General features: G+C 63.3%; 104 protein-coding genes, 1 tRNA gene and 1 pseudogene (2 of these 106 running past the window's edge). 47 read left to right on the top strand and 59 right to left on the bottom strand.

The genetic code is table 11. The features are described 5' to 3' along the window. The 9 genes from NPS58_RS15990 to NPS58_RS15950 all read left to right on the top strand — a co-directional run. Nucleotides 1-949, top strand: partial view of an MBL fold metallo-hydrolase gene (locus NPS58_RS15990; RefSeq protein WP_274116321.1) — the 3' portion only. It extends 137 nt beyond the left edge of the window; the window shows 949 of its 1,086 coding nt (coding positions 138-1,086); its start codon lies off the left edge, out of view; its stop codon occupies nt 947-949. A gap of 68 nt (nt 950-1,017) precedes the next feature. After that, on the top strand, nt 1,018-2,685 hold the full coding sequence (locus tag NPS58_RS15985; RefSeq protein ID WP_274116320.1) for a DUF1302 domain-containing protein: 1,668 nt from the start codon (nt 1,018-1,020) through the stop codon (nt 2,683-2,685). Between the two features lie 99 nt (nt 2,686-2,784). Next, a complete protein-coding gene (locus NPS58_RS15980; RefSeq protein ID WP_274116319.1) occupies nt 2,785-3,996 on the top strand; it encodes a thiolase family protein in 1,212 nt (403 codons plus the stop codon). Nucleotides 3,997-4,001: 5 nt separating this feature from the next. Next, nucleotides 4,002-4,943, top strand: a complete 942-nt coding sequence (locus NPS58_RS15975; protein WP_274116318.1) for an OB-fold domain-containing protein — start codon at nt 4,002-4,004, stop codon at nt 4,941-4,943. Nucleotides 4,944-5,247: 304 nt separating this feature from the next. Beyond that, on the top strand, nt 5,248-6,219 hold the full coding sequence (locus NPS58_RS15970) for a WD40/YVTN/BNR-like repeat-containing protein (RefSeq protein WP_274116317.1): 972 nt from the start codon (nt 5,248-5,250) through the stop codon (nt 6,217-6,219). A 10-nt stretch (nt 6,220-6,229) separates the two neighbouring features. After that, the gene (locus tag NPS58_RS15965) at nt 6,230-8,647 is read left to right on the top strand and encodes an efflux RND transporter permease subunit (protein ID WP_274116316.1); all 2,418 of its coding nucleotides are present in this window, start codon (nt 6,230-6,232) and stop codon (nt 8,645-8,647) included. 173 nt (nt 8,648-8,820) lie between these two features. Then, on the top strand, nt 8,821-10,056 hold the full coding sequence (locus NPS58_RS15960; RefSeq protein WP_274116315.1) for a helix-turn-helix transcriptional regulator: 1,236 nt from the start codon (nt 8,821-8,823) through the stop codon (nt 10,054-10,056). A gap of 69 nt (nt 10,057-10,125) precedes the next feature. After that, the gene (locus tag NPS58_RS15955) at nt 10,126-10,893 is read left to right on the top strand and encodes an SDR family oxidoreductase (protein ID WP_274116314.1); all 768 of its coding nucleotides are present in this window, start codon (nt 10,126-10,128) and stop codon (nt 10,891-10,893) included. An 11-nt stretch (nt 10,894-10,904) separates the two neighbouring features. Then, entirely contained in the window at nt 10,905-11,738 is an 834-nt protein-coding gene (locus NPS58_RS15950; RefSeq protein WP_274116313.1) for an SDR family NAD(P)-dependent oxidoreductase, read from the top strand. A gap of 204 nt (nt 11,739-11,942) precedes the next feature. Here NPS58_RS15950 and NPS58_RS15945 read toward each other — a convergent pair whose 3' ends face one another. Beyond that, on the bottom strand, nt 11,943-12,563 hold the full coding sequence (locus NPS58_RS15945; RefSeq protein WP_274116312.1) for a hypothetical protein: 621 nt from the start codon (nt 12,561-12,563) through the stop codon (nt 11,943-11,945). Between the two features lie 157 nt (nt 12,564-12,720). On the opposite strand from NPS58_RS15945, the gene NPS58_RS15940 reads away from it, so the two are divergent. Further along, entirely contained in the window at nt 12,721-13,434 is a 714-nt protein-coding gene (locus NPS58_RS15940) for a tellurite resistance TerB family protein (protein WP_274116311.1), read from the top strand. A 260-nt stretch (nt 13,435-13,694) separates the two neighbouring features. Here the strand turns inward: NPS58_RS15940 and NPS58_RS15935 are convergent, their stop codons facing one another. The 4 genes from NPS58_RS15935 to NPS58_RS15920 all read right to left on the bottom strand — a co-directional run bounded on the left by NPS58_RS15935 (nt 13,695) and on the right by NPS58_RS15920 (nt 18,064). Next, a complete protein-coding gene (locus NPS58_RS15935) occupies nt 13,695-14,585 on the bottom strand; it encodes a serine hydrolase domain-containing protein (RefSeq protein WP_274116310.1) in 891 nt (296 codons plus the stop codon). Nucleotides 14,586-14,679: 94 nt separating this feature from the next. Next, entirely contained in the window at nt 14,680-15,858 is a 1,179-nt protein-coding gene (locus NPS58_RS15930) for a trans-sulfuration enzyme family protein (protein WP_274116309.1), read from the bottom strand. Beyond that, a complete protein-coding gene (locus tag NPS58_RS15925; RefSeq protein WP_274116308.1) occupies nt 15,855-17,231 on the bottom strand; it encodes a pyridoxal-phosphate dependent enzyme in 1,377 nt (458 codons plus the stop codon). The genes NPS58_RS15930 and NPS58_RS15925 overlap by 4 nt, the downstream gene beginning before the upstream one ends. A gap of 152 nt (nt 17,232-17,383) precedes the next feature. Further along, complete coding sequence (locus NPS58_RS15920; protein ID WP_274116307.1) at nt 17,384-18,064, bottom strand: nitroreductase; 681 nt, start codon at nt 18,062-18,064, stop codon at nt 17,384-17,386. Nucleotides 18,065-18,390: 326 nt separating this feature from the next. Here NPS58_RS15920 and NPS58_RS15915 point away from each other — a divergent pair, with 326 nt between their 5' ends. Then, nucleotides 18,391-18,759 carry a hypothetical protein gene (locus tag NPS58_RS15915; RefSeq protein WP_274116306.1) on the top strand — a complete coding sequence of 123 codons (369 nt, stop codon included), beginning with the start codon at nt 18,391-18,393 and terminating at the stop codon, nt 18,757-18,759. Nucleotides 18,760-18,897: 138 nt separating this feature from the next. Here the strand turns inward: NPS58_RS15915 and NPS58_RS15910 are convergent, their stop codons facing one another. Then, nucleotides 18,898-19,986, bottom strand: a complete 1,089-nt coding sequence (locus tag NPS58_RS15910; RefSeq protein ID WP_274116305.1) for a YkvI family membrane protein — start codon at nt 19,984-19,986, stop codon at nt 18,898-18,900. Nucleotides 19,987-20,346: 360 nt separating this feature from the next. On the opposite strand from NPS58_RS15910, the gene NPS58_RS15905 reads away from it, so the two are divergent. Further along, on the top strand, nt 20,347-21,210 hold the full coding sequence (locus tag NPS58_RS15905) for a sensor domain-containing diguanylate cyclase (RefSeq protein WP_274116304.1): 864 nt from the start codon (nt 20,347-20,349) through the stop codon (nt 21,208-21,210). Nucleotides 21,211-21,257: 47 nt separating this feature from the next. Then, on the top strand, nt 21,258-21,659 hold the full coding sequence (locus tag NPS58_RS15900; protein WP_274116303.1) for a hypothetical protein: 402 nt from the start codon (nt 21,258-21,260) through the stop codon (nt 21,657-21,659). Between the two features lie 134 nt (nt 21,660-21,793). Here NPS58_RS15900 and NPS58_RS15895 read toward each other — a convergent pair whose 3' ends face one another. From NPS58_RS15895 to NPS58_RS15880, 4 genes are all read right to left on the bottom strand, one after another. Next, complete coding sequence (locus tag NPS58_RS15895) at nt 21,794-23,365, bottom strand: arylsulfatase (protein WP_425313074.1); 1,572 nt, start codon at nt 23,363-23,365, stop codon at nt 21,794-21,796. Between the two features lie 209 nt (nt 23,366-23,574). After that, a complete protein-coding gene (locus NPS58_RS15890; protein ID WP_274116301.1) occupies nt 23,575-23,829 on the bottom strand; it encodes a hypothetical protein in 255 nt (84 codons plus the stop codon). An 83-nt stretch (nt 23,830-23,912) separates the two neighbouring features. Next, complete coding sequence (gene osmE, locus NPS58_RS15885) at nt 23,913-24,275, bottom strand: osmotically-inducible lipoprotein OsmE (RefSeq protein WP_274116300.1); 363 nt, start codon at nt 24,273-24,275, stop codon at nt 23,913-23,915. Nucleotides 24,276-24,342: 67 nt separating this feature from the next. Beyond that, on the bottom strand, nt 24,343-24,579 hold the full coding sequence (locus NPS58_RS15880) for a hypothetical protein (protein WP_084167912.1): 237 nt from the start codon (nt 24,577-24,579) through the stop codon (nt 24,343-24,345). Between the two features lie 254 nt (nt 24,580-24,833). Between NPS58_RS15880 and NPS58_RS15875 the strand changes: the two genes are divergently transcribed. The 3 genes from NPS58_RS15875 (at nt 24,834) to NPS58_RS15865 (ending at nt 25,878) form a co-directional block, all read left to right on the top strand. Further along, on the top strand, nt 24,834-25,028 hold the full coding sequence (locus NPS58_RS15875) for a hypothetical protein (protein WP_274116299.1): 195 nt from the start codon (nt 24,834-24,836) through the stop codon (nt 25,026-25,028). Between the two features lie 121 nt (nt 25,029-25,149). After that, a complete protein-coding gene (locus NPS58_RS15870) occupies nt 25,150-25,632 on the top strand; it encodes a GNAT family N-acetyltransferase (RefSeq protein WP_274116298.1) in 483 nt (160 codons plus the stop codon). Nucleotides 25,633-25,698: 66 nt separating this feature from the next. Beyond that, nucleotides 25,699-25,878, top strand: a complete 180-nt coding sequence (locus NPS58_RS15865; protein ID WP_274116297.1) for a hypothetical protein — start codon at nt 25,699-25,701, stop codon at nt 25,876-25,878. 59 nt (nt 25,879-25,937) lie between these two features. Here NPS58_RS15865 and NPS58_RS15860 read toward each other — a convergent pair whose 3' ends face one another. The 3 genes from NPS58_RS15860 to NPS58_RS15850 form a co-directional block, all read right to left on the bottom strand. Then, the gene (locus tag NPS58_RS15860; RefSeq protein WP_274116296.1) at nt 25,938-26,351 is read right to left on the bottom strand and encodes a DoxX family protein; all 414 of its coding nucleotides are present in this window, start codon (nt 26,349-26,351) and stop codon (nt 25,938-25,940) included. A gap of 124 nt (nt 26,352-26,475) precedes the next feature. Further along, nucleotides 26,476-26,560 (bottom strand) — tRNA-Leu (locus tag NPS58_RS15855). 150 nt (nt 26,561-26,710) lie between these two features. Continuing rightward, nucleotides 26,711-26,923 (bottom strand): hypothetical protein, encoded by a 213-nt coding sequence (locus tag NPS58_RS15850; protein WP_274116295.1) that lies wholly within the window; start codon nt 26,921-26,923, stop codon nt 26,711-26,713. A 208-nt stretch (nt 26,924-27,131) separates the two neighbouring features. Here NPS58_RS15850 and NPS58_RS15845 point away from each other — a divergent pair, with 208 nt between their 5' ends. From NPS58_RS15845 to NPS58_RS15835, 3 genes are read left to right on the top strand one after another with little or no spacing between them, the layout of a single operon-like run. Then, nucleotides 27,132-28,286, top strand: a complete 1,155-nt coding sequence (locus tag NPS58_RS15845; RefSeq protein ID WP_274116294.1) for a two-component system sensor histidine kinase NtrB — start codon at nt 27,132-27,134, stop codon at nt 28,284-28,286. 12 nt (nt 28,287-28,298) lie between these two features. Continuing rightward, complete coding sequence (locus NPS58_RS15840; RefSeq protein WP_274116551.1) at nt 28,299-29,744, top strand: ATPase domain-containing protein; 1,446 nt, start codon at nt 28,299-28,301, stop codon at nt 29,742-29,744. 19 nt (nt 29,745-29,763) lie between these two features. Next, nucleotides 29,764-30,135, top strand: a complete 372-nt coding sequence (locus NPS58_RS15835; RefSeq protein WP_274116293.1) for a response regulator — start codon at nt 29,764-29,766, stop codon at nt 30,133-30,135. 95 nt (nt 30,136-30,230) lie between these two features. Here NPS58_RS15835 and csrA read toward each other — a convergent pair. The 8 genes and pseudogenes from csrA to NPS58_RS15795 form a co-directional block, all read right to left on the bottom strand. Further along, nucleotides 30,231-30,416 (bottom strand): annotated as a pseudogene (gene csrA / locus NPS58_RS15830) (carbon storage regulator CsrA); the annotation flags it as partial. A gap of 280 nt (nt 30,417-30,696) precedes the next feature. After that, nucleotides 30,697-31,707, bottom strand: coding sequence for a DNA topoisomerase IB (locus NPS58_RS15825; RefSeq protein ID WP_274116292.1), 1,011 nt, complete (start codon nt 31,705-31,707; stop codon nt 30,697-30,699). 43 nt (nt 31,708-31,750) lie between these two features. Continuing rightward, nucleotides 31,751-32,839 (bottom strand): molybdenum ABC transporter ATP-binding protein, encoded by a 1,089-nt coding sequence (gene modC, locus NPS58_RS15820; protein ID WP_274116291.1) that lies wholly within the window; start codon nt 32,837-32,839, stop codon nt 31,751-31,753. 3 nt (nt 32,840-32,842) lie between these two features. Next, complete coding sequence (gene modB, locus NPS58_RS15815; RefSeq protein ID WP_274116290.1) at nt 32,843-33,523, bottom strand: molybdate ABC transporter permease subunit; 681 nt, start codon at nt 33,521-33,523, stop codon at nt 32,843-32,845. Continuing rightward, on the bottom strand, nt 33,523-34,281 hold the full coding sequence (gene modA, locus NPS58_RS15810; RefSeq protein ID WP_274116289.1) for a molybdate ABC transporter substrate-binding protein: 759 nt from the start codon (nt 34,279-34,281) through the stop codon (nt 33,523-33,525). The genes modB and modA overlap by 1 nt, the downstream gene beginning before the upstream one ends. An 81-nt stretch (nt 34,282-34,362) precedes the next feature. Further along, on the bottom strand, nt 34,363-35,436 hold the full coding sequence (locus tag NPS58_RS15805; protein ID WP_274116288.1) for an NAD(P)H-dependent flavin oxidoreductase: 1,074 nt from the start codon (nt 35,434-35,436) through the stop codon (nt 34,363-34,365). Between the two features lie 28 nt (nt 35,437-35,464). Further along, complete coding sequence (locus tag NPS58_RS15800) at nt 35,465-35,635, bottom strand: hypothetical protein (protein ID WP_274116287.1); 171 nt, start codon at nt 35,633-35,635, stop codon at nt 35,465-35,467. Between the two features lie 4 nt (nt 35,636-35,639). Next, nucleotides 35,640-35,942 carry a DUF1883 domain-containing protein gene (locus NPS58_RS15795; RefSeq protein WP_028941873.1) on the bottom strand — a complete coding sequence of 101 codons (303 nt, stop codon included), beginning with the start codon at nt 35,940-35,942 and terminating at the stop codon, nt 35,640-35,642. 161 nt (nt 35,943-36,103) lie between these two features. Between NPS58_RS15795 and NPS58_RS15790 the strand changes: the two genes are divergently transcribed. From NPS58_RS15790 to ahpF, 8 genes are all read left to right on the top strand, one after another. Beyond that, nucleotides 36,104-36,454, top strand: a complete 351-nt coding sequence (locus tag NPS58_RS15790; RefSeq protein ID WP_274116286.1) for a hypothetical protein — start codon at nt 36,104-36,106, stop codon at nt 36,452-36,454. Nucleotides 36,455-36,610: 156 nt separating this feature from the next. Next, on the top strand, nt 36,611-37,261 hold the full coding sequence (locus NPS58_RS15785) for a c-type cytochrome (protein ID WP_274116285.1): 651 nt from the start codon (nt 36,611-36,613) through the stop codon (nt 37,259-37,261). After that, on the top strand, nt 37,258-38,172 hold the full coding sequence (locus NPS58_RS15780) for a c-type cytochrome (protein ID WP_274116284.1): 915 nt from the start codon (nt 37,258-37,260) through the stop codon (nt 38,170-38,172). The genes NPS58_RS15785 and NPS58_RS15780 overlap by 4 nt, the downstream gene beginning before the upstream one ends. Before the next feature lie 88 nt (nt 38,173-38,260). Then, nucleotides 38,261-39,622, top strand: a complete 1,362-nt coding sequence (locus NPS58_RS15775) for a UDP-glucose dehydrogenase family protein (RefSeq protein ID WP_274116283.1) — start codon at nt 38,261-38,263, stop codon at nt 39,620-39,622. Nucleotides 39,623-39,669: 47 nt separating this feature from the next. Then, nucleotides 39,670-40,509, top strand: coding sequence for a UTP--glucose-1-phosphate uridylyltransferase GalU (gene galU / locus NPS58_RS15770; protein WP_274116282.1), 840 nt, complete (start codon nt 39,670-39,672; stop codon nt 40,507-40,509). A gap of 95 nt (nt 40,510-40,604) precedes the next feature. Then, nucleotides 40,605-41,960, top strand: coding sequence for a glutathione-disulfide reductase (gene gorA / locus NPS58_RS15765; protein ID WP_274116281.1), 1,356 nt, complete (start codon nt 40,605-40,607; stop codon nt 41,958-41,960). A 210-nt stretch (nt 41,961-42,170) separates the two neighbouring features. Next, nucleotides 42,171-42,734, top strand: a complete 564-nt coding sequence (gene ahpC / locus NPS58_RS15760; protein WP_038612379.1) for an alkyl hydroperoxide reductase subunit C — start codon at nt 42,171-42,173, stop codon at nt 42,732-42,734. Nucleotides 42,735-42,856: 122 nt separating this feature from the next. Continuing rightward, nucleotides 42,857-44,419, top strand: a complete 1,563-nt coding sequence (ahpF, locus tag NPS58_RS15755; RefSeq protein WP_274116280.1) for an alkyl hydroperoxide reductase subunit F — start codon at nt 42,857-42,859, stop codon at nt 44,417-44,419. 36 nt (nt 44,420-44,455) lie between these two features. On the opposite strand, the gene NPS58_RS15750 is transcribed toward ahpF, so the two are convergent. The 5 genes from NPS58_RS15750 to NPS58_RS15730 all read right to left on the bottom strand — a co-directional run bounded on the left by NPS58_RS15750 (nt 44,456) and on the right by NPS58_RS15730 (nt 47,877). Further along, a complete protein-coding gene (locus NPS58_RS15750; RefSeq protein ID WP_274116279.1) occupies nt 44,456-45,286 on the bottom strand; it encodes an AraC family transcriptional regulator in 831 nt (276 codons plus the stop codon). Next, complete coding sequence (locus tag NPS58_RS15745) at nt 45,283-45,606, bottom strand: AzlD domain-containing protein (protein ID WP_128325690.1); 324 nt, start codon at nt 45,604-45,606, stop codon at nt 45,283-45,285. Before NPS58_RS15745 ends, NPS58_RS15750 begins: the two co-directional genes overlap by 4 nt. Further along, complete coding sequence (locus NPS58_RS15740; RefSeq protein ID WP_274116278.1) at nt 45,603-46,301, bottom strand: AzlC family ABC transporter permease; 699 nt, start codon at nt 46,299-46,301, stop codon at nt 45,603-45,605. The genes NPS58_RS15745 and NPS58_RS15740 overlap by 4 nt, the downstream gene beginning before the upstream one ends. A 104-nt stretch (nt 46,302-46,405) precedes the next feature. Next, a complete protein-coding gene (locus tag NPS58_RS15735) occupies nt 46,406-47,059 on the bottom strand; it encodes a sel1 repeat family protein (protein WP_274116550.1) in 654 nt (217 codons plus the stop codon). Nucleotides 47,060-47,262: 203 nt separating this feature from the next. Next, nucleotides 47,263-47,877 (bottom strand): LysE family translocator, encoded by a 615-nt coding sequence (locus tag NPS58_RS15730; protein WP_274116277.1) that lies wholly within the window; start codon nt 47,875-47,877, stop codon nt 47,263-47,265. A 110-nt stretch (nt 47,878-47,987) separates the two neighbouring features. Between NPS58_RS15730 and NPS58_RS15725 the strand changes: the two genes are divergently transcribed. Next, entirely contained in the window at nt 47,988-48,908 is a 921-nt protein-coding gene (locus NPS58_RS15725; RefSeq protein ID WP_274116276.1) for a LysR substrate-binding domain-containing protein, read from the top strand. Here NPS58_RS15725 and NPS58_RS15720 read toward each other — a convergent pair. Continuing rightward, complete coding sequence (locus NPS58_RS15720; RefSeq protein WP_274116275.1) at nt 48,905-49,810, bottom strand: LysR family transcriptional regulator; 906 nt, start codon at nt 49,808-49,810, stop codon at nt 48,905-48,907. The two genes, NPS58_RS15725 and NPS58_RS15720, sit on opposite strands and share 4 nt — an antisense overlap. A 113-nt stretch (nt 49,811-49,923) precedes the next feature. Here NPS58_RS15720 and NPS58_RS15715 point away from each other — a divergent pair, with 113 nt between their 5' ends. Together NPS58_RS15715 and NPS58_RS15710 are read left to right on the top strand one after the other, a co-directional pair. Next, nucleotides 49,924-51,141 carry an MFS transporter gene (locus NPS58_RS15715; protein WP_274116274.1) on the top strand — a complete coding sequence of 406 codons (1,218 nt, stop codon included), beginning with the start codon at nt 49,924-49,926 and terminating at the stop codon, nt 51,139-51,141. 41 nt (nt 51,142-51,182) lie between these two features. Then, nucleotides 51,183-53,543, top strand: a complete 2,361-nt coding sequence (locus tag NPS58_RS15710) for a DNA polymerase II (RefSeq protein ID WP_274116273.1) — start codon at nt 51,183-51,185, stop codon at nt 53,541-53,543. Nucleotides 53,544-53,576: 33 nt separating this feature from the next. Here the strand turns inward: NPS58_RS15710 and NPS58_RS15705 are convergent, their stop codons facing one another. Beyond that, nucleotides 53,577-54,077 carry a DUF1772 domain-containing protein gene (locus NPS58_RS15705; RefSeq protein ID WP_274116272.1) on the bottom strand — a complete coding sequence of 167 codons (501 nt, stop codon included), beginning with the start codon at nt 54,075-54,077 and terminating at the stop codon, nt 53,577-53,579. Nucleotides 54,078-54,296: 219 nt separating this feature from the next. Between NPS58_RS15705 and NPS58_RS15700 the strand changes: the two genes are divergently transcribed. After that, entirely contained in the window at nt 54,297-54,845 is a 549-nt protein-coding gene (locus tag NPS58_RS15700; RefSeq protein ID WP_274116271.1) for a DUF4174 domain-containing protein, read from the top strand. Between the two features lie 3 nt (nt 54,846-54,848). On the opposite strand, the gene NPS58_RS15695 is transcribed toward NPS58_RS15700, so the two are convergent. From NPS58_RS15695 to NPS58_RS15670, 6 genes are all read right to left on the bottom strand, one after another. Further along, nucleotides 54,849-55,952, bottom strand: coding sequence for a polyamine ABC transporter substrate-binding protein (locus tag NPS58_RS15695; RefSeq protein WP_274116270.1), 1,104 nt, complete (start codon nt 55,950-55,952; stop codon nt 54,849-54,851). Nucleotides 55,953-55,988: 36 nt separating this feature from the next. After that, on the bottom strand, nt 55,989-56,804 hold the full coding sequence (locus tag NPS58_RS15690) for a carbon-nitrogen hydrolase family protein (protein WP_274116269.1): 816 nt from the start codon (nt 56,802-56,804) through the stop codon (nt 55,989-55,991). 97 nt (nt 56,805-56,901) lie between these two features. After that, nucleotides 56,902-58,068: a Gfo/Idh/MocA family protein gene (locus NPS58_RS15685; RefSeq protein WP_274116268.1), complete on the bottom strand. Its 1,167-nt coding sequence runs from the start codon at nt 58,066-58,068 to the stop codon at nt 56,902-56,904. Further along, nucleotides 58,065-58,520: a type II 3-dehydroquinate dehydratase gene (gene aroQ / locus NPS58_RS15680; protein ID WP_274116267.1), complete on the bottom strand. Its 456-nt coding sequence runs from the start codon at nt 58,518-58,520 to the stop codon at nt 58,065-58,067. The genes NPS58_RS15685 and aroQ overlap by 4 nt, the downstream gene beginning before the upstream one ends. Then, nucleotides 58,517-59,911 carry an MFS transporter gene (locus NPS58_RS15675; protein ID WP_274116266.1) on the bottom strand — a complete coding sequence of 465 codons (1,395 nt, stop codon included), beginning with the start codon at nt 59,909-59,911 and terminating at the stop codon, nt 58,517-58,519. The genes aroQ and NPS58_RS15675 overlap by 4 nt, the downstream gene beginning before the upstream one ends. 40 nt (nt 59,912-59,951) lie before the next feature. Beyond that, nucleotides 59,952-61,004, bottom strand: coding sequence for a Gfo/Idh/MocA family protein (locus NPS58_RS15670; RefSeq protein ID WP_274116265.1), 1,053 nt, complete (start codon nt 61,002-61,004; stop codon nt 59,952-59,954). A 93-nt stretch (nt 61,005-61,097) separates the two neighbouring features. On the opposite strand from NPS58_RS15670, the gene NPS58_RS15665 reads away from it, so the two are divergent. Continuing rightward, entirely contained in the window at nt 61,098-62,042 is a 945-nt protein-coding gene (locus NPS58_RS15665) for a LysR family transcriptional regulator (protein ID WP_274116264.1), read from the top strand. Between the two features lie 48 nt (nt 62,043-62,090). Here the strand turns inward: NPS58_RS15665 and NPS58_RS15660 are convergent, their stop codons facing one another. Continuing rightward, nucleotides 62,091-62,522: a hypothetical protein gene (locus NPS58_RS15660; protein WP_274116263.1), complete on the bottom strand. Its 432-nt coding sequence runs from the start codon at nt 62,520-62,522 to the stop codon at nt 62,091-62,093. Between the two features lie 155 nt (nt 62,523-62,677). Between NPS58_RS15660 and NPS58_RS15655 the strand changes: the two genes are divergently transcribed. Next, complete coding sequence (locus NPS58_RS15655) at nt 62,678-62,965, top strand: hypothetical protein (RefSeq protein WP_274116262.1); 288 nt, start codon at nt 62,678-62,680, stop codon at nt 62,963-62,965. 87 nt (nt 62,966-63,052) lie between these two features. Next, nucleotides 63,053-63,301, top strand: coding sequence for a hypothetical protein (locus NPS58_RS15650; protein ID WP_274116261.1), 249 nt, complete (start codon nt 63,053-63,055; stop codon nt 63,299-63,301). A gap of 1 nt (nt 63,302) precedes the next feature. Here the strand turns inward: NPS58_RS15650 and NPS58_RS15645 are convergent, their stop codons facing one another. Further along, complete coding sequence (locus tag NPS58_RS15645) at nt 63,303-63,794, bottom strand: DUF2938 domain-containing protein (protein ID WP_274116260.1); 492 nt, start codon at nt 63,792-63,794, stop codon at nt 63,303-63,305. 64 nt (nt 63,795-63,858) lie between these two features. Between NPS58_RS15645 and NPS58_RS15640 the strand changes: the two genes are divergently transcribed. Beyond that, entirely contained in the window at nt 63,859-64,500 is a 642-nt protein-coding gene (locus tag NPS58_RS15640) for an ArsR/SmtB family transcription factor (protein WP_274116259.1), read from the top strand. A 27-nt stretch (nt 64,501-64,527) separates the two neighbouring features. On the opposite strand, the gene NPS58_RS15635 is transcribed toward NPS58_RS15640, so the two are convergent. From NPS58_RS15635 to NPS58_RS15625, 3 genes are all read right to left on the bottom strand, one after another. After that, nucleotides 64,528-67,395 (bottom strand): HD domain-containing phosphohydrolase, encoded by a 2,868-nt coding sequence (locus tag NPS58_RS15635; RefSeq protein ID WP_274116258.1) that lies wholly within the window; start codon nt 67,393-67,395, stop codon nt 64,528-64,530. A gap of 125 nt (nt 67,396-67,520) precedes the next feature. Next, complete coding sequence (locus NPS58_RS15630; protein ID WP_274116257.1) at nt 67,521-68,762, bottom strand: 2-aminoadipate transaminase; 1,242 nt, start codon at nt 68,760-68,762, stop codon at nt 67,521-67,523. Nucleotides 68,763-68,854: 92 nt separating this feature from the next. Continuing rightward, nucleotides 68,855-69,760 carry a LysR substrate-binding domain-containing protein gene (locus NPS58_RS15625; protein WP_274116256.1) on the bottom strand — a complete coding sequence of 302 codons (906 nt, stop codon included), beginning with the start codon at nt 69,758-69,760 and terminating at the stop codon, nt 68,855-68,857. A 337-nt stretch (nt 69,761-70,097) separates the two neighbouring features. On the opposite strand from NPS58_RS15625, the gene NPS58_RS15620 reads away from it, so the two are divergent. Together NPS58_RS15620 and NPS58_RS15615 are read left to right on the top strand one after the other, a co-directional pair. Next, nucleotides 70,098-71,510: an amino acid permease gene (locus NPS58_RS15620; protein ID WP_274116255.1), complete on the top strand. Its 1,413-nt coding sequence runs from the start codon at nt 70,098-70,100 to the stop codon at nt 71,508-71,510. Nucleotides 71,511-71,620: 110 nt separating this feature from the next. Beyond that, nucleotides 71,621-72,118: a PaaI family thioesterase gene (locus tag NPS58_RS15615; protein ID WP_274116254.1), complete on the top strand. Its 498-nt coding sequence runs from the start codon at nt 71,621-71,623 to the stop codon at nt 72,116-72,118. A 24-nt stretch (nt 72,119-72,142) separates the two neighbouring features. On the opposite strand, the gene NPS58_RS15610 is transcribed toward NPS58_RS15615, so the two are convergent. From NPS58_RS15610 to NPS58_RS15600, 3 genes are all read right to left on the bottom strand, one after another. After that, the gene (locus NPS58_RS15610) at nt 72,143-73,291 is read right to left on the bottom strand and encodes a M14 family metallopeptidase (protein WP_274116253.1); all 1,149 of its coding nucleotides are present in this window, start codon (nt 73,289-73,291) and stop codon (nt 72,143-72,145) included. A gap of 48 nt (nt 73,292-73,339) precedes the next feature. Then, nucleotides 73,340-73,852, bottom strand: coding sequence for a DUF4880 domain-containing protein (locus NPS58_RS15605; protein ID WP_274116252.1), 513 nt, complete (start codon nt 73,850-73,852; stop codon nt 73,340-73,342). Nucleotides 73,853-74,278: 426 nt separating this feature from the next. Further along, nucleotides 74,279-74,623, bottom strand: coding sequence for a DUF6124 family protein (locus NPS58_RS15600; RefSeq protein ID WP_274116251.1), 345 nt, complete (start codon nt 74,621-74,623; stop codon nt 74,279-74,281). Between the two features lie 131 nt (nt 74,624-74,754). Here NPS58_RS15600 and NPS58_RS15595 point away from each other — a divergent pair, with 131 nt between their 5' ends. After that, nucleotides 74,755-75,414, top strand: a complete 660-nt coding sequence (locus tag NPS58_RS15595; RefSeq protein WP_274116250.1) for a LexA family protein — start codon at nt 74,755-74,757, stop codon at nt 75,412-75,414. Nucleotides 75,415-75,471: 57 nt separating this feature from the next. On the opposite strand, the gene NPS58_RS15590 is transcribed toward NPS58_RS15595, so the two are convergent. The 4 genes from NPS58_RS15590 to NPS58_RS15575 all read right to left on the bottom strand — a co-directional run bounded on the left by NPS58_RS15590 (nt 75,472) and on the right by NPS58_RS15575 (nt 81,122). Continuing rightward, nucleotides 75,472-77,427 (bottom strand): acetyl/propionyl/methylcrotonyl-CoA carboxylase subunit alpha, encoded by a 1,956-nt coding sequence (locus NPS58_RS15590; protein WP_274116249.1) that lies wholly within the window; start codon nt 77,425-77,427, stop codon nt 75,472-75,474. After that, complete coding sequence (locus NPS58_RS15585) at nt 77,424-78,242, bottom strand: gamma-carboxygeranoyl-CoA hydratase (protein WP_274116248.1); 819 nt, start codon at nt 78,240-78,242, stop codon at nt 77,424-77,426. The genes NPS58_RS15590 and NPS58_RS15585 overlap by 4 nt, the downstream gene beginning before the upstream one ends. 2 nt (nt 78,243-78,244) lie before the next feature. Next, nucleotides 78,245-79,849: a carboxyl transferase domain-containing protein gene (locus tag NPS58_RS15580; RefSeq protein WP_274116247.1), complete on the bottom strand. Its 1,605-nt coding sequence runs from the start codon at nt 79,847-79,849 to the stop codon at nt 78,245-78,247. A gap of 109 nt (nt 79,850-79,958) precedes the next feature. After that, nucleotides 79,959-81,122: an isovaleryl-CoA dehydrogenase gene (locus NPS58_RS15575; protein WP_274116246.1), complete on the bottom strand. Its 1,164-nt coding sequence runs from the start codon at nt 81,120-81,122 to the stop codon at nt 79,959-79,961. 239 nt (nt 81,123-81,361) lie between these two features. Here NPS58_RS15575 and NPS58_RS15570 point away from each other — a divergent pair, with 239 nt between their 5' ends. Next, nucleotides 81,362-83,035, top strand: coding sequence for an AMP-binding protein (locus NPS58_RS15570; protein WP_274116245.1), 1,674 nt, complete (start codon nt 81,362-81,364; stop codon nt 83,033-83,035). A 63-nt stretch (nt 83,036-83,098) separates the two neighbouring features. On the opposite strand, the gene NPS58_RS15565 is transcribed toward NPS58_RS15570, so the two are convergent. Then, complete coding sequence (locus NPS58_RS15565) at nt 83,099-83,260, bottom strand: hypothetical protein (RefSeq protein WP_274116244.1); 162 nt, start codon at nt 83,258-83,260, stop codon at nt 83,099-83,101. A gap of 142 nt (nt 83,261-83,402) precedes the next feature. On the opposite strand from NPS58_RS15565, the gene NPS58_RS15560 reads away from it, so the two are divergent. From NPS58_RS15560 to glgB, 3 genes are read left to right on the top strand one after another with little or no spacing between them, the layout of a single operon-like run. Continuing rightward, complete coding sequence (locus tag NPS58_RS15560) at nt 83,403-85,427, top strand: alpha-1,4-glucan--maltose-1-phosphate maltosyltransferase (RefSeq protein ID WP_274116243.1); 2,025 nt, start codon at nt 83,403-83,405, stop codon at nt 85,425-85,427. Between the two features lie 13 nt (nt 85,428-85,440). After that, nucleotides 85,441-88,752 carry a maltose alpha-D-glucosyltransferase gene (gene treS, locus NPS58_RS15555; protein ID WP_274116242.1) on the top strand — a complete coding sequence of 1,104 codons (3,312 nt, stop codon included), beginning with the start codon at nt 85,441-85,443 and terminating at the stop codon, nt 88,750-88,752. Next, nucleotides 88,752-90,962: a 1,4-alpha-glucan branching protein GlgB gene (gene glgB, locus NPS58_RS15550; protein WP_274116241.1), complete on the top strand. Its 2,211-nt coding sequence runs from the start codon at nt 88,752-88,754 to the stop codon at nt 90,960-90,962. Before treS ends, glgB begins: the two co-directional genes overlap by 1 nt. Before the next feature lie 77 nt (nt 90,963-91,039). Here glgB and NPS58_RS15545 read toward each other — a convergent pair whose 3' ends face one another. The 8 genes from NPS58_RS15545 to glgA all read right to left on the bottom strand — a co-directional run bounded on the left by NPS58_RS15545 (nt 91,040) and on the right by glgA (nt 104,003). Then, on the bottom strand, nt 91,040-92,140 hold the full coding sequence (locus tag NPS58_RS15545; protein ID WP_274116240.1) for an autotransporter outer membrane beta-barrel domain-containing protein: 1,101 nt from the start codon (nt 92,138-92,140) through the stop codon (nt 91,040-91,042). A 302-nt stretch (nt 92,141-92,442) separates the two neighbouring features. Next, on the bottom strand, nt 92,443-93,237 hold the full coding sequence (locus tag NPS58_RS15540) for an endonuclease/exonuclease/phosphatase family protein (RefSeq protein WP_274116239.1): 795 nt from the start codon (nt 93,235-93,237) through the stop codon (nt 92,443-92,445). A gap of 64 nt (nt 93,238-93,301) precedes the next feature. After that, nucleotides 93,302-95,458: a glycogen debranching protein GlgX gene (gene glgX / locus NPS58_RS15535; protein ID WP_274116238.1), complete on the bottom strand. Its 2,157-nt coding sequence runs from the start codon at nt 95,456-95,458 to the stop codon at nt 93,302-93,304. Between the two features lie 99 nt (nt 95,459-95,557). After that, nucleotides 95,558-95,803: a DUF2934 domain-containing protein gene (locus NPS58_RS15530; protein ID WP_274116237.1), complete on the bottom strand. Its 246-nt coding sequence runs from the start codon at nt 95,801-95,803 to the stop codon at nt 95,558-95,560. 18 nt (nt 95,804-95,821) lie between these two features. Then, a complete protein-coding gene (locus tag NPS58_RS15525; RefSeq protein ID WP_274116236.1) occupies nt 95,822-98,590 on the bottom strand; it encodes a malto-oligosyltrehalose synthase in 2,769 nt (922 codons plus the stop codon). After that, on the bottom strand, nt 98,587-100,656 hold the full coding sequence (malQ, locus tag NPS58_RS15520; RefSeq protein WP_274116235.1) for a 4-alpha-glucanotransferase: 2,070 nt from the start codon (nt 100,654-100,656) through the stop codon (nt 98,587-98,589). Before malQ ends, NPS58_RS15525 begins: the two co-directional genes overlap by 4 nt. Next, nucleotides 100,649-102,406: a malto-oligosyltrehalose trehalohydrolase gene (gene treZ, locus NPS58_RS15515; protein ID WP_274116549.1), complete on the bottom strand. Its 1,758-nt coding sequence runs from the start codon at nt 102,404-102,406 to the stop codon at nt 100,649-100,651. Before treZ ends, malQ begins: the two co-directional genes overlap by 8 nt. A 37-nt stretch (nt 102,407-102,443) precedes the next feature. Beyond that, nucleotides 102,444-104,003, bottom strand: coding sequence for a glycogen synthase GlgA (gene glgA, locus NPS58_RS15510; RefSeq protein WP_274116234.1), 1,560 nt, complete (start codon nt 104,001-104,003; stop codon nt 102,444-102,446). A gap of 416 nt (nt 104,004-104,419) precedes the next feature. On the opposite strand from glgA, the gene NPS58_RS15505 reads away from it, so the two are divergent. Next, the gene (locus NPS58_RS15505) at nt 104,420-104,911 is read left to right on the top strand and encodes a GNAT family N-acetyltransferase (RefSeq protein WP_274116233.1); all 492 of its coding nucleotides are present in this window, start codon (nt 104,420-104,422) and stop codon (nt 104,909-104,911) included. A 41-nt stretch (nt 104,912-104,952) separates the two neighbouring features. On the opposite strand, the gene NPS58_RS15500 is transcribed toward NPS58_RS15505, so the two are convergent. Continuing rightward, nucleotides 104,953-105,120 (bottom strand): DUF6026 family protein, encoded by a 168-nt coding sequence (locus NPS58_RS15500; protein WP_274116232.1) that lies wholly within the window; start codon nt 105,118-105,120, stop codon nt 104,953-104,955. Nucleotides 105,121-105,318: 198 nt separating this feature from the next. On the opposite strand from NPS58_RS15500, the gene gnd reads away from it, so the two are divergent. After that, nucleotides 105,319-106,302, top strand: coding sequence for a phosphogluconate dehydrogenase (NAD(+)-dependent, decarboxylating) (gene gnd / locus NPS58_RS15495; protein ID WP_425313073.1), 984 nt, complete (start codon nt 105,319-105,321; stop codon nt 106,300-106,302). Next, nucleotides 106,299-107,801 carry a glucose-6-phosphate dehydrogenase gene (zwf, locus tag NPS58_RS15490; RefSeq protein WP_274116231.1) on the top strand — a complete coding sequence of 501 codons (1,503 nt, stop codon included), beginning with the start codon at nt 106,299-106,301 and terminating at the stop codon, nt 107,799-107,801. The genes gnd and zwf overlap by 4 nt, the downstream gene beginning before the upstream one ends. Before the next feature lie 60 nt (nt 107,802-107,861). On the opposite strand, the gene nhaB is transcribed toward zwf, so the two are convergent. Beyond that, nucleotides 107,862-109,364 (bottom strand): sodium/proton antiporter NhaB, encoded by a 1,503-nt coding sequence (nhaB, locus tag NPS58_RS15485; RefSeq protein WP_274116230.1) that lies wholly within the window; start codon nt 109,362-109,364, stop codon nt 107,862-107,864. 156 nt (nt 109,365-109,520) lie between these two features. On the opposite strand from nhaB, the gene NPS58_RS15480 reads away from it, so the two are divergent. Together NPS58_RS15480 and nudC are read left to right on the top strand one after the other, a co-directional pair. Beyond that, entirely contained in the window at nt 109,521-110,333 is an 813-nt protein-coding gene (locus NPS58_RS15480; RefSeq protein WP_274116229.1) for a crotonase/enoyl-CoA hydratase family protein, read from the top strand. Nucleotides 110,334-110,367: 34 nt separating this feature from the next. Further along, complete coding sequence (gene nudC / locus NPS58_RS15475) at nt 110,368-111,198, top strand: NAD(+) diphosphatase (RefSeq protein WP_274116228.1); 831 nt, start codon at nt 110,368-110,370, stop codon at nt 111,196-111,198. Here nudC and NPS58_RS15470 read toward each other — a convergent pair. Both NPS58_RS15470 and NPS58_RS15465 read right to left on the bottom strand, forming a co-directional pair. After that, nucleotides 111,166-111,945 (bottom strand): TSUP family transporter, encoded by a 780-nt coding sequence (locus NPS58_RS15470; protein WP_274116227.1) that lies wholly within the window; start codon nt 111,943-111,945, stop codon nt 111,166-111,168. The two genes, nudC and NPS58_RS15470, sit on opposite strands and share 33 nt — an antisense overlap. Nucleotides 111,946-112,111: 166 nt before the next feature. Then, a protein-coding gene (locus NPS58_RS15465; RefSeq protein WP_274116226.1) for an SDR family oxidoreductase crosses the window boundary here: on the bottom strand, nt 112,112-112,173 show its 3' end. The gene runs 706 nt beyond the window's last position; the window shows 62 of its 768 coding nt (coding positions 707-768); its start codon lies off the right edge, out of view; the stop codon is at nt 112,112-112,114.

Here is a 112,173-nt window from a genome sequence, read left to right as displayed (position 1 = left end):
CGACCACATCAATCTCTACCTGCTGCAGCACGCGGACGGATGGGTGGTGGTCGATACCGGCATGAACACCGCGCAGACCTTCGAGGTCTGGGAGCAGGTGTTCAGCGAGGTGTTCCAGGGGCAACCGGTGCAGGCGGTGATCTGCACCCATTTTCACAGTGACCATGCCGGTGTGGCGGCCTGGCTCACCGAGCGCTTCGCCTGCCCGCTGTACATGACCGCCGCCGAATTCCAGTGGTTGCATGTGCAGGTGCCGTCTGGCCAGCCACCGGCCCGGGCCTTCGTCGATTTCTACCGCAAGGCCGGGTTCAGCACCGAGCAGGCCGGCGAGTACTTCGCTGCCGTGCAGAACAAGCATTTTCACCCCTTGCCCTGCACCGGCTTTCACCGTCTGCGCCAGGGCAGCGAGCTGCACATCGGCGAGCGTCGCTGGCAGGTGCTGGTCGGCAACGGTCACTCACCCGAGCACGCCTGCCTGTACAGCGCCGAGGAAGGCCTGCTGATTTCCGGCGACCAGGTGCTGCCGCGCATCACCTCCACGGTCGGGGTGCAGGCCACCGAGCCCGAGGCCAACCCCTTGCGGGACTGGCTGGAGTCGATCGAACGGCTGCGGGCGCTTCCCGACAACGTGCTGGTGCTGCCGGCCCACGAACGTCCCTTTTTCAACCTGCATCCGCGCCTGGACCAACTGGCGGCCCATCACCAGGGCCACCTGGCGCGATTGCTGGACAGCTGTGACGAGCCGCGCAGCGCGCTCGAGCTGATGGCGGTGTTGTTTCCCAGGCTGTCAGGTCGTTTCGACGAGCTGATGGCCCTGGGTGAGACCTTGGCACATGCCAATTACCTCATGGCCGAAGGCGCCCTGGTGCGCGAGGAACACGGGGGGCTGCTGCGGTACCGGCGCGCCCCGGCGGGGGCCAAGGCTCCCGACCCGCTGCGGGTGTTCTGAGCACACCGGCGTAGCGGTCATGGTGAACAGTCCAGGCGGCCTTGGGGTTGCCCTTCAGGAGAGTCAGTGTGAATTACAAGAACAACAATAACTGTACTGGCCTTGGCGCGCATGGTGTCCAGGCCGCAGGCCTGGCGGTGGCCGTGGCGTTGGCGTCAACACCGGCATGGTCGGGGGAAACCTTCGAGTTCGACAACGGCGCCACCCTCGACTGGTCGGTGACCACCAGCTACGGCCTGGGTGTGCGCGTGGGCAAACCCAGTGACCGGCTGATGGGGATCAACGCCGACGACGCCAACCGCAACTTCAACCAGGGCAGCCTGACCACCAACCGCATCGGCGCGCTGGGCGAGATGATCCTGCGCAAGGACAACTACGGCGCCGTGGTGCGCGCCAGTACCTTCTACGACGATGTCTACCACCAGGACAACGACAACGACTCGCCGCAAACCGTGAACAAGGACGGGCGCAACGACGAGTTCACCAGCCGCACCAAGTACTACAGCGGCGGTCGCACCCGCCTGCTCGATGCCTATGTGTTTGGCGGCTGGCGGTTCGAGAACGACACCATGCTCGACGCCAAGGCCGGCCGGCATATCGAATCGTGGGGTGAAAGCCTGTACTACCCCGGCGTCAACGGCGTGCAGAACCCCTCCGATGCGGTCAAGGCCGCCCAGCCCGGGGTCGAAGTCAAGGAAATCCTCCTGCCGGTGGGGCAGTTCTCCGCCTCGTACCGGATCAACCCGCAGATCACCTTCGGTGCCTACGTGCAGTACGAGTGGAAGGGTACCGAACTGCCGCCGGTGGGCAGCTACCTGTCGGGCAGCGATGTAGTCGGCCCTGGCCGGGAATTCATCCGTACCGCCAACGGCAACGTACGCTACCAGGGCACCGACGAGCCGCGCGACGATGGCCAGTGGGGCGTGCAGGTGCGCTACCGACCGGTGCCGGCCATCGAGCTGTCGCTGTTTCACGTCAACTACCACGACAAGAACCCGGCTACCGCGCTGGTGGGCTACAACGCGGTACCGCTGGGCAACGGCCAGTTCGCCTTCGCCACCAACGGCTATCGCATCGAGTACTTCGAAGACATCAAGCTCACCGGCCTGAGCCTCTCCACCAAGGTGGGTGATACCCAGATCGGTGCCGAGTGGTCGTACCGCGATGGCGCGCCGATCATGGTCAACACCGGGCTGGGCCCTGTGCCGGCCAAGGGCAAGGGCCAGCAGATGCAAGTGTCGGCCATGCGCATTCTTGGCGATCGCCCCTGGGCCAGCCAGACCACATTGACCGCAGAGATCATTCACGTACGCGCCGACAGCGTCGACTCGGCCTCGGCGGCCCCGAACCTGCAAGGCGTCAACCTGCTGCCTTCCCTGGCGCCCATGGTGGGAGAATCCGATGACTACACCTACAAGAACAGCTCAGCCTGGCGCAGCAAGGACTCCAGCGCCTACACCGTCGGTGCCTCGTTCAGTTATCCGGGGGTTTTCCAGGGCTGGGATCTGGAAGTGCCACTGCGATTCTCCAACGTGTTCAGTGGCTCATCACCCATGGCCGGCAGCATCGCAGGCGTTCAAGGCGACCGCCGCTACAGCGTCGGCACCACCTTCAAGTACCTGATCAACCTGGAAGTGGCCCTGACCATGATCGGCTACCTGGGCTCGCCAGACCCGGTCAAGCGGCCCATGGCCGACCGTGACTACGCCACCTTCTCGATGAAATACACCTTCTAATCCTGTGCAGGAGCAGGCTTGGCCCGCGATCGCGTTGCGCCTGGCACGACGCTATCGCGGGGCAAGCCCGCTCCTGCGCCTATGCAATCGGGGACATTTATGGGACTCAAGGGACACGCCGCCATCGTCGGCACCGCGCAGTACAAACCGGAAAAATACGCCACCGCGCCGCGTATGTTCCACCTCGAGCAGGTCGCCGACCTGGCGGCCCAGGCCCTGCGTGATGCCGGCCTGCGCGCCGAGGACATCGACGGGCTGGTGATCAACGGCCCGCACTTTCACGAAGCCTCGGTGTTCGTGCCGGCCATGGCGGCCGAGTACCTGGGCCTGCAGTTGAACTTCGCCGAAGTGGTGGACCTGGGCGGCTGTACCGCGGCAGGCATGGTCTGGCGCGCGGCCGCCGCCATCGAGCTGGGCCTGTGCCAGGCGGTGCTTTGTGTGCTGCCGGCACGCATGGCGCCGCTGGGGCCGGATGAAGACCCAAGCTGGATGGCCCGTGCCATGCGCTTTGGCGGACATAGCACCGCCTACGGCGCGCCGGAGGCCGAGTTCGACCTGCCGTACGGGCACATGGGCCAGAACACCGGCTATGCCATGATCGCCCAGCGCTATGCGGCCCAGTACGGGTATGACCCGCGGGCCATGGCCAAGATTGCCGTGGACCAGCGCACCAACGCCCAGTTCAACGACCAGGCGATGTTCTGCGGCCAACCCCTGAGCATCGAGCAGGTGCTGGCGAGCAAGAAGGTCGCCGACCCGTTGCATGTGCTGGAAATCGTCATGCCGGTAGCCGGTGGCGCGGCGCTGATCATCACCTCCCGCGAGGTGGCGGCGCGTACCCGCAAGCGCCCGGCGTACATCACAGGCTTTGGCGAACACCTGGCGTTCAAGTCGCCGTCCTATGCCAGGGACATGGTCCACACCCCGATAGGCCCGGCCTCGCAACGGGCCTTCGCGATGGCCGGGCTCAAGCCGACGGACATGCACGCGGCGCAGATCTACGACTGCTACACCATCACCGCCTTGCTCACCCTGGAAGATGCAGGTTTCTGCGCCAAGGGCGAGGGCATGGCCTTCGTGCGCGAGCACGACCTGACCTGGCGCGGCGATTTCCCCATGAATACCCACGGCGGCCAGCTCAGCTTCGGCCAGGCCGGCTCGGCCGGAGGAATGTCCCAGGTGATCGAAGCGGTCACCCAGATTGCCGGCACGGCCGGTGAACGCCAGCTATCGCGCTGCGACAACGTCTACGTCTCCGGTACCGGTGGCGTGATGAGCGAGCAGGGCGCATTGATTCTCCAGGGAGCCTGACGACCATGTCCAACAACAAACCGATGCCGCTGGCCACTGAAATTTCCGCGCCGTTCTGGGAAGGTCTCAAGGCCCGCAATGTGCTGATCCAGCAGTGCAACGCCTGCAGCCAGTGGATCTTCTACCCGCGCAGGCATTGCCCGGCGTGCCTGGCCCACGACCTGAGCTGGCGTGCGGTCGGTGGTGGTGCCACGCTGTACAGCTACACCGTGACGCGCATCGCCACCTTGCCCGACTTTGCCGACGAGATGCCGCAGAAACTGGCGGTGGTGGAGCTCGACGAAGGGGTGCGGATCAATACCAACCTGGTGGGCCTGGAGGAGGACGAAATCCACATCGGCATGCGCCTGCAGCCGGTGTTCGCCGAAGTCGACGCCAAGGGCAACCGTCTGCTGCGCTTTACCGGCAGCGACAAGGACGCGGCGGCGTTCGAGTCGTTCCAGGTGCAAGACAGCGCACCGACCGAGGCGCCTGCGGCGGTGCGGCAGATTGCCGTGGATGATGCCGAGGGGTTGCAGGCACTGGTCAGTGAGCAGTTCAGTGACTGGAGCAATAGTGTGCTGGTGGATCAGGCGTTGATCGACGCTTTTGCCCAGTTGTCGGGGGATGACTACTGGATTCACACCGACCCGCAGAAGGCCCGGCTGCAGAGCCCGTTCGGCGGCACCATCGCCCACGGCGCGCTGGTGCAGGTGCTGCAGTCGCGAATGAAACTGGCGCTGGGCTTCGAGATCACCGGGTTCACCACCCAGATCAACTACGGCTCCGACCGTTTGCGCTTCCCGGCGCCAGTGCCGGCCGGAGCGCGGATCCATGCGCGGGCACGGGTCAAGGCTGTGCAGGTGCAACCTCGGGGTACGCAACTGACCCTGGAGCTGCACACCCATGTGCTGGGGCAGGAGCGACCGTCGGTGATCAATGATCTGGTGATCTTGTACCAGGCGTGATAGCGGCGCGATCGCCGGCAAGACCAGCTCCCACTCCCGCTCCCACCTCTGTATGTGTTCACAGCACCTGTGGGAGCGGGCTTGCCCTGCGAGAGGCCGTTATGCCGGCCGCGACTTTGAATAGGGCATTCATGCCTTTTTGTAAGCCGTTTGGACGATGTTTCCAAGCCGCCTTCCCGCGAGTATCGACTGCAGGCAATGCCCCCTTCACGCCCCGTGCAGCCCGCGCGGGAGCGCAGCAGAACAAGAGGATTGGCCGCATGAATGTCCGTGTGTACCTGTGTCATGAAACGGAGCGACCTCTATGCGCTCGTTGATCGGTTACCTGGTGTGCCTGGTGGTCGCTGCCACCATCGGGTTCGCCTTCGCCCCCCGTACTGCCCCCGAACCCGTGGATGAGCCCCTGCGTACCGACCGCGTGCAGATCAATGCCTTGCTCAAGCAAGGCGATCATGTGCTGGCAGTCGGCGAGCGCGGCAGCATCCTGCGCAGCGTCGACCAGGGAGTGAGCTGGCAAGCGGCTGGCGTACAACCCCAGCGCAATGTGGCCCTCACCGCCCTGGTCGATCTCGGCCAGCAGCGCTTGCTGGCTGTGGGGCACGACGGCTGGATCCTGCGTTCCACCGACGGCGGCAGCCACTGGCAGGAAGTTCGCCACGACGACACCCTCGGCGAGCCGCTGCTGGGCGCCTGGTCGGCCGGCGGCGAGCGGGTGCTGGCCTATGGCAGTTTCGGCAAGTTCTACCAGTCCGACGATGCCGGGCTCACCTGGCACACCCTGGCCCTGGATGTCGACAGCGCCCACCTCAACAGCATGGACGGCGGTGCGGACGGCCGGCGCATGCTGGTCGGCGAGCAGGGCCTGGTGCTGCGCAGCCGCGATGACGGCCTGCACTGGCAGACGCTACCGGCCTTTTACAACGGTTCGCTGTTTGGGGTGGTGCGCCTGAGTGCCGATCAGTGGGTCAGCTACGGCATGCGCGGCAATGTGTTCGTCAGCCACGACTTTGGTGACAGCTGGACCCAGGTCAAGGTCGGCAATCAACTGCCGCTGTACGGCCATGTGCGCCTGCCCGACCAGGGCGGTCTGCTGATCGTCGGCGCTGGTGGTTCGCTGGTGCGGCTGGATGGTCGCGGTCAGTTGGTCGGCGTGGGTCGCCTGGCCGGTCTCGGCACGCTGACCTCGGCGGTCATGCTCGGCTCGCGCTTGCTGGTAGGTGGCGAGCGTGGGGTGTTCCAGGATTCCGGTGGCAGCGTTGCCGCCCTTGGCAAGTGAGAGGCGGGCAATGAATCAAGCTAAAAGCTGGGTGACGCGCAGTGTCGAGCGTATCGCCGATTACCTGATGGCATGGCGCAAGGGCCTGCTGGTGCTGTTCGTGCTGCTGACCCTTGGCCTGGGCTACAGCGCCACCCATACCCACCTGGACCCGGGCTTCAGCAAGCAGATCCCGGTGCGCCATGAGTTCATGGTCAACTTCCTGCGCTTCAGCCAGTACTTCACCGGCGCCAACCGCTTCCTGGTCAGCGTGCACTGGAAGGGCGAGGGCGACATCTACAATGCCCAGTTCCTCGACACGCTGCGCAAGGTCAGCGACGAGGTGTTCTTCATCTCCGGGGTCAATCGCGCCAGCGTCACTTCGTTGTTCACCGCCAACGTACGCTACATCGAAATCACCGAAGAGGGCTTTTTCGGTGACGTGGTGGTGCCGCCACGCTTCGACGGCTCGGCCCGCGACCTGGCCCAGGTGCGCAGCAACGCCGCGGCCTCCGGGCAGATCGGTCGGCTGGTGGCCAACGACCTGAAATCGGCGATGGTGCGCGCCGACCTGCAAGACCTCGATCCGCAAACCGGCAAGCCGGTGGACTACGCCCAGGTCGCCCAGCACCTGGAAGACATCCGCGCCAAGTACGGCAACGACCAGATCGAGATCAATATCGTCGGCTTCGCCAAGCTGGTGGGCGATGTGGTGGAAGGGCTGATGACGGTGATCGGCTTTTTCGTGGTGGCCTTCGTGATCACCGGTGTGCTGCTGTGGATCTACTCGCGCTCGCTGCGCCTGACCGTGGTGGCCCTGGTGGTGGCGCTGCTGCCGGTGGTCTGGCTGCTGGGCCTGCTGCCTTTGCTGGGCCTGGGCATCGACCCGATGTCGATTCTGGTGCCGTTTCTGATTTTCTCCATCGGTGTTTCTCATGCGGTGCAGATGACCAACGCCTGGAAGCAGGAAGTGATGGCCGGGCGCAACTCGGTGCAGGCGGCCCACGGCGCGTTCTGCAAGATCTTCATTCCCGGCTCCCTGGCGTTGCTGATGAATGCCCTGGGTTTTGCCGTGATCATGTTGATCGACATCCCGATCGTGCATGAGCTGGGGGTTACCGCCTGCATCGGGGTGATGCTGATGATCGCGACCAACAAACTGATGCTGCCGGTGATCATTGCCTACCTGCGCCTGGAGCCTTCGGTATTGGCCCGTGCCAAGGCCGACGACGGCACCCGCCACCGCCTGTGGTGGCGCCTGTCGGCGCTGGCCGAACCGAAGCCGGCGCTGGGCGTGTTCGCCTTGAGCCTGTTGCTGCTGGCGGCGGGTGCCTACAAGTCTCGTGACCTGGCAGTGGGCGATATCGGCACCGGTGCGCCGGAGCTGCGCGCCGATTCGCGCTACAACCTCGACAACCAGAAGATCGTCGACAGCTACTCCATCGGCCTGGACGTGCTCTCGGTGTTTGTCGAGGTCAATGGCATCGAGGAGGGCTGCCTGTCGCCAGCGGTGATGCGGGCGGTGGAAGCCTTCGATTTTCGCATGCGCGCGGTCAATGGCGTGCAGTCGGTGCAGAGCGTGGCCGGCAAGGGCAAGATCGTGATTGCCGGCAACAACGAAGGCAATCCGCGCTGGGCGGCCATCCCGGGGTCGGCCCGCGGCTTGAGCCAGGGTGCCCGTGCCTACATGCCCGACGACGGCATGGTGACCGACGGCTGCCAGCAAATGGAGATCCTGGTGTTTCTTGCCGATCATGAAGGCGCCACCATCAGCCACGTGCTGGGCGAGGCGCAGCGCATCATCAGGCAGGTCGGCACTCCGGAGCTCACCTTCTACCTGGCCGGCGGCAACGTCGGGGTGATGGCGGCGTCCAACGAGGCGGTCAAGCATGCCGAGGTGTTCATGCTCGCCGCGCTGTTCGGTTCGGTGGCGCTGTTCTGCTGGCTGACCTTTCGGTCGTTGCGCGCCGTGCTGTGCATCCTGGTGCCGCTGGCGATCGTCGCGATTCTCTGCAATGCGCTGATGGCGCTGCTGGGCATCGGCCTCAAGGTCGCCACGCTGCCGGTGATGGCTCTGGGCGTCGGGGTCGGGGTCGACTACGGCATCTACCTGTACGAGCGTATCCAGCACGAAATGGCTGCCGGCGCCGACCTGCGCGAGGCCTTCTACCAGGCCATGTGCCAACGCGGTACGGCGGCGGTGTTCACCGCCCTGACCATGTCGATCGGGGTGATCACCTGGGCCTTTGCACCGCTCAAGTTCCAGGCCGACATGGGTGTGCTGCTGTCGTTCATGTTCCTGGTCAACGTGCTGGGGGCGATCTTCCTGTTGCCGGCGCTGGCGGCCTGGTTCAACCGGGGTCGCCGACTGGTGGTGGCCCGCCCTGCGGCGAAGCAGCCGGCGCAGGGGGAGTACTGCCTGAAGTCGAGCCCGGCGGCGCGAAAATAAACTTCGCTGGCCTACTTGTGGAGAAGTTGGAGTCACTGGAGACTGGCGTTGGCCTCACGAGGCGAGCCCGCTCCTGCAAGGATGGAGGGAGCGGGCGTGCCCCGCGATCTCAGCCGAAATAATAACAATAACAAGGGAAGGCCACCGGGCCTTACCCGAGCAAGGAGACGACTGTGGAAAATCCCGTGTTGACTCACGATGCACTGGCCGAGCTGGGCCTGGACCTTGGCGGCTACGACCGCCTGGTTGGCGACATCTATGATGGCGCCCTCGACCCCAGGCCCATGGCACATACCCTCGAAAACCTGCGCCAGGCCTTCCAGGCCAACTACGTTACCCTCATCCTGCGGGTGCCCGACCAGCCCGACATGGGCGTGATGATCATCGCCGGCGACATCGAAGGCGAGGGCGAGGTCATCTACATGGCCTATCCCCAGGCCCATACGCCGTTCAGCGGCCAGCCACTGGACCAGGTGGTCACCATCGACGACATCATGACCTCGGCCCAGTGGGAGCAAGACCCCTACTTCAAGATGTACTGCAGCCAGCAGAACGTCTATCACGTGATGGGCGCCGACATCTCCACCCCCGACAGCGGCAAGTTGCGCTTTCGCATCACCCGGCCCAAGTCGTCCCCCAACTTCTCGCTCAGTGACCGGGCCTTGTGCGCCAGCTTCATTCCGCACCTGCGCCGGGCCCTGAACATCCACAACCTGCTCGATCGCAGCGAATCGCTCAGCGAACTGTACTCCCAGGCCATCAGTCGCCTGTCGGTGGCCACCCTGGTGCTGGACGAGAGCGGCAGTGTGCTGCGGGTGAACCCGGTGGCGCAGAACATTCTCGCCGGCGGCGATGGTCTCAAGCTGGTGGGTGGGCGCCTGGAAGCCACCTACCCCAGCGACAACCGCGAACTGCAGCGACTGATTCGTGGCGCCTTCGCCCAGGACACGGTCAAGACGGCCGAAGCCATGTCGGTGACCCGACCCTCCGGGCAGGTAAACCTGGGCCTGGTGGTCGAACCCATTCCGTCCATGGACTGGGCCGATGAAAAGGGCAAGCCGGCGGCGCTGGTGTACATCCGCGATGCGGCGAGCAAGTCGCTGGCCAGCGAGGTGGTCACCAAGCAGCTGTTCAACCTGACCAAGGCCGAAACTGCCCTGGCCATGGAGCTGGCCAACGGCCAGTCGCTGGAAGAGGCGGCCGAAATGCTCAACATCCGTCGCAACACGGCCCGTGCGCACCTGCGCTCGATTTTCTCCAAGACCGGGGTGCGTCGCCAAACGGAGCTGGTACGCATCCTCCTCAACAGCGTGGTGGCGCTGGGTAAGCCACAGGCGACCCTCAAGGTCGCGGCTAAACCCAAGGTCCAGGTTCCGCCCCTGACCCTGGCCACCCGTCGCCAGGCGTAGTCCGCACGGACGATGCTGGCGCGGGGCAGGGCTTTGGATACTGCTTGCACCACTCATGGAGATTGATCTATGCCAGTAACAGCTATCACCGGCAGCGCCTCGGGGATTGGCGCCGCCGTCAGCGTCGCGCTGCGCGCCGCCGGCCACCGGGTTATCGGAATCGACCGGGCCAATGCCGAGGTGCTCGCCGACCTGTCCACTGCCAGTGGCCGTGAGGCGGCCATCGCCGCGGTGCTCGAGCAAAGCGAAGGCGTACTCGACGGCCTGGTGTGCTGCGCGGGCGTTGGCGTCACTGCGCTGTCGTGCAGCCTGATATTGTCGGTCAACTACTTCGGCGTCAGCCAGTTGCTCGACGGCCTGGCCGGCGCGCTGGCCAAGGGCAGCCAGCCGGCGGCGCTGGTGATTGGCTCGGTGGCCTCGACCCAGCCAGGCGCCGACCAGCAACCGATGACCGAAGCGCAGTTGGCCGGCAACGAAGCCGACGCCTGCGCCCTGGCCGATGCCCTGGGCCAACCCCATATGGCCTATGCCAGCTCCAAGTACGCCATCACCCAGCATGTGCGCAGCCTGGCCAAACCCTGGGCCGAGCAGGGCATTCGCCTGAACGTGGTCGCCCCCGGCGCCGTACAGACGCCCCTGCACCAGGCCTCGCTGGACGACGCCCGCTTCGGCAAGGCGGTGCGCGATTTCGTCGCCCCGCTAGGACGTGCCGGCACCCCCGAAGAAATCGCCAACCTGGTGGCCTTCCTGCAATCGTCGCAGGCGACCTTTATCCACGGCAGCGTGGTGTTCATCGACGGCGGCATGGATGCCATGGTCCGCCCGCAACGCTTCTAGAAGGAAATCCCATGAACAAGGTGGCATTCATCACCGGCGCCAGCCGTGGCATCGGCCGTGAGGCTGCGTTGGCGTTTGCCCGCGCAGGCTTTGACCTGGCGATCAGCGCCCGCACCGTCGACGAGGGCGAGCAGCACGAACACGGCCTGCGCGATGCCGCGGGCGAGCCGCTGGCGGGCAGCCTCAACAGCACGGCGGCGGCCATTCGCGAGCTTGGCCGGCGGGTGCTGGTGGTGCCCATGGACCTGCTCGACAGCGACTCGGCCCTGGCCGCCTGTGCCCAGGTGATTGCCGAATTCGGCCGCATCGACGTACTGGTCAACAACGCGATCTACCAGGGGCGTGACCTCAACAGCGGGTTCATGGCCTTGCAGCCGCAGACCCTGGAGCGTGTCTTCCAGGGCTACATCCTCACGCCGTTCCTGCTGACCCGGGCAGTGGCTGAACAGATGCTCGAGCAGGGCGGTGGGGTGGTGATCAACGTCACTTCCGGCGCTGGCGAGAGCGACCCGCCGGTGGCGGCGGAAAAGGGCGGCTGGGGTTATGCCTATGGCGCGGGCAAGGCGGCCGTGTCGCGGTTGGCGGGGGTGATGGCGGCAGAGCTGGGTGAGCGGGGCATTTGCGCCTATACGATCAACCCGGGCGTGGTGAGCACCGAAGCACTGAAGGCGACCATTGGCGACAAAGGCGTCATTGCCTTGCGCGCGGGGATCGCGCCGCCGCAGGTGCCTGCGCAAGTGATGCTGTGGCTTGCGACCTCCCCTGAAGCACCGCGCTATCAAAAACGCACCATCGCGGCCCAGCCATTCGCCCTTGAGCAGCAGATCGTCGCGGATTGGCGGTAGGAGCGGGCTTGCCCCGCGATGAGGCTGCAACAGCCCGCGAATTACGACAGCTTCGCGCTCGATCGCGGACGAATCCGCTCCCACAGCGTGGGAGCCGGACTTGCCGGCGATCGGCCGCACTGCGGCGGTTATCCAGGCGACGCCTGATGTGCAGGCGGCATTGGCCTTCCCACCCAGAGGGGCATGCAACAGAGGGCTTGCATGCTATTTGCCGTTGTTTTTCGAAGATTGCGAGCTCGGTATCGAGGATTCACCTGCGATTCGCTTGACCAGCGCAGCATGACCGCTGGCTTCGTCGGCGCGGGAAATGACCTGGATGACGGCCATGCGATCGCCGGAGCCTGCGATAAAGGTGCTGTTCAAGGTTTTGCCGCCGCCCAGGGTCGCCGTACTGTCGACTTGTCGTACACCCAGGCCGTTGCGGGTAAAGCGCGATTCGCTGGTTTGTCGAAAGTCCGGCAGCCCGGCGCTCTGGCGCTCGACGAAACCACTGACGGCGCCGTCGAGGAAGGCATCGTCGTTGTCGCCCGGGCGAGAAGCTACGGGGAGCGGTTTTTCGATCACCATGACCACGCGCTTTTCCTGCACATTGGCATACAGGGTACCCACGGCGCCGGCGCCTTCGCTGCTCTGTTCATCGGCGCTCAGAGGGCTTGCATCGAAGCCTGCCGGCAGCTTGAAGCTGAACTTGCCGCCGAGCACTGCGACCGTTGTTTCGGGTTTCGGCTTGGTGGTGGGTGGGCTGGCGGCATGCAGATTCGACAGACCCAACAGGCCGACGACGGCCAGGGTCAGCGTCAGCGTTCTTTTGTTGAAACTCGACATACAGCCTCTCATGGGGCACGGCAGGTTGGATATGCTCACACAAACCTGCCTGCTCGGTAAGCCCGGGGTTTCCCGTCGGCCAGACGGTCATGGCAGATCGCCTTGAGGGGGCTATCGTTGCTTGTCTGAGCAACGACTACCGACTGAGGGCGGTGCCATGAACACCAGTGATCTACTCGAACAGTTACTTCGGGCCGGGCAAGGCTCGCAAGCGCAACAAGGGAGCGGCGGCATGTCATCGCAAGACGGCCTGGGCGGCTTGCTGGGCGGTCTGCTTGGCGGCGGCGGTGCAACGGGTGGCGGTGGTGGCCTTGGTGGATTACTGGGCGGCCTGTTGGGTGGCGGTGGTGGCAGCGCTGGCGGCTTTACCCAGGGGCGCTCCGCGGGTGGCACCAATTACGCGGCCCTGGCGTCGCTGGGCATGATGGCGTTCCAGGCCTATCAAAGCTGGCAGCGCAGCCAGGCGGCAGCCCCGCAACAGGCGGTGCGTACTGTCGATCAATTGTCCGGTGCCGAGGCCGAGGATCACAGCCATGCAATCTTGCGCGCGCTGATTGCGGCAGCCAAGGCTGACGGTCGCATCGACAAGCAGGAAGAACAGTTGATCTACGCTGAAATCAAACGTCATACCAGCGACCCGCAACTGCAGCAATGGCTGGATGAGGAAGTCAGCAAGCCACTGGATGCCGCCGAGGTGGCTCAGTCGGCCCAGGACCCGGCCATGGCCGCGGAAATGTACCTGGCCAGCGTGATGCTGGTGGATGACCAGCAGGACGCAGAGCGTGCCTACCTTGACGAATTGGCCGGCGCACTGCAAATCGATCCGGCATTGCAGGTGCACCTGGAACAGCAGGCCAAGGGAACCGCCTGACCGGCCAGGAAGCCGGCATCCGAACCTTGCACAACGTCAACTGGGGCGGCTTGCCGGTAAACCCGGACGCAAGCCACATGGACTTCTCCCGGTCGCAAACGTTCGGCTACAGCTGGTCGCACCAGGACATCTACAACCAGACCGTGTTCGTCGAACTCGATCAACGCCTGGACAACGACTGGCGCCTGCACCTAGGGGCTTCGAAGAACGGGTCCGAATTCAAGATGATGGGCGGTGTGCTGGAGCGCGACTACGAAATCTCAGCGCGCCGCCTCAACTACCTTGCGTATTTCTTCAGCGACCAGCGCCTCGACTCTTCCCTCGTCCGGCCCCGTCGAGAAAACTGCGGAGCACGCGACCGTCTCTCCGACTGTGCTCCGATAGACCGCCAGCACACTTCCAGGCCCACCTCCAGTATGCCCGGTCAGAGTCAAGCCGCCCTCGATCTCCCCTCGCATCAGGCCCAGGGCATATCCGGGTGTGACCCACGGACGGCCGGCCATTGGGCCACCCAGTACCCTTGTCGCCTGCATTTCCTGTAGCAGGTCGGCAGGAAGAATTTCTCCGACGAGCAACTGATCCAGAAACAGGGCAGCCTGCGAAACAGGGCCAGCCAGTAATCCGTGATAGACCCAGCCGGGGTCGTAGTTCGGCGCAATGCCGAGGTACTCCCCGCCCAGCACTGCGCGTTCCGTTACGAAGCGGACCGTCGAGATCCCGAGCGGCGTCAGAACTTGCCGCCTGATCGCTTCTTCAAGCGGCAGGTCTGTGGCGCGTTCGATGAGCCTGGCTACAAGCATGAAACCTATATTCGAGTAACGCCAACCAGCTCCAGGGCTGTAGCGAAGCCGAGCGCCATCCAGGCGCTGCATCATCTCGTCCACGGGCCAAGCCGGCTCATGATTCGCAACCGCGGCGTGATACTCGGGAAGCTCGCTATAGTCAGCGAGGCCCGCTTCGTGACGTAGGAGTTGACGCAGGGTGTAAGCCGTCTCAGGAAGCGGAGCATCCAGAACGAGTTGACCGTCGCGTACCACTGTCAGGGCGGTCGCCGCCAACACCGTTTTGGTGAAACTCCACCATGGCACACAGGGTTCGTTCTGCGGGAATGGTGTTATTGATCGACCGTTGGAAAGGGTGGAGGTATGCATCGAATACTCAAGCGAAAATGACCGGGCGGTGGGCACGCGGCACCATACCCCATTCCCGTGATGCAGGGCTTTCTTCTGTAGCATCGACCACTGCTCAAACCCGCGCCAGCGCCTGGGCCAGGTCGGCGCGCAGGTCTTCCACATCTTCGACACCCACCGACAAGCGTACCAGCGCATCACCGATGCCCAGTTGCGCGCGGGTGGGGGCAGGGATGCTGGCGTGGGTCATGATCGCCGGGTGTTCGATCAGGCTTTCCACGCCGCCCAGGCTCTCGGCCAGGGCGAAGATCTGCACCGCTTCTAGAAAGCGCTTGGCGCCCGCCAGGTCGCTGTTCAGGTCGAGGGAAATCATCCCGCCGAATCCGCGCATCTGCCGCCTGGCCAGTTCGTGCTGCGGGTGCGACGCCAGGCCCGGGTAATAGACGCGCGCTACCTGTGGCTGACGCGCAAGCCATTGCGCCAGCTCCAGCGCGTTGCTGCAGTGGCGCTCCATGCGCAGCGCCAGGGTCTTCACGCCGCGCAAGGTGAGAAACGCGTCGAACGGCCCGGCGATAGCCCCCACGGCGTTCTGCAGAAAGCCCAGGCGCTCGGCCAGTTCCGCATTCTGCCCGACCACGGCGATGCCGCCGATCACGTCGGAGTGGCCGTTGAGGTATTTGGTCGTCGAGTGCAGCACGATGTCGAAACCCAGCTCCAGCGGACGCTGCACCCAGGGGCTGGCAAAGGTGTTGTCGGCCACACAGATGATGCCTCGCTCGCGACAGGTGCGCGCCACGGCGGCGAGGTCGGTCAGGCGCAGCAGGGGATTGCTCGGTGTCTCGACCCAGACCATCCGCGTGTCGGCTTGCAGCGCCGCTTCGAATGCCGCCAGGTCACCCAGGTCGACGAAGCTGAAGCGATGCCCGGCGCTGCGCCGGCGCACCCGTTCGAACAGGCGGAACGTACCGCCGTACAGGTCATTGCCGGAGACGATGTGCGCGCCAGCGTCGAGCAGTTCGAGCACGTTGGCGATCGCCGCCAGCCCGGAGGCGAAGGCGAAGGCCTGGGTACCGCCCTCAAGGTCGGCCACGCAACGCTCCAGCGCCCAGCGTGTGGGGTTGTGCGAGCGGCCGTAGTCGAGGCCCTTGTGCACACCGGGGCTCTGCTGCGCATAGGTGGAGTTGGCGTAGATCGGCGGCATCAGGGCCCCGGTGGATGGGTCTGGCGCCTGTCCGGCATGGATGACACGGGTGGCGAAGGCGCGAGGCGCGCCGGTCTCATCGTGATGGCTCATGGTAGGGACCTGCGTAGGTGATTGAGCAAATCGACGCGGGTAATCACGCCGTGAAAGCCCGAAGAATCTTCGATGATCGCCACCAGCCCGCGGTCGAGCTCGGCCTGCAGTTCGGCCAGGCTGGCGCTGGGAGCCAGGGTTTCCAGTTTGTCAGTCATCGCGCTCGCCACGCTCATATGAAAGTGCGAGGCGTCCTGGTGCACGCCCAGCAGAATGTCCGATTCGTCGATCACGCCGACCAGGCGTTGTCCATTGACCAGCACCGGCAGTTGCGACACATCCGCCAGGCGCATGCGCTGGAAGGCGGTGAGCAGCGTGTCGTCCGGGCCCACGCTGATCACCCGGCCATCCTCGAAACGTCGGGCAATCAGGTCGCGCAGATCGCCGTAGCGCTTGCGCGCGAGTAAGCCCTGGTCGGTCATCCACTGGTCGTTGTAGACCTTCGACAGGTAGCGGGTGCCGGTGTCGCAGACGAAGCTGACGACCCGCTTCGGCTCGGTCTGCTCACGACAGTAGCGCAGTGCCGCCGCCAGCAACGTGCCGGTCGAAGAGCCGCCAAGAATGCCTTCGACGCGCAGCAGTTGGCGGGCGTGATCGAAGCTTTCCTCGTCGCTGATGGAGTAGGCCTGGCGCACACTGGAGAGGTCGGCAATGGATGGAATGAAGTCCTCGCCGATGCCCTCGACCGCCCAGGAGCCGGGTGTCACCAGAGTGGCGCTACGGCTGTATTCGGCGACCACCGAGCCCACCGGGTCAGCCAGCACCATGGCCAGGTTCGGCTGCAGGCGGCGAAAAAAGCGCGTCAGCCCGGTAAGCGTGCCAGCCGAGCCGACACCCACCACGATGGCATCCAGATCATGCTGGGTCTGCGCCCAGATCTCCGGCGCGGTGCTGCACTCGTGGGCCAGTGGGTTGGCCGGATTATTGAACTGGTCGGCGAAGAAGGCGTCGGGTATCTCCTGCGCCAGCCGCGCAGCGACATCCTGGTAGTAGTCGGGATGGCCCTTGCCGACGTCGGAGCGGGTGATATGCACCTCGGCGCCCATCGCCTTGAGGTGCAGGACCTTCTCGGTGGACATTTTGTCTGGCACCACCAGCACCACCCGATAGCCCTTGGCGCGGCCGACCAGGGCCAGGCCGAGGCCGGTGTTGCCGGCCGTGGCTTCGACGATGGTGCCGCCGGGTTGCAGGCGGCCATCGCGCTCGGCGGCGTCGATCATCGCCAGGCCGATGCGGTCCTTGATCGAGCCTCCGGGGTTTTGCGATTCGAGCTTGAGGAACAGCGTGCATGGCCCGGTATCGAAGCGGCTGACGCGCACCAGCGGCGTATTGCCGATCAGTTCGAGCACGGCGGGGCGGGAGTCGTTCGGCATGTCGTCACCTCGCTGCGCACGTGCGCACTGGTTGGACGGAAACCTGAGTCGCAGAAAAGGCCTCGCTTGGAAAATAGGCCGCTATCGCCCCACCCGCAACTGTCCCCGGCCAGCCGGTAGCGGGGCCGAGCAGGGGGGCTTCACTCGCTATCTCAGGCTTCGTGCCACAGCACCGTGTCCTCGAAGGCGGCACGGCTTGTGTAAAAGGCATTGGCCGGCGATCGGTGGTCGGCGTAGCCAAAGGAAAGGCCGCAGACCACCAGGCGGTCGTCGGCGATTTCAAAATGACGACGTACGAACGAGGAGTGACTGGCCAGTGCGGCCTGGGCAATGATGCCGATACCCAGGGCCTCGGCGGCCAGCAGCAAATTGGCCACGTAGCCGCCGCAGTCCACCGCACCATAGGTACCCAATGCTTTGTCACTGGTGATGATGGCTACGTGGGGGGCGTCGAAGAACGAGAAGTTGCGCAGTGTCTGCTGCTGGCTGGCGCTACGGTCGCCAGGGGCGATGCCGACGCTTTCGTAGAGACGGTGTCCACACTCACGGCGCCGCTGCTGGTACACGCCGTGGTATTCGCTGGGGAAAGGAAAGTCGGGTGTCGCCGAACCGAGTTTCAGTTCAGCGGCATACGCGGTGCGAAAGCGCTCCGTCGCAGCGCCTCGCGTCACAATGACTTGCCAAGGTTGGGTGTTGCACCAGGAGGCAGAGCGCTGGGCCAGCGCGAACATCCGTATGACGGCTTGGTGATCGACTGGCTGAGGCAGGAATGCGCGACAGCTGCGGCGGCTCTGAAACAAGCGTTCAAGGGTTTCGATATCGGTTGGGTTCATGCCTGTGTCTCTTTGCGCGCTGAATGAGGCCAATGCTTAGCGTCTTGAGCGAAGCTCCCAGCGCACGATAGTGGCTAGTGGAGCGGCAAGGAGTCGACTACCCATGCTGGGGGGCGTCGTCGTGGCTATTGCTGGATCAGGACTAACTGCCTTATGCGGATTCAACCCTTTGAAGATAGCGAAGCAGAATATTGTCCATATGCTTTGCAAGCTAACCTTTAGGGGGGATGGCTTGCTTGATCTTCAGTCTGGCTTACAACTAAAAAATGGCAGCTTTTATCCGTCGCTATCCATTGATTTACAAGGGGGTAGTCGGAAGGTGTCATATGAAGGGTTCAAGGTCGGTCACCTGTGAATTGACGTTGTCGCTTTTAGCTGCCTGCCTGCTGGCAGGCTGTGCACATAATCCTGATATCCGTAAGGGAGATGACTATACCTCTGGCACCACTGCAAAAAGTCCACCCGATTATGTTGTCTGTGTGCAAGACGAACTTTCAGGCGCTTCGAAGACGTACACCGTGACGGAGAACAACACGCTCAAGCTCTTCGTTGATAGCACTGACCCCAACAAGGCCACGGGACTTGTCGAGATCCAGGGTTCAGGCAGCCAGCATCAGTTCTCTGCCTATCAACGGGATGCCTGGTACGACAAGGGAAGGCTGCTGGATGCAGCGCTGATGTGTTCAAACACGTAGATCGTACCCAAAGCCCAGCGTCATGCTGGGCTTTGGTTCCCCGGGACGCCGTGAAGAGCCACAAAAAAGCCGATGCCAGAACCTGGCATCGGCTTTTTTGTGGCTGCGCTCAATGGCCTGTGTGTACCGGCATCAGCATCAGGACAGGGCGCTCAGTTTGGCGCTTTGCGCCTTGGCAGCGGAACGGCTGCGTACCCAGCTGAAGCCGATGGCGAGGATCAGCGCGAAGCCGACGTAGCCCAGCAGTGGATACACCGTGCCGACCAACTTGCTGAAGCCGCCCAGGCTCAAGGCCAGGCCCACGCACACAGTCACGGCGCTGACGACTTTGAAGCGGCGCGAATCAGGCTTGGCGAAGCGGGCGCTGAAGGCAAAGAACATGCCCACCGCGGTGCTGTAGATCATGCAGACCAGTGCGATCGACATCACCACCGCAAGCAGCGGCGAGATGCGCGCCGACAGCGCCAGCGACGGCATTTCGATGCCCTGCAGCTGGTTGATGTTGGCGAACAGGCCGATGTTCAGCAGCAGGATCAGGGCACCCAGGCCAAGGCCGCCGAGTATGCCGCCGACTGCCGCGGCCTTGGGCTGTTTGGTCATGCCGCCGATGACTGCCAGCATTGGGAAGCCTACGGCGATGTTGAACGATGCGTACAGCAGGGCGCCGACGAACCAGTTGCCGGTGACCGTCTCGTTGTTCTCGCGGGCAACCGCGTCGAGGGTCTCGACCGAGGCGTTGTAGTTGAAGATCGAGTAGGTGGTGATGATCAGCACCATCGCCAGCAGGAAGGGCATGACCGCGCTGATCAAGTTGATGATGCGCTTGACGTTCAGGCACAGGGTGGCGATCACCAGCACGGTCATCAATACACCGCCGAACAGCGGCGGCATGTCGTACTCCTGGGCGAAGATCGAGCCGCTGCCCGCCAGCATGACTACGCCGACGCCATACAGGAAGAACGACAGCACGACGTCGACGATCAGGCCGACTCGACTACCGAACAAGCGGTAAAGGACTTCCTTGTGCGAGTTCGCCTGCATCTGCGAACTCATCCGGGCGATCTGCATGCCGAGGAAGGCGAACAGCACACCGCTGACCAGAGTACCGACAATGCCTATCAGCCCATAGCCGGTGAAGAACTGCAGGACCTCCTGCCCGGAGGCGAAGCCGCCGCCGATCACCACGGACATGTAAGCAAGCGCAATCTGGATGGATTGTTTATTCATTACACTTTTCTCGTTCTTAGACTTATTAGTTGCATGGAAAAGCCAGGCAGTTCCTGTCCTCGCATTTCCGCAGGGCGGCGTTCGCCATGCCAGCACAACAAGCACCCTGGCTCGCTGGAGCGTGCTGGCATGCGGACGCCGCCCGCAGTATAGGAAGAGTGGGCCAGTTGTTTTGACTGTATAACCAGTCATATCTGGTGAAAAGTGCTGTAGGAATCAATTACGCATCAGAAGTTTCGCAATTCTGGCGAAATTGACCGCAAAGTCTTCTGCACTTCGTCGCAAGAGGCGGCGATCGGCGTAGCCAAATGGCCCTGTGATCGGGCTATGATCTTGATGAACAAACCGGACCCCTGGCCTATGCCCGTAGACCTGCAAGCGCTCTATCCCAAGCTGATCCACCTGATGTTGGACACGGTCTTCGTGGTCGACGGGGACAACCAGATCGTATTTGTGAGCGATGCCTGCGAGGCACTGCTCGGTTACCGTGCCGCCGAACTGACGGGCACCCCGATCACCGACTATATCCACCCTGACGACCTGGCGGTCACGCGGGCTTCGATCATCCGGGTCATGAATGGTCAGTCCCACGTCGATTTTCGCAATCGCTACGTTCGCAAGGATGGCGGTGTCGTGCATATCCTGTGGGCGGCGTTCTGGTCCAAGGAAGTGGGCGCGCGCATCGGTGTCGCGCGGGACGTGACGGCCCTGCGCCAGGCCGAGGAAGAACTGCGTTTCATGGCCCATCACGATCCGCTGACCCACCTGACCAACCGGTCGCTGTTCAATGACCGCCTGGCCAGCGCCCTGCGCGCGGCGCACCGCCACCACAACACCCTGGCGTTGCTGTTTCTGGATATCAATGACTTCAAGGATATCAATGACGTTCATGGGCACGCGGCGGGCGATCGTGTGCTGTGTACGGTCGCTCGGCGCCTGGAGCGTTGCGTGCGCGAGACCGACACGGTAGCGCGGATGGGCGGCGATGAATTCACCGTGCTGTTGACGGACCTGCAGTCCCAGGACGCGGTGGCCGAGAAGGTAGCGCAGATTCTCGCCGTCATGGCCGAGCCGCTGGGCCCCGAATTTGACGGGGTCACCATGCCCTCCTGCAGCATCGGCGTGGCCTTGTACCCGGCAGACGGGGAGGATGCCGATACACTGCTCAGTCATGCCGATGGCGATATGTACCGGATCAAACGGCAGCGCTCCGCGGCGGGGTGACAAACTCGCGGGGTACCTAGGGTTAACGCGGAGCAGGGAGGTTTCACATGTTGGCAAAGTGCTTGGTGACCGTGGGTATCGTTTTTTACGCCGTCGTTGTACCGATCCTCGAGATCAATCAGACCCACGTCTTCAACCAGGCATGGGACCCCCATGCGCGGCTGCACGAGACGTGGCAGCTGTTTACCAATACAAGCATCGGCGCGTTCAGTGTCTGGCTGGTGTGGGGCAAGGGCGATCTCAGGCTGGCAAGCCTGCTCACCTTGTTCGTCACTGGTGGTTTCTTGATGGCCTACTGGCTGCGTGATGGATACGGTGGATCAATGGTGCTCTGCGATGGCACAGAGAAAATGATCATGGGGATCAACCTCGGTCTGTTTGCCTACCTGCTCGCCCTTGCACTGGCGGGGTTGGCGGTGATGCTTCAGAAGCACAGGCAGCAACCCTGAACCGGGCCGGATTTGCGACCTGCTCCATTTCGCAGAAGACATCGGCGTTAAATAGTGCTGGCATGGCACGGGAACCATTGAAACGAACAAGGGCAGCCAATGGCTGCCCTTGTTCGTTAAACCCTCGGGAACACCTATTCGTTTGCCTTGGTCGGTGGCGCGTTCTTCAGGCCCATCAGGGCTTTCTTCACTGCCAGGCTCTGGTAGTTGATGTTGGCGACGTTCAGGCTGACCCCTTCCTGGAACGGGTATTGCGACAGGGTGCTCAGGAAGGCGCCGACCTTGGCCTTGATGGGTACCAGCAGCCAGGCCTGGTCTGCCGACCAGCGCCGGGCACCGGGTGACTCCTTGCGGGCCGTCTGGAAGGGGTCGGCGAACAGGTTGGTCAACGCCGGCACGTTGGTCACCGTGCGCGCACTGGTGCTGAAGTCACCCTCCATCTGCGCGAAGCTCAGTTTCCATTCCTTCCAGCGGATCGCGTCCAGGTCGCCCGCCATGCTGAAGTAGAAGTACTCTTCGCGAGGGCTGTCCTTGGCCTCGCCCTTGAAGAACGGCAGGAAGTTGTAGCCGTCCAGATGAACGCGGTAGTCCTTGCCGTTGAGCTTGCTGCCCTTGGCCATGTCTTCGACCAGTGTCGAGTCGCCGGCTGCGGCCGCCAGCGTGGGCATCCAGTCGTTATGGGCGATCATGTTGTTGTAGCGGCTGCCCGGCTTGATGACCTGAGGCCACTTGACCAGCAGCGGCACGCGATGGCCGCCTTCGTTGGAGGTGCCTTTTTCGCCGGCGAACGGTGAGGTACCGCCATCGGGCCAGGTGAATTTTTGTGCGCCGTTGTCAGTGGTGTAGATGATGATGGTGTTGTCGGCGATGCCGAGGTCATCGAGCTTTTTCAGCAACTGGCCGACGTGGCCGTCGTGCTCGACCATGCCGTCCGGGTAGAGACCAACGCCGGTCTTGCCTTCGGACTCCTTCTTCAGGTGGGTCCAGATGTGCATGCGTGTGGAGTTGAACCAGACGAAGAAGGGCTTGTCGGCCTTGTGCGCCTTGTCGATGAAGTTCTCGGTGGCCTGTACCAGTTCATCGTCGATGGTTTCCATGCGCTTGCGGGTCAAGGCACCGGTGTCTTCGATCTTGCCGTCGGCGTAGGAGTGGATCACCCCGCGCGGGCCGTACTTTTTGCGGAACTCGGGATCCTTGGGGTAGTAGTAGGTTTCGGGTTCTTCCTCGGCGTTCATGTGGTAGAGGTTGCCGAAGAACTCGTCGAAACCGTGCTTGGTCGGTAGGTGCTGGTCGCGATCGCCGAGGTGATTCTTGCCGAACTGGCCGGTGGTATAGCCTTGCTGTTTCATCACATCGCCGATGGTCGGTGCCCAGTCCGGGATGCCGTGCTCGGAGCCTGGCATGCCAACGGTCAGCAGGCCGGTGCGGAACGGGTGTTGGCCCAGCGCGAAGGCCGAACGCCCGGCAGTGCAGGACTGCTCGCCATAGGAGTGGGTGAACAACGCACCCTCACGCGCGATACGGTCGATATTGGGGGTCTCGTAGCCCATCATGCCCTGGTTGTAGGCGCTGATGTTGAAGATGCCGATATCATCCCCAAAGATCACCAGGATGTTGGGCTTGTCGGCGGCTTTTACACCCAGCGACGCGACTAACAGTGCACCTGCCATAGCAAGTAGGCGTGACCATTTCCCTGTGCGGGCCATGTCCTTTCTCCATCGTTATTGTTGATTTTGGCTTCGATACTAGAGAGGGAGGCTGTGGCAGCGCGTCGGTAAAAGGGAGGATATTGAGAGGGAAGTCCGGGTAGTTCGAGCGAACTACTCAGGGGAGTATCGAGCAGGAACCTCGCGAGCAGTGGACATTGGTTCATAGCCGCCACCAGCAGGCTGCGGCTATGAACCGAGCTTATTGCCTACTTGCTGCGTCCCACCTTGTAGATCTGCAGGGCGCGTTGGGCTGAAGAATTGCACAGCTCCTCATCGCCTGCCTTTTGTGCCTGCTTGGCCTGCTCGAGCAATTCGCGAAACTCATCGACCTTGCCGCCGGTCAGGGCCTGGCCGTCAGTCTTGTCGATATTCTCGAGCTGTTTGATGCTGTCATCGCATTCGGTGGCAAAGGCGGAACTGCCCAATGTCAGTGCGACGATAAACGCTGCCAGGTACTTCATAACGGTTCTCCCGAACGAAATAAAACCAGCCAGACGCGAGTACCGCACGCTCGTGTCAACGTATTGAGCGTAGCTCACCAGTCCTAGTAACCCGAACCTCCAACACCTCCCATATTAGTGGGGGCTTCCCTGGATTTTTGCTGTGCATGACTCCATTGGGCGCAGGTCATGAAGCTTTGATGGTCTACCTTGCCGGCCGCGTCGAAGCTGACATGGTAGGGCTGAGTTCGACCTGATTGAGTGAGCATGTAGTCAAAGCAGGTACCGGGCTCGACAGTGCGATCCGATACTGACAATGGCTTGCCGCCGATGCTCTGGACTTGATCCTGGCTCATCCCCGGTTCGACCTTGGCGACCAGCGGCTGGTCGCGAAAAACATGGGCGTCGGTAGAGCAGCCAGTTGCCACTGATAGCAAGGCTAACAGGGCGATGGCAGATGTGTTCATGGCAAGGCTCCCGCAGTACGTGTTGCGAAGAGACGCCGGATACAACCGTTTCACTGTTGCGTTTTGTTCAGACCGTCCTTAGTTGGGGAAACACTGCATAGTGACAGCTGGGCTCGCTATTTCTTCTGGCGCATTCGGCATCGGCCTCGGCCCTGGTGGGATAGCTGGGCTTGAGTCGAAGCTTTTCCTGATTGTCATAGAGGTCAAAACCTCCCGTGACAGTAGTTGCGTAGTATCGAGTGCCGTTGCGTACAGAATGCGTCTCAATGGGCACTGCTGGAACGACAACGAATCTTGGCAGCATTTTTTATACCTCCCCAGGTAAGACTTAAGTATTAGTCGCTGGGTTGACGGCCAACAAGGTCATTGGCGACCAAAACAGTGCCTGATGAGGCCTATGCCAGCGGGAGGCCCAGCGCAGGCGGTTGTCCGCTCGTCTGTTTTTGATAAGGACAAAAATGCAAACAATTCTCATTGGCTTTGATGTGGTGTAATCTCGCCGCCTTTCAGGCGGCACCTGGATTGCGTGCCTTCAATCAGCGCGACATGAGGATGGAGATGGACGATAAACAAGGAGCCGCAGCGATCCTGGAATGGCGGGCCAGGTACCTTGGCGAGCCTGTGCTGCAGGAAGCGGAGTATGACCAGGCACTGATGGCCGCGCAGCGGCTTGAGCACTCGGGCTCGGTGAGTACCGGCGAATGGGTGCAGATGGTGCGCCAGGCCAATGCCGCGTTGCTTCGCCAGAGGTGACAGCGGGCAGGGGCAGCCAGTGCCCGAGTGGACTGCCGCCCTTGCCCGAATTGGTCGGGTTCGCGATCGCCGATTCACCTTACATTGCCTGCCTTATCCACTCCAAAGGCAATTTCGAGCAATGACCAATCAGCAGAATGCAGTGACCGTTCGGGCCGTCCAGGCAGGTGATTATCCTCAGTGGCTGGACCTGTGGCTGGCGTACCAGGACTTCTATCAAGTGTCGTTGGGCGAGGCTGTGAGCCAGGCCACGTTCAAACGTTTCCTCGACCCGGATGAGCCGATGGTGGCGGCAGTTGCCGTGCACAATGGCGAGGTGGTGGGGATGGTGAATGCGGTGCTGCACCGTTCGACCTGGTCTGAGGCCGACTTCTGTTACCTGGAGGATTTGTACGTGGCGCCTTCGGTGCGTGGGGCTGGGGCGGGGAAATCCTTGATCGAGTGGGTCCAGGCGTTTGCCCGCCAACACCAGTGCGGGCGCCTGTACTGGCATACCCATCACAGCAACAAGCGGGCGCAGAAGTTGTACGACTGGGTCGCGCAAAATTCGGGTTGCATCGAGTATCGGATGAGCGTGGCGCCCGAGCAGGTCAAAGTGGATTGACCTTGGCGCATTGGGCGCTTATACAAGCGGGCCCACGCTGTTGTGGCGCACAACCAGGATCCTTTGATGCACGACGAACCAGACATCCACGAACCCGAACACGATCATCTGCTTGATCATGAGTTCCATGACGGCGATTGCGCGCTGCAGGACGAAGTCGACCCGATGTACGACCCGGTCGATGACCACGAAGATGAGGATGAAGTGGACTGGGATGAAGGCGTGAATACGCTGGATGACGTGTAGCAATTTAATCGCGGGGCAAGCCCGCTCCTGCAGTAGGAGCGGGCTTGCCCCGCGATCTTTTATCGTCCGTCTGCCGAGAACCTGCCGGCACCGGTCACGGCAAGCAGCAGCAAGCCACCGGTGATGCTCAGGTTCTTGAAGAACTGGACGCTGTTGGCGGCGCGCGCCGGATCGACCATGTTCCAGAAGGGATGGCCGATCACGGCGGTACCGACCACGAACAGGGCAAACAGGAACGCCAGCGGACGGGTATAGAACCCGACGATCAGCACAATTGCGACGAAGAACTCCATGGCCACTGCCACCCCGGCAGCTACCTGAGGCATTGGGGCACCCAGGGAGGCGAGGTAGTCGACGGTGCCGGCAAAGCCGGTCATCTTGCTCCAGCCTGACATCACGAACAGGATCATCAATAAAATCCGCGCCAGCAGGATGATCACGTCACGCTGGTTGTCGAACAGGGTATAGCGCATGGCTGCCTTCCTCTGTGATGGGGCAATTTCACCATAGCAGGTGCTTGCAGCCTTTGCGCCGCGGGCAGGGAAGGTATGAATCGCAGGCAGCAAAAAGGCGCCTTGAAGGCGCCTTTTTCAAAAATGGTGCGAGTGGCGGGACTCGAACCCGCAAGGCTCACGCCGGCAGATTTTAAGTCTGCTGTGTATACCAATTCCACCACACTCGCACAGGTTTGAAAGGGTCTGGCGACCGGGGCGTACGGGTGAATCCAAGCCCTGGGGAAAACGCATTTCCTCCGCAATCAAGCGTGCTTTATAACTCATCGTTATATTTGAGTCAACCGCGCTACCGCCTCCAGGCGCCGCCTGGGCCGGGCCTATCGACTGATTTTATGCGCAACGTCGCGAAGCTGCTCCACCGAGGCTTGCAGCCCCAGGATCTGCCCCAGCACATCGTCGGCGTCGGTGCGGTGGATCGAGCACTGCAGGTAGCGGGCGTGGCCGCCCAGTTCGCGCGAGACACGTTCAAGTTCGCGTGCCGTGCTGTGCAAATCGTCGTGAATGCCTTTCATCCGTGGGTCGGCAGCCAAGAGTTGCGTCCTCATTTACAGGGTGGTGGGAACCGGGAAGGGCTGACTATAGAGCAATTGACACCGGAATGTCATTGAGCCACTTTACCGCGAATTGGATCCAGCAAGAGTCAGTTGCGACACGTCCGGAAGAATTGCCGGGCTTGTGTCGTTGCAAGCAGCGTATGCTGTCTATTCTTGATTACGTCTGCGATTGCGTGGAGTTGCCATGGGTTCGTCTGATCGCTCGGATTTGCACGCCATGCATGCCAGTCGTTATGAGCAACTGGTGCAGGCGGTAGTGGATTACGCTATCTATATGCTCGATGTCGATGGTCACGTGGTGTCCTGGAACGCAGGTGCCCAACGGATCAAGGGCTGGCGCGCCGATGAAGTGATCGGCAAGCATTTCTCGCTGTTTTTCACCGAGCAGGATTGTATCGAAGGCAGGCCGGCCAGGCTGCTGGAGTTGGCCTTGAGTACCGGTGTTGCCCAGGATGAAGGCTGGCGTGTTCGCAAGGACGGCACCCAGTTCTGGGCCCTCGCCGCGCTGGATGTGATTCGCGGCACGGACGGCGAGATCGTCGGCCTGGCGAAAATCACCCGCGACATCACCGACCGCCGCGACGCTGCCCAGCAGCTCGACGTCATGCGCGCGCAGCTGTTCCAGGCGCAGAAGCTCGAAGCCCTCGGCCAGTTGACCGGCGGTATGGCCCATGACTTCAACAACCTGCTGACCATCATCATCGGCTCGGCCCGCCTGGCCCTTACCAGCCGTGACCCAAAGCGCACCCAGCGTTTGCTTGAGCATATTCTCGATGCCGGCGAGCGGGGCACCCAGATGACCCAGCAGCTGCTCAGTTTTGCCCGGCACAAGGCATTGAACTCCGGGAGGGTCGCTTTGCCACCCCTGATCGACTCGACGCGGATGTTGCTCGGTCAAGCGCTGCCCAAAGACATCGAGCTGCAAATACAGATCGACGCGGACGTGCAGGATGTCGAGGTCGATGGCGGGCAGCTGCAAATGGTCTTGCTCAACCTGATCTTCAATGCCCGCGATGCCATCGATAACGCGGGAGTGATCCGCTTGCACGCGCGCAACTGCCAGTTGCAGGGCGAGGTCGATGACTTGCGGGGCAGCTTCGTGCGCCTGGATGTCAGCGACACGGGCCGAGGCATCGCAGCGCATGTGCTGCCACGTATCTTCGAACCTTTTTTCACCACCAAGGCCTTCGGCAAGGGAACTGGATTGGGGTTGAGCCAGGTCTATGGTTTTGCCAGGCAAAGCAATGGCGCTGTGAGTGTCACCCGCAGCGCTGACGATGGTACCTGCATGTCCCTGTACCTACCGGTCTGCCAACCGGTCATTTCAACATCGAATTGAACAGGTCGCACTATCGTGGAACAGCTCAAACGACTTGCCAGTGGTATCAGTGGGCTCGATGCGCTACTCAAGGGCGGTTTGATCGTCGGTGCCTCCTACATCGTCCAAGGGCGGCCGGGGTCGGGCAAGACCATCCTGGCCAACCAGCTGGCCTTCAATCATGTCGGCCAGGGTGGACGTGTGCTGGTGGCCACCTTGTTGAGCGAATCGCACGAGCGCCTGTTCCAGTACCTTTCGACCCTGGCGTTCTTCGATCCGGCCCTGATCGGTGATCAGATCCAGTTCGTAAGCGCCTTCGACACCCTGGAAAGCGAAGGGCTGGACCAGGTGGTCAAGTTGCTGCGCGGCGAGATCAATCGCCACCAGGCCACACTGTTGATCGTCGATGGCCTGCTCACTGCCCGTTCCCGGGCCGAAACCCCGCTGGACACCAAGAAATTCATTGCCGAACTTCAAGGCCATGCCGCCTTCGCCGGCTGTACGGTGTTGTTCCTGACCAGCTCACGACTGGACGACGGCAGCCCGGAGCACACCATGGTCGACGGTGTGATCGAATTGGGCGAAGAACTGATCGGCAGCCGCTCGATTCGCCGCGTCCAGCTGCGCAAGACCCGCGGCAGCGGGGCACTATCAGGGTTGCACGAGTGCGAAATCACCGATCACGGTTTGCAGGTCTACCCGAGGCTGGAGTCGCTTTACAGTCATCCGAGCAGCCAGGGCAGCGAAGTGCTGAACCGGGTAGGCAGCGGAGTGAGGGTTCTCGATGAGCTGTTGGGCGGCGGCTTGCCCGAAGCGTCGATGACCCTGGTGATGGGGCCGTCCGGTATCGGCAAGACCTCCCTTGGCGTGAGCTTCCTGGGTGCCTCGACGGTCGATGCGCCCGGCCTGCATTTTGGCTTCTATGAAACGCCCCAGCGTCTACGCCTGAAGGCCAGCGCCCTGGGCCATGACTTTGCAGCACTGGAACGCAGCGGCGCGTTGCATATCGCCTGGCAGCCGACCACCGAGGGGTTGCTCGACGATGTTGGTGCACGCCTGCTGCGCCACGTTCAGGCGCATGGCATCCGCCGCGTGCTGATCGACAGCCTGGGCGCCTTCACCCGGCTGGCCACCAACCCTGCAAGGCTCAACGAGTTCTTCCGGGCCCTGATCGGAGAGCTGCGTGCGCGAGACATCAGTGTCATGGCTACCTGGGAAATGCGCGATATCTTCGGATCGGAAATCAACGCGCCAGCGCCCGACCTGTCGAGCATCGTCGATAACTTGCTGTTGATGCGATTTGTCGAGCTGGACTCGGAACTCAAGCGCTTGTTGTCGATTCTCAAGGTCAGGGACAGCTATTACGACCCGGCGCTGTTGGAGTTGATCATCAGTGACCAGGGCATCGATCTGAAAAAAGCCTTCACTCAGGCCACGGCGGTGATGTCCGGTACCGCGACGCCGGTGCAGGGTTCGTGAGTCTGCAGGCTGCACTGTCATGAGTACGATTCTGGTCGTCGACGACGAGTACTTGATCGCCAATATCCTGGGGTATGCCCTCGAGGATGAAGGGTATGTGGTCGAAACGGCGAGCAACGGCCAGAAAGCACTGGATTTCCTGAAAGAAAAGCGCGTGGAACTGGTGATCACCGACTACATGATGCCGCAGCTCAATGGGGAAGAGTTGGCCAGGAAGATACGCGAAGAACTGCAACTGCAAGGGTTGCCGGTGATCCTGATGAGCGGTGCCCAGGCCCATGAGGGGCGAGACAATCCCGACCTGTTCGTGGCGGTGTTCGACAAGCCGTTCGACATCGAAAAGATGATCGCCAAGGTCAAGGAGCTGGTCGGCACACCTGAATCGCCATGAGGCCATTGCGGCCCGCTGCCAGGGTTGCTCCGGCCAGGGTCAAGCGCATCCGTGCGGCTTGAGTCAGCGAGGGTTACTCGTGATGCTCGTCTCCTTTCTCCTTTCTCCGGCGCCGGGCTGCCGGCCTGGATGCGTTTGAAAATCTCCTCGCGGTGCACCTGGACATCTTTAGGTGCATCGATGCCGATCCTCACTTGCATACCTTTGACGCCCAGAATGGTGACTTTGATGTCGTCATTGATGACGATGCTTTCGCCAACCTTGCGGGTGAGTATCAGCATTTATATCTCCTTGGTAACGTAAGTTGCCTCGCAGGCCTTGCCCGCAGTGGCCGGAAACACGCGCAACGCGTTCCTCTATTCCTTCATTAAAGACGCTTTCGGCGGATATTAATTCCTCCGAACACAGATTCTGTAGTGAGTCTTTAGTAGCAGGTCCCCAGGGGGCGATTGAGCGCTCTGCAGCAGCGAACGCTGCTCACACCCGCAAGCATAGGGGGGTTGGGCGAATATGGGAAATTTCTCTGCGTGTTATGAGAACTATGGTCAATCAAAGGCAATTTCAAGGGGCAATACCCTGTAGAAATAGCAACAGGCGTACTTCCTCGACCTCCAGGCCCTTGCGTTTACGCGCGGGCGGTAGTTTGGCCAGCTCGCCACGGGTAAAACACTCCAGCAAGGCGGGGTGAATATAGCAGCGTCGGCATACCGCCGGCGTGTTGCCCAGGCGCAGGGCCACCTGCTTGACCGTTTCGACGATCTGCCGGCGGGCCTGTGGCTCCGGCTGCCATTGCAATTTACGCAACTGGCTCAGGGCAAGGGTGCTGCCTGCCCAGGTGCGATAGTCCTTGGCGGTAAAGTCGCTGCCGGTCAGCTGTTGCAAGAAGGCGTTGACGTCGGCCGAGCCGACGCAATGGCGCTGGCCCTGTTCATCCTGATACTGGAACAGGTCTTGCCCGGGCAGGTCCATGCAGCGCTTGACCAGGTTGGCCAGGCGGCGGTTGCGCAGTGTCACCTGGTGTTCGATGCCGCTCTTGCCGCGAAAGCAGAAGCGTATGGCGCTGCCTTGGACCTTGACGTGGCGGTTGCGCAGGGTGGTCAGGCCGAATGAGTTGTTGTCGCGGACATACTGGCGATTGCCCACGCGGATGAGCGTGGTGTCGAGCAGGCTCACCACCAGGGCCAGGACTTTTTCCCGGTCCAGCCCCGGGCGGGCCAGGTGGCTGTCCAACTGGCTGCGCAGTTTGGGCAGCAGGCCGGCAAAGGCCAGCATCCGGCCGTACTTGTGGCTGTCGCGAAAGTCGCGCCACAGCGGGTGGTAGCGGTACTGCTTGCGGCCACGGGCATCGCGCCCGGTGGCTTGCAGGTGGCCGTACGGGTCGGTGCAGATCCACACGTCGGTATAGGCGGGGGGAATGGCCAGCGCCTTGATGCGCTCCAGGGTAGGGGGATCGTTGACTCGCCGGTCGGCGGCATCGACGTAGATAAAGTGCCCGCGCAGTTTTTTACGCCGCAGGCCCGGCAGGCTGTCATCGACATAGTGCAGGTGGTCAGGCAGGGCAGTGTCGGGCATGGTGCAGGTCCGGTCGCGGGGGCGTGTTCTATGGACCGCGCGATCAGCCCAGCAGTGCCACCGACTTGATCTGCGCCACCAATTGCTGACCCGTGTGCAGGCCCAGTTGGTCGGCCGAATAGCGTGTGATCCGCGCCAGCAGCACACTGCCGTCGGCATCCAGGCTGATCAGCACATGGGCGCTGTTGTCGGCCGGCTGGTGACCGGTGACTCGCACCGGCAGGCGATTGAGGATGCTCGACTGGCTCTCGTGGGCCAGGCTCAGGCTGACATCGCGGGCCTGGACTTTCAGGCGCAACGCGGTGCCAAGCGCCATGGGCTCGTGGGTCAGGCGCAATTGCAGGGTGCTGCCAGGCAACTGCAGGCCGAGCAATTGATAGCCCGGGTCGTAGCTACTGACCTGGCCTTCGATAATCACCCCGGCATCGTCGCCCCGGGCCAGGGGCAGGTCGAGGCGGGCGAGGGTGGCGGCAATCGGGCCGCTGGCCTGGACCTTGCCGTGCTCGAGCAGTACCAGGTGATCGGCCAGTCGGGCGACTTCATCCTGGGCATGGCTGACGTAGATCAGCGGGATGTCCAGCTCGTCGTGCAGGCGCTCCAGGTACGGCAGGATCTCGCGCTTGCGCGGGCCATCGAGGGCCGCCAGGGGCTCGTCCATCAACAACAGCTGCGGGCTGCTGAGCAGGGCCCGGGCGATGCCCACACGCTGGGCTTCGCCACCGGAGAGGGTGGCTGGCTTGCGCTCGAGCAGGTGCTCGATGCCCAGCAACGCACAGGCTTGATCGAGGCTGACCTTGCGGTTTTTCGCCTCGATGCGTCGCCAGCCGAACGTGAGGTTGCCGTGCACCGACAGGTGCGGGAACAGGCTGGCCTCCTGGAACACATAGCCGATCGGACGCAGGTGGGGCGCCAGGAAATACTGGCGGCGCGAATCCTGCCAGACCTGGCCATTGACCTCGATGTAGGCATCGGGCGCACGTTCCAGGCCGGCCAGGCAGCGCAGGCAGGTGGTCTTGCCGGAGCCGGAGTGGCCGAACAGGGCGCTGATGCCGCGGCCAGGCAGTTGCAGTTCGACATCCAGTTCGAAATCGTTGCGCTCGACCTTGAGCCGCGCATGAATCGAGGCGCTCATCACTCAACTCCAGGCCGACTTGCCCCGGCGGCTGGTGTACAGCGCCAGCAGCACGAGGAACGAGAACACCAGCATGGCACCGGCCAGCCAGTGCGCTTGTGCGTATTCCATCGCTTCGACATGGTCGAAGATCTGTACCGACACCACGCGGGTCTTGTCGGGAATGTTGCCGCCGATCATCAGTACCACGCCGAACTCGCCTACGGTATGGGCGAAACCGAGGATGCTGGCGGTGATGAAGCCTGGGCGGGCGAGGGGCAGTACCACGTGGACGAAGCAGTCCCACGGTGTGGCCCGCAGGGTCGCGGCCACTTCCAGCGGGCGTTCGCCGATGGCGCTGAACGCGTTTTGCAGCGGTTGCACCACAAAGGGCATCGAGTAGATCACCGAGCCGATCACCAGGCCGGTAAAGCTGAACACCACGGTGCCCAGCCCCATGGCCTGGGTGGCCTGGCCGATCCAGCCGTGAGGGCCGAGGGCCAGCAGTAGGTAAAAGCCGATCACCGTGGGTGGCAATACCAGCGGCAGGGCCACCACAGCCCCCACCGGCCCGCGCAGCCAGGAGCGCGTGCGCGCCAGCCACCAGGCGATGGGGGTGCCGACCAACAGCAGGATCAAGGTGGTCAGGGTGGCCAGTTTGAAGGTCAGCCAGATGGCACCCAGGTCGCTGGCATCCAGTGGCATCAGATTTCGTAACCGTACGACTTGATCACCGCAGCGGCTTTAGGGCCCTTGAGGTAGTCGACCAGCGCCTTGGCAGCCGGGTTGTCCTTGCCCTTGTTGAGGATCAGCGCGTCTTGCTTGATTGGCTCATGCAGGCTGGCCGGTACGATCCAGGCCGAACCCTGGCTGACTTTGCCGTCCTTGTAGATCTGCGACAGGGCAACAAAGCCCAACTCGGCGTTGCCCGTGGAGACGAACTGGTAGGCCTGGGTGATGTTCTGGCCCTCGACGATCTTGGCCTTGGTGGCCTCGGTCAGCTTCAGCTTGTCCAGTACCTGGGTGGCAGCCAGGCCATAGGGTGCAGCCTTGGGGTTGGCAATGGACAGGTGCTTGAACTGGTTCTGCTTGAGCACCTCACCCTTGGCATCGACGTAGCCTTCCTTGGCCGACCACAAGGCCAGAGTGCCCACCGCGTAGGTGAAGCGCGAGCCCTTGACGCTGTCGCCTTCGCTTTCGAGCTTGGCCGGGGTGGTGTCGTCGGCAGCCAGGAAGACTTCAAAAGGCGCGCCGTTCTTGATCTGCGCATAGAACTGCCCGGTGGCGCCATAGGCGGCAACCAGTTTGTGCCCGGTGTCTTTTTCGAAATCCTTGGCAATCGCCTGGATAGGCGCGGTGAAGTTGGCCGCGACGGCAACCTGGACTTCGTCGGCCCAGGCACTGTTGACTGTCATGAATGCGGCCAGGGCGGCCAGGGCAAAACGGGGTGCGCACTTACTCATGAAACACAGCTCCATGGGCTGAGGGATAATCGTTGTATACAGGAATATATAGCGATTGTCCGAAAAACGGAAAGCTCTGTTTTATCGACGTAGCTGGGCAAGGGCCTTTTGCGCAAGCAGGCGGGTCAGCTCACCTGCCGGCAAGGCCTGGGCCAGACGCGCCGCCTGGCCCGACCAGAGATTGCTGAAGTCGCTGTTGCCGGCAGGCTCGCTGATCGCCCGCAGCGGCATGAGCGCGCCACCGGCCAGCGGAAAGTGCGGTGCCAGCGCGCTCATCGGCCCCAACTCGCGCATGAGTCGGGTGTTGATGCCGCGGGCCGGGCGACCGGTGAACAGATTGGTCAGCGCCGTGTCGCTGTCCTTGGCGTTTTGCAGCGCCTGACGGTGGGCGTCAGATACCTTGGCTTCGGGGCACAGCAGGTAGGCGGTGCCCAGTTGCGCCGCCGAGGCGCCCAGGGCCAGCGCCGCGACAATACCGCGATGGTCCCCGATGCCGCCGGCGGCAATCACCGGCACCTTCACCGCGTCGACCACCTGGGGCACCAGCGCCAGGGTGCCGACCTGGGTGTTGAGGTCGCTGCTCAGGAACATTCCGCGATGGCCGCCGGCTTCGTAGCCCATGGCGATGATCGCGTCGCAGCCATGTTGCTCGAGCCACAGCGCTTCATCGACCGTGGTGGCGCTGGACAGCACCTTGGCGCCGCTAGCCTTGACCCGCTCGAGCAGGCTCGCCTGCGGCAGGCCGAAGTGAAAGCTGACCACGGCGGGCTTGAAATGCTCGATCAGCTGGCAGCTCGCGTCATCGAACGGCGCGCGGTTGGACACCGGGGTCGGTGCGTCGAAGTCGGCGCCCAGTTCGTCGTAGTACGGCTTGAGTGCCTGTTTCCAGGCGGCATCGCGGACAGGATCGGGCTGGGGCGGCTGATGGCAGAAGAAGTTGACGTTGAGCGGGCCTTGGCTGGCCTGCCTGAACGCTTCAAGCTCGCTGCGGATCTGCTCGAGGCCCAGCGTTGCACAAGGCAGGGAACCCAGGCCGCCGGCGTTGCTCACGGCAATGGCCATGGCAGAGCCGGTGGAGCCGGCCATTGGCGCCTGGATGATCGGCACTTCGATGCCGAGCACGTCAAGAAGTCGAGTATCTGGCCAACGGTTCATGCCTGGGCGTCCTTGTGCGGTGCTGCGGTTACAGGGCTTTGCTCACCTTGATGTCGGTGATTTTCTTGGCGTCTTCGCCGTGCAGTTTTTCCAGCGCGGCCTGCACCTGGTCCGGCGCGTCGCTGCTGAGCAGCGCGAAGTCGAAACGACGCTCGCCGTCGAGCTTGTACTTGATGACGTACTTGATGGTCTGGCTCATGGGCTTATCTCAGCTTCGACGAGGAACGGCGGATAATTTTGATGGTGTGGGTGAAGGTCGGCTTGGTTACGGCCGACAAGGCCCGGGGGCCGACGGTATCGATGGTGATGTTCCAGAAGCCGGTGCTGGGCACGGTGATCTTGGCCGGGAAGTCGACAAAGGCGCCGCCATGATAGGTATGGCGACCACCATTCTTGAAGCTGCGGAAGTTGGCGTCGTTCATCAGGCGGATATTGCAGCGCTGGGAGCAGTGGATGACGACGATGTCATCCTCGTTGAGGTGCTCGCGCTGGTGTACGAATTTCATGTTGCTCTCCGCAAAGGATCTGTCGGCAAACCGAAACGATACCATGATCGCCGGTCACGCTGCCGCCCTTCGTACTGGCCAGCGCGATAATTCTGCCAACAAAGGGAGCAAAATGGACGGAACGTGGTCAGACTGTCTTTCCGTGGTGGAGGTGTAGCTTGATGAAGTGGGTTGTAGCAGCGCTGGCAGTTACGCTGGGTGGTTGTGTAAGCGTCTCGGAACTTGAAAACACGCCGGAAACCCTGAGCGTGATCTCCGGCAAGAAGCCCCAGGAGTACGCCGTTTGCGTGCAGCAGGAGCTGGCCGAGACGCGTGGTCCGCTGGAGGTGGAGAAGCACCACGACGGGCTGCGCCTGGTCGTGCCGCAGAAGGTCGGTGCGGGGCCTGCCGCCCTGGTCGACATCAATGAGCGTGGCGGCGGAAGCAGCATCAAGCTGTATGAGCGGTTGAACAATTTCCCGCTGCGCCTGGGTGATGTGAAAACCGCAGCAACGCACTGCATCTCCGGCTGAGCGATGCAGCCCTGTTTGCTAGCAAGCTAATCGTTTCAGCTGGCGATTTGCCATTTTCTTGTGCCGTACAGCGTTGTCGCTGGCGATGGATAGGCCTACTATCCATAGGCTTATGACAAATAAGCCTAAGCTTATAACAAGAAAATGGAGTCCGTGATGATCCCACTGGATCGAATCCTGATGAGCAGCCTGCTGCTGTTCTCAGTCACCGCAGCTCACGCCGCAGACGGCCAGAAAATCTTCAGCCAGGGCGGGCAGAACCCCGCCGCGATGGCTTGCCTGGGGTGCCACGGCGCCGATGGCAAGGGCATGGCAGCGGCTGGGTTCCCTCGTTTGGCCGGCTTGCCTGCCGCCTACTTGAGCAAACAACTGCACGACTTCCGTGACGGCAGTCGCAAGAACCCGATCATGGAGCCCCTGGCCAAGGCCCTCAGCGATGAGGAGATCCAGGCGGTCACCACCACCCTGGCTGCCATGCCCAGCGATCCCGTCGCCGATACCCGTCGCCAGCAAATGGCCAGCGACGCTACCCAGAAGCTGGCGCTGTATGGCGACTGGAGTCGCAAACTGCCCGGCTGTGTGCAGTGCCACGGCCCGGGTGGCGTTGGCGTTGGCGAGCATTTCCCGCCCCTGGCCCATCAGCCCGCTGCTTACCTTGTGGCACAACTCAATGCCTGGCGCGACGGCAGTCGCAGCAACGACCCGAACCAGTTGATGGTGGGCGTGGCAAAAGCCATGAGCGATGAGGAAATCCAGGCGATTGCCAACTACTTCGCCACCCCTGCAAGCACGGAGGCCAAGCCATGAAACCATTGATGTTCGGGGCCCTGGCCTTGGCCCTGGGAACTGCCCACGCCGCACCGATTGCCATGGACGATCAGTCGCAGATCAAGGTGCCGGCTGCCAGCGGCGCCCCCGGGTTTGCACCGCCCGCCGAGAGCGAGTTGCCAGACAACGCCTTCGGCAAGATGGTCCGCCAGGGCCATGCCTTGTTCGTCGATACCCGGCGGATGATGCCCGACAAGGTCGGCAACGGCCTCAACTGCAGCAACTGCCACCTGGACCAGGGGCGGCTGGGCAATTCGGCACCGCTGTGGGGCGCGTACCCCATGTATCCGGCCTACCGCAAGAAAAACGACAAGGTCAACACCTTTGCCGAGCGTATCCAGGGTTGCTTCCAGTTCAGCATGAACGGCACGCCGCCGGCGGCGGACAGCCCGGAAATGACCGCCTTGTCGGTGTATGCCTACTGGCTGGCGAGCAAGGCGCCGATTGGCGTGGAAACCCCGGGCCGCGGCTATCCCGAAGTGCCCAAGCCTGCACAGGGCTATGACTTCAAGCGCGGCGAGCAGGTTTACCAGCAGCAGTGCTCGATCTGTCACGGCGCCAATGGCGAAGGGCAGAAGGTGGCCAAGGACTACGTCATGCCGCCGCTGTGGGGCAAGGACTCGTACAACTGGGGCGCCGGCATGCACCGGATCAACACCGCCGCGTCCTTCATCAAGTACAACATGCCCCTGGGCAAGCCCGGCAGCCTGAGCGACCAGCAGGCCTGGGACGTGGCGGCCTTCATCAACCGCCACGAGCGCCCGCAGGACCCGCGCCTGGTGGAAGGCTCGATCGAGAAAACCCGCCTCAAGTACCACGCCAACGACGGGGTCAACCTGTACGGGCAGAAGCTCGATGGCGTGCTGATCGGGCAGGGCACTGGCAAATAGCCCCTTGTCACCGGCATGACGCAAAGTCGTCATGCCGGTGCAATACCCCTTGGTTGCAATGACCGCATCCCAGCAAGGAGAAGCGGCCATGCGACTGTGTGTGATCGGAGCGGGTTATGTGGGGCTGGTGACGGCGGCCTGTTTTGCCGAAATGGGCAACCAGGTGGTGTGCGTGGAGCGCGACCGGCAACGGTTGGCGCGTTTGCAGCGCGGCGAATGTCCGATCCATGAGCCGGGCCTTGAAGCGCTGCTCAAGGCGCAATTGGCCAGTGGCCGGCTCGGTTTTACCGAGGCCCTGGACAAAGGCGTGGCGCAGGCCGAGGTTGCCTTTATCGCCGTGGGGACACCCAGCCAGGAGGATGGCTCGGCCGATCTCGGTCACGTGCTGGCGGTGGCCGAGGCACTGGGGCAGTTGCTGACCCGGCCATGCCTTGTGGTCAACAAGTCGACCGTGCCGGTGGGCACCTGCGAACAGGTGGCCCGGCACATCCTGCAAGGTCTCAAGACCCGCGGGCTGAACATACCGGTGAAGGTGGCGAGCAATCCGGAGTTTCTCAAGGAAGGTAGCGCCATCGACGATTTCATGCGCCCTGACCGGATCATCCTCGGTTGCGACGACCCGGACGCCGCGGCACTGTTGCAGCGCCTGTACAGCCCGTTTGTGCGCAACCATGATCGGGTACTGCTGATGAACCCAAGGGCCGCCGAGTTCAGCAAGTACGCCGCCAACGCCTTTCTGGCGACGAAAATCTCCTTTATCAACGAACTGGCCGGGCTGTGTGCACAGCTGGATGTGGACATCGAGCAGGTGCGCCGTGGCATCGGCAGCGATACGCGCATCGGCACGCACTTCATCTACGCCGGCTGCGGATATGGCGGCTCGTGTTTTCCCAAGGATGTCCGGGCCTTGCTCCACACCGCGCAATCCGTCGGCTACCGCATCGCGATCCTCGAGGCCGTGCAGGCCCGCAATGCATTGCAGAAGACTTTGCTGTTCGAGGCGCTGGTCCGGCACTTTGGCGGTTTCTTGCACGGTCGGGTGGTGGCGGTCTGGGGGCTGGCGTTCAAGCCGGGTACCGATGATCTGCGCGAAGCGCCGAGCCTGGTGTTGATCGACGCATTGCTGGCCGCTGGCGCGCGGGTCCAGGCTACCGACCCCGCGGCCCTGGAAGGTGCGGCACAGCGCAATCCCGAGGCCGTGGCCAGCGGTCGGTTGCGTTTGTCGGCCAATCCCTACGCGTGCGCCGAGGGCGCCGATGCCCTGGTGCTGGTGACCGAGTGGAAACAATACCGCCAGCCCGATTTCGTCCGCTTGCGCGGCTTGATGCGTATGCCCGTGGTCTTCGATGGGCGCAATATTTATGATCCGGGGGAACTATCTACACTAGGATTTCTCTATCATGGCATCGGCCGCCCGGTGGCAGGGCATTGTAAGGTGACTGCCGCCTGATTAGACTGCGCCGAATTTCGTACGCAAAGCCCTTGTTAAGGACGTATATGATCAAGAAATGCTTGTTCCCGGCAGCCGGTTACGGCACCCGCTTCCTGCCTGCTACCAAAGCCATGCCCAAGGAAATGCTGCCGGTGGTGAACAAGCCACTGATCCAGTACGGCGTTGAAGAAGCGCTGGAAGCTGGACTGAACGAGATTTCCATCGTTACCGGCCGCGGCAAGCGCGCCCTGGAAGACCACTTCGACATCAGCTACGAGCTGGAAAACCAGATCAAGGGCACCGACAAGGAAAAGTACCTGGTCGGTATCCGCCGCCTGCTCGACGAGTGCTCGTTCTCCTACACTCGCCAGACCGAAATGAAAGGCCTGGGCCACGCCATCCTCACTGGCCGCCCGCTGATCGGCGACGAGCCGTTCGCCGTGGTGCTGGCTGACGACCTGTGCGTCAACCTCGAAGGTGACGGCGTGCTCAAGCAGATGGTCAAGCTGTACGAGCAGTTCCGCTGCTCGATCGTCGCCATCCAGGAAGTCGATCCGCAGGAAACCAACAAGTACGGCGTGATCGCCGGCGAAATGATCCGCGACGACATCTACCGTGTGAACAGCATGGTCGAAAAACCTGCCCCTGAAGATGCGCCGTCGAACCTGGCCATCATCGGCCGCTACATCCTGACCCCGGACATCTTCAAGCTGATCGAAGAAACCGAGCCAGGCAAGGGTGGTGAAATCCAGATCACCGACGCCCTGATGAAGCAGGCCCAGAACGGCTGCGTCATGGCCTACAAGTTCAAGGGCAAGCGCTTCGACTGCGGTGGTGCAGAAGGCTACATCGACGCCACCAACTTCTGCTTCGAGAACTTCTACAAGACCGGCAAGGCCTACTGAGCCATCGGTGTTGTGTGAGAAAGCCACCTTCGGGTGGCTTTTTTGTTTACGGCCCCTGACAGGGGGTATGCTGTCGGCCTGGCAAGGAGACTGAAATGGCCCATGATTTTGATCTGTTCGTGATTGGCGCCGGTTCCGGCGGTGTGCGCGCGGCGCGTTTTGCCGCAGGTTTCGGTGCGAAGGTGGCGGTTGCCGAAAGCCGCTACCTGGGTGGCACCTGCGTCAACGTCGGCTGCGTGCCAAAAAAGCTGCTGGTGTACGGCGCCCACTTTTCCGATGACTTCGAGCAAGCGGCGGGCTTTGGCTGGTCGCTGGAAGACGCCCAGTTCGACTGGGGCCAGCTGATCGCCAACAAGAACCGCGAAATCGAGCGGCTCAATGGCATCTACCGCAACCTGCTGGTCAACAGCGGGGTGACCCTGCTCGAAGGGCACGCCAAGCTCGCCGGTGCCCATGAAGTTGAAGTCGATGGCCAGCGTTACAGCGCCAAGCACATCCTCATCGCCACGGGCGGCTGGCCGCAGATTCCCGACATTCCGGGCAAGGAGCTGGCGATCAGCTCCAACGAGGCGTTCTACCTCAAGGAGTTGCCAAAGCGTGTACTGGTCGTCGGCGGTGGCTACATTGCCGTCGAGTTCGCCGGCATCTTCCAGGGCCTGGGCGCCAAGACCTCGCTGCTGTATCGCGGCGATCTGTTCCTGCGCGGTTTTGACGGCGGCGTACGTACCCACCTCAAGGAAGAGCTGGAAAAGCGCGGCCTGGACCTGCAGTTCAACAGCGATATCCAGCGCATCGACCGCCAGGACGACGGCAGCCTCAAGGCCACTCTCAAGGATGGCCGCGAGCTGCTGGCCGACTGCGTGTTCTACGCCACCGGCCGGCGCCCGATGCTCGACAACCTGGGCCTGGAAAACACCGGGGTCGAGTTGGACCCGCGTGGTTTCATCCGCGTCGATGACCAGTACCAGACCACCGAACCGTCGATCCTGGCCATTGGCGATGTCATTGGCCGCGTGCAACTGACGCCCGTGGCCCTGGCCGAAGGCATGGCCGTGGCGCGTCGCCTGTTCAAGCCCGAGCAATACCGCCCGGTCGACTACCAGAACATCCCGACAGCGGTGTTCAGCCAGCCTCCGATCGGTACCGTGGGCCTGACCGAGGAGCAGGCGCTGGAGCAGGGGCACCAGGTGCAGATTTTCGAAAGCCGCTTCCGGCCGATGAAACTGACCCTGACCCATGTGCAGGAAAAGACCCTGATGAAGCTGGTGGTCGACGCCGATACCGACCGCGTGCTGGGTTGCCATATGGTCGGCCCCGATGCGGGCGAGATCATCCAGGGCCTGGGCATTGCGCTCAAGGCCGGGGCGACCAAGCAACAGTTCGACGAAACCATCGGCGTGCATCCGACGGCGGCCGAGGAGTTCGTTACGCTGCGTACGCCGACTCGCTAAGCGTTGCGTTTATCGCGGGGCAAGCCCGCTCCTGCAGGTTTTTGTGGGAGTGGCTTGCCCCGCGATGCTTCCAACTAATCCCTTCTATTAATACGCATCTGTTATAGCCAAAACCAATCAGCAACATCAGCTTTACCAATGAGCATTGAGCCAGTGTATTAGCTACGATTCTCCCATCAGATTTTTCAACCCCCTGAAGGAGAGTCACTCATGCCTATCATCAATAGCCAGGTAAAACCGTTCAAAGCCACTGCTTACCACCAGGGCAAGTTCGTCGAAGTGTCTGAAGCCGACCTGAAGGGCAAATGGTCTGTGGTGTTCTTCTACCCAGCCGACTTCACCTTCGTCTGCCCGACTGAACTGGGCGACCTGGCCGACAACTACGCCGAGTTCAAAGACCTGGGCGTGGAAATCTACGGCGTGTCCACCGACACCCACTTCACCCACAAAGCCTGGCACGACACCTCGGACACCATCGGCAAGATCCAGTACCCGTTGATCGGTGACCCGACCCACGTCATCTCGCGCAACTTCGACGTGCTGATCGAAGAAGCCGGTATCGCTGACCGTGGCACCTTCGTGATCAACCCTGAAGGCCAGATCAAGATCGTCGAACTGAACGACGGTGGTGTAGGCCGTGACGCCAGCGAACTGCTGCGCAAGATCAAGGCTGCCCAGTACGTTGCTGCCCACCCAGGCGAAGTGTGCCCGGCCAAGTGGAAAGAAGGCGAAGCCACTCTGGCGCCATCGCTGGACCTGGTCGGCAAGATCTAAGACCGTGAGCCAGCCGAGGGCGGTGGTCCGCCGCACCTGACGTTGTCACCGCCCCGCAAAAACGCCCGGGCGCTTTCGCCCGGGCGTTTTACTTTCTACCGTTTGAAAAAGGAATCGCCCGTATGTTGGACGCCACGCTTAAAACTCAGTTGAAAACCTACCTGGAGCGGGTCACTCAGCCGATCGAGATCGTTGCCTCCCTCGATGACGGCGCGAAATCCCGCGAATTGCGCGACCTGCTGGTGGAAATCGCCGGCCTGTCGACCCTCATTACCTTGCGCGAAGACGGCAGCGACGCCCGTCGCCCTTCGTTCTCGCTCAATCGCCCGGGAGCGGATATCAGCCTGCGCTTCGCCGGCATCCCCATGGGCCACGAGTTCACCTCGCTGGTGCTCGCCCTGCTGCAGGTCGGCGGTCATCCGTCCAAGGCCAGCGCACAAGTGATCGAGCAGATCAGCACCCTCAAGGGTGAGTTCAACTTTGAAACCTACTTCTCGCTGTCGTGCCAGAACTGCCCGGACGTGGTCCAGGCGCTGAACCTGATGGCGGTGCTCAACCCCAACGTGCGTCACGTCGCCATCGACGGTGCTCTGTTCCAGGCGGAAGTCGAATCGCGCAAGGTCATGGCCGTGCCGAGCGTCTACCTCAACGGTGAAGTCTTCGGCCAGGGGCGCATGGGCCTGGAAGAGATCCTCGCCAAGCTGGACACCAGCGCCGGTGAGCGCCAGGCCGAGAAGATCAACGCCAAGGGCGCCTTTGACGTGCTGGTGATCGGTGGTGGTCCTGCCGGCGCTGCAGCAGCAATCTATGCTGCGCGCAAAGGCATCCGTACCGGTGTCGCGGCGGAGCGCTTCGGCGGTCAGGTACTCGACACCATGGCTATCGAGAACTTCATCTCGGTGCAGGAAACCGAAGGCCCGAAACTGGCCATGGCCCTGGAAGAGCACGTCAAGCAGTACGATGTCGACATCATGAACCTGCAACGCGGTGAAGCGCTGATCCCGGCCACGGACGGTGGCTTGCATGAAGTGCGCCTGGCCAGTGGGGCCTCGCTCAAGGCCAAGACCGTCATCCTGGCCACCGGTGCCCGCTGGCGCGAAATGAACGTGCCGGGTGAAAAAGAGTACCGCAGCCGTGGCGTTGCCTACTGCCCGCATTGCGATGGCCCGTTGTTCAAGGGCAAGCGCGTGGCGGTGATCGGTGGTGGCAACTCGGGTGTAGAAGCGGCCATCGATCTTGCGGGTATCGTCGCCCAGGTGACCCTGATCGAGTTCGACAGCCAGTTGCGCGCCGATGCCGTGTTGCAACGCAAGCTGCACAGCCTGCCGAACGTCAAGGTCATCACCAGCGCCCTGACTACCGAAGTGCTGGGCGATGGCGAGCAGGTCAACGGCCTGCGCTACAAGGACCGCAACAGCGATGAGCTGCATGACATCGCGCTGGAAGGCATCTTTGTACAGATCGGCCTGCTGCCCAACACCGATTGGCTCAAGGGCACTGTCGAGTTGTCGCCGCGTGGCGAGATCATTGTCGATGCCCGTGGCCAGACCAACCTGCCGGGTGTGTTTGCCGCAGGCGACGTGACCACGGTGCCGTACAAGCAGATCGTGATTGCCGTGGGCGAGGGTGCCAAGGCTTCGCTGGCGGCCTTCGACCACCTGATCCGGACGTCGGCTCCGGCCTGACAAACGAGCGGGAGCCGGCAATGCCGGCTCCCGCTCCTACCCCATGCATGCCCGCCGATACTCTCCGGGGGTCACCCCATAGGCCTGCTTGAACTGTCGGTTCAAGTGGCTCTGATCCGAAAACCCCAACGCAAACGCCACATTGAAGGGCAGGCAATCGTTCTTCAACAGCTCGCGTGCGCGGCTCAAACGACGTTGCTTGAGCCAGGCGTGCGGCGGCAGTCCCGTGGCCTGGCGAAACACCCGGGCAAAATGAAACGGCGACAGGCTGACAGCCTGGGCCAGTTCCTGCAGCGAAGGGGGGTAGGCCAGGCGACTGTCCATCAGTTCTTTGGCGCGGGCCACCGCGCACGGTTCATTGCCCGGCGCGCGAGGGCTGACCACGTGGGCATGACGCTGCAGCAGCAACAACACCGCCTCGCGCCAGGCAGTCTGTTGTTCCAGTGCGCTGGCACCATGTTCGGCAGAGCTGTGCAGCCAACTGAATGCCTTGGCCAGTTGCGGGTCGTGCAGCACGCTGGCCTGAAAGCTGGGCAGGCCGTCGCGCTTGAGTTCCAGCTCGTCGAGCACGCCGGTGATGCGCTCGCTGTCGGGGTAGAAGCCGCGATAGCGCCAGCCCTGTTCATGGGCCTTGGCCCCGGTGTGCAACTCGTCTGGATTGATCAGCACCATACTGCCCACCGGCGCCAGGTGCTCGCTGCCCCGGTGCCAGAAGCGCTGGGCACCGGACTCGATGATGGTGATGACATAGCCTTCATGCACATGGGGTGCGAAGCGCTGCTGGATGTAGCGGGCGTGCAACAGCTCGATATCGCCCAGGGCGGGGGCTTGCCAGAAGCGGGTCTGTTCTTGGGCTGCTGCGTTCATGGACTGCCGTTCAACCACCAGCGAAAGACAAAGAAGAAAGCCATGCTCACCAGCATGCTGATCAAGGTGCTGCGGGTCAACAGCACCAGCACTACTGCCACCACCGAGCCGAGCAGGTAGGGATTGGCCAGGCTCAAGTCGAGCTGGTGGCCCGGCAGGAAAATGATCGGTCCGCATATTGCCGTGAGCATGCCCGGTACGGCAAAGCCCAGGAACTGTCGCGCATTGGAACTCAGGCGCAGGGGCAGGCGCGGTTCGAGAAAGGCATAGCGGTTGAGGAACACCAGCAGGCCCATTCCGATAATCAAGGCAAAGATCATGCGCGTGCTCCGCTGAATTTCTGGCAGATGAAGCCTGCACTCATGCCCAGCAGTCCGGCGGCCACCAGGCCGGTTTCCCAGTGCCAGGCACTGAACAGCACCGAGCTGAACAACGACACCGCCACGCACACCACGGTGGGCAGGTTGCGTACCAGGGGGGCAATGAGGGCGACGAAGGTGGCGACGATGGAGAAGTCCAGGCCCAGTTGGTCCAGGTGCGGAATGTTCTGGCCCAGGATGATTCCGGCCAGGGTGAACAGGTTCCAGGCAATGTAGAACGTCAGGCCCACCCCCAGGGCGTACCAGCGGTTGAACTGCTGCTGGTCGTACTGGCTGGTCAGGGCAAAGAACTCATCGGTGAGCAGAAAGCCCAGGCCCAGCCGCCAGCGGGTTGGCAGCCCCGACAGGACAGGGCGCATCGACAGCCCGTAGAGCAGGTGCTGGGAGGTGAGCAGCAGGGTGGTCAACAGAATCGAGAACAGGTTGGCCCCACCCTTGATCATGCCGATCGCTACCAGTTGTGCAGCACCGGCAAAGACGATCGCCGACAGACCCTGGCCCTCCCACGGGCTGAGGTTGGCTTCGATGGCCATCGATCCGGCCAGCAGCCCCCAGGGGGCGACGGCAAGGGACAACGGCAGGATGGCGATGGCGCCTTGGATAAACGCCTGGCGTGCGAAGGGTGGAGTCGACATGTAAATCTGCGGCAGCTGAACAAGGACGTACAGAATGCCAGAGCGCGGAGCGGGTGACTTGAACGATCTTGCTGTGTGCGGTCACCCATTGCTGGGGCGGGGCGTCAGTGTTGAAGGCTCAACAGCCGCTGTTGGGCGGCAAAGCAACCGTTGAGGTCTACGGCTTTTTGCCAATAGGCCTGGCGCTGGTCCGGCTTGATGTTGCCCTGCAAGCGATAGATTTCGGCCTGGTAGTCGCGCTGGCGACCCCATTGCAGCGCCAGGCCCTGGGGCTGCTGGCGGTTGCACTGCAGGCGTTCGGCCGGCTGCGGATAGTAGGCGGCGTAGCGGGCGGCCAGGGTGGGGATTTTTTCCAGATCCTTGGCAAATGCGGCGCTGTGGCTGTACTCGGTACACCAGGTCTCGATCCCCAGGGCGGCCGGGGCAAAACCCTGGGCAAGGCTGTCTTGCAGCAGCGGGCAGGCAGCGGCAGGGATTTCATCGGCAGGCAGGTAGGTCATGTAGTAGAGCGCCAGGCGGTAGCGGGCCACCGGATGCTCGCGCTCGACGGCTTTTTTCAGCAGGCTCACCGCCGGCGCCAGGGTGCGACCCAAGGCCTGGCCTTGTTGGGCCAGGTCCTGGTCGGTGGTGCTGGTCTTGAGGCTGAAACCGCTGCTCTGTGCCTCGGCCTGTTCCAGGAAGGTCAGGGCCTGGCGGTACAAGAGGTCGGCATGGGGATCGATGGGCGCATCGTCAGCCAGGGCGCAGGCAGGGGCCATCACAAGGATCAGGCTGCGCAGTACCTGCGCGCGTATCACGTTGAGGCCTTTGTGAAGCAGGGGCTGGCGGCTGTGCATGAATAATTCGGTACGGCTGTGAAGTTCAGGGTTCAATCCGACTGTCCATAGTGTGGTTCGAAGGGGCCTGGGTGTTCGGCGTTCATTCTAACCGTACCAGGACCGCAGACCAAACCCACGGCGGATCAGGAGCGGAGCGCTTCGAGATTGTAGAACAGCCCCACCACGGCGATCACCAGCAGCAACCCACCGCTGGTCAGGCGGATCAGCCGTTGATGACCGGGGGACACGAGCTTGTGGGTCATGAAGATATAAAGGCCCAGTATCGCCAGATCGATCATCACCCACACAAGGGAAAGTAGTAACAGGCTGTGACCTACATGAGTGCTCACCTGAATGAACTGTGGGAAAAAGGCTACAAAGAACAGGATGTCCTTCGGGTTTGACAGGCCTACCGCAAACCCTTGCCACCAGCCGCCCGAAGCGGCACTGGCCGCGGGCTGGGCGTCGTCCTGCCCGGCCTGGCGCAGGCTGCCAATGGCCAGGTAGGCGATGAACAGGCAGCCGACCAGACTCAAGGCCGCAAGCCAGCGTGGGTCGATCACCACGCTGGTGAGAATCACCCCGGCCGCCACGGCGATCAGCACCAACGAGGCTCCATTGGTGCCCAGGGCCGTGGCCACGGCCTGGCGCCGGCCGGCGCGGGCGGCGGTGTCGACAACCAGAGCCACCACGGGGCCCGGGGTGGCAATCAACAACAGGACGGTCAGGGCATAGGACAGCAGCAGGGCGGTGTTCATCGGCAGGCTCGGAGAGTGAGGTATACCGGTATTCTCGAGAGCAGCCTTGCCCTTGTAAAACGCCTGTTACTATGGCCTTCTATTAGTTTTACTAATGCTCGATATCGACTATGTCTGAACGCATTCCCGCCCTCCAGGCGCTGAGGGCTTTCGAGGTGGCTGCCCGCTACGGCTCGTTCACCCGCGCCGCCCAGGAGCTGGCACTCACCCAAGGTGCTGTCAGCCACCACATCAAGACCCTCGAAAGCCTTTACGAGTGCGCCCTGTTCGAGCGTCGCGGGCCCCGCTTGACGCTGACCGAGCCCGGGCGGCTGCTGGCCCAGGAACTCAAGGTCGGGTTCAAGATCATCGAGAACGCCTGCGGCCTGCTGAAAAAGGACCGCAACGGCATTCGCCTGAAGGCGCCCTCGACCCTCACGGTGCGCTGGTTGCTCAAAGTGCTCGATCAGCTCCGCGAGCAAATGCCGCACAGCCGGGTGCAGCTGTCGAGCGTATGGATGGATGTCGATCGCGTCGACTTCTACAGCGAACCATTCGATGCCGCGATCCTGCTGGGCGATGGACGTTTCGCCGCCGATGTCGACTACCTCAAGTTGTTCGATGAATGGCTGGTACCGGTGTGCAGCCCGGGCCACAGCGCTGCCAAGGCGGTCGCATTGTCCGAGTTGGACCCCGTTCACCTGCTGCACCCTTCACCCGACCGCCGCGACTGGCGGCGCTGGCTCACTCGCTTGGGGGCCCTGCAGGTAGCCATCGATTGCGGACAGGTGTTCGACACCCTTGACCAGGGCATGTCTGCTGCCCAGCAGGGCGCAGGCATTGCGGTGGTGGACCTGCTGCTGGTCCGCAACGAGCTCGAAAGCGGTCGGCTGGTCACGCCTTTTCCCAAGGCGGTGGCGACCGGCGAGGGCTATTACCTGACCTGGCTCAGGTCCAGCCCTCAGGCCAGGCGGGTGCAGGCCCTGGGCGAATCGCTGCTCGCCCGGGCACCGCAGCTGCCCTTGCAGGGCTTCGACTATTTGTATGACTAATAGTGGGCGCGGGCACTGTCGGCGAACACCCGCTCGCTCATGAAGTCAATGAACACCCGCAAGCGCGACGGCATCTGCCGCCCCGATGGCCACAACAGGTAGAAACTGCCGCGTCGCTCCAGGTAGTCATCCAATACCGTGACCAGCTCACCCCTGGCCAACTGCTGGCGCACAGTGAAATCCGGCAAGCAGGTGATGCCGCGATCACGCATGGCAAAGCACACGCGGGTCTCGACATGGTTGCAGACCATCGACACCGGGATGTCGTAGTCGCGCCCGGGCTGTTCGCTGCGTAGCGGCCAGCGTTCGAGCTTGCCGTTGCTGGGGAAGCGATAGTGCAGGCAGGTATGCCGGGCCAGGTCGTCAGGGTGACGGGGCGTGCCGCAGCGTTGGAAGTAACCCGGGGAGCCCACCAGCAGGTGGTGGAAATGGCCGAGGAATTTTGCGTTGAGGCGCGAGTCCGACGGCGTCCCGCCGCGCATCACCACATCGAAGCCTTCACCGACGATGTCCACCATCCGGTCGCTGAAGTCCAGGTCCAGCTCGACCTGCGGGTACAGCGCCATGAATTCGCTCAAGGCCGGCATCACCAGCGCGGTGACCTGGGGCAGGCTGACGCGCAGGCGCCCGCGTGGGGTTTCAGTCGATTGCGACAGTTCGAGTTCGGTGGCCTCGATCTCGGCCAGGATGCGCCGGCTGCGCTCCAGGAATACCGTCCCTTCGGCCGTGAGGGTGATGCTGCGGGTGCTGCGGTGGAACAGCCGCACACCCAGGCGGGCTTCCAGGCGCGCTACCCGTTTGCCAATGGCCGACGCACTGACCCCCAGCGACTGCGCGGCAGCGACAAAGCTGCCGGTCTCGGCAACGCGCACAAACACCACAAAGCCGTTGAGGCTATCCACGTGTATCTCCTATTGCGGACATCAGTGTCCTGGATGTGCGGAATAGTACCCGTCTTTTTCCGCAGTGGTCGCTGCCGGTAAGGTTGCCCTGTCTTTCAAACAGGAGTTTCACCATGACTCAGATGAGTTGCAGCGCCGATGCCCGGGCGACCAGCGAGGCGCTCGAGCAGCCGCTTCCGCTCAGTGGTCTGCTGGCCCTGGCGATGACCGGCTTCATCGCCATTCTCAGCGAGACCTTGCCGGCCGGTCTGCTCGGCCAGATCTCGGCAGGCATGCATATCAGCGAAGCGATGGCCGGGCAACTGGTGACCGTGTATGCCCTGGGCTCGGTGCTCACGGCCATCCCGCTGGTGACCATGACCCAGGGCTGGCGGCGGCGCCCGGTGTTGCTGCTGGCCATCGTCGGCTTTTTGCTGTTCAACACACTGACAGCCGTGTCGCAATCGTACCTGTTGACCCTGGTCGCGCGCTTCATGACCGGGGTGGCCGCCGGCCTCGCCTGGGGGGTGATCGCCGGGCATGCGCGGCGCATGGTCAGTCCGGCCCAGCAGGGCCGGGCCATGGCGGTAGCGATGATCGGTGCGCCGGTCGCGTTGTCACTCGGGGTGCCGGCCGGTACCTGGCTGGGGGAGCTGATCGGCTGGCGGGCAACCTTTGGGTGGGTTTCGGCGTCGTCCGTGGCGCTGATCGTCTGGGTGCTGTGCACGGTGCCGGATTTCGAGGGGCACAAGCCGGGCCAGCGCCCCGGTATCGGCCAGGTGCTGCGTACGCCCGGGGTGCTGGCGGTGCTGCTGGTGATCCTCGCGTGGGTGCTGGCGCACAACGTGCTGTACACCTACATCGTGCCGTACCTGACGGCTGCCGGGATGGCGGCCAGTACCGGCTGGGTGCTGCTGACCTTTGGCCTTGCGGCCCTGGCGGGCATTGCCCTAGTTGGAACCTGGATCGACCGGCACTTGCGCAGCATGGTGGTACTCAGCCTTGTCGGGTTTGCCGCCGTGGCGCTGGTGATGGGCTTCAGCGGCCAGTCGCCAACCCTGGTGTTCCTCAGTGTCGCGCTGTGGGGGCTGACGTATGGCGGCGCACCAACCCTGCTGCAGACCGCCAGCGCCGACGCTGCCGGGGAGGGCGCCGATGTGGCCCAGTCGATGATCGTTACCGTGTGGAACCTGGCGATTGCCGCCGGAGGCCTGCTGGGCGGTGTGCTACTGACCCAGTGGGGCGTCGGCAGCTTTACCTGGGTGTTGCTCGTCTTGACAGGCGCCGCGCTGCTGATTGCCACGCGCGCCCGACGCCACGGCTTTACCCCGGGCAGCCGGGTACCCGGCTAAGGTAGAATCGCCAGCTATCCAGTGGTATCGAGGTTGCAGCGGTGGAGTTACAGCAGGGATTTGTCCTGACCCGGCATTGGCGCGACACGCCGGCAGGCACCTGCGTGGAGTTCTGGCTGGCCACCGACCAGGGCCCACGGCGCGTGCGCTTGCCGATGCAGACATCGGTGGCCTTCATACCCGAAGCCCATGAGGCGCAGGCACAGGCGGTACTGCGCGGTGAGCGCGATGTGAGCTTGCGCCCGCTGGGCCTTCGCGACTTCGAACAGCGTCCGGTGCTGGGCCTCTACTGCCGCCAGCACCGCCAGTTGATCCAACTGGAAAAGCGCCTGCGCGCGGCCGGGGTGCAAGTCTACGAGGCCGACATCCGTCCGCCGGAGCGCTACCTGATGGAGCGCTTCATCACAGCGCCAGCCAGCTTCGGCGGCACGCCAGATGAGCACGGCGTGCTCCACGATGCCCAGCTCAAGCCCGCTCCCGACTACCGCCCGGCACTGAAGCTGGTGTCGCTGGACATCGAAACCACCGAACGTGGCGAGCTCTACTCCATTGCCCTCGAAGGTTGCGGCCAGCGCCAGGTGTACATGCTTGGGCCGGCCAATGGCGACCCTCGGGGCATCGATTTTGACCTTGAGTACTGCGACAGCCGCGGCCAGTTGCTCGAACGCCTGAACCACTGGCTGGCGGTGCATGATCCTGATGCGATCATCGGTTGGAACCTGGTGCAGTTCGACCTGCGCGTGCTGCACGCTCATGCCCAGCAATTGCAGGTGCCGCTGCGCCTGGGGCGCGAGGGCGAGGTGATGGAATGGCGCGAGCACGGCAGCCGCGCGCACTTTTTCGCCGGGGCCCCGGGGCGCCTGATCATCGACGGGATCGAGGCGCTGCGCTCGGCGACCTGGAGTTTTCCTTCGTTCAGCCTGGAGAACGTTGCCCAGACCTTGCTTGGCGAGGGCAAGGCCATCGACACACCCTACCAGCGCATGGATGAAATCAACCGCATGTTCGCCGAGGACAAGCCGGCCCTGGCCCGCTACAACCTCAAGGACTGTGAGTTGGTCACCCGCATCTTCGCCAGGACCGAACTGCTCACGTTCCTGCTCGAACGTGCCACGGTCACCGGCTTGCCGGCGGACCGTAGTGGCGGTTCGGTGGCTGCGTTCTGCCATTTGTACATACCCTTGATGCACCGCCAGGGCTTTGTCGCGCCCAACCAGGGCGAGCGACCGGAGGAAGCCAGCCCCGGCGGATTCGTCATGGATTCGCGGCCCGGGTTGTACGAGTCGGTGCTGGTGCTCGACTACAAGAGCCTGTACCCCTCCATCATTCGCACCTTCCTGATCGACCCGATGGGGTTGGTAGAAGGTTTGCGCGCGCCGGATGACCAACACTCGGTGCCAGGGTTTCGCGGCGCACGCTTCTCGCGTACCCGGCATTGCCTGCCGGCGATCGTCGAGCGGGTCTGGCAGGGCCGCGAAACGGCCAAGCGCGAGCACAATGCGCCGTTGTCCCAGGCCTTGAAGATCATCATGAATGCCTTTTATGGCGTGCTGGGTTCCAGTGGTTGTCGCTTCTTCGACCCGCGCCTGGCGTCGTCGATCACGATGCGTGGCCATGAAATCATGCGCCGCACCCGCGAGCTGATCGAGGCCCAGGGGTACAGCGTGATCTATGGCGACACCGACTCGACCTTCGTCTGGCTCAAGCGCGCCCATGACGAGGCCGACGCCGATGCCATCGGCCGGCGCCTGGTGCAGCAGGTCAACCAGTGGTGGAGTGATCACCTGCGTGATACCTACGGCCTGGCCAGCGCCCTGGAGCTGCAATACGAGACCCACTACAAGCGTTTTCTGATGCCCACCATTCGCGGCGCGGAGGAGGGCAGCAAGAAACGCTACGCCGGGCTGGTGCAACGCGACGACGGGCACGAGGAGATGATCTACAAGGGCCTGGAAAGCGTGCGCACCGACTGGTCGCCGCTGGCCCGCCAGTTCCAGCAGGAACTGTACGAGCGCATCTTCCGCCGCCAACCCTATCAGGCGTACGTGCGCGAATACGTGCGCAAGACCCTGGCCGGCGAGCACGACGAGCTGTTGATCTACCGCAAGCGCTTGCGCAGGCCCCTGGCCGATTACCAGCGCAACGTACCGCCTCATGTACGTGCGGCGCGCATGGCCGATGAATTCAACCAGCGCCAGGGGCGGCCGCGCCAGTACCAGAACGGTGGGTGGATCAGCTACGTAATCACCGTGGCGGGCCCTGAGCCGCTGGAAACCCGGCACTCGGTCATCGACTACGACCATTACCTGACCCGCCAGTTGCAGCCGGTGGCCGATGCCATCCTGCCGTTCGTGCAGGATGATTTCTCGGCCCTGATCGACCGGCAGATGGGCCTGTTCTGAATCGCGGGAACAACCGTCTTGATCCGCCGGCTTCTAAACGCCCCTTATCAATCCTAGCGCGAGCATCAACCAGGCCGCTGCCGCCAGGGCGGTGACGGTGCGCACATGGTTCCAGCGGTTCCAGCCCGGCACATAGCGGTGCCAGGCCGCAGCGGCCTCGGCGCTGGCCGGATCGAGCCTGGCCAGGGCTTGGTTCTTCGGCACGTTGAACAGCATCGTCACCACCACATTGCCGGCCAGGTACAACCCGCTGCCGATGGCCATGCACAGGCTGCCCGGCAGCGGCCAGCGCTGGTAGGCCCAGACCAACAACCCCACGCTGGTCAGCGCGGTGCCGAAGAACAAGGCCAGGAACAGCCGGTTGAGCACCACCTGGTTAATCGACTGCATGGCTGTCACCGCGCTTTGTTCGGGGATGCGCTCCAGGGCTTTCATCACGAAGTTGGAGAAGGCGAAGAACAACCCGCCCATCAAGCCACAGCCCAGGGCGGTGGCGAGGATCAGCAGCAACAGCAGGGTTTCGACAAGGCTCATGGTCCAATCCTTCGGCAGCGGGGTGACAGGCGTGGCCGATAGCTTCAGCTATCCTCAGATTCAGATGTCAGCCGTCTCTGGACGAGGCGAAGGTCCTACCTGGAAACCGGAAGTTACCTTTAGCCTGCCCACGGAATTCGTCCTGTAGTTTAGGCTCGCACCTCGGATCTTTCGACGCGATCTGTAGTCTTTGATGCATGGAATTTGAAGGAGATGCGCATGCTCGTCCGGTCACTGACCCTCGCCACCTTGCTGGCAATTGCCGGCCCCGTCCTCGCCGACGACGCCCCCCTGACCCAGGACCTGTACAAGTCCCGCCCCTTGATAGTGATCGCGCCCAGCACCGCCGACCCGACCCTGCGCGGCCTGAACGAGGCCCTCAAGGATCCGGCCACCAAGAAAGCCTTCGATGAACGCAACCTGGTGCTCTACAGCGTTGCCGGCATGGTCGGCAAGCGCGACGACAAGAACCTTGAGCAACAGACCACCATGGCGCTGATTCGCGAGCTCAAGCTGGGGGCGCGCACCGGTACCCAGGTGATCCTGGTGGGCAAGGATGGCGAGAAGCATGTGATCGAGCACGATGGTTCGGTAGAACCCGAGTCGATCTTCAAGGCCGTGGACGAATTGCCTGCGGCCGAGAAGGCAGTGACCCCACCGAGCGTCGCGGCTCCGGTGGCCGAAACCAAGCCCGGCAAGGACGGCAAGCCCGCCAAGCCGGCCAAACCTGCCAAGCCGGCGGCGCCGCCCAAGCCGCTGGAAGACTGATGATCAGCTACCGGTCCTGACCTTGCTCCACACCCGGGTGCGTATCCGTTCGAGCTTCAGTGGCAGAGGTTCGAGCGGGAACAGGGTGTCGAGTACCGCCTGGGGCGGATAGACGGTGGGGTTGTCGCGGATCCTGGCCTCGACCCGTTCGGTGGCATCCTTGTTGGCATTCGGGTAGCCCAGGTAGTTGGTCGAATCGGCGATCACCTCGGGCGCCAGCATGTAGTTGATGAACGCCAGCCCCTGTTGCGGGTTGGGCGCCTCCTTGAGCAGCACCATGTTCTCCAGCCACAACGGCGCACCCTCGCGCGGAATGCTGTAGCGGATCTGCCGGCCGTTACCGGCGTTCTCGGCATTGAGCCGGGCCTCGTACACCCCGCCCGACCACCCCAGCACTACGCAGACGTTGCCGTTGGCCAGGTCCGAGATGAACCGCGACGAATCGAAATAGCGGATGTGCGGGCGCAGCTTGAGCAGCAGTGCTTCGGCCTTGCGGTAGTCGTCGGGGTCCTTGCTGTTGTAGGGCAGGCCCAGGTAGTGCAGGGCAATGGGGATGATCTCGTTGGGGGCATCGAGCATGGCCACTCCGCATTCGCTCAGCTTGGCCAGGTTGGCTTCATCGAAGATCAGGTTCCAGGAGTCCACCGGCGCGTGATCGCCAAGCAGGGCCTTGACCTTGTCCTGGTCGTAGCCGATGCCGGTGGTACCCCACATGTAGGGCGCGGCATAGCGATTGCCGGGGTCGTTGCTTTGCAGCTTGGCGAGGATCTGCGGGTCCAGGTGGGGAAAGTTGGGCAGCTTGCTGCGGTCCAGTTCCGCCAGCACCCCGGCCTTGATCAGGTTGGGCAGCAGGTCGCCGCTGGCGAACACCACGTCATAGCCACTGCGTCCGGCCATCAGCTTGCTCTGCATCACGTCGCTGTTGTCGAACACGTCATACACCGGGGCAATGCCCGATGCCTGCTGGAACTGCCTGGTGGTGTCGGGGGCGATGTAGTCGTACCAGTTGTAGATATGCACGCTGGGGGTTGCGGCTTCGCCGGCCTGGATGCCCGCGCTGCAGAGCAGGGCGGCCAGGGCCAGGGACAGGCTGTGGATCGGCTTCATGGGGCACTCCTGGGTTCTTGTTGTTGTGGGGCCGTGCTAGGGAATCAACAGCTCGCGGCGACCGTCGTCGTGCTCGACGCAGGTACCTGGCAAGTGCAGGCGCCGATCCTTGAGGTAGTCATAGTCGCGGCGGGCAAGCGCCAGCTGGTTCAGGTCCAGCGTTACCTGTTGGCGGCAAGGCTTGCGTCCGGCTTCGAATACCACTCGGCCGAACGGATCGACCAGCGCGCTGCCGCCCGCGAATACCAGGCCACCGTCACCCTCGCCAACCCGGTTGACCATCACCGCAAAGGCCTGGTTTTCCTGGGCACGGGCCATGATGGCGGTGCGGTGCACCGGGCCATAGGGGTCCATGTTGCCGTTGCTGACGATGATCAGGTCGACGCCCAGTTGCGCCAGGGCCCGGCTGTTTTCCGGCAGCTCGATGTCGTAGCAGATCAACAGGCCGACGCGCAGGCCTTTCCAGGTCGTGGTGGCGTAGCGATCACCGGGTTGGAACAGGCCGCGTTCGGAGGGCCAGAGGTGAGTCTTGCGGTAGGTCAGGGCAATGCCTTCGGCGGTGATCAGCAGCGAGGTGTTGTAGAACCGGTCGCCGGCGCGCTCGGCAAGACCGACCACCGCTGCCACACCCCGCTCGCGTACGGCCCGCTGCACCGCAGCAAGGCTGGGTCCATCGAGCGGTTCGGCAACCAGGGGCAGCTGTTCGGCGCTGGCAAACCCCATGAGCTGGGTTTCCGGGAACACCAGCAGGTCGGTGTCCGCGGCACAGGTGGCGATGGCGTCCAGGGTGCGTTGCAGGTTGTAGGCGGTGTCGCCGTCGCGGCCATCCAGTTGTATGAGTTCGATCTTCATCGCGGTTCCTTGTCCAGGGCTGGAACCGAGTATGCGCGGCCCGGGACGGGCCGCACATCACAGCGATGGAGTAACCCTCAGTGGGTAATGGCGCGGCTCAGGCCAGGGGCGTCCAGCAACCCTGATCCTGGTCGGAGCGCACACAGGCGTCGATGAACGCCATGCCGCGCAAGCCGTCTTGAGCCGTCGGACACAGGTTTGCCAGGGGGGCGCTGGGGCGCTGCTGGCGACGGGCCCTGATCAGTTCGGCAGCGTCGCTGTAGATATTGGCGAAGGCCTCGAGCAAGCCTTCCGGCTGTCCGGCCTTGATCCGCGTGGCCTGCTTTGCCGCGTCGCTGAGCCAGGCTTCGCCACGGCGCAGCACTTGATGGGGCTGATCCTGATGGCGCAACTCCAGGCGCTCCGGATCTTCCTGGTGCCAGTACAGCGAACCGGTCGAGCCGAATACCCGGATCTGCAATCCATGACGGTGGCCTGCCGCCACAAAACTTGCCCAGAGCATCCCGCGGGCGCCACCGCTCAGGCGCAACTTGACGTGGGCGTTGTCGTCCGAGCGCCGTCCCGGCACCAGGGTGCTGAGTTCGGCCGAGACTTCGCTGATTTCCTGGCCGGTGACGAAGCGCAGCAACTGGTGGGCATGCACGCCTACATCGGCGAGCACCGACGAGGTACCGGCCTGGGTCGGGTCGGTACGCCAGGCCAGGCTCTTGACCCCTTGCTGCTCCAGCGGGTGGGTGCCGAAGGCACTGGCGTGCTCGACCTGCACCAGGCGCACCTCGCCAATGGCGCCGCGGGCGATCAGCTCCCGGGCTTCGCGGATCATCGGGTAGCCACTGTAGTTGTGGGTAAGCAACTGTAGCGCCGGGCCCTGGCGAACCCGCTCGACCAGTGCCCTGGCTTCATCCAGGCTGGTGGCCAGGGGCTTGTCGCAGATCACGTCGATGCCCTGTTCGAGAAAGGCCAGGCTCGCCGGTACATGCACGGCATTGGGCGCCATGATCGCGACGGCCTGGATACCGTCGGCGCGCTCGGCTTCGGCCTGGGCCATCTGTGCAAAGTCGGTGTAGGTCCGTTGCGGGTCTACGCCGTAGGCCTGAGCGGCGGCCAGGTTGCGCTGCGGGTCGCGGGCAAACACCCCGGCGACCAGCTCGAAATGGCCGTCCAGGTGGGCAGCGTAGCGGTGGGTGGCGCCGATCGACGACTCCAGGCCACCGCCGACAAAACCCAGGCGCAGCCGTTGGTTGGGGTTGGCGAGTGTCTTCATGCATCACCTGCGTGTTGTGCGCGTCGTTCGCGGGCGAAATGGTCGATGGCCAGTACATAGCCGTGGGTGCCGAATCCGGCCAGCACCGCCTTGGCCACCAGGGAAACGTAGGAGTGGTGGCGGAAGGCTTCGCGGCGGTGCACGTTGGAGATATGCACCTCGATCACCGGAACTTCGGCAGCGATCAGGGCGTCGTGGATGGCTACCGAGGTGTGGGTCCAGGCACCGGGGTTGATGACGATGCCGGCCACCCGGCCACGAGCCTGGTGGATCCAGTCGATCATCTGGCCTTCATGGTTGGTCTGGTGGAATTCCACGGCCAGGTCCTGGCGGCTGGCCGCCTGTTGGCACAGGGCCTGGACATCGGCCAGGGTTTCCCGGCCGTAGACCTCGGGTTGGCGCAGGCCGAGCATGTTCAGGTTGGGGCCGTTGAGCACGAGCAGGGTGGTCATGGGTGCAGGTTTCCGGTCAGTGAGGTGGCGCGCAGGGCGTCGTAGGTGGGTTTGTCCAGGGCGACGGCATCCGTGCGGCCGAGCTGGTCCAAGGGGGTGCGGTAGGTTTCCGGGGCGCTCCAGGCGGCGATGGCCGAGATCGCGGTGACCGCGCAGGTGATGCCGCCGATCAGCAGCGGTACGTTGTCCGAGCCTGGCGGGGCGACAGCGGTGAACAGGGCCGGGAGCAGGGCGGTGAACATGTAGCCGACGTTCTGGGCGATGGCCATGGCCGATACCCGGTAGTGGGTCTGGAACTGCTCGGGGAAGAAGCTTGGAAAGATGGCGTTGTAGCCCTGGTAGATCATCCCCCACATCAGCAGCGAGGCGGCGAAGGCCAGCGGCAGGTTGTGCAGGCTGATCGCGTACAGGTACAGGAACGACATCAGCCCGCAGCCCAGCGCGCTGCCAATGATCAGGGGCCGGCGTCCGACGCGGTCCGAAAGGTTGCCGACAAAGGGAATCACCAGCACCGCGACGATATTGCCGACCACCGGAATCCACAGGTACACGCTCTTGTCGAAACCCACCCCGTAGGCTGGCTGCACCGCATAGGCGGCGCCGAACACTGTGGTCACCACCGGGATCACGTTCATCAGCGACACTCCCAGCACCACCAGCATGCCGCGCCAGCTGTACTTGAACGCGTCGCGGATCGGCGAGCGCTGGCGAACCTGCGTGTTGACCTTGTGGGTGAACGCCTGCGGCTCTTCCACCTCACGGCGGATGATAAAGGCGGCGATCAGCACGGCGGCGCTGAGCAGGAACGGAATCCGCCAGCCCCAGCTGTTGAAGGCCTCCTCGGGCATGAAGTACGCCAGGGGCAGAAAGATCGCCGCTGCCAGTACCTGGCCCGCCTGTACCCCTTGCAGGGTAAAGCTGGCAAAGAAGCCGCGTCGCCCGGGCGGGGCATGTTCAAGGATCATCGAGCTGGCCCCGGCGATCTCCCCGGCCACGGCAAAGCCCTGGATCAGGCGCAGCACCACCAGCAGCGCAGGGGCCCAATAGCCGATCTGGTTGTAGGTGGGCAGCAGGCCGACCGCGACCGTGGCCAGGCCCATGAGGAACATGCACAGTAGCAGCACGTTCTTGCGCCCGCGGGTGTCGCCCCAGTGGCCGAGGAAGAACGCTCCCACCGGGCGTGCCAGGTAACCCACGCCGTAGGTGGCAAGCGAGGCGATGATCGCCACGCTGGGGTCGCTGGACGGGAAAAAGATCTGAGGGAAGATCAGCGCCGCGGCCTGGACTGAGATAAAAAAGTCGTAGTACTCCAGGGCCGAACCGACCCAGCCACTGGCCGTGGCTTTTTTTGTTTGCTGCGTAGCGTGCAGCCCCTCGGCATGGTTGGCCATTGGGTGTCTCCGTTTGTTGTTGTTATGGAGGTACGGCGGGTTACAGCGATTCGGTGTGTACGGTCTGGCCGCTGCGGGCGGCCTGGGCGATGGCATCGACAATCTGCAGGTTGCGCAGGCCGTCGCGCACGGTCACCAGCGGTTGGGCTTCGCCGCGTATCACCTGGCAGAAGTGCGCCAGTTGGCGTTGCAGCGGGTCGGCTTGATCCTGCGAGGCGATGGCGGTGCTGAAGGGCTTCCACCAGGAGCGGTCTTCGTCGCGCTCGTAGTACTTCAGGCGCATGGTCGGGATCGACAGCGAACCCCGGGTGCCGGCGATCACGTAGCAGTCTTCGTCCGCGTAGCTGGGGTAGTCGAGGTTCTCCCGGGCGGTCTGTTCCCAACTGCGGGCGCAGGCGGCGGTGTCCGAAAGCATGAAGGTGCCCAGGGCACCGCTGGCGAAGCGCAGGCTGATGGCCACGCTGTCTTCCACCGCAAAGCCGCGTGTGGCGCTGGAGGCCTGGGCCTGCACGGCGACGATTTCACCGCACAACGAACGCAGGTTGCCGATCTCGTGGATCATGTTGATCAGCACCGGTCCGCCACCGGCTGCGCGGCGCCAGGGGGCGGCATCGAAGTAATCGTCGGGCTTGTAGAACAGGGCGCTGCCCATCACTGCCACCAGGTTGCCGAGCACGCCTTCGGCGATCACCTCGCGGGCCTTGTCGAGAATGGCGCTGTGGGCGCGATGGTGCCCCACCAGCAGCCGTGCGCCGTGTTGCTCGGCAATGGCCAGCAGGTGCTTGCCTTCGGCCAGGCTATGGGCCACCGGCTTTTCGATCAGCGCGGCCACACCCTGCTCGACGCAGGCGAGGGCGCCCTGTACATGCAGTTGATTGGGGGTGGCGAGGATGACCCCGTCGGGGCGCTGCGCGGCGAACAGTTGCTCCAGCGAGGCATACAGCGGCACCCCGGCGGCCTGGGCCAGCGCTGCAGCGGCCGGCGCCGGATCGACCAGCGCGCAGAGTTGGCAGGCGCTGCTGGCCTGGATCAGTTCGATGTGACGACGGCCGATCAGGCCGGCACCGGCGACGGCGATGCGTTGGAGGGTCATGGCGCTCTCATTGTTCTTGTGGTGGGCAAGGCTGACCGCGACGGCGGTTTTGTGAGAGGCTAATAAAAAACGCTGGGGAGATAATCGGCCTGAATGAAGAATCAGAATGCGCTATTAGCGAATAATGATCCGCTGCTGCGTGACCTGCAGTTGTTCTGTGAGGTGGCCCGGCGTTCGAGCTTCATTGCCGCCGCCACCGAGATAGGGCTGTCGCCGGCTCATGTCAGCAAGCGTATCGCCACCCTGGAGACGCTGCTGGGGGTGAAGCTGTTCAACCGAACCACGCGGCGGGTGAACATCACCAGCGATGGCGAGGCGGCTTTCATCTGGGCGCAGAAGATTCTCGAGAACGTCGAGTCGATGCTCGAAGCGTTGTCCGGGGCGCACAGCGAGCCGCGTGGCACCTTGCGTATCAGCACCAGCCTGCGCCTGGGGCGCGAGCATGTTGCGCCGATTCTGTCGTTGCTGCGCAAGCGTCATCCGAACCTGGATGTCTGGCTGGAGCTGATGGACCGCCGGGTGGACCTGATCGGGGAGAACTTCGACATCGACATTCGCGTGGGTGAAGTGCAGGAAAAGCACCTGATTGCCCACCGCATCGCCGAGAACAAGCGGGTGCTGGCGGCGGCCCCGGACTATCTGGCGCGGCGCGGGCCGGTGCGGGTGCCGGCGGAACTGGCGCAGCAGGACTGCCTGTTGTTTCGCAGTCGTGATGATCGCTTCGGGGTGTGGCGGTTGACGGGGCCGGGCGGCGCCGAGACGGTCAAGGTCACCGGGCCCATGGCCGCCAACCACAGTGACATCGTGCGCCAGTGGGCACTGGACGGGCACGGCATCATCATGGCGTCTTACTGGGATGTGGTCAGCAACCTGGAGGATGGATCGCTGGTGCGGGTGCTGCCGGCGTACCACCAGCCGGCGGATGTCTGGGCGGTGACGGCGGCGCGCTCGAGCAGCTCGGCCAAGGTGCGCAGTTGCGTGGCGTTCCTGCGCGAGCAACTGGCCGAGGGGCCCTATGCCCTGGCGGTAGGCGGCTGACCTTTGGGGGACCGACTGGCTTGATCAGTCAGCCCGCTCCAACGGTGCTCAATCGCCGGCCTGGGCCTGCAGTACCAGTTGCCCCTCAACGTCGCGAACCAGCCCGCTGGCCAGCAGCAACGGCACCAGGCGCTTGTGCAACTGGGGTTCGACGAAGGCGCGCAGGGTGTCCAGGTCCAGGTTGCCCAAGGGCGACAGCTCGGCCTTGGTGTACGACAACCAGGCCTTTTTCAGCACCAGCAATACGTCGCTGCCCGAGGTGGTGGCAAAGCGGCGGTGCACGGTCTGGCCTTGCAGGTCGAAGGTGTGTGCGTGCTCAAAGCCCGACTCATCACCACCCGCGGCCAGGCAGCGGCTGCAACGGCATGGGCCGTCGCCGAAGGCCTTTTGCAGGTAGTTGTTGAAATCCACCACAGGCTTGAGGCCCAGGCGCTTGTCGACCTCGAACAGGTCAGAGGTCAGGTGTTGTTCAGCGGTCAATGTCGTTTCCCTGATTGATCATGGCGGGCGCGCACAATACCAGCCTTTGCTGGCGCCGGATGTCGAAGTGCGCGGGATTTTTGTGCGCCAGTCCATTACCCTAGGCGCCCGCGTGCGTCAGCAGACGCCGATCTATCCGTCGTTGGAGTTCAAGCATGTACAACTACACAGCCACCGTGACCGTCAGCGACGACTTGCACGATGACGTCGAAGCGGTGGAAAACGTCGCGATCCGGGTCGGCCTCGAAGCGGTGACCGAAACCCTGAAAAAGGTGCATTTTGTCGGCGCCCTGGCCGCACCCGACAAGGCCACGCACATTTGCGTCACCCTGGACAACGGCCTGAGCTACTACGGCCCGATCGTCAATGGCCACGCCGAACTCGAAGGCGGCTGGATCGCGTTCGAATGCGACATGCTCACCCCGCAGGAACTGGGCCTGTAACGTTCATCCATTCGCGTCCCGGTCGCCAGCCCTGGTTGTATGCTGTAAGTCGCAGGCAAATCCTGGCTGCGTCGCGGGAGTGCCGGAATGAGCAACGTTGATGACAACGAGCCCCAGGACGAGCTTGACCAACTGGCCGCCGAGTATGTCCTGGGCACCCTCGCCGCAGGGCCACGCACCGAGTTCGAACATCATATGAACCATGATGACGAGCTCAAGGCGCTGGTCGACAGCTGGGAGCAGAAACTCAAGGACCCGCCCGAGCCGGCGCCGGTCCAGCTACCCCCGTCAGGCCTGTGGCCACGCATGAAGCGTTGGCTGCATCACGGTCGATGACTCAGGCCAGCACGGCCGACCACAACAGCCCCGCCAGGTACAACGCCACGCCGAACACGATATGGGCCACCAGACTGCGCACGCGTGCCGCCGGCGGGTTGGGGGTTTTCGAGGCGGCAATGCCCAGGCCCATCCCGGGCTGCATGATCAGGAACGGCGCCAGTACCGTGGCCACGCCCAAGGCCAGTGCCGGTAGCAAGACAGGCTGGCGCACCCAGTCCAGCCCGTTGAGAGCCAGCAGCACGGCGGCGAAGACGATGCCGATCAGGTAATGGGTCGACCAGCCCAGCACCTTTTCCGACGGCAAGGCCTGGGCCTTGGCGATGCTTGCATGGAAGAACCGGCCCTGTGGCATGTACCCGACCCAGCGGCCCACCAGCGCCCAGTTGGGCCCCGGGATATCCAGCACGCGCTGCTGGAACAGTGTCCACAAGTCGGCCAGTGCCGTTGCCGTCAGGCCGATCAACACAGCCAGAATGAGTCCTTCGAGCATGGGGTTCTCCTTTCTATCATTCAATGAATTGATTGAATGATTGGCCAATGCTAACGTGCTGTCAATGACTGACCTCAATACTCAATTCCAGCACGACATCGCCGAGCTTGCCCGTACCTTGGGGCATGCCCATCGCCTGAACCTGCTCGATGCCATCGCCCAGGGTGAACGGGCCGTCGAGCAGTTGGCGCAACAGTGCGAGCTGTCGGTGGCCAACGCCTCGCAACATCTGCAGCACCTGCGTCGGGCCGGTTTCGTGCAGACCCGCCGCGACGGCAAGCGGGTGTTCTACCGCCTCGGGGAAGGGCCCATCCACGAGCTGCTGGCGGCACTTGGGCACCTGGCCGAGTTCAACCGCGCGGCCATGCGCGAACTGCTCGACGACAGCCAGAACACCCCTGAGCAACTCGAAGCTATCAGCCGTGAAGAGCTGCTCGAGCGCTTGCGTGAGCAGAGCGTGACCTTACTCGATGTGCGCCCGGCCGACGAATTCGCCCAGGGCCACTTGCCCGGTGCGATCAATATTCCGTTCCGTGAGTTGCAGCAGCGTTTGGGCGAGTTGCCGCCGAGCCAGGAGGTCATCGCCTATTGCCGTGGCCCCTGGTGCGTGTTCTCTCGCGATGCGGTCGCGGCCCTGAAGGCCGGTGGCTTGCGGGCACGCCATTTCGCCAGTGGCATCGAGCAGTGGCCGGACGCATTGCAATAGCGCCGCAGGCTTGGGCGCAGCAAGCTCTCAGACTGCATCAAGAGCCGCCAGGTAGGGCTGGATGTCCACCTCGTCGAGTTGTTCGCGACGCAAGAACTGCTCGCCGTATTGGCGGTACACCCCGCTGGTGAGAAACACGCGAAAAAGCTCCGCATCAATATGCTGGTCGCGGGCCATCGCGCTCAGGATCTTCACCGATTCAGAGAGCGTCTTGGCGGGTTTGTAGGGGCGATCGGCAGCGCTCAGCGCCTCGAAGATGTCGGCGATGGCCATCACCCGTTCCGCAACGCTCATGTCGTCCTTGCGCAGGCGGCGCGGGTAGCCGGTGCCGTCCATCTTCTCGTGATGGTTGCCGGCAATGGACGGCACGCGCTTGAGGTGGTTGGGTAGCGGCAAGGTGTTGAGCATGATGATGGTCTGCACAATGTGCTCGTTGATCTTGAAGCGTTCTTCATCGGTGAGCGTACCGCGCCGGATGCAGAGGTTGTACAGCTCGCCATAGTTGTAGGCCTGCGCCGGCAGGCGCATGTCGAAGCCCCAGATATTGCGTGGATCGTGCTTGTCGACCGGGGGCTTGCGCTCGCCCCAGGGCACCAGGTGATCGATGCGGTCGGCGAGCAACTGCTCTTGCACCGGCAAGCCAGGCGATGGTACCGATGCCAGGCGTTCGGACTCGTCCCGCGACAAGCCCAGGCGGTTGTCGAAGTGCCGTACCCAGCGACGCGCGCCGATCTGCCGGAGGCGCTCGATCGCTTCGTCGGACATGAACTCGCCACCGATATTGGCGTTGGCGACGAAGGCGAACTCCTCCTGAAGCTCAGCCCGGCGACAATCGAGGCTCCCTTGCAGCGCTTGCTGATCGCCACCAGCGGCCTGGCCTTTCCAGTAGTCCACCTCGGCGTCGCGCCAGAGCACCTCGAAGCGCGTGCGGATCTCATGGATACGGTTGTACAGCGTCTCCAGCTTGGTCGCCTTGTCGACCACGTACTCGGGACTGGTGACCTTGCCGCAATCATGCAGCCAGGCGGCGATCCTGAATTCATACCGCTCGATTTCACTCATGCGGTAATCTGCATACGGGCCGCTTTGGGCTGCGATGACCTTGTCCAGTAACATTTCGGCGAGCTGCGGCACCCGCTGGCAGTGCCCGCCGGTGTAAGGGCTCTTGGCATCGGTGGCATCGGCCAGGAGCTTGATGATGGCGTCCAGCAGGCGTTGCTGGGTTTCGATCAACTGGCGCGTTTCAATGGCGACCGCGGCGGCCCCGGACAATTCCTGGACGAACTGGCGGAACGGTTGCTGCACGCCGCCCGGTTGCTGCCGGGGCCCCAGTTGCAACACCAGAATGCCGAGCAGCTGCGCACTGCGGTCGTTCAAGGCAACGGCCAGGTAGTCGTACCCCTGGCTCTGCAGCGCGTGCGCCACGGCGCCACTCAGATCGACGTGGCTGTCGGTCGGCAGTGACAGTTCGGCGGGGTAGCGGTCGCCCTGGCACTGGGCCGCGAGGTGCAGGGCAGCGGATGCTTCGCGCTGCAGATAGACCGCTCCGCCGTCGACCGAGGTGGCCTCCACCAGTTGGCCGAGCACTTCGCCGAGCATCTTGTCCAGGTCGGTTTCCCGGCTGAGGGTGAGGGTGATGGCCTGGAAGTTGTTGATGGTGCGCGACATGCTGCCCAGCACCTGGCTGAGCTCGCGTACCTCGGTGATCCGCGATTCGACCCCCACCGTTTGGGCGAAATCAAAACCGGCCAGAGCCCGCACCTGATGGGTCAGTGCCTGCAACGGCTGAGCGATGCGTCGGGCCAGCACCCAGCCCGCCAGCAACAGCAGGGCGGTCAAGGCGCTTGCCCACAACGCTGCCTCGAGCAGCGCCTGCCGTGCACCGATCAGCAGCTCGGTGGCGGGTATGGCGATCAGCATACGGATGTCGTGCTGGATGAACGACGACAGGGGCACTTGAATGCCATACCAGTCCTGGCCGCCGGCCTGGTAGCGGATCGGCTCCAGGCCCTGGTGGTTGCTGGCCAGCAACCAGTCGAGGCTCGCCACGCCCAGTTCGTCCAGGCGCGACAGGCGCAACTGCTGCCCTTCGTTGACGACCACGCGCTGCAGGTCCGGGTAGATGATCACGCTGCCCGAGCTGTCGACCACGGCCATCTCGGTGCCGGGCGTCATGCGCAGGTCCTCGACTTCGCCGCCCAGGTCATTCACCGAGGCATCCATGCCCATCACCGCCGCGCCGTCGACGCTGCGCTGCGCCATTGTCAGGCCGACCTCACGGGTGGTGAAGAATACATAGGGCTTGGTCAGCACCGTAGATGCGGACGCCATGCCTGAGACGAACCAGGGGCGGGTACGCGGATCGAAGCGGTAGTCGGGCTTGGCTACGTTCTGCAGCAGCGACAGCTGCGGGTCATAGAACCGCCATTCACCCTGCATCTGGCCGGCTTCGTCCAGGCTGATGCTCTGCACCAGGTACGCCGAGCCCGGCGGGGCTTGCAGCTCCTGCTTCTCGGCGTCATTGCGCAGCACCCGCACCAGCAGGAACTCGCCATTCGGATAACCGACATACACCGCGCTGAGCATCGTGTTGGCGTTCAGGCTTGCCGTCAGCAAGGGCAGCCGATCGAGCCGCTGCTGCAGCGTGCCGGCGTGGGAGATGGGGTCGTAGGCCAGCAGGCGGATCGAACTGAGCACCGGGTCGATCAAGCGTTGGGCCCGCTCGTTGATGGTGCGTCCCAACTGCTGCGTGGACTCTGCCGAGGCGGCCACCAGTGCCTGCTTGATGCCGTGGTACCCCTGATAGGCCAGTACCCCACAGAGCACCAGGGTACTGAACATGATCGCCAGGCCAATGAGCACCTGCAGGGGAAATCCGCGACGGGGTCTGTTCATGGCGCAGGACCTTCATTGGCACGCTAAGTGATAACTTCAGCAGTTTCCACATATGCCAGTACCTGCGGCGCATGGGTAAGACAATGCTAGACCAGCCATTGTCCGGGCGCCCGGGGGCGAAAGACCTATGCCAGGCACCGCTCGAGAATATCCAGCCCCTCGTTCAGAACCCCAGGCTCGATGGTCAGTGGGGCGAGCAGGCGGATGATGTGCCGGGCCTTGCCGCTGGGCATCAGCAACAGCCCGGCGTCCCTGGCCGTCTCCAGCACGTGGGCCAGCCGTGCCGGGGCCGGCGCGCCGTTGGCGTCGATCAGTTCGATGCCGCGCATCGCCCCGGTGCCGGTCAGGCGCCCCAGGAAGGGCGACAGCTTCTGCGCCTGCCAGCGCTGGTAGCGGCTGACGATGGCACTTTCCTGCAACTCGCCCCAGGTGGCGAGGTTGACGTCGGTCATCTGCTCCAGGGTCGACAGGGCTGCCGCACAGGCCATGGGGTTGCCGGAGTAGGTGCCCCCCAGGCCGCCCTTGGGCAGGCTGTCGAGCAGGTGCTTGCGCCCCAGCACCGCCCCCAGGGGCATGCCGCCGGCAATGCTCTTGGCCACCAGCAGCAGGTCGGGCTCGATCCCCAGGCGCGGGAAGGCAAAGCGCTGGCCGGTGCGGCCGAAACCTGACTGGATCTCATCGGCGATCATCAGTATCCCGTGCCCCTGGCAGAAGCCCTGCAGTGCCTGGGCAAAGGCCGGCTCCATGGCCAGGAAGCCGCCTTCGCCCTGGACCGGTTCGAAGATCACGGCAGCCACTTCATTGACATCGATCTCGATGCTGAACAGTCGCTCCAGCGCCGCCAGAGCCTGCTCGGTGGTCACCCCGTTATCGACGCTGGGGAAGGGCAGGTGATACACCGGCCCCGGCAGCACGCCGACGCGCTGCTTGTACGGGGCGACCTTGCCGTTGAGGTTCAGGGTGGCGAGGGTGCGGCCGTGAAAGCCCCCGTCAAAGGCGATGATCGCGGTTTTGCCGGTGGCGCCCCGGGCAATTTTCAGGGCGTTTTCCGCGGCCTCCGCGCCGCTGTTGGTCAGCATGCCGCTCACGGGGTAAGACATCGGCACGAAGGCTGCCAGGCGCTGCATCAACTCGATGTAAGGTTCATGCCCCGCGGCATTGAACGCGTAATGGGTCAGGTGTGTGGCCTGATGCTGGATGGCCGCGACAATACCCGGGTTGCAATGGCCCAGGTTCAACACGCCAATACCGCCGACAAAATCAATATAGCGTTTGCCATCGGTGTCCCAGACTTCCGCGTTTTTACCGTGCGACAGTGTAATGGGATGAACTACGGAAATGGATTGGCTGATAGTTTCGTGGCTCATGTGCACGCGGCCTCTGATTAGTTTTGCCGTTATATAAGCGAGACTAACGAGGTGTGCGCAAACGAATTAAAGGATTGCAATCATTCCAGCAATTATGAATGTTGGGCGTGCAGGTCCACGCGCTCGGTGATCCACTGCACGAAGGCCCGCACCTTGGGCACTTCGGCGGCATGTTCGGCATGGGCAATGAAATGCGAGCCCTCGCTGGGCTTGGCGTGGGCCCAGGCGATCACCAGTTTACCTTCCTGCAGCTCCTCGGCCACCAGGTAGTGGGGGATCAGCGCGATGCCGCAGCCGGCCTGGGCGGCCCGGATACACATGGAAAAGGTGTCGAAGCGCGGGCCGTGGTAGCTGTTCTCGCTGTGCAGGCCCTGGCCCTGGAACCATTCGTGCCAGGCTTCGGGCCGCGAGGTGCATTGCAGCAGGCGGTGCTCGGTGAGGGCGCCGGCGCTGTCGAAGGCATGACGGGCCAGCAGTTGCGGGGAGCACACCGGCACCACCTGCTCGTCGAACAGCTCGATGCAGGTTGCCCCGGGCCAGGTGCCCTGGCCGAAGAAAAAGGCGATGTCAGCCTTGGCCTGGACCAGGTCGAAGGGTTCCAGGGCGTTGCGCACATCCAGGTGAATGCGTGGGTAGCGCTCACCAAACCCCTTCAGGTTGGGCACCAGCCAGCGCTCGCCGAAGGTCGGCTGGGTGGCGATGCGCAGTACTTCGGTTTCGCCGCCATAGCTGAGGATATAGCGGCTGGACATGTCCAGCTGGACCAGGATCTTGTTCACCTCGGCCAGGTACAAGGCGCCGGCCGGGGTCAGGTGCAGGCGCCGGCGAATGCGCTGGAACAGCGGATGGCTGAGCATGTCTTCAAGCTGGGCGACCTGCTTGCTCACCGCGCTCTGGGTCAGGTGCAGCTCTTGCGCGGCGCGGGTGAAGCTCAGGTGTCGGGCGGCGGCTTCGAAGCACTGCAGGGCGGTGGTCGAGGGCATCAGGCGTTTGGACATGGGCGGTCTCATCCGGCGAAAAAGGCGTGAGGTCATTCCGTAATGGAATCATGTGTTTCTAAAAGGTCGTTTGTGACAGTCGGCCCTCTAGATTAATACTGACCCGCATCAAGGATTTCAACTGAAATTCACAGTAGGCGAATCCCCTGGACCAGTACAACTAACGGGCGGTTTTTCCTGTTCGAAAGTTCGTTGTTTTTCCAGGGGGGAGGCCACTTTGATTCGGCGTGGGACGGGCCGCAGACAACAATAAGCGTCATCCATCAAATAACAACTTCTGCTCTAACCCTGTCGGCTGCGCGTGCTGTGCAGCGACATACCCAGTTGAGGGTCGAACATGGCATCGCTACAACAAAAGAAACAGCGTTCGCTACAACACGGTCTGACATCCCGCCAAGTGTCGATGATCTCCATCGCCGGCATCATTGGTGCCGGGTTGTTCATCGGCTCCTCCACGGCCATTGCCACGGCCGGGCCGGCCATCCTGATCTCGTACGCCATGACCGGCCTGCTGGTGCTGCTGGTAATGCGCATGCTGGGGGAAATGGCCATTGCCAACCCCAACAGCGGCTCGTTCTCTACCTATGCAAGCCAGGCTATCGGTCCTTGGGCCGGTTTTACCATCGGTTGGTTGTACTGGTGGTTCTGGGTACTGATCATCCCGGTCGAAGCGATTGCCGGCGCCGACATCCTCCATGCCTATTTCCCCGGCGTGCCGTCCTGGCTGTTCGCCTTTCTGATCATGATCGTGCTGTCGTGCACCAACCTGATCAGCGTGAAGAACTTCGGTGAGTTCGAGTACTGGTTCGCCTTGATCAAAGTGGTGGCGATCCTCGCCTTCATCGGGGTCTGCACCCTGGCGGTGTTTGGCGTGTGGCCACTGGCGAAACAGACCTCCGGGGTCAGCCAACTGTGGGCCAACGGCGGCTTCATGCCCAATGGCTTCGGCGCGGTGCTGGGCGGTGTGCTGGTGACCATTTTCTCGTTCTTCGGTGCCGAGATCGTCACCATTGCCGCCGACGAAACCGCCAACCCCAAGGAGAAGATCCGCAAGGCCACCAACCTGGTGGTCTACCGCATCGCGATCTTCTACATCGTTTCGATCTTCTTCATTGTCTCGCTGGTGGCCTGGAACGATCCGGGGCTCAAGTCGGTGGGCTCGTTCCAGCGCGTGCTGGAGGTGCTGAACGTCCCCGGCGCCAAGCTGCTGGTTGACCTGGTGGTACTGGTGGCGGTGACCAGTTGCATGAACTCTGGGCTCTACACCGCCTCGCGGATGCTCTACTCGCTGGGCTCGCGTGGTGAGGCGCTGAAGATGACCAAGCGCATTTCCGGCAACGGCGTGCCCACCGTGGCGGTCGTCCTGTCGACCTTCGCAGGCTTTGCCGGTTGCCTGGTCAACTATGTGTTCCCCGGCAAGGTGTTCGGTTTCCTGCTCTCGACCACCGGCGCGATTGCCTTGCTGGTGTACCTGGTGATCGCCGTGTCGCAGTTGCGCATGCGAGCCATCACTGACCGTGCGGGCACCGAGCTTGCGTTCAAGATGTGGTTGTTCCCCTGGCTGACGTGGCTGGTGATCGCCCTGATTGTCACGGTGCTGGGCTACATGCTGATCAGCCCGGCCTACCGCTACGAGACGCTGATGACCGCAGGGGTCACCCTGGCCATCCTGCTGATCTCGCTGACCCGGCGCAAAACCTCCTCCAGCGCCGTGGGCGGCCAGCCGGCGGTATCGGGTAAAGGCGCCTAGCCCGCACCTTTGCGACAGAAAAAAGCCCATGACCAGTTCATGGGCTTTTGCGTTGCACAACGTTACTATCAACCCTCGCTTTCCCTCCAAAACAGACAATCAGGAAGCTTATGAGTAACCACCTGCTATCCCTCCAGGAACTGGCCGCGCCCGAAGGCGTCTGCTATGGCTGCGGTTGTTCCCATCCCAGCGGCTTGCACGTTAAAAGTCATTGGGACGAGGACGGTATTCACCTGATCTGCCGGCACTCACCCGACAGCACCTTCCTGGGGTGGCCAGGGTTGGTGTACGGCGGCCTGCTGGCGATGCTGGTCGACTGCCACTCCAACTGGACGGCCATGGCCTATCACTACCGTGCCGAAGGCCGCGAGCCCGGCAGTTTGCCGCGCCTGGACTGCGTGACCGGGCAATTGAACCTGACCTACCTCAAGCCCACCCCGATGGGCGTCGAGCTGCTGCTCAAGGCCCGGGTCGAAGGTGAGGTAGGGCGCAAGAGCCGGGTCATCTGTGAAGTGTGGGCCGATGACGTGCTGACCGTGACCGCCGACTCGGTGTTCGTGCGGGTCGACACCGAGAAGCTCAAGCAGAAGGCTCACGGCCAGGCCTGAAGCAAACCGCAGGGTCGACGGGCCTCAGCGCAGGCTGTCGACCATCTGCCCCAGTACATCCAGCACGGCGTCGGCCAGGTCCTTGGAGCGTCGGCCGTTCCAGCCGGTTTGCGGGTTGGGGGCGTCGTCGTGGTCCTTGAAGGGCATCTCCAGGGTCAGCGACAAGCAGTCGTAGGCCTGGCCGACGCTGTTGGCACCCAGGGTCAGGTTGGCCTGGCCCGGGGCCGAGCGCGGATAGCCATGCACCTGCTGGAAATCAACCGTGCGCTTGCACAGGTTGTCGCGGAAGGTTTTTTCCAGCGCGGCCAGTCGCGGGGTATAGCCGGGATTGCCTTCGCAGCCGGCGGTGAACACATGCGGGATTTCTTCATCGCCATGCACGTCGAGGAACAGGTCGACGCCGTGTTGCTTCATTTGCGACTGGGCAAAGAACACTTCCGGGCTCTTGTCGATACTTGCGTTCTGCCACGCGCGATTGAGGTCCTGGCCGGCGAAATTGGTGCGCAGGTGGCCATGGAAGGCGCCGTCGGGGTTCATGTTGGGGATCAGGTAAAGGTCGGCTCGCTGCAGCAAGGCCTGCACGGTCGGGTCGTTGTGCTGCAGGCGATCGATCACACCCTCCATGAACCATTCGGCCATGTGTTCGCCTGGGTGCTGCTGGGCAATCAGCCACAGCTTGCGTTTGCCGGGAGCGCCGTCGCCTGTACGCAGCAAGGGAAGGTCACGACCTTCAATACTGCGCCCGGTCGCCAGTAGTTCGACGCCCGGCAGGTGCTTGGCGCGCTCGATCAACTGGTTGTGGCGGGTCCGCGAGTAGGGCTCGAAATACGCGAACCAGGCCTGTGGCTGTTCGGCGGCAAGTTCGAAGCTCAGGGCTTTGCCATCAAAGCGGGTGGGCACACGAAACCAGTGCTGCTGATCGTAGGAGGCGACTGCCTGGTAGCCCGTCCAGGCTCCGTTATAGGAAGACTGGCCAGCGTTCTCCAGGACAAAACCGTGCTGCTGGCCTGGGGTCAGGCCGCTGACGCTGAAGTGGAACCACTGGAAGTGACCGCTGTGGGTGTCGGGACGAATGGCCAGGCGGATCAGGCGTGGGTCACTGGCATCGTTGATCAGGATATTGCCGGAATCGAAATCGCAGTCGATGTGCAGGGGGGGCAGCGTCACAGTCATCACCAGGCACCTGTAGAGTTGTTGTGACACCCACTCTACACGCCTGGCTCAGGACCAGAAACCGATCGCTGCCAATGCAGCCAGGCCGAGGCCGATGGCCACCGAGCAACCGCCCAGCGACAAGGCCGTGCGTGGCTGACGGTACCAGCCATCGTGGCCCAGTTGCTGTGCCGGGGCCAGCAAGGTACGCCAGCGCAGTTCGGTGGCGTGGAATGCTTCGCGATGTTCGGGGGCGGCATCCAGCCAGCGGCGAAAGTCGATGCGTTCGCTGGCCGTCACCTGCGGGCTCTGCAGGCGCACATACCATTGGCCGGCCATGCTTGCGATCACGTCACCCTCGCCGCGTACACTCTGCAGGGCCTGGTACATATGGCGCTCGATGGTCAGCGCGGGCAGGCCCAGGCGTTCGGCGATGCTGGCGTAGCTCAGTTGGTCGAGACGGCTGAGCAGAAACACCTGCTGGACGCGACGCGGCAGTTTTTTCAGCTGGAGCAGCAGCGTGTCGCGCGCAAGGTCGTGGGATTCGGGGTGATGCTCAAGGGGCAGCAGCAGACGGGTCATGTACAAGCTCCTTGCTCGGTGGGGGGAGGGGGCGTCCTCCGTGACGCTGTCACAGCTTAGTCTTAACGAGATTGATTCTCAAGTGCTAATTCTGCAAAGCGCGGTTACATCCTTCACGGTGCGACATTCATTTGCTATCATCACGGCCATTCAAGCAACACCCGCCTTCATTAGCCTGAAGAGCCAAAAAAGACCCGGCAAAAAGCCGGGTCAAAAACCGTGATTAGCCTGATGAGGAGATAATCTGAGAGTCCGACCTAAGGGCTTTCAGTTATCCAACCAGTCTCGCGACCAGTTGCGAGCAATAATAATCGTTATCATTTGCAAGTCAAATGAATTTTCCGTCATTCCGTAAAAAAACTTTACCGAATGCGCTCCCTCCTTGAATGAACGGCGCCAGCGCCGCCATTGCTGCGACTCTCCACGTTAGCTTTCTATCCCTTTGCTCCTCTGTTCGGTGGGTATGTGCTCGACCATCGCCTTTGCCAGGCTGACCATGTGTACCACCGTCAGGGCCAGTTGCCGGGGCCTTCCTTGAAGGCCGTTGGCCGACTCGCAGGCGGTGGCTTCGGCACACAGCAGCAATTGCACGGCGCGTTCGGCGGCTTCGGAACCGCTGAGGGTTTCTCGCGGCACTACCCAGGGCGCTTCTGTCGAAGGCACCATGGGGGCTGGGTTGAGGTAGAAATCCAGCGCTTTGCGGGCTGCGTCGCTCGAACTCAGCGCTTCGTTATCCAGGTTGATATCCATTTCAGGAAATGTCTGTTTCATTCGGCTGCCTGCCATAGGGGTAAGCGATCAAAGGTAGGTTTGAATAATAATACGCAATGTAGTTGTGACTGCTTTTTAAATACTACAATTTGTGTATTGAGCGTCATGGAGCAGTCCGTATCGTGCCAGCGATGGATAATTGGACTGATCTGGTCAAGGCCAGGATGCGTGAACTCAAAGTCACGCAGGAGAATCTCGCCGAACGCATCGGGGTCACCCAGGGCGCAGTCGGGCATTGGTTGCGTGAAGAGCGCGAGCCCAGGCTCAGGGTGCTGAACCAGATTCTGGTCGAGGTCGGCTTGCCCCCGTTGCAGATGGTGTTTGCTCCGCACACCTCGGAAACCACCGGCACCTATGGTGTGCCGGGTACGGGAGCGGCTTGCGTGGAGCGGGACCACCACAAGCACGATCCGTATTTTCGCTATCCCATCCTGCCCTGGGACGGCCTGGAGACGGTCGAGCCCTGCGAACCCTGCGTGCGCCAGGTATCTGATTATGCTGCGCTGGGGCGTGCGTTCTGGCTGCCGGTTGAAGGCGATGCAATGACTGCGCCGGTGGGCTTGAGCGTGCCGGAGGGCATGCTGATCCTGGTGGATACGGGCGTGAGCGTGGCACCGGGCAAGTTGGTGGTCGTGCGCTTGCCCGAACGTACCGGCATGACCTTTCGCCAATTGATCGAGGAGGGCGGCCAGCGGTATCTCAAGCCGCTCAACCCGACGTACCCCAAGACTGTGTTCACGGAGCAATGTGAAGTGCTTGGGGTCGTGGTGCAGGCGTTTGCGAGGTTCTAGATAGCATCGCGGGGCAAGCCCGCTCCTTTAGGAGCGGGCTTGCCCCGCGATGGTTTTTCAGCGTTCTTCCAACTCCACCAGCACGGCCCCTTCACTGACCATTTCGCCTTCCTGGCAAAACAGCGCCTTGACCGTCCCGGCCTGGGTCGCGCGGATGCTGTGTTCCATTTTCATGGCTTCGAGCACCACCAGTTGAGCACCGGCCTCGACCGTCTGCCCCACCTCGACCAATACCCGCACGATACTGCCGTTCATGGGCGCACTCAGGCCGCCCTGGTGGCTGTGGCTGGCATCGGCCTCGGCAATCGGGTCGAACGCGGTGACTGCGTGCAACTCGCCGTCCCACTGCAGGTACAGGGTGTCGCCGCGGCGGATCGCCAGGTGCCGACGGCGCAGGCCATCGTGCTCGATCATCAGTTGTTCGCCGTCCAGTGTCAGCGTCGGTGCCGCTGCATGGGTGAGCCCCAGGGCCTGGTCCTGGCCGTTGCAGTTCAGGTGCAGGCTGATGTGCGCCGGCACACCCAGGCGCAGGCCCGCATTGGCAGCCCATGGCGAGTGGCGATCATCGCCGCGGCGCTGCACCGGCTGGCTCTGGATGAACGCTTCACCCGCGGCCTGCCAGAACGCGGCGGGCAGTGGTTCAGGCGTTGGCAACAACTGAGCCTGATAGCGCGGAATGAAGCCGGTATCGAGCTCGGCCTGGGCAAATGCCGGGTGGGCGAGGATCCGCCGCAGGAACGCAATGTTGGTTTTCAGCCCGCCAATGGCGAAGTCGTCGAGCATCGCCAGCAACCGCAGGCGGGCCTGCTCGCGGGTCTGGCCCCAGGCGATCAGCTTGCCCAGCATCGGGTCGTAGAACGGCGAGATGCTGTCGCCCTCACTGACACCACTGTCGACCCGACGCCCTTCACCCGGCGCCGACTCACGGTACAGCGCCAGTTGCCCGGTGGCCGGGAGAAAGTCGTTGGCCGGGTCTTCCGCGTACAGGCGCACTTCGATGGCGTGGCCGTCGAGCGGTACCTGATCCTGGGTGATGGGCAGCGGCTCGCCGCAGGCCACGCGAATCTGCCAGGCCACCAGGTCCAGCCCGGTGATGGCTTCGGTTACCGGGTGCTCCACCTGCAGGCGGGTGTTCATTTCCATGAAGAAGAATTCGCCGCGGGCATCGAGCAGGAACTCGACGGTGCCGGCGCCGACATAACCGATGGCCTGGGCGGCCTTGACCGCCGCCTCGCCCATGGCCTGGCGCTGGGCCGGGCTCAGGCCGGGGGCCGGGGCTTCCTCGACGACTTTCTGGTGGCGACGCTGGATCGAACAGTCGCGCTCATTGAGGTACAGGCAGTTGCCGTGTTGGTCGGCGAATACCTGGATTTCTACGTGACGCGGCTTGAGCACGTATTTTTCCACCAACATGCGGGCATCGCCAAACGACGATTGCGCTTCACGCTGGGCCGAGGCCAGGGCTTCGGCCAGCTGGCTTTCGCTTTCGACCACCTTCATGCCCTTGCCGCCGCCCCCGGCGGTGGCCTTGAGCAGAACCGGGTAGCCGATGCTCTCGGCGGCAGCGCGGAAGGTTTCCAGGTCCTGGGCTTCACCGTGGTAACCCGGCACCAGGGGCACGCCGGCTTGCTCCATCAGGGCCTTGGCGGCGGACTTGCTGCCCATGGCATCGATGGCGCTGGCTGGGGGGCCGAGGAAAATCAGCCCGGCCGCTTCGATGGCCCGGGCAAAACCTGCGTTCTCCGACAGAAAGCCGTAGCCCGGGTGAATCGCCTGGGCGCCGCTGGCCCTGGCGGCAGCTAGCAGTTTGTCGATGTCCAGGTAGCTTTCGGCAGCCTTGGCACCGCCCAGGTCAACGCGGATGTCGGCTTCGCGGCTGTGCCTGGCCTCGCGGTCGATGGCGCTGTGCACGGCGACAGTGGTCAGCCCCAGGGCTTTGGCGGTGCGCATGACCCGGCAGGCGATCTCGCCGCGGTTGGCAACCAGCAGGGTAGTCAATGGCGTGCGGGTCATGGGCGCGGCTCCTTGTTCGACGGTTCGCCCTGCCAGGCGGGTGTGCGTTTTTCCAGGAAGGCGCGCAAGCCTTCCTGGCCTTCGGGGCTCACCCGGATACGGGCGATGGCGTTCTCGCAGTAGCGGCGCAGGGCAGGGGTCAGCTCGCCGTGGCCCACCTCACGCAGCAGCTCCTTACTGGCACGCATGGCCTGGGGGCTGTTGAGCAGCAGGTTGTCGATCCACTGTTCGATCTGGTGCTCCAGCTCGACGGCTGGATACGCCTCGGCCAGCAGGCCCAGTTCACGAGCGCGCTCGCCACTGAAGCGCTCGGCGGTCAGCGCATAGCGACGTGCGGCGCGCTCGCCCATGGCCTGGACCACGAACGGGCTGATCACCGCCGGCGCCAGGCCGATGCGCACCTCCGACAGGCACAGTTGTGCCTCGACGGTACCGATGGCCATGTCGCAGCAACTGATCAGGCCCAGTGCACCGCCGAAGGCCGCACCCTGGACCACGGCCAGGGTCGGTACCTTGAGCTTGGCCAGGTTGTACATCAACTCTGCCAGCTCGCGGGCATCGTCCAGGTTGGTGTTGTAGTCGAGGGCTGCCGATTGCTGCATCCAGGCAAGGTCGGCACCTGCACTGAAGTGCCGGCCCCGGCCGCGCAGCAGGACAAAGCGCAGGCTGGCGTCCGCAGCGATCTGGTCGATGGCCAGGATCAGCTCGCGGATCATCTGGGCGTTGAAGGCGTTGTTCTTGTCTTCCCGGCTCAACCACAGGGTGGCGAAACCACGGGGATCCTTGATCAGTTCAAGGGTAGTGAAGTCGCTCATGGTCACATCCGGAAAATGCCGAAACGGCTTTGTTCGATCGGTGCGTTGAGGGCCGCGGACAGCGCCAGGCCTAGAATGTCGCGGGTTTGTGCCGGGTCGATGACACCGTCGTCCCACAAGCGGGCGCTGGAGTAGTAGGGGTGGCCCTGGTGCTCGTACTGGTCGAGGATCGGCTGCTTGAGCCGCGCTTCGTCCTCGGCGCTGAACGGATGGCCGCTGCGCTCGCTCTGCTCGCGCTTGACCTGGGCCAGCACGCCGGCGGCCTGTTCGGCGCCCATCACGCCGATGCGCGCATTGGGCCACATCCACAGGAACCGCGGGTCGTAGGCGCGACCGCACATGCCGTAGTTACCGGCACCGAAACTACCCCCGATAATCACCGTGAACTTCGGTACCTGGGCGCAGGCCACGGCGGTCACCAGCTTGGCGCCGTGCTTGGCGATACCGCCGGCCTCGTACTTCTGGCCGACCATGAAGCCGGTGATGTTCTGCAGGAACAGCAGGGGAATGCCGCGCTGGCAGGCCAACTCGATAAAGTGCGCGCCTTTTTGCGCGGCCTCGGCGAACAGGATGCCGTTGTTGGCCAGGATGGCGATCGGGTAGCCGTGCAGGTGGGCAAAGCCACACACCAGGGTGGTGCCGAACAGCGCCTTGAACTCGTCGAATATCGAACCATCCACCAGGCGGGCGATCACCTCGCGCACATCGAAGGGCTGCTTGGCATCGGCTGGCACTACGCCGTACAACTCGTGGGCATCGTACAGCGGCGCGATCGGTGCGCGTTGCTGCAAGGTGCCCTGTTTCTGCCAGTTGAGGTTGGCCACGCAGCGCCGGGCGATGGCCAGGGCGTGCTCGTCGTTGTCGGCATAGTGGTCGGCAACGCCGCTGGTCTTGCAGTGCACATCGGCGCCGCCCAGGTCCTCGGCGCTGACCACTTCACCGGTGGCTGCCTTGACCAGTGGCGGGCCGGCCAGAAAGATGGTGGCCTGCTGGCGCACCATGATCGCTTCGTCGGCCATGGCCGGCACGTAGGCGCCGCCTGCGGTGCACGAGCCCATCACCACGGCGATCTGCGGGATGCCCAGCGCGCTCATGTTGGCTTGGTTGAAAAAGATCCGCCCGAAGTGCTCGCGGTCCGGGAATACTTCGTCCTGGCGCGGCAGGTTGGCGCCACCGGAGTCCACCAGGTACAGGCAGGGCAGGCGGTTCTGCAACGCGATGGCCTGGGCACGCAGGTGTTTTTTGACCGTCAGCGGGTAGTAGGAGCCGCCTTTGACCGTGGCGTCGTTGGCCACGATCATGCATTCGACGCCTTCGATCCGGCCAATGCCGGCAATCACGCCGGCCGCCGGCACGTCCTCGCCGTACACCTCATGGGCGGCCAACTGGCCGATTTCCAGGAACGGCGAGCCTGGGTCGAGCAAGCGGTCGATACGGTCGCGGGGCAGCAATTTGCCCCGCGAGGTGTGCCGCTCCTGTGCCTTGTGGCCGCCGCCCTGATGGACCTTGGCCAGCAGTGTGCGCAGGCTCTGGACGTGCTCGAGCATGGCCGCGCTGTTGTGCGCGAACTCGGCAGAGCGGGGGTTCAATTGGGTTTTCAGAATCATCGGGGCTCCTGGCGCAGCTTCAAGCGGCAAGCTTCAAGCTGCAAGAGTTGATCGGCGCTACAACTGCTTCTACGTGCAGCTTGTCGCTGGAAGCTAACCGCTGACTCGCTTAGCGAGTCTCGTTGAACAGTTCGCGCCCGATCAGCATCCGGCGAATTTCGCTGGTGCCGGCGCCGATTTCATAGAGCTTGGCGTCGCGCAGCAGGCGCCCGGCCGGGAACTCGTTGATGTAGCCGTTGCCACCGAGAATCTGGATGGCTTCAAGGGCCATCTGGGTCGCGCGTTCGGCGGTGTAGAGGATCACCCCGGCGGCGTCCTTGCGCGTGGTCTCGCTGCGGTCGCACGCCTGGGCCACGGCATACAGGTAGGCGCGGCTGGCATTGAGCTGGGTGTACATGTCGGCGATCTTGCCCTGGATCAGCTGGAACTCGCCGATGCTCTGGCCGAACTGCTTGCGGTCGTGGATGTAGGGCACCACCAGGTCCATGCAGGCCTGCATGATACCGGTCGGGCCGCCCGAGAGCACCACGCGCTCGTAGTCCAGGCCGCTCATCAGCACTTTCACGCCACCGTTGAGGGCGCCGAGGATGTTTTCCTTGGGTACTTCGACGTTGTCGAAGAACAGCTCGCAGGTGTTGGAGCCGCGCATGCCCAGTTTGTCGAATTTGTTGCTGCGGCTGAAGCCCTTGAAGTCACGCTCGACAATAAAGGCGGTGATCCCGTGGGGGCCCTTGTCCAGGTCGGTCTTGGCGTAGATCACATAGGTGTTGGCGTCGGGGCCATTGGTGATCCAGGTCTTGCTGCCATTGAGCACGAAATGATCGCCACGCGCTTCGGCGCGCAGTTTCATCGATACCACGTCGGAGCCAGCATTGGGTTCGCTCATGGCCAGGGCGCCGATATGCTCGCCGCTGATCAGCTTGGGCAGGTACTTGGCTTTCTGCCCGGCGTTGCCGTTGCGGTTGATCTGGTTGACGCAAAGGTTGGAGTGGGCGCCGTAGGAGAGGGCGACCGAGGCCGATCCGCGGCTGATCTCTTCCATGGCCACCACGTGGGCCAGGTAGCCCAGGCCGGCACCGCCGTACTCTTCGCAGACGGTGATGCCCAACAGGCCCATGTCACCGAACTTGCGCCACATGTCGGCGGGGAACAGGTTGTCCTGGTCGATCTGCGCGGCACGGGGCGCCAGTTCCGCGGCGACGAAGGACTGCACCTGATCGCGAAGCATGTCGATGGTTTCGCCCAGGGCGAAGTTCAGGGTCGGATAACGCATGTGGGCACCTTTTGTCTGTTTGTTCTTGTGTGGTTCGTAGCGGCCTTATCGCCGGCAATTCCAGCTCCGGCAGCGGAGCGCTCGGGCCGTGCCAGCGATGAGGTTCGTCACCTTTACGTTAACGTAAACCTGCCAACGATCACTGTCAATCGCACCATGACCTTTACGTTAACGTAAATATCAGCCAGAGTAAGACCCGCTTGAATCAGTTCCCAGAACAACCACAACAAGGGACCGCCATGAATCAACCGAGCTATACCCAGGGGCGTCAGGATAAGCCCTTGCTGGCCATGACCATCGGCCAGGCGTTTGACAATACTGTGTCGCGTTTCGCCGAGCGCGAGGCCCTGGTGGTGCGCCACCAGCAGTTGCGCTACAGCTGGCGGCAACTGGCCGACAGCGTCGACTGTCATGCCCGGGCGCTGATGGCCCTGGGGCTCAAGACCGGCGACCGGCTGGGCATCTGGGCGCCCAATTGTGCGCAGTGGTGCATTGCCCAGTTCGCCAGCGCCAAGATCGGCGTGATCCTGGTCAACATCAACCCCGCCTACCGCACCAGCGAACTTGAGTATGTACTCAAGCAGTCCGGTTGCCAGTGGCTGATCTGCGCCGGCGCATTCAAGACCTCCGATTACCATGCCATGCTCGGTGAGCTGTTGCCCGAACTCGGCGACCAGGTTACCGGCGAACTGCGCAGCGATCGGCTGCCGGCCCTGCGCGGGCTGATCAGCCTGGATGCCACGCCACCGGCAGGCTTCCTGGCCTGGGACCAGCTGGCCTCGCTGGCTGCCCACACCACACCGGCCGACTATCAGGCCCGCCAGCACAGCCTGCAGTTCGACCAGCCGGTCAATATCCAGTACACCTCCGGCACCACCGGCTTCCCCAAGGGCGCCACCCTCAGTCACTACAACATCCTCAACAACGGCTACATGGTCGGCGAGAGCCTGGGGCTGACCGAGCACGACCGCATGGTGATCCCGGTCCCGCTGTACCACTGTTTCGGCATGGTCATGGGCAACCTGGGCTGCATTACCCACGGCAGCACCATGATCTACCCCAATGATGCCTTCGACCCCTTGCTGACCCTGGATACCGTCGCCCAGGAGCAGGCCACCGCGCTCTACGGCGTGCCGACCATGTTCATCGCCATGCTCGACCACCCGCAACGCACCGAGCGGGACCTGTCGAGCCTGCGTACCGGGATCATGGCCGGCGCCACGTGTCCGATCGAGGTGATGCGCCGGGTCATCGACCAGATGCACATGAGCGAGGTGCAAATCGCCTATGGCATGACCGAGACCAGCCCGGTGTCGTTGCAGACCGGCCCGGACGACGACCTGGAACTGCGCGTGACCACAGTGGGGCGTACCCAGCCGCAGCTCGAAAGCAAGATTGTCGACGAACAGGGCTGCATCGTGCCGCGCGGCACCATCGGCGAGCTGTGCACCCGGGGTTACAGCGTCATGCTGGGCTATTGGGGCAACCCCGAGGCCACCCTCGAGGCGATCGATCCGGCAGGCTGGATGCACACCGGGGACCTGGCGACCATGAACGAGGCGGGGTATGTGTGTATCGCCGGGCGCAACAAGGACATGATCATCCGCGGCGGCGAGAACATCTATCCGCGGGAGCTCGAGGAGTTCTTCTTCACCCACCCGGCTGTGGCCGATGTGCAGGTGATCGGTATTCCGGATGAACGCTATGGCGAGGAAATCGTCGCCTGGATCAAGTTCCACCCAGGTCATAACGCCAGCGAGATCGAACTGCAGCAGTGGTGCAAGAGCCGCATTGCCCACTTCAAGACCCCGCGCTATTTCCGTTTCGTCGACGAGTTCCCGATGACGGTGACCGGCAAGGTGCAGAAGTTCAGGATGCGCGAGATCAGCATCGAGGAGCTGAGCAGCCGTTGAATTGATCGCTGCGCTGTTGCTGGCCTGCGCCGTACCTGTGCGAGCTCCTGCAGGCGCGATCGTCTACGCTTTCACCGGCGGCTCGTCACTGGGCGGGTCGCCTACGGTGGGCGGCACCGTCGGCTTTACCGGCAATTCATCGGGCTCTTCATCCGGCACCGCAGGTGGCAGCGTCGGGTCGTCGATATTCGGATCGGGCGTTTCTGCCGGGATGGGGATGTTCATGGCCTGACCTCGCAATGGGGTGATGGATGACGGGCTCAGTTGTTTTCGACTTCAGCGAGCGTCAATCGCTCATTTTTTTTGAACCCCACGCCGCCCATCCGCTCTGAACTCTTACGCCTACCTCGTAACGGAGCAAGGATCGATGACCCGCGATGAGCCCTTCGAAACCGACCGTACAGCCCCGGCAACTGATCATCCCGACCAGGCCATCAGCCTCTCCCAGGCCCTGCTCGAACCCAGGATCGTGATCGAAAGCACCCAGCCCTTGCTCGATGGCGGCCTGTTCGCGGTCAAGGCGGTGGTGGGGGCGGCGGTGCAGGTCAGCAGCAAGGTCTACAGCGATGGCCACGATACGCTGGCGGTGATGCTCAATTGGCGCCAGGCCCAAAGCCGGCGCTGGCATTGCGTGCCCATGAGGTTCGCCGGCAACGACCTGTGGCAGGCCGAGTTCACCGTCACCGAGCAAGGCCGGCACCTGTTCAGCATCGAGGCCTGGATCGACCCCTTCGCCACCTATTGCCATGACCTGGAGAAGAAATTCAACGCAGGCGTTCCCGTGCCCCTGGAGCTGCAGGAAGGCCTGCTGCTGCTTGATCACAACATCGAACGCAGCCAGGGCCTGCTGCGCGAGCAGTTGCAGGGGCTGCGCCTGGCGCTGCCGACCCTGACCCCCGAGGAGCAGGTGGCGCAGTTGCTGCACGCCAATACCGCCAGCCTGATGCGCGAGGCCGACCACCGTACCTACCTGAGCCGCAGCCCCGAGTACCCCCTGGATGTGGAGCGGCGCCAGGCGTTGTTTGCAAGCTGGTACGAGCTGTTTCCCCGCTCGATCACCGACAACCCCGAGCGCCATGGCACCTTCAACGATGTGCATGAACGCCTGCCGATGATCCGTGACATGGGGTTCGACGTGCTGTACTTCCCGCCGATCCATCCCATTGGCGTGCGCCATCGCAAGGGCCGCAACAATGCCTTGCAGGCCGAACCCGGGGACCCGGGCAGCCCCTATGCCATCGGCAGTGATGAAGGCGGGCACGAGGCCATTCACCCGCAACTGGGCAGTCGCGAGGACTTTCGCCGGCTGGTGGCCGCCGCCGCCGAGCACGGCCTGGAGATCGCCCTGGATTTCGCCATTCAGTGCTCCCAGGACCACCCCTGGCTCAAGGAGCATCCCGGCTGGTTTTCCTGGCGCCCGGACGGCACGATTCGCTACGCGGAAAACCCGCCGAAAAAGTACCAGGACATCGTCAACGTCGACTTCTATGCTGCCGATGCCGTGCCTTCCTTGTGGCTGGCCCTGCGCGATGTGGTGCTGGGCTGGGTGCAGGAAGGGGTGAAGATGTTTCGTGTCGACAACCCGCACACCAAGCCCTTGCCGTTCTGGCACTGGATGATCGCCAATATTCGCAGCCAGCACCCCGACGTGATCTTTCTTGCCGAAGCCTTCACCAAGCCGGCAATGATGGCGCGCCTGGGCAAGGTCGGCTATTCGCAAAGCTACACCTACTTCACCTGGCGCAATACCAAGGCTGAGCTGCAAAGCTACTTCGAAGAGCTCAACCAGCCACCCTGGCGCTATTGCTACCGCCCCAACTTCTTCGTGAACACTCCCGACATCAATCCGTTCTTTCTCCATGAGTCCGGTCGCGCCGGCTTCCTGATCCGGGCCGCTTTGGCCACCATGGGCTCGGGGTTGTGGGGCATGTACTCGGGGTTCGAGTTGTGCGAAGCCACACCCATTCCCGGCAAGGAGGAATACCTGGATTCGGAGAAGTACCAGATTCGCCCACGGGATTTCACCCAGCCGGGCAACATCATTGCCGAAATCGCCCAGCTCAACCGCATCCGCCGGCAGAATCCGGCGCTGCAGACCCACCTGGGCGTGGCCTTTTTCAACGCCTGGAACGACAACATCCTGTACTTCGGCAAGCGCACGGCCGAACGCGACAACTTCATCCTGATCGCCATCAGCCTCGACCCGCACAACGCCCAGGAAGCGCACTTCGAACTGCCGCTGTGGGAGCTGGGCCTGGATGACAACGCCGATACCTTCGGTGAAGACCTGATGACCGGCCACCGCTGGACCTGGCACGGCAAGACCCAATGGATGCGCATCGAGCCCTGGCACCTGCCGTTTGGTATCTGGCGTATCGAAAAAGCCCTCTAGAAAGGAGTCGAACATGGCCAAGCGCACCCGCCCGGCAGCCTTCATCGACGATCCGCTGTGGTACAAGGACGCGATCATCTATCAGGTGCACGTCAAGTCCTTCTTCGATTCGAACAACGACGGCATCGGTGACTTTCCGGGCCTGATCGCCAAGCTCGACTACATCGCAGAGCTTGGGGTCAACACCCTGTGGCTGCTGCCGTTCTACCCCTCGCCACGGCGCGACGACGGCTACGACATTGCCGAGTACAAGGCGGTGCACCCGGACTACGGCACCCTGGCCGACGTGAAGCGCTTTATCGCCCAGGCGCACAAGCGCGGCCTGCGAGTGATCACGGAGCTGGTCATCAACCACACCTCCGACCAGCACGCCTGGTTCCAGAAGGCCCGTCACGCCAAGCCCGGCAGCAAGGCCAGGGACTTCTACGTGTGGTCCGACACCGACCAGAAATACGACGGCACGCGGATCATCTTTCTCGACACCGAGAAGTCCAACTGGACCTGGGACCCGGTGGCCGGCCAGTACTTCTGGCACCGCTTCTATTCGCACCAGCCCGACCTGAACTTCGACAACCCGCAGGTGATGAAGGCGGTGATCGGGGTGATGCGCTACTGGCTCGACCTGGGGGTGGACGGCTTGCGCCTGGATGCGATCCCGTACCTGATCGAGCGCGACGGCACCAACAACGAGAACCTGCCCGAGACCCATCAGGTGCTCAAGCAGATCCGCGCCGAGATCGACGCCAACTACCCCGATCGCATGCTCCTGGCCGAGGCTAACCAATGGCCGGAGGATACCCAGCTGTATTTCGGCGAAGGCCAGGGCGATGAGTGCCACATGGCGTTCCACTTCCCGCTGATGCCGCGCATGTACATGGCCGTGGCCCAGGAGGACCGCTTCCCGATCACCGACATCCTGCGCCAGACCCCGGAGATCCCCCCCAACTGCCAGTGGGCGATCTTCCTGCGCAACCACGATGAGCTGACCCTGGAGATGGTCACCGATCGCGAACGCGACTACCTGTGGAACTACTATGCCGAGGACCGTCGGGCGCGCATAAACCTGGGCATCCGCCGGCGCCTGGCGCCTTTGCTGCAGCGTGACCGGCGCCGCGTGGAGCTGCTGTCGAGCCTGCTACTGTCGATGCCCGGCACGCCGACGCTGTATTACGGCGACGAAATCGGCATGGGCGACAACATCTACCTGGGCGACCGCGACGGTGTGCGCACCCCCATGCAGTGGTCGATCGACCGCAACGGCGGCTTCTCACGTGCCGATCCGGCGCGCCTGGTGCTGCCGCCGATCATGGACCCGCTGTATGGCTACGCCTCGGTCAATGTCGAGACCCAGGCCAACGATCCGCATTCGCTGCTGAACTGGAATCGCCGGCTGCTGGCGGTGCGCAAGCAGCAAAAGGCCTTTGGCCGGGGCAGTTTGAAAATGCTTTCGCCGACCAACCGCCGCATTCTTGCGTACATCCGCGAGTACACCGGGCCCGACGGCAAGAGCGAGATCATCCTCTGCGTGGCCAATGTTTCCCGCGCCGCCCAGGCCGCGGAGCTTGAGCTGTCGCAGTACGCCGACAGGGTGCCGGTGGAAATGCTCGGCGCCAGCGCCTTCCCGCCCATTGGCCAGTTGCCGTTCCTGCTGACTCTGCCGCCCTATGGCTTCTATTGGTTCCTGCTGGCGCCCAAGGACCAGATGCCCAGCTGGCACCAGGAGCCGGCCCAGAGCCTGCCAGAGTTCACCACGCTGGTGCTGAAAAAGCGCATGGAAGAGCTGCTCGACACCCCGGCCCGCGACACCCTGCAAGACAGCATCCTGCCCCAGTACCTGCCCAAGCGCCGCTGGTTCGCAGGCAAGGAAACACGCATCGACCAGGTGCATATTGCCTATGGCGTGCGCTTTGGTGCACCGACCAGCCCGGTGCTGCTCAGTGAGATCGAGGTCAAGAGTGGCGGCCACAGCAGCCGCTACCAGCTGCCCTTCGGCCTGATCGGCGAAGACCAGATCAACAGCGCGCCACCCCAGCAACTGGCGTTGGCGCGGGTCCGACGCGGACGCCAGGTGGGCCTGATCACCGATGGTTTCGTGCTCGAGAGCTTTGTCCGCGCAGTGCTGGTCGGCTGCCAGGCAGGCACCCGGCTGCCCTGTGCCGACGGCGAGTTGTGCTTCAACGCCACCGAGCAACTGGCCGCCCTGAACCTGGGCGATGAGGCCCAAGTGCGCTACCTCTCGGCCGAGCAGTCCAACAGCTCGGTGGTGGTCGGTGGCAGCCTGGTGCTCAAGCTGATCCGGCGGGTCAACCCCGGGGTGCATCCGGAGCTGGAAATGAGCGCCTACCTGACCGCTGCCGGCTTTGCCAATATCTCGCCGTTGCTGGGTTGGGTCAGCCGCGTCGATGCCGGTCAGCAACCCCACCTGTTGATGATCGCCCAGGGCTACCTGAGCAACCAGGGCGACGCCTGGGACTGGACCCAGAACAACCTGGAGCGGGCCATCCGCGACGAACTGGAGCCCGGCGAGCAAACCCTGGATGCCCATACCGATGCATTGCAGGACCTGGCCGACTTTGCTGCCTTGCTGGGGCAACGCCTGGGCGAGATGCATCTGTTACTGGCGGCGCCGACCCAGGACCCGGACTTCCAGCCACGGGCCAGCACATCACGCGATTGCCAGGCCTGGGGCAAGCAGATCAGCAGCCAACTGACCCGCGCCCTGGACCTGCTCAAACAGCACCGTGGCGAACTCGACCCCGAAAGCCAGGCCCTGGTCGATGACCTGCAACAGCAACGCAAAGACCTGCTGGCCACGGTCGCGAGCTTGAGCAAGCAAGCCCAGGGCGGCCTGTTGATGCGCGTGCACGGCGACCTGCACCTGGGGCAGGTGCTGGTGGTACAGGGCGATGCCTACCTGATCGATTTCGAGGGCGAGCCAGCGCGCCCGCTCGATGAGCGCAGGGCCAGGCACAGCCCCTACAAGGATGTCAGCGGCGTGTTGCGATCCTTCGACTATGCTGCTGCCATGGTGCTGCGCAGTACCTCCAGTGTCGACCTGTCGGACAGTGCCCGCCAGGCACGCCAGCGGGTTGCCAGGCGTTATCTGCACCAGGCCCGACATGCGTTTGTCGAGGCCTATGGGCTGGCCACCGCGGCCATGCCCCATGCCTGGGAACATGCCGACGGCGAGCGTGCGGCACTGGAACTGTTCAGCCTGGAAAAGGCCGCCTACGAAATCCTGTATGAAGCCGAAAACCGCCCAAGTTGGCTGGCCGTGCCTTTGCATGGCCTGCATGGCCTGACAAGTACCTGGGGAGAAAGCTAATGAATCAACGCAAGCGCGAGGAAGGCGGGCTGGGTCATCGAGACGGCGACGCCCTGGTCAGGGCCGAGCATGCCGACCCATTCGCCGTGCTTGGCCCGCACCCTGATGGTGCAGGCGGCCAGTTTGTCCGCGCCTATCTGCCCAATGCCTTGAGCGTCCAGGCCCTGGCCCGTGACGACGGGCGGGTGCTGGGCGAACTCGAGCAGCAGCCAGTGCCGGGGTTGTTCATCGCTCATCTGCCCGAGCAGCAACCCTATGTGCTGCGCATCCATTGGGCGGGCGGCGAGCAGATCACCGAAGACCCCTATAGCTTCGGGCCGCTGCTGGGCGACATGGACCTGTATCTGTTTGCCGAGGGCAACCATCGCGACCTGTCCGGGAGCATGGGCGCACAATTGACACAGGTCGAAGGTATCGACGGCGTGCGCTTTTCGGTGTGGGCGCCCAATGCCCGGCGAGTTTCGGTAGTGGGCGATTTCAATAACTGGGACGGCCGACGCCACCCGATGCGCCTGCGTCATCCCTCCGGCGTCTGGGAGATATTCGTGCCGCGCCTGACCGCCGGTGAAGCCTACAAGTATGAAGTGCTCGGTCGAGAAGGCATCCTGCCGCTCAAGGCCGACCCGTTGGCCCGCGCCACCGAGCTGCCGCCCAGCACCGCTTCGCGGGTGGCAGGGCCGCTGGCCCATGACTGGCAGGACCAGGTGTGGATGCAGGTGCGCGGTGAGCGCCAGGCAACCAGCGCGCCGCTGTCGATCTACGAACTGCACGCCGGCTCCTGGCAATGCGAGCTGGACGACACCGGCGAGGTGGCGCGCTTCTACAACTGGCGCGAACTGGCCGAGCGACTGGTGCCGTATATCCAGCAGACCGGCTTCACCCATATCGAACTGATGCCGATCATGGAGCATCCCTTTGGCGGTTCCTGGGGGTATCAGCCACTGTCGCTGTTCGCCCCGACAGCCCGCTATGGGAGTGCGGAAGACTTCGCTGCCTTCGTCGATGCCTGTCACCAGGCGTCCATCGGTGTAATCCTCGACTGGGTACCGGCGCATTTCCCTACCGATACCCATGGTCTGGCACGTTTCGACGGCACGGCGTTGTACGAGTACGACAACCCGCTCGAAGGTTTTCACCAGGACTGGGACACCCTGATCTATAACCTGGGCCGTACTGAAGTGCATGGCTTCATGCTGGCCTCGGCCTTGCACTGGCTCAAGCATTTCCATATCGATGGGCTGCGGGTCGATGCCGTGGCCTCGATGCTCTACCGCGACTATTCACGCAAGGCCGGCGAGTGGGTGCCCAATCGCCATGGCGGTCGGGAAAACCTCGAGGCCATCGACTTTCTGCGCCACCTGAATGACGTCGTGGCCCTCGAGGTGCCCGGTGCCCTGGTGATCGCGGAAGAGTCCACGGCCTGGCCCGGGGTCAGCCAGCCGACCCAGCAGGGCGGCCTGGGCTTTGCCTACAAATGGAACATGGGCTGGATGCACGACACCCTGCATTACATCCAGAACGACCCGATCCACCGCACCTATCACCACAATGAAATGAGCTTCGGCCTGATCTATGCCTACTCCGAGCATTTCATCCTGCCGATCTCCCACGATGAAGTGGTCCACGGCAAGCACTCGCTGATCGACAAGATGCCCGGTGACCGCTGGCAGAAATTCGCCAACCTGCGCGCTTACCTGACCTTCATGTGGACCCATCCGGGCAAGAAGCTGCTGTTCATGGGCTGCGAGTTCGGCCAGTGGCGCGAGTGGAACCACGACAGCGAACTGGACTGGTACCTGCTCAAGTACCCCGAGCACCTGGGGGTGCAGCGCCTGGTCGGCGACCTCAACCGCCTGTACCGCGACGAGCGCGCGCTGCATGAACAGGACTGCCTGCCCCAGGGTTTCCAGTGGCTGATCGGTGACGATGCCCACAACAGCGTCTATGCCTGGTTGCGCTGGAGCGCGAACGGCGAGCCATTGCTGGTGGTGGCCAACTTCACCCCGGTGCCGCGCGAGCGCTATCGCATCGGTGTGCCGTTTGGCGAGCGCTGGGCCGAGGTGCTCAACAGCGATGCCGAAGGCTATGCCGGGACCAACCACGGCAACCTGGGCGAGGTAGCCAGCGAAGCCATCCCCAGCCACGGCCAGCCGCAATCGCTGGCCCTGAACCTGCCACCGTTGGGCGTGCTGATCCTGCGCCCCGCCTGACCGCAGGGGCGGGCTTGCCTCGCCAGAGGCCCGTATTGCCTGCACCGGCCTCTCGCGAGGCAAGCCCGCTCCTGCAGCTACCATCTGACCCGCACGCCCAGGTTGCCGATCAGGCCATTCAAGTCGTTGTCATCCACATCGCTGCTGTAGTCGGCGCTTACAAACAGCGCGACCTTGGGTGTTACCCGTGCCACCAGCCCCAAGCCCAATTCCACCGTGGCCGAATTGCGTCCGCTGCTGATCTTGTCGACCTTGTCCAGGCTGACCGTGTCGGCATTGGAGAAGTCGTACCAGACGTTGGTACGCAGGAAGGGTTCGATCGGCATGCCACGCACGTTGTAGCGGGCCGACAACCTGGCCCCGACCCGGCCTGTCCAGTTCGGTTGTTCATCGAAGGCTTGCTGGGTAGCCGCCTGGGTCTGGCTGCCGGGGAAGAACTGTTGGTTGATCAACTGTGCCTGGGGCTCGAGGGTCCAGTTCTCACCCAGGCTGATGGGGTAGCCACCTTCGACCGACAAGGTCAGCGCATGGCCATTGCCATCCAGGCGCTGGCCGGTCTCGCTGCGTCCGTTGATGTCGAAGCGGGTACCCATGGCCACGGCATCCAGGTGCCAGCCCTGGTCGTGGGTCATGCTCCAGTACACACCCAGGCTTTCACCGTCCAGGTTCACAGCGGTTTTCTTGTCGCCGACCTGGGGCTTGTGCATGCCATCGAAGCCACTTTGCAGGTTGCTGTGGCCAACGAAGAAACCGGCGCGGTGAGTATTGCCGCCGCCGGTTTCACGTACGAACAGGTCCGGGCTGATTTGCAGGGTCTGGGTGCGCGCGTCAAGGCGCGACGGTTCTGCCGCACCGTTTTTCATCGGTGCCGGGAAGAATTGTGCCCATTGGCTGGCAATGGCGTCGGTGGCAGGTGGGGCGTTGCGCTCGGCCATGCGGTCGGAAAATGCATTCAAGGTGTGCAGGTTCAGGCCACTGGCGCTGACCGGTACCAGCGCCAGGGTCGGCGTTGGCAGGACTTGCCCTTGTGGCTGCGCTTGCCGTTGCATAAAGCTGGTGAAAGGGTCGTTATCCTCCAGGCCCAACGCATGGGTTTCCAACGGGGTTGCAAGAAGCAGCGACGTGGAAACCGCGTAGAAAACATACTCAAAGCCCGTAGGAGTCGGAGTTTTTTTCATGGCGGATCTCCTCTGTATTACAGCCAAGGTCCTGGCCTGATGTCACGGGCTGTAAGGCAAAACCAGAGGGCGACCCAAACCAGCAAAAAAGTTCCTGCCGCGCGCCGAAAGGCGCGAGCTAGAGGCTCGGAGCAAGGATGCGGCATTACTTGTAGCTAAGGAGAGGACAGGGCAGGCGTCAAGAAGGTGTTATGGATCTGTTGTCAAGCTATTGGATGCCCCAATAGGCTGAAAATTAACAATTATTCATGTTTCATAGTCGCCACGGCTCTTTCAGCCGTGGTGGCTATGCCGAATCATTGCTAAAGGTGCACTTCCACCGCCAGGGGCAGGTGATCGGAGAGATGGCTCCAGGGTTTGTTACCCAGAATCTGCGGGGCGTGGCTACTGGCATTGCGCAAGTAGATACGGTCAAGGCGCAGCAACGGCAGGCGGGCGGGGTAGGTGCGCGCCAGCAGGCCATGATGACGCTCGAATGCCTCGTGCAAGCCGCGGTGCAAACCCAGGGTGCGGTTGCCCCTCAACTTCCAGTCATTGAAGTCACCGGCAATGATCACCGGCGCGTCGGCCGGCAGCGAGTCGAGCAGCCGGCGCAGTAGCTGCAGCTGTTTTTGTCGATGGCTTTCCAGCAGCGACAGGTGCACGCACACGGCATGCACCTGGTGCTGGCCGGGTACATCCAGCACGCAGTGCAGCAGGCCGCGGCGCTCGGGGCCGGTGATCGAGACATCGAGGTTGCGGTGCTCGATGATCGGGTACTTCGACAGCAGGGCGTTGCCATGGTGACCGTCGGGGTAGACGGCGTTGCGTCCATAGGCGAAGTCACTCCACATGCTGTCGGCGAGGAACTCGTACTGTGAGGTCTGCGGCCAGCCGGCATAGCGGGCGGCGTGGCGATCGTGGCTGCCGAGCACTTCCTGCAGGAACACGATGTCGGCCTGGGTGCTGCGCACGGCTTCGCGCAGCTCAGGCAGGATGAAGCGGCGGTTGAAGGCGGTAAAGCCCTTGTGGGTGTTGACGGTCAGCACCCGCAGGCGCTGCACCGGCGGTGCCTGGCGGGTATCTGCAAGGATGGAAGGGTGCGGTTCGAGATTCACGGTTGCTCCTTGTCGGCAAGCCTACTGCATGGGACTGGCCCCGCCCGGGTTCAGTTCCCGCCCGTCATGTGTCGTCCTCGCGTTGCAACTCCAGCAGCACCAGTGAGCGTCCAGCCACTTCGAGCGGTGTGTCGAACTCATGCCGTTCGCCCTTGCGCAGTTGTGGCCGGTCGGTGTCGATCAGGCAGTTCCAGTTTTCGCCCTCGGGTACCTGGGGCAGGGTAAAGGTGACCGCATCGTGGTGGGCATTGACGATCAACAGCAAGGTCGCATCGGCTCCCGGTCGAGTAATGCCACTGACCTGCGCGCGACCATCCATCAGCATGCCGAGGGTTCGTCCCTGGCTGTCCTGCCATTGATCGACACTCATCTCGCTGCCATCCGGGGCCAGCCAGGTCACATCCTTGACCCCGATCGCCTCATTGTAGTCGCCGACCAGAAAGCGCGAACGGCGCAGTACCGGGTATGCCAGGCGCAGCTTGGTCAGGCGCTTGACGAACTTGAGCAGGGCCGTGCCTTCGTCGTCGAGCTCCCAGTTGACCCAGCCGATCTCGCTGTCCTGGCAGTAGGCATTGTTGTTGCCGTGCTGGGTGCGGCTGAACTCGTCGCCGGCGACGATCATCGGCGTGCCCTGGGCGAGCAGCAGGGTGGCGAAGAAGTTGCGCATCTGGCGCAGGCGCAGGGCGCTGATCTCAGGGTCGTCGGTCGGCCCCTCGACGCCGTGGTTCCACGACAAGTTGTTGTTGCTGCCGTCCTGGTTGTTCTCGTCGTTGTCCTCGTTGTGTTTGTCGTTGTAGGAGACCAGGTCGCGCAGGGTGAAGCCGTCGTGGGCGGTGATGAAATTGACCGAGGCGTAAGGCCGGCGTCCGCGACGATTGAACAGCTCGCCAGAGGCGGTCATGCGTGCGGCGAAGTCGGCCAGCTGGCCCTCGTCGCCTTTCCAGAAGGCCCGTACCGTGTCGCGAAAGCGGTCGTTCCATTCGGCCCAGCCGGGGGCGAAGTTGCCCACCTGATAGCCGCCGGGGCCACAGTCCCAGGGCTCGGCGATCAGTTTGACCTGGCTGAGCAGCGGGTCCTGGCGACAGGCCACGAGAAAACTGTGACGCTCATCGAAGCCTTCGTGGTAACGCCCAAGGATGGTCGCCAGGTCGAAGCGAAAGCCGTCCACATGCATCTCGCCAGCCCAGTAGCGCAGCGAATCGGTGACCAGCTGCAGCACGCAGGGATGGCTCAGGTCCAGGGTATTGCCGGTGCCTGAATCATTGATGTAGAAGCGCTTGTCGTCGGGCATCAGGCGGTAGTAGGAAGCGTTGTCGATACCGCGCATCGACAGGGTCGGGCCCAGTTCGTTGCCTTCGGCGGTGTGGTTGTAGACCACGTCGAGAATGACTTCCAGGCCTGCATCGTGCAGGTGCGCGACCATCTCCTTGAATTCGGCGATCTTGCCGTTGGCCAGGTAGCGCGGGTGCGGGGCGAAGAAGGCGATGCTGTTGTAGCCCCAGTAGTTGTTCAGGCCTTTTTGCAATAGGTGCTGGTCGTTGACGAAGGCATGGATCGGCAGCAACTCGATGGACGACACCCCCAGCTGCTTGATGTGGCCGAGCAACTCGTCGCACATCAACCCGGCAAAGGTACCGCGGTTTTCGGCTGGCACCGCCGGGTGACGCATGCTGATGCCGCGCACGTGTGCTTCATAGATAATCGTGCGCTCCCAGGGAATGCCCACGCGCTGGTCGCGACCCCAGGTGTAGGCCGGGTCGATGACCTTGCACTTGGGCACGAAGGGTGCGCTGTCGCGCTCATCGAAGCTCAGGTCGCCATCGGGGTGACCGATGGTGTAGCCGAACAGGGCTTCAGACCACTTGAGGCCGCCGACCAATTGCTTGGCGTACGGGTCGATCAGCAGCTTGTTGGGATTGAACCGGTGGCCGTTTTGCGGCTCGTACGGACCGTGTACCCGATAGCCATAGATTTGCCCCGGGTGGGCGTCGGGCAGGTAGCCGTGGAAAATTTCATCGGTGTACTCGGGTAGCTCGATGCGCTCGAGCTCTACCTCGCCACCAAGGTCGAACAGGCACAGTTCGACCTTGGTGGCGTGGGCGGAGAACAGGGCGAAGTTGACCCCCAGGCCGTCCCAGGTGGCGCCCAGCGGAAAGGGCAGGCCTTCGCGGATGCGCGAGGGTTCGACAACGGGGGCGGCGGTAGCTTTTGGCTTGCTCATGGGGCTCCTTGTCGATGTGTCTGGGCCATCGCGGGGCAAGCCCGCTCCTGCAAGTGATGGCGGGGCCTGTGTGGGAGCGGGCTTGCCGTGCTATGGATTTCAGGCCACCGGCGGCTTTTTCGTGGTGCGCGGTTTTTTGGCAGCTGCAGGTTTGGCCGGCGTCACTTCAGGCGCCGCCGCAGGCTTGGCCTTGACCTTGCGCGGCGTGGCCTTGGGTGCCAGGGCTTCGGCTTCGGCCAGCTTGCGCGCCATTTCCCAGTGACGGGACTCCTGGCCCTCGGGCTTACCTTCCGACTCCCAGATCTGATAGGCAAATTCGCGGATTCGTTTTTCTTCGACACTCATCTCGACGCTCCTGATGGCTTAGGCATGATCAATCAATACGTTGACCGGGAACTCCTTGAGTACAGCGCTGAGTAACAGCTCCTTTGAGGGTGTGACTACGCTGGTGGCAAAAAGTCCCGTGTAGTTGGCAGGTGGCAAGGCAGGCGGCAACAGCAGGTGTGTGTCGTCCCAGTTCTGCGCCGGGATCAAGGGAATCGGGGAATCTCCAAGCAAGGCGCAGGCCAGCCGTGGGACGATCACGATCGCCTGTGCCGAGTCGCCGACGCGGGCAAACGCCACGACCCGCTCGGCGTGTCTGCCGCGCACCTGCAGCGGCAGGTAGCGGCCCTCGGCAAACAGTCCGGGGTAATCCTGGCGACGCTTCAGCACTTGGTTGATCAGGGCCTGTTTGACCCGGCCGCTGCGCCAATCCTCAAGCAACTGCGCCACGGTGGTGCTCTCATCGAGGCCCTGGCGGCGGGTGGCAAAATCCACCGGGCGGCGGTTGTCCGGGTCTACCAGGCTCAAATCCCAGAATTCGTTGCCCTGGTACAGGTCTGGCACACCGGGTGCGGTCATGCGCAGCAGGCACTGGCCCAGGCTGTTGAGGGCGCCGGGGCAGGCAAGGGTATCTGCGGCCTGGGCCAGTGAGTGGCGCAGTTGCTGGTTCTGCGGGTCCAGCAACAGGGCGTCGATAAAGTTCAGGCAGGCCTGTTCGTAGGCATCGTTCGGCGCGTTCCAGCTGCTGCGCAGCTTGGCTTCGCGCAGGGCCTTGCGTTGCCATTGCTGCAGGCGTTGTGCGTAGCCCTGCAGGGCCAATGCGTCGTCCGGGTCCAGGTTCAACGGCCAACTGCCGAGCAGGGTCTGGTACAGCAGCCATTCATCGCCAGGGCTCGGGGCGATGCCGTCGGCCAGGTCCGCGCGCAGGGGCGTTGCCAGTTCGCACCAGTGCCCGATCCGGCTGACCAGCCAGGCGCTGCGCTCACTCAATACCGCCAGGCGCGCGCGGGTGTCTTCACCCCGCTTGTGGTCGTGGGTGGCAGTGCTCGACAGGTTGAGCGCAAAGTGCTGCTGGCGTTGCTGGCAGGCGTGGTGGAAAGCCTCCACCGGCGCACTGAAACGCTCGGCATCGAAGCCCACGTCGTTGCGCGACAGCAGCAGGGCCGAGCGGTAGAAGGCGGTGTCTTCCACGGCCTTGGCGGCGGTAGGCGAGGTGAGCTGCTGGAAGCGAATGCAGGCATGGCGCAGGTGCTTGCGGGTGCGACCGGCAGGCAGGCTGCGCCAGGGTTGCCCACCCAGCCAGCGCTGCAGGGCGTCGAGCACGGCCCAGTCGCCTTCGCCCAGGGATTGCCGGGCGCCCTGCAAGGCCGCCTGGAAGAAGGGTTCGTCCTCCGGCGGGCGGCCCGCGGCATTGAGGTAGGTGCGGTATACCGGGTAGTGCTCGACCAGCGCCTGCAGCGTGCGCCGGATCGCACCCAGGGTCAGGTCGCGGCTCATCAGGTCGTCACGGGCCACTTGCAACAATGCCTGGGCCACCGACTCGAAGTCGCCGGCCAGGCTGCCGTTGAGTACCTGCTGGCGTGCCAGGCGCACCTCTTCGGCAAAGCCTGGGCGTTCGCTCAGGGCACTCCAGGCTTCGCTCAACCGGGCTTCGCCCGCCGGGTCATGCTGCAGCAGGCTGACCTGGTTCATGAATTCGTAGCCGGTAGTGCCGTCCACGCCCCAGTCGCGGTGCAGTTGCTCGTTGGCGGCGAGAATCTTTTCGACGTAGATCGGGAAGTGCTCCAGCGCCGCAGTCAACGGTCGCTCGGCCAGCAGGCGGTCGACACGCCGGCGCAGTTTGCGGCAGTAGCCGCGTGGATCGGCCAGGCCGTCGATGTGGTCGATCCGCAGGCCGTCGACCAGGCCACGGCGAATCAGCTCGAACAGGGTGTGGTGGGTAGCCTCGAACACCTCGCTGCGCTCGATCCGCAGGCCGCCCAGTTCGTTGATGTCGAAAAAGCGCCGCCAGTTGATGTCGTCGGCAGCGGTGCGCCAGCTGGCCAAACGATAGGCCTGGCTTTCCAGCAACCCGTGCAGGCGCTCGAAGCCTTCGGCGCTCCGGCCATCGAAGGCTGGCAGCAGATGATCGATGGGCTGCTCGACGGCCAGTGCCGCCAGTTCCTGCTGCAAGCCCGGTGCCTTGTCGGCGGCTTGCGTGGCGCTGTGCAGGGCGACAAAACGCATCCCCAGGGCCTGGACCTCGGTGCTGTCGCTCAGGCAGAGGATCTGCCCATAGTCGGTCGGGCTGATGGGAAAGCGGTGCTCATGGTGCTGCACATGAAAACTGCCATTGGCTGAATCGAAACGCAGTCGCAGCTCACCTGCCTGCAATACCGCGCCGTAGTCGCTGGCTAGGAAAGGCAGCAGCAACTGGCCTTCGAGCAAGGGGTCGCTGGAGTGCCACTGGATATCGAAGAACCTCGCATAGCGGCTGCGCCGCCCCCAGGTCAGCAGGTCTTGCCACCAGGGGTTGTCGCTGCCCACGGCCATGTGATTGGAGACGATATCGAGGATCAGGCCCATGCCGTGCTGGCGCAGCGCAGCCACCAGGCGCAGCAGGGCCGCTTCGCCGCCAAGCTCCGGGTTGATCCGGGTCGGGTCGACCACATCGTAGCCGTGCATCGAGCCGGGCCTGGCGCTGAGCAAGGGGGAGGCGTACAGGTGGCTGATGCCCAGGCGGGCGAAGTAGGGCACCAGGGGCACCGCATCGTCGAGGCTGAAGCCGGCATGGAACTGCAGGCGCAGGGTGGCACTCAGGGGTTTCATCGGTCGCGCTCCCAGGCCTGCTCGCGGGCCTGGGCAAGCAGTTCCAGGCGTCGAGCGGCATCATCGTCGTCGAGCAGTTCGCTGGCCGGCAGGGCAAAGCGGCGGCGCCAGTTGGGGTGGCTGTCGACCGTGCCGGGCAGGTTGGGTTGCTCGTCGACGCCCAGCAGGTCTTCCAGCGGCAGCAACACCAACGGGGCACGGGTGTGCCCGAGAAAGCGCACGCAGGCGTCGATCAGTGCATCGTTGTCGGCCAGGGCGCCGTAGTTGTGTTCCAGCATGCGCTGCAGGCCTGCGTGCTCCTGCTGGCGGGTTTCGCGCCAGTGGCGCTCGGTGAGGTCATCGATCAGCGCCAGGCGCTGGTTCCAGTCGATGTCACGGGCCTGCAGCCAGCCGGCCAATGGCGGCAGGTCGTGGGTGCTGGAGGTCGCCAGGGCGTTGTCCGGCCAGTCGAGGATGGGTTTGAAGTGGCCGGGCGGATCCTGCTCGAACTGCAGCACGCGCATGCCGAGCATGGCGCGCTGCGCAAGCTTTTCGCGCAGGCCTTGCGGCACGGTGCCCAGGTCTTCACCCAGGACAATGGCGCGGTGGCGCACCGACTCCAGGCTCAGCAGGCGCAGCAGGTCGTCCAGCGGATAATTGAGGTAGGCGCCGTCGCGGGCATGGGCGCCCAGCGGCACCAGCCACAGGCGCTGCAGACCCATGATGTGGTCGATGCGCAAACCGCCGGCGTGGGCGAAGTTGGCCCGCAGCATTTCAATGAACGCGCGGTAGCCGTTGCGCCGCAGGCCTTCGGGAGAAAAGGCGCAAATGCCCCAGTTCTGCCCCGAACGGTTGAGGATATCGGGCGGCGCACCGACGTTCAGGCCGGCCAGCAGCTCGTCCTGGCGGCTCCAGGCCTGGCTGCCGGCACCGTCGGCGCCGACGGCCAGGTCTGCGATCAGGCCGATGGCCATGCCGTTGCTGCGGGCGGCATCCTGGGCCCGTTGCAGGCTGCGCTCGATCAGCCATTGGCAGAAGGCATGAAACTGGATCTGCTCGCGATGCTGCCGGGCGAACGCGGCGACTTCCGGGCTGTGCGGATCGTGCCAGGCGTCGGGCCATTGCCGCCAGTCGTGGCTCAGGCCACGGGCGTGCGCCTCGGCCAGCAACGCTTCGAAGCGGCAGTGTTGTTCCAGTGCATCGCCGGCCTGCGCACAGTAACTGTCGAAATCGGCCCGCAGTGGGTGATCGCCGTCGATGAAGTCATCGAACAGCAACTGCAATAATCGGTAGCGTACGGCGCCGGCCTGGGGCCAGTCGATCAGGGGTAGGCGCTCGAGTTGTTCGACGCTCGACTCGAGCCCGAGGGTCTCGAGGGCCACCCGCACGACGCGATCACCCAAGATCACCGATGGGTTGGCGTACAGGCTGTTGAGGAACAAGCGGCTGGAAGGTGAGTAGGGGCTGTAGCGCTGTGTGTCGCTGGCGAACATGGCATGCAGCGGGCTGATGGCGAGGGCATCGGCGCCCCGTTCGGCAGCGCTGCGCGCCAGTTGCTCCAGCGCCTGGCAATCGCCGAAGCCGCCATCGCCGGCACGGCGCAGGCTGTAGAGTTGCGCGCTGATGCCCCAGCAGCGGGGTGTTGGCGTATCCAGCGCATCGCCAAGGCTGAAGCAGCGGGTGGGGGCGACGGCCAGGGTAAAGCGCTGGCCGTCGATTTCGACCTGGTGGTAGCCGATGGGCAATCCCGCGGGCAAGGCTGCCTGCGCATCCAATTGCAGCTGCTGCTGGCTGCCGTCCTCGCGCTGCACCGCGACGGGGCTGGCAGGGGCAAAGTAGGCAGACAGGTCCAGGGCCTGGTGTTCATCGGCGGTGAATAGCGGCGGCAGGTGCCGGGCGTCGTGGGCGGTTCTCAGCGCGGCCAGGCTTGCGGCGATGGCCTGTGGGTCGTCGGCCGGGTGGCCGAGCCCGGCCAGGACCAGGCGCAAGGCGTCATCACTGACGCGCTGCGGGTGTCCGTTGGCGTCGATCCACTCCACTGAAAGCCCGGCAAGCGTTGCTAGTTCCTGCAGGTGTGCGTCAGTCATGGTCAGGCTCCGGCAAAGGTTTGGGCAGCAGGCTGACCAGGGTGGAGTAGGGGGGCAGGTGTTCGCTGGACAGGGGCTCGCTGGCACAGGCATACAGGTGCGTCGAGGCCGGGGGCAGGCTGCAGGGCACTGCCAGCGGGCCGAGGTTGAGGTCGATGCGCAGGGTGCGGCCATCGGCCAACTGCCAGCGTGCGCTCAGGGCCTTGTCGCCGATCACTTCGGCGCCTTCTGCGCGGCAGCCGGGCAAGAGGGCGACGATGTGCTGGTGGCGCAGGTGCAACAGCTGGCGGTAAAAGGCCTGCCAGGGTTGCTGTGGGTCGTCCGTTACCTGCAGGCGTGAAGCACGGTAGGTGGACAGGGCATTGGGGTCGGGAATCGCAGCCCGTTGCACAGGGTCGGCGTAGGCTTTGAAGCCGGCGAACTCGGACCGTCGGCCCTCGCGCACGGCATCGGCCAGTTCATCGTGGTGGTCGGTGAAAAACAGGAACGGCGTATCGCTGCCCCATTCTTCCCCCATGAACAGCAGCGGGACCATCGGTGACAGCAACAGCAGGGTGGTAGCGGCCCGCAGGGCCTGGGGCGAACACAGCCGGGTGAGGCGTTCACCCAGGGCGCGGTTGCCGACCTGGTCGTGATTCTGCAAGAACAACACAAAGGCGCTGGGTGGCAGGTGGTCGCTGGGTTCGCCACGCGGTCGACCCGTTCGGTCCGCTTCGCCCTGGAACACGAAACCCTGGCTCAGGCAGCGGGCCAGCTTCTGGATGGTCGCCTGGCGGTAGTCGGCGTAATAGGCCTCCTGCTCGCCGGTGAGCAACACGTGCAGGGCGTTGTGGCCGTCATCATTCCATTGGCCGTCGTAGGCCTGCTCGAGCAGGTGCGCCTGGTTGTGCTCGTTCTCTAGCACCAGCCACACTTGTCGGTCTGCCGGAAGGGTCTGGCGAACCCGCTGGCTGAACTCGCGCAGGTACTCGGGATGCCCGATGGCATGCACGGCGTCCAGGCGCAGGCCGTCGACGCGGTAGTCGTGCAGCCACATCAAGGCGTTCTCGATGAAAAAATCGCGCACCTGCGACCTGCGAAAGTCGATGGCCGCGCCCCAGGGCGTGTGCCGGTCCTGGCGAAAGAAACCCTGTGCGTAGTGGTTCAGGTAGTTGCCGTCGGGGCCGAAGTGGTTGTAGATCACATCCACCATCACCATCAGGCCGTGGCCGTGGGCCTGGTCGATCAGCTGGCACAGTTGCTCGGGCGTGCCGTAGCTGTGCTGTGGGGCAAAAGGCAGCACGCCGTCATAGCCCCAGTTGCGCTCGCCGGGGAACTGCCCCAGGGGCATCAATTCGAGTGCGGTCACACCCATGTCGGCCAGGCGCGGCAGATGCTCGATCAGCTGCGTGTAGCCGCCCATGAGGCCCACGTGTACCTCGTAGATCACTGCCTCGTGCCAGGGGCGGCCGCGCCAGTGGGTGTGCTGCCAGGGATAGCGGGCAAGGTCGACGAGCTGGCTGGGGCCATGCACGCCTTCGGGTTGAAAGCGCGAGGCAGGGTCGGCCACTTGCAGGTCGCCGTCGATGCAGTACCGATAGCGCCTGCCGGCGCTGCCCGGCAGGCGCGCGCTGAACCAACCGTCGGCGCCGCGCTCGAGGGCATGGCGCACGTCCGGCTCCAGGCACACCTCGACACGGTGGGCATCGGGTGCCCACAGCGCGAAGCGGACGGTTTCACTGTCAAGCATCACGGCCCCGTGGGTCGCGATCTGATCTGACCTCAAGGGCATACCTGCCACCTCGTCCTCAGCGGCCCGTCACCCGGGCCCGCTCGACCAGTTCCTCGTACAGCCGTGCATAGGGTTCGACCGCCTGGCACCAGTTGAACGGCTGGGTCATGGCCAGGCAGCGCATGGCGTTGAGCAAGTCCTTCTTGGCATAGACATAGAAGGCGCGGCTCAGGGCCTGGCGGTAGCTTTCGACGGTGGACTCGTCGAACAGAAACCCGGTGACGCCGTCGTCGATAGTGTCGGCCAGCCCGCCGGTATTGCGCGCCACCGGCAGCGAGCCGAAGCGCTGGGCGTACATCTGGCTCAGGCCGCAGGGCTCGTAGCGCGACGGCATCAGGAGGAAATCGCTGCCTGCGAACATGCGCCGGGCATCGGTTTCATTGAAGCCGATGCGCACGCCGATCTTGCCTGGGTGGCGCAGCGCCAACTCGCGCATGGCGTGTTCTTCTTCCGGCTCGCCGCGGCCGATGATCGCAATCTGGCCACCTTGGCTGACGATGTCGTCGGCCACGCCCAGGGTCAGGTCCAGGCCCTTCTGGTAGACCAGCCGCGACACCACGGCGAACAGCGGGCCGGTGGACGGTTCGAGTTCGAACAGCTCACGAACCTGGCGGCTGTTGGCCGCCTTGCCGTCCCAGTCGTTGAGGCTGAACGGGTGGGCCAGGTGCGGGTCGCTGGCAGAATCCCAGCTTTCGTCGATGCCATTGGGTATGCCGCTGAGCAGGCCTTGCTGGGCCTTGCTGCCGAGAAAGCCATCCAGGCCGCAGCCAAAGTCCGGGGTGGTGATCTCCCGGGCGTAGGTGGCGCTGACCGTGGTGATGTGGCTGGAGTAGGCCAGGCCCGCCTTGAGGAACGACAGCTTGCCGTAGAACTCCATGCCTTCCTGTTGCAAGGCATGGTTGGGGATGGCGAGTTCCGGGCAGCAGGCACGGCTGACCACGCCCTGGTACGCCAGGTTGTGGATGGTGAACAGGGTAGGGGTCTGCAGGCCGCGCCAGTGCATATAGGCCGGGGCCAGTCCTGCGGGCCAGTCATGGGCATGCACCAGGTCGGGCTTCCAGTGCACCATGCCTTCGCCGGCGGCGATTTCAGCGGCGGCCAGGCCCAGGCGGGCAAAGCGGATGTGATTGTCAGGCCAGTCACGACCATTGTTGGCACCATAGGGAGTGCCTTCGCGCTGGTACAACTCGGGGCAGATCAGCACATAGATCACCAGGCCGTCGGCCAGGTCCATGCGCCCGATCTTGCAGGGCGGCAATGCCGCATGCCCACCCAGCTCTCCCACCAGGTGAATCGGGTATTCGCTTTCCAGCACCTGCGGATAACCCGGGATCAGCACCCGCACATCGTGCAGGTGACGCATCGCCCGCGGCAGGGCGGCGGAAACATCGCCCAGGCCGCCGGTCTTGACCAGATCGGCGATTTCGGAGGTCACGAACAACACTTTGCGTTTATGCGGATTGTGCCGGGAGTCGGCGTCGGGTGCCTTGGCTGTCGTGCTGATATGCGTGGCCAGCGGCTCGCGGTTGTCCGGGGTGAAATGCTCTACGTTGGGTTCGACAGCGGCACTGATCATACTTCTCTCCGTCCCTATGTGGCGGGCGTGGTCACCCGTTATTGTGTGTCTGCTGAAGGCATCTCTCTGTGTGTGGAAGTGCATTGCGATCCATGCCCCGCTGTCATGCGCACAAGCGCAACGCAAGTCGACAATCCGTGTCGACGGCGTGCTGACAAATTGGGGTGGGTGGACCGTGTCTGGATGACCAGAAACGTTGACCTACTAACTTGCTGACCTTTTGCGATTTCAGAAAGTTCGACTTTTTTCAGTCGAGTTTTCCGGACAATCTCGTGGCCGCTACTGAGTGTAGGAGAGATGCGCCGGGAAATGTGACCCGCTGGTCACTTAACTTTCAGTCACCGGCATGTCGTACAATCCCCCGATTTCCCCAGGCGCGTGCCGGGGGCCAAATGCTCAAAGGGACAAGGATGACCATGGACGCCGAACAGATTCTGGTATTGCAGGCCAGCTACAGCAACCCGATGCATGCAGAAGCCATCGGCCTGGTGCTGGACCAGTATGCCCGTGATCCCATGGGCGGCGGCCAGCCGCTCGATCCGCAGTTGCTCGAGCAACTGCCGCAGGAGCTGGCCCGGCGGCCCCATGCCTTCAGTGTGCTGGCCTTCGTCGATGGCCAGCCGGCGGGCTTGGTGAACTGCTTCGAGGGGTTTTCTACCTTCGCCTGCCGGCCACTGGTGAACGTCCATGACGTGTCGGTGGTGCCGGCCCATCGTGGCAAGGGCCTGAGCCAGCGCATGCTTGCCAAGGTCGAGGAAATCGCCCGCCAGCGCGGTTGCTGCAAGCTGACACTGGAGGTGCTCGAAGGCAATCCGGTTGCCCAGGCCAGCTACCGCACCTTCGGCTTTGAACATGCCCGGTTCGATCCGGCCCATGGCGCCATGCAGTTCTGGACCAAGGCGCTATAGAAGTTGGCGGGCAGAGGGTGTAGCCACCTGCCGTGGCTCGCTCAGACGAGTGCGTTCTTACCGTCGGACTTGGCTTGTTCCAGCTGCTGGCTGAGGGTGGCGACTTGCTGTTGCAACCGATCGCGCTCTTCCCGCAGACGCCGCAACTCCTCCCGGGTAATGGTGACGTAGAGCGTCTGGGGCGGCATTTTCGCTAGAAGGGTTCCCATTGCACACCTCGCAAATGGCTGGTTGTTGGTTGCAAGCGTAGTTGCTCGGTCGGTCGGGGATTCTGAATTCTTTTGAGGGGCATGGGAACTTTTTTGTTTCTTGCTGTCTTGCCGTTCGTCGCTGAACCAAGTCTGCCCGTGCTGGACTAATCTTGAAGGCCTGAACCGGCAGTTTTCATTCAAGGGGAGCATCGGCACATGCAACTGGGAATCGTGGGGCTGGGCCGCATGGGCGGCAATATTGCAAGGCGACTGATGCGCGACGGCCACCAGACAGTGGTTCATGATCGCGACCGCAAGGCCGTCGAGACCCTGGCCACCGAGGGGGCCAATGGCGCGCATGACCTCGGCGCCCTGGTGGGCAAGCTGCACAAGCCGCGCGCGGTGTGGGTCATGCTGCCGGCGGGCGAGCCGACCGAGCAGACCATTGCGCAACTGGCCGACCTGCTGGATCCCGACGATGTGATCATCGACGGCGGCAACACCTTCTACAAGGACGACATCCGCCGCGCCAGCGAGCTGGGCAAGCGCGCGCTGCACTACATCGATGTGGGCACCTCCGGCGGTGTCTGGGGTCTCGAGCGTGGCTACTGCATGATGATCGGCGGCGAGAGAGCGGTGGTCGATCGCCTCGATCCGCTGTTCGCCTCACTGGCGCCCGGTGTCGGCAACATTCCTCGCACCCGCGGTCGCCAGGGGCCGGCCGGGCGGGCCGAACAGGGCTATATCCACGCCGGCCCCGCAGGCGCCGGGCACTACGTGAAAATGATCCACAACGGCATCGAATACGGCCTGATGCAGGCCTATGCCGAAGGCTTCGACATTCTCAAGAGCAAGGGCAGCGAGGCTTTGCCAGCCGAGCAGCGCTTTGACCTGGATGTGGCCGAGATTGCCGAAGTATGGCGCCGCGGCAGCGTGGTCACTTCCTGGTTGCTGGACCTGACTGCCGATGCCCTGGTGGCCGATCCGCAGCTCGGTAGCTATAACGGCTCGGTGGCCGACAGCGGCGAAGGGCGCTGGACCATCGATGCGGCCGTGGAGCAGGCCGTGCCGGTGCCGGTGCTGTCGAGCGCGTTGTTCGCCCGTTTTCGTTCGCGCCAGCAGCAGGGCACCTACGCCGACCGGATGCTCTCGGCGATGCGCTTTGGTTTCGGTGGCCATGTCGAGAAGAAACCTGAATGAGTACAGCACGGATCGAAGCGGCTCCCCCTTGCACCCTGTTCCTGTTCGGCGCCAATGGCGACCTGGTCAAACGGCTATTGATGCCGGCCCTCTACAACCTCAGCCGTGACGGCTTGCTGGACAAGAACTTGCGCATTGTCGGGGTGGACCACAACAGCGCCACCGATGCCGAGTTCGCCGAACGCCTCGAAGCGTTCATGCGCGAGCGCGACAAGGGCAGGGAAGGCGCCGAAAAGTGCCTGGACGACAAGCGCTGGAACCGCCTGGCCAAGCGCATTGGCTACCTGACCGGCGACTTCCTCGACGAGGCGACCTACCAGGCCATCGCCCGGCGCATTGAAAAGAACCCGAGCGCCAATGCGGTGTTCTACCTGGCCACCTCGCCGCGTTTTTTCGGCGAAGTGGTGCAGCGCCTGGGGGCCGCCGGCCTGCTGGATGAAACCGACGGCTTTCGCCGGGTGGTGGTGGAAAAACCGTTCGGCTCGGACCTGGCCAGTGCCGAGGCGCTCAACGCCTGCCTGCTCAAGGTGATGAGCGAGAAACAGATCTACCGCATCGACCATTACCTGGGCAAGGAGACGGTGCAGAACATCCTGGTCAGTCGATTCTCCAACGGCCTGTTCGAAGCTTTCTGGAACAATCACTACATCGACCATGTGCAGATCACCGCCGCCGAAACTGTCGGGGTGGAGACCCGGGGGGCGTTCTATGACCACACCGGCGCGTTGCGTGACATGGTGCCCAATCACCTGTTCCAACTGTTGGCAATGGTTGCCATGGAGCCGCCCGCGGCATTTGGCGCCGACGCGGTGCGCAGCGAGAAGGCCAAGGTCATCGGTGCCATACGCCCCTGGTCGAAGAACATGGCCCTGAAGAACTCGGTACGCGGGCAGTACACCGCCGGCAAGCTCGGGCGCAAGCAGTTGTCCGGCTACCGCCAGGAACCACGGGTCGATCCCCAGAGCCAGACCGAAACCTATGTGGCCCTGAAAGTGATGATCGACAACTGGCGATGGGTGGGCGTGCCGTTCTACCTGCGCACCGGCAAGCGCATGAGTGTGCGCGACACCGAGATCGCCATCTGCTTCAAGCCTGCGCCCTATGCACAGTTTCGTGACACCGAAGTCGAGAAGATCAAGCCCAACTATCTGAAGATCCAGATCCAGCCCAACGAAGGCATGTGGTTCGACCTGCAAGCCAAGCGGCCCGGCCCGACCTTGGCCATGGAGAACGTCGAGCTGGGGTTTGCCTACAAGGATTTCTTCAAGATGCAGCCGTCCACCGGCTACGAGACCCTGATCTACGACTGCCTGACGGGCGACCAGACCCTGTTCCAGCGCGCCGACAACATCGAGAACGGCTGGCGAGCCGTGCAGCCATTTCTCGATGCCTGGAAGGACGGCGGTGACGTCCAGCCGTATGCCGCGGGCGAGGACGGCCCGGAGGCGGCCGATGAACTGCTGGCCCGGGATCGGAGGGTGTGGCACAGCATCGGTTGACGCGCGCACGAGGTGAGGCGATGGCCTGTGGGAGCGGGCAAGCCCGCTCCTACTGAATCCTTACAACCAGTACGTCACTGCCCACCATCCCAGGCCACCCATGACCACGGTATAGGGCAGTGCCATCCACACCATCCGGCCATACGACAGGCGAATCAACGGTGCGATGGCCGAGGTCAGCAGGAACAGGAACGCCGCCTGGCCATTGGGCGTGGCCACGCTCGGCAGGTTGGTGCCGGTGTTGATCGCCACCGCCAGGGTCTCGAAGTGTTCGCGGCTCATGTTGCCGTCGAGGAACGCCTGCTTGACTTCGGTGATGTAGATGGTCGCCACGAAGACGTTGTCGCTGATCGCCGACAGCAAGCCGTTGGCAATGAACAGCATGCCCGGCTGTTGCTCGGTCGGCAGCGCAAGTACCCACTGGATCAGCGGCGTGAACAGTTGCTGGTCGTGGATCACCGCCACCACGGCAAAGAACACCACCAGTAGCGCGGTAAACGGCATGGCGTCCTGGAACGCGCGGCCCAGGCGGTGTTCGTCGGTGATTCCGGTAAAGGCGGTAATCAGCACGATCACCAGCAGGCCGATCAGGCCGACTTCGGCAATGTGCAGGCCCAGGCTGACGATCAGGATCACGGCGGCCAGGCCTTGTACCCACAGTGCCAGCCGCTGTTGCGCGGTGCGGCGTGCATCGTCTTCGGCAGCATAGGCGGCCAGTACGTCACGCACGTTGTCTGGCAGCAGGGTGCCGTAGCCGAACCAGCGCAGCTTCTCCAGCAGCACGCAGGTCACCAGGCCTGCCGCCAGCACCGGCATGGAGACCGGCGCGACCCTGAAGAAGAAGTCGGCGAAGTGCCAGCCCATCTCATGGCCTATCAGCAGGTTCTGTGGCTCGCCCACCAGGGTGCAGACGCCGCCCAGGGCGGTGCCCACGGCGCCGTGCATCAGCAGGCTGCGCAAAAAGGCGCGAAACTGCTGCAGATCATCGCGTTGCAGTTGGGCGATGTTGTGGTCGCTGTCCAGGTCCGACTCTTCGCGCGGATTGGCTCCCGAAGCTACCCGGTGATAGACCGAGTAGAACCCCACCGCCGCGCTGATGATCACCGCGGTTACGGTCAAGGCATCGAGGAACGCCGACAGGAACGCCGAGAGAAAACAGAACAGCAGGGCCAGCATCGCCTTGGAGCGCACGCCCAGGAGGATGCGTGAGAACACGAACAACAGCAGGTCTTTCATGAAGTAGATGCCGGCGACCATGAACATCAGCAGCAGGATCACCGGGAAGTTGTGCTGCAGCTCGTCATATAGCGCCTGGGGTGTGGTCATGCCCAGCACCAGTGCTTCGATCATCAGCAGGCCACCCGGCATCAACGGGTAGCACTTGAGGGCCATCCCCAGGGTGAAGATGAACTGGACCACCAGCACCCAGCCGGTGACCACCGGGCCGAGGGTGAACAGCAGCACAGGATTGAGCAGCAGGAACAGGCAGAGGGTCGCCTTGTACCAGCGGGGCGACTGCCCGAGGAAGTTGTGGGCCAGGGCGCCGGCCAGGGAGCGGGACATGAAAATGTATCCTAATAATTCAACAGGAGCGCAAGGTGCCGGATACAGGCCGTCAGATCAAGGTAAAAGTCCCGGTTTTGGCACAAGCGCGGTCTAGTTCGTGACTGGGGCCTTGATATAGTCCTGCGATTGTCCTTCCCCCTCAAGGAGCGCTCTGTGACTGACTACCAGGCATTCAAGGTCGAACTGAACAACCATATCGCCCACGTGCAGATCAACCGCCCGGAAAAGTACAACGCGATGAACGCGGCGTTCTGGAGCGAAATAGTCGACATCTTCAAATGGATCGACGAGACCGATGCGGTGCGCGTGGTGGTGATCAGCGGTGCCGGCAAGCACTTCTCCGCCGGCATCGACCTGATGATGCTGGCCTCGCTGGCCAACGAGCTGGGCAAGGATGTGGGCCGCAACGCCCGCACGCTGCGGCGCATCATCCTGCGCATGCAGGCTTCGTTCAATGCCGTGGACAACTGCCGCAAGCCGGTGCTGGCAGCCATCCACGGCTACTGCATTGGTGGTGCCATCGACCTGGTCTCGGCCTGCGACATGCGCTACTGCGCCAGCGACGCACAGTTCTCGATCAAGGAAATCGACATGGGCATGGCCGCCGACGTCGGTACCCTGCAGCGCCTGCCTCGGATCATCGGCGACGGCATCATGCGCGAGCTGGCCTATACCGGGCGCAACGTCGAGGCCGATGAGGCCCAGCGTATCGGCCTGGTGAATCGGGTCTACGATGACCATCAGGCCTTGCTCGACGGTGTCTTTACCATTGCTACCGAAATTGCGGGAAAATCCCCCATTGCCGTGGCCGGCACCAAGGAAATGATCGGCTATATGCGCGATCACCGTATCGACGATGGCTTGGAATACATTGCCACCTGGAACGCCGCCATGTTGCAATCCACCGATCTGCGGGTGGCCGTGGCTGCCCACATGAGCAAACAGAAACCCGAGTTCGCCGACTGAGTTACAGCGGCGGACGCGCGCAAGGAACCGGAACATGGCAGTGCGTTGGACCACCGCGGTACTGGACACTAATCTCGCTGGCGGCTGGGCAGTCGCCCGTTGCCGCGAGGGCTTTCTGGTTGACGGCAACGGCGCGCTGTTCCCGCGCGACTGGCTCAAGCGCCAGGAGTTGGACGTGTTGTTCGAACACGGCATCGGCCATTTCGATGGCCAGCCGGTGTTCCTGCTCGAACTGCGCAACCCACAAGCGGTGGCCGGTTGCAGCTGGCGTGGCCTGCGCCAGTTCATGCTCGAAGGCGACTTCGATACCTACAAGATTCTCGGCTACGCCGCGCAGATCGCCACCTGGGCCCGCGAGCACCGATTCTGCGGCAGCTGTGGCCAGGCCATGCAGCAGATCCACTGGGAGCGGGCCATGTACTGCGAGCCCTGCGACCTGCGCAGCTACCCGCGTATCTCGCCGAGCATGATCGTGCTGATCACCCGTGGCGACGAAATTCTCCTGGCTCGATCCCCGCGTTTTGTCACCGGCGTCTACAGCACCCTGGCAGGCTTTGCCGAGCCTGGCGAGTCCGCCGAGGATTGCCTGGTGCGCGAGGTCCGCGAGGAAGTGGCGATCGAGGTGCAGAACATCCAGTACGTCGGTAGCCAATGCTGGCCGTTCCCGCATTCGATGATGCTGGGCTTTCATGCCGAGTACGCGGGTGGGGACATCGTCATGCAACCAGACGAAATCGAGGATGCGCAGTGGTTCCGGGTCGACGCGCTCCCGCCGTTGCCGGCAGGGCGCTCGATTGCCCGCTACCTGATCGACCTGTACGTGGCGCGTCGCCTAGGCCTGGCCGAACCAGTGCTGCCACGCTAGGCGCACGGTCAGCGCCAGCACCACGGTGATGAACACCGGGCGGATGAACTTGCTACCGCCGCTGATGGCGGTACGCGCACCGAAGAAGGCACCGACCATCAGCGCCGAGCCCATCGACAGGCCCACCAGCCAGTCGACCTGACCGGAAAAGATGAACACCGACAGCGCCGCGGCATTGCTGACGAAGTTCATGCTGCGCGCCACACCGCTGGCCTTGACCAGGTCGATGGGGTAGAGCAGCAGGGTGCTGACGGTCCAGAACGCCCCGGTGCCCGGCCCGGCCACACCATCATAGAAACCCAGTGTCAGGCCCTGGGGCAGTTGCCATTTTTTCTTCACCGGTACATCGGCATCCAGCGGCGCCTTGGGCGTGCCGCCGAACAGCAGGTAAACGCCACAGAGAAAGACGATCACCGGCAGCATCTTGTTCAGCCATTCGGCGGGCAGGTAGTGGGCGACCACGGCACCGATCAAGGCGCCGACGAAGGTGCCGGCCAGGGCGTGGCGCCATTGTTCGGGGTGGAACAACTTGCGGCGGTAGTAGGTGAAACCGGCGGTGGCCGAGCCGAAGGTCGAGCTGAGCTTGTTGGTGCCCAGCACCAGGTGCGGCGGCATGCCGGCGGTGAGCAGGGCGGGGGTGGTCAGCAGGCCACCGCCTCCGGCGATGGCATCGATGAATCCGGCAACAAAGGCGACAGCGGCGAGAATGGCGAGGGTGGTGAGGTCTACGCTGAGTTCGAAGGGCATGGCATGAGCTTAATCGGCTGGGCGCAGAAGGGGCTGCGCCTGACGGCCGATATGGTAATGGAGATCGAGCCCGTCTGTCAGGGTCTGTAGGAGCGGGCTTGCCCCGCGATAGCGAGCTGACTGTCACAGCGCATCGCGGGGCAAGGCCGCTCCTAACGCCTGGGGATCAGGACAGGAAGCCGCCGTCCACGTTCAAGGCCACGCCGGTGGTGTAGCTCGACGCGTCGC

Source organism: Pseudomonas putida, assembly GCF_028682455.1.
In the GTDB taxonomy this organism is placed as follows: domain Bacteria; phylum Pseudomonadota; class Gammaproteobacteria; order Pseudomonadales; family Pseudomonadaceae; genus Aquipseudomonas; species Aquipseudomonas putida_AA.
The sequence above is the reverse complement of the archived record's forward strand: the minus strand, read 5'-3'. Positions and strand labels throughout refer to the sequence as shown.

What these genes read in the sequence shown, in the direction of transcription:
- NPS58_RS15695 (WP_274116270.1), bottom strand. Translation starts at nt 55,952, where the DNA reads ATGAAGCCGATCCACAGCCTGTCCCTGGCCCTGGCCGCCCTGCTCTGC.
- NPS58_RS15925 (WP_274116308.1), bottom strand. Translation starts at nt 17,231, where the DNA reads ATGCCGAACGACTCCCGCCCCGCCGTGCTCGAACTGATCGGCAATACG.
- NPS58_RS15875 (WP_274116299.1), top strand. Translation starts at nt 24,834, where the DNA reads ATGGACGATAAACAAGGAGCCGCAGCGATCCTGGAATGGCGGGCCAGG.
- NPS58_RS15750 (WP_274116279.1), bottom strand. Translation starts at nt 45,286, where the DNA reads ATGAACGCAGCAGCCCAAGAACAGACCCGCTTCTGGCAAGCCCCCGCC.
- galU (WP_274116282.1), top strand. Translation starts at nt 39,670, where the DNA reads ATGATCAAGAAATGCTTGTTCCCGGCAGCCGGTTACGGCACCCGCTTC.
- NPS58_RS15705 (WP_274116272.1), bottom strand. Translation starts at nt 54,077, where the DNA reads ATGAGCCTTGTCGAAACCCTGCTGTTGCTGCTGATCCTCGCCACCGCC.
- treS (WP_274116242.1), top strand. Translation starts at nt 85,441, where the DNA reads ATGGCCAAGCGCACCCGCCCGGCAGCCTTCATCGACGATCCGCTGTGG.
- gorA (WP_274116281.1), top strand. Translation starts at nt 40,605, where the DNA reads ATGGCCCATGATTTTGATCTGTTCGTGATTGGCGCCGGTTCCGGCGGT.
- NPS58_RS15880 (WP_084167912.1), bottom strand. Translation starts at nt 24,579, where the DNA reads ATGCTGCCAAGATTCGTTGTCGTTCCAGCAGTGCCCATTGAGACGCAT.
- NPS58_RS15890 (WP_274116301.1), bottom strand. Translation starts at nt 23,829, where the DNA reads ATGAAGTACCTGGCAGCGTTTATCGTCGCACTGACATTGGGCAGTTCC.
- NPS58_RS15655 (WP_274116262.1), top strand. Translation starts at nt 62,678, where the DNA reads ATGTACAACTACACAGCCACCGTGACCGTCAGCGACGACTTGCACGAT.
- NPS58_RS15865 (WP_274116297.1), top strand. Translation starts at nt 25,699, where the DNA reads ATGCACGACGAACCAGACATCCACGAACCCGAACACGATCATCTGCTT.
- NPS58_RS15945 (WP_274116312.1), bottom strand. Translation starts at nt 12,563, where the DNA reads ATGTCGAGTTTCAACAAAAGAACGCTGACGCTGACCCTGGCCGTCGTC.
- NPS58_RS15730 (WP_274116277.1), bottom strand. Translation starts at nt 47,877, where the DNA reads ATGAACACCGCCCTGCTGCTGTCCTATGCCCTGACCGTCCTGTTGTTG.
- NPS58_RS15870 (WP_274116298.1), top strand. Translation starts at nt 25,150, where the DNA reads ATGACCAATCAGCAGAATGCAGTGACCGTTCGGGCCGTCCAGGCAGGT.
- NPS58_RS15630 (WP_274116257.1), bottom strand. Translation starts at nt 68,762, where the DNA reads ATGAGCCACGAAACTATCAGCCAATCCATTTCCGTAGTTCATCCCATT.
- NPS58_RS15715 (WP_274116274.1), top strand. Translation starts at nt 49,924, where the DNA reads ATGACTCAGATGAGTTGCAGCGCCGATGCCCGGGCGACCAGCGAGGCG.
- NPS58_RS15800 (WP_274116287.1), bottom strand. Translation starts at nt 35,635, where the DNA reads ATGAGCCAGACCATCAAGTACGTCATCAAGTACAAGCTCGACGGCGAG.
- NPS58_RS15735 (WP_274116550.1), bottom strand. Translation starts at nt 47,059, where the DNA reads ATGGCCCCTGCCTGCGCCCTGGCTGACGATGCGCCCATCGATCCCCAT.
- NPS58_RS15670 (WP_274116265.1), bottom strand. Translation starts at nt 61,004, where the DNA reads ATGACCCTCCAACGCATCGCCGTCGCCGGTGCCGGCCTGATCGGCCGT.
- NPS58_RS15965 (WP_274116316.1), top strand. Translation starts at nt 6,230, where the DNA reads ATGAATCAAGCTAAAAGCTGGGTGACGCGCAGTGTCGAGCGTATCGCC.
- NPS58_RS15920 (WP_274116307.1), bottom strand. Translation starts at nt 18,064, where the DNA reads ATGAACCCAACCGATATCGAAACCCTTGAACGCTTGTTTCAGAGCCGC.
- NPS58_RS15835 (WP_274116293.1), top strand. Translation starts at nt 29,764, where the DNA reads ATGAGTACGATTCTGGTCGTCGACGACGAGTACTTGATCGCCAATATC.
- NPS58_RS15805 (WP_274116288.1), bottom strand. Translation starts at nt 35,436, where the DNA reads ATGAACCGTTGGCCAGATACTCGACTTCTTGACGTGCTCGGCATCGAA.
- NPS58_RS15640 (WP_274116259.1), top strand. Translation starts at nt 63,859, where the DNA reads ATGACTGACCTCAATACTCAATTCCAGCACGACATCGCCGAGCTTGCC.
- NPS58_RS15930 (WP_274116309.1), bottom strand. Translation starts at nt 15,858, where the DNA reads ATGAGCCATCACGATGAGACCGGCGCGCCTCGCGCCTTCGCCACCCGT.
- osmE (WP_274116300.1), bottom strand. Translation starts at nt 24,275, where the DNA reads ATGAACACATCTGCCATCGCCCTGTTAGCCTTGCTATCAGTGGCAACT.
- nhaB (WP_274116230.1), bottom strand. Translation starts at nt 109,364, where the DNA reads ATGTCCCGCTCCCTGGCCGGCGCCCTGGCCCACAACTTCCTCGGGCAG.
- NPS58_RS15525 (WP_274116236.1), bottom strand. Translation starts at nt 98,590, where the DNA reads ATGAAACCCCTGAGTGCCACCCTGCGCCTGCAGTTCCATGCCGGCTTC.
- NPS58_RS15615 (WP_274116254.1), top strand. Translation starts at nt 71,621, where the DNA reads ATGAGTAACCACCTGCTATCCCTCCAGGAACTGGCCGCGCCCGAAGGC.
- NPS58_RS15860 (WP_274116296.1), bottom strand. Translation starts at nt 26,351, where the DNA reads ATGCGCTATACCCTGTTCGACAACCAGCGTGACGTGATCATCCTGCTG.
- NPS58_RS15665 (WP_274116264.1), top strand. Translation starts at nt 61,098, where the DNA reads ATGAAGAATCAGAATGCGCTATTAGCGAATAATGATCCGCTGCTGCGT.
- nudC (WP_274116228.1), top strand. Translation starts at nt 110,368, where the DNA reads ATGGCAGTGCGTTGGACCACCGCGGTACTGGACACTAATCTCGCTGGC.
- NPS58_RS15790 (WP_274116286.1), top strand. Translation starts at nt 36,104, where the DNA reads ATGAAGTGGGTTGTAGCAGCGCTGGCAGTTACGCTGGGTGGTTGTGTA.
- NPS58_RS15570 (WP_274116245.1), top strand. Translation starts at nt 81,362, where the DNA reads ATGAATCAACCGAGCTATACCCAGGGGCGTCAGGATAAGCCCTTGCTG.
- NPS58_RS15910 (WP_274116305.1), bottom strand. Translation starts at nt 19,986, where the DNA reads ATGAATAAACAATCCATCCAGATTGCGCTTGCTTACATGTCCGTGGTG.
- NPS58_RS15620 (WP_274116255.1), top strand. Translation starts at nt 70,098, where the DNA reads ATGGCATCGCTACAACAAAAGAAACAGCGTTCGCTACAACACGGTCTG.
- NPS58_RS15610 (WP_274116253.1), bottom strand. Translation starts at nt 73,291, where the DNA reads ATGACTGTGACGCTGCCCCCCCTGCACATCGACTGCGATTTCGATTCC.
- NPS58_RS15505 (WP_274116233.1), top strand. Translation starts at nt 104,420, where the DNA reads ATGGACGCCGAACAGATTCTGGTATTGCAGGCCAGCTACAGCAACCCG.
- NPS58_RS15565 (WP_274116244.1), bottom strand. Translation starts at nt 83,260, where the DNA reads ATGAACATCCCCATCCCGGCAGAAACGCCCGATCCGAATATCGACGAC.
- NPS58_RS15690 (WP_274116269.1), bottom strand. Translation starts at nt 56,804, where the DNA reads ATGAAGATCGAACTCATACAACTGGATGGCCGCGACGGCGACACCGCC.
- malQ (WP_274116235.1), bottom strand. Translation starts at nt 100,656, where the DNA reads ATGACTGACGCACACCTGCAGGAACTAGCAACGCTTGCCGGGCTTTCA.
- modC (WP_274116291.1), bottom strand. Translation starts at nt 32,839, where the DNA reads ATGAGCGCCTCGATTCATGCGCGGCTCAAGGTCGAGCGCAACGATTTC.
- NPS58_RS15955 (WP_274116314.1), top strand. Translation starts at nt 10,126, where the DNA reads ATGCCAGTAACAGCTATCACCGGCAGCGCCTCGGGGATTGGCGCCGCC.
- NPS58_RS15585 (WP_274116248.1), bottom strand. Translation starts at nt 78,242, where the DNA reads ATGAGCGACTTCACTACCCTTGAACTGATCAAGGATCCCCGTGGTTTC.
- glgA (WP_274116234.1), bottom strand. Translation starts at nt 104,003, where the DNA reads ATGATCAGTGCCGCTGTCGAACCCAACGTAGAGCATTTCACCCCGGAC.
- NPS58_RS15500 (WP_274116232.1), bottom strand. Translation starts at nt 105,120, where the DNA reads ATGGGAACCCTTCTAGCGAAAATGCCGCCCCAGACGCTCTACGTCACC.
- NPS58_RS15560 (WP_274116243.1), top strand. Translation starts at nt 83,403, where the DNA reads ATGACCCGCGATGAGCCCTTCGAAACCGACCGTACAGCCCCGGCAACT.
- NPS58_RS15470 (WP_274116227.1), bottom strand. Translation starts at nt 111,945, where the DNA reads ATGCCCTTCGAACTCAGCGTAGACCTCACCACCCTCGCCATTCTCGCC.
- NPS58_RS15980 (WP_274116319.1), top strand. Translation starts at nt 2,785, where the DNA reads ATGGGACTCAAGGGACACGCCGCCATCGTCGGCACCGCGCAGTACAAA.
- NPS58_RS15970 (WP_274116317.1), top strand. Translation starts at nt 5,248, where the DNA reads ATGCGCTCGTTGATCGGTTACCTGGTGTGCCTGGTGGTCGCTGCCACC.
- gnd (WP_425313073.1), top strand. Translation starts at nt 105,319, where the DNA reads ATGCAACTGGGAATCGTGGGGCTGGGCCGCATGGGCGGCAATATTGCA.
- NPS58_RS15700 (WP_274116271.1), top strand. Translation starts at nt 54,297, where the DNA reads ATGCTCGTCCGGTCACTGACCCTCGCCACCTTGCTGGCAATTGCCGGC.
- modB (WP_274116290.1), bottom strand. Translation starts at nt 33,523, where the DNA reads ATGCCACTGGATGCCAGCGACCTGGGTGCCATCTGGCTGACCTTCAAA.
- NPS58_RS15825 (WP_274116292.1), bottom strand. Translation starts at nt 31,707, where the DNA reads ATGCCCGACACTGCCCTGCCTGACCACCTGCACTATGTCGATGACAGC.
- modA (WP_274116289.1), bottom strand. Translation starts at nt 34,281, where the DNA reads ATGAGTAAGTGCGCACCCCGTTTTGCCCTGGCCGCCCTGGCCGCATTC.
- aroQ (WP_274116267.1), bottom strand. Translation starts at nt 58,520, where the DNA reads ATGACCACCCTGCTCGTGCTCAACGGCCCCAACCTGAACATGCTCGGC.
- NPS58_RS15975 (WP_274116318.1), top strand. Translation starts at nt 4,002, where the DNA reads ATGTCCAACAACAAACCGATGCCGCTGGCCACTGAAATTTCCGCGCCG.
- NPS58_RS15950 (WP_274116313.1), top strand. Translation starts at nt 10,905, where the DNA reads ATGAACAAGGTGGCATTCATCACCGGCGCCAGCCGTGGCATCGGCCGT.
- NPS58_RS15940 (WP_274116311.1), top strand. Translation starts at nt 12,721, where the DNA reads ATGAACACCAGTGATCTACTCGAACAGTTACTTCGGGCCGGGCAAGGC.
- NPS58_RS15635 (WP_274116258.1), bottom strand. Translation starts at nt 67,395, where the DNA reads ATGAACAGACCCCGTCGCGGATTTCCCCTGCAGGTGCTCATTGGCCTG.
- NPS58_RS15580 (WP_274116247.1), bottom strand. Translation starts at nt 79,849, where the DNA reads ATGATTCTGAAAACCCAATTGAACCCCCGCTCTGCCGAGTTCGCGCAC.
- ahpF (WP_274116280.1), top strand. Translation starts at nt 42,857, where the DNA reads ATGTTGGACGCCACGCTTAAAACTCAGTTGAAAACCTACCTGGAGCGG.
- NPS58_RS15745 (WP_128325690.1), bottom strand. Translation starts at nt 45,606, where the DNA reads ATGATCTTTGCCTTGATTATCGGAATGGGCCTGCTGGTGTTCCTCAAC.
- NPS58_RS15740 (WP_274116278.1), bottom strand. Translation starts at nt 46,301, where the DNA reads ATGTCGACTCCACCCTTCGCACGCCAGGCGTTTATCCAAGGCGCCATC.
- NPS58_RS15590 (WP_274116249.1), bottom strand. Translation starts at nt 77,427, where the DNA reads ATGACCCGCACGCCATTGACTACCCTGCTGGTTGCCAACCGCGGCGAG.
- NPS58_RS15645 (WP_274116260.1), bottom strand. Translation starts at nt 63,794, where the DNA reads ATGCTCGAAGGACTCATTCTGGCTGTGTTGATCGGCCTGACGGCAACG.
- NPS58_RS15935 (WP_274116310.1), bottom strand. Translation starts at nt 14,585, where the DNA reads ATGCATACCTCCACCCTTTCCAACGGTCGATCAATAACACCATTCCCG.
- NPS58_RS15780 (WP_274116284.1), top strand. Translation starts at nt 37,258, where the DNA reads ATGAAACCATTGATGTTCGGGGCCCTGGCCTTGGCCCTGGGAACTGCC.
- NPS58_RS15530 (WP_274116237.1), bottom strand. Translation starts at nt 95,803, where the DNA reads ATGAGTGTCGAAGAAAAACGAATCCGCGAATTTGCCTATCAGATCTGG.
- NPS58_RS15625 (WP_274116256.1), bottom strand. Translation starts at nt 69,760, where the DNA reads ATGTCCAAACGCCTGATGCCCTCGACCACCGCCCTGCAGTGCTTCGAA.
- glgX (WP_274116238.1), bottom strand. Translation starts at nt 95,458, where the DNA reads ATGAGCAAGCCAAAAGCTACCGCCGCCCCCGTTGTCGAACCCTCGCGC.
- NPS58_RS15600 (WP_274116251.1), bottom strand. Translation starts at nt 74,623, where the DNA reads ATGAAACAGACATTTCCTGAAATGGATATCAACCTGGATAACGAAGCG.
- NPS58_RS15775 (WP_274116283.1), top strand. Translation starts at nt 38,261, where the DNA reads ATGCGACTGTGTGTGATCGGAGCGGGTTATGTGGGGCTGGTGACGGCG.
- NPS58_RS15685 (WP_274116268.1), bottom strand. Translation starts at nt 58,068, where the DNA reads ATGAAGACACTCGCCAACCCCAACCAACGGCTGCGCCTGGGTTTTGTC.
- NPS58_RS15915 (WP_274116306.1), top strand. Translation starts at nt 18,391, where the DNA reads ATGAAGGGTTCAAGGTCGGTCACCTGTGAATTGACGTTGTCGCTTTTA.
- NPS58_RS15905 (WP_274116304.1), top strand. Translation starts at nt 20,347, where the DNA reads ATGCCCGTAGACCTGCAAGCGCTCTATCCCAAGCTGATCCACCTGATG.
- NPS58_RS15650 (WP_274116261.1), top strand. Translation starts at nt 63,053, where the DNA reads ATGAGCAACGTTGATGACAACGAGCCCCAGGACGAGCTTGACCAACTG.
- ahpC (WP_038612379.1), top strand. Translation starts at nt 42,171, where the DNA reads ATGCCTATCATCAATAGCCAGGTAAAACCGTTCAAAGCCACTGCTTAC.
- NPS58_RS15675 (WP_274116266.1), bottom strand. Translation starts at nt 59,911, where the DNA reads ATGGCCAACCATGCCGAGGGGCTGCACGCTACGCAGCAAACAAAAAAA.
- NPS58_RS15845 (WP_274116294.1), top strand. Translation starts at nt 27,132, where the DNA reads ATGGGTTCGTCTGATCGCTCGGATTTGCACGCCATGCATGCCAGTCGT.
- NPS58_RS15895 (WP_425313074.1), bottom strand. Translation starts at nt 23,365, where the DNA reads ATGGCCCGCACAGGGAAATGGTCACGCCTACTTGCTATGGCAGGTGCA.
- NPS58_RS15725 (WP_274116276.1), top strand. Translation starts at nt 47,988, where the DNA reads ATGTCTGAACGCATTCCCGCCCTCCAGGCGCTGAGGGCTTTCGAGGTG.
- NPS58_RS15785 (WP_274116285.1), top strand. Translation starts at nt 36,611, where the DNA reads ATGATCCCACTGGATCGAATCCTGATGAGCAGCCTGCTGCTGTTCTCA.
- NPS58_RS15605 (WP_274116252.1), bottom strand. Translation starts at nt 73,852, where the DNA reads ATGACCCGTCTGCTGCTGCCCCTTGAGCATCACCCCGAATCCCACGAC.
- zwf (WP_274116231.1), top strand. Translation starts at nt 106,299, where the DNA reads ATGAGTACAGCACGGATCGAAGCGGCTCCCCCTTGCACCCTGTTCCTG.
- NPS58_RS15575 (WP_274116246.1), bottom strand. Translation starts at nt 81,122, where the DNA reads ATGCGTTATCCGACCCTGAACTTCGCCCTGGGCGAAACCATCGACATG.
- glgB (WP_274116241.1), top strand. Translation starts at nt 88,752, where the DNA reads ATGAATCAACGCAAGCGCGAGGAAGGCGGGCTGGGTCATCGAGACGGC.
- NPS58_RS15595 (WP_274116250.1), top strand. Translation starts at nt 74,755, where the DNA reads ATGGATAATTGGACTGATCTGGTCAAGGCCAGGATGCGTGAACTCAAA.
- NPS58_RS15900 (WP_274116303.1), top strand. Translation starts at nt 21,258, where the DNA reads ATGTTGGCAAAGTGCTTGGTGACCGTGGGTATCGTTTTTTACGCCGTC.
- NPS58_RS15795 (WP_028941873.1), bottom strand. Translation starts at nt 35,942, where the DNA reads ATGAAATTCGTACACCAGCGCGAGCACCTCAACGAGGATGACATCGTC.
- NPS58_RS15545 (WP_274116240.1), bottom strand. Translation starts at nt 92,140, where the DNA reads ATGAAAAAAACTCCGACTCCTACGGGCTTTGAGTATGTTTTCTACGCG.